The organism is Virgibacillus sp. GM2-2, from assembly GCF_055329585.1.
In genome coordinates, this window is record NZ_JBUZWC010000005.1 from 57,672 (window position 1) to 173,014 (window position 115,343).

Genomic DNA, 115,343 nt, shown 5'->3' on the forward strand with positions numbered 1-115,343 from the left:
CATGCTCCAGTAAGTAATTTATTTGAGTTTGTTACGTTTTTTGGAATGGCTATGGTCTTTGCGTTTATTATTTTATACTTTATTTATAAAGTGAGCGTTTTAGGACTATTCGCTTTACCAATTGCGTTAATCGTAATTGCATATGCTAGTATGTTTCCAACTGAGATTTCACCTTTGGTTCCATCACTTCAAAGCCATTGGTTATATATACATGTGACAACGGTCTCTTTAGGTGAGGCAATTTTATCAATAAGTTTTGTTGTGGGTCTTATTTACTTGATCCGGACAATCGATCAATCCAAAAGTAGTAAGCGTACTGCATGGTTAGAAGTTGTGTTATTTTCTTTACTTATTTTTGTTGGATTTAGTTTAATCAGTGTGATCTTTAATGTAGCAGGATATAGTGCACAGTTTGAGTACACGACGAATAATACTGCGACAACAACTGAATACCAATTACCAGCAATTGTTGCCCCGTATGAAGGGGAACTACTTACTGATGGAGTTATGCAACCATGGTTTGAGGCTCCTTCCTGGATGCATGGTGTAGATGCAGGGCGTAAATTTAATACATTAATCTGGTCGGTGGTTGTTGGGTTAATCCTTTATGGGATCTTAAGATTAATATTACGTAAACGTATTGGAGCTGCGATACAACCAGCACTTAAAAAAGCAAAACCAGAATTACTCGACGAAATTTCTTATCGTGCAGTAGCAATTGGTTTTCCAGTATTCACACTTGGTGGATTAATTTTTGCATCTATTTGGGCACAAATTGCCTGGGATAGATTTTGGGGTTGGGACCCGAAGGAAGTTTGGGCATTGATTACTTGGTTCTTTTATGCTGCTTTCTTACATTTACGACTCTCAAGAGGTTGGCATGGTGAAAAATCGGCTTGGTTAGCAGTTGGTGGCTTTGCCATTATTATGTTTAACTTAATAGCGGTTAACCTCGTGTTAGCAGGACTTCATTCGTACGCATAAATCGGTTGAAAACAGGGCATTGTTATTCGAAAGGATGAATAATGCCTTGTTTTTCCATATACAGTGTTATACTTTGACTAAAGGGATTTATTGAGGAGGATATGACATGGAGGAAAGTACAAAAGTATTAGTGGTTGATGATGAGGATAGAATTCGCCATCTAATTAAACTGTATTTAGAACGTGAAGATTTTGAGGTAGAAGAGGCGGATAATGGGACTACCGCTTTAGAAATGGCTTTAGAAAAGGATTATGATGTCATTTTATTAGATATCATGATGCCTGGAATGGATGGTATAGAAGTATGCCAAGAGTTGAGAAAAGAAAAACAAACTCCAGTTATTATGTTGACGGCTAAAGGTGAAGAAGCAAACCGTGTACAAGGATTCGAAGTTGGTACGGACGATTATATCGTAAAACCTTTTAGTCCACGCGAAGTAGTTTTAAGAGTGAAAGCAATATTACGAAGATCATCACAATCAAAATTTAAGGAAAGTGATGGAGCTCCTAAAGATATGCTCATTTTCCCTCATCTTTCAATTAACCATGATGCACATCGTGTACTTGCAGATGGTAAGGAAGTTAGTTTGACACCAAAAGAATATGAATTGTTATGCTTTCTTGCAAAGGCTCCGGATAAAGTATTTAATCGTGAGCACTTATTAAAAGAAGTTTGGCAATACGAGTTTTTCGGTGATTTACGAACGGTTGATACACATGTGAAACGTTTACGAGAAAAATTAAATAATGTATCTAGCGAAGCATCAAAAATGATTGTTACGGTATGGGGAGTTGGATACAAATTCGAGGTAGATGATAAGTAATGTTTTGGCGAAGTGTAGTAGGGAAACTGGCAGTAACTATTCTATTGCTAGTTTCTTTTGTATTATTTATATTAACCATTTTCTTACTGGAATTTTTTGAAAACTTTCATGTAGAAGAAGCTGAGGAAGATCTGCTTCAAACCGCAAAGAAAGTGTCGGTAATGGTTCAACATTATCAGAACGATAAATTAATTTTTGAAACAACAGAGCATATAAAAGATGGGTCTAGTCGAGTTGCTATTCTTTTTGACGACGGATCACTTTGGGTCTCAAAAAGTAGCAATAAAGACTTGCCAGCGTTTGATCCATTATGGATAAAAAAGTACGACATGCTTGAATTAGCTGTATCGCAAAATCGAGAAGTAAAAAAACAAATTATGCTTCCAAAAAGTGAAAGCAAAATAATGGTTGTTGGAACACCAGTCGGTAATGGAAATGGGGATGGCACCGTATTTGTTTATCAATCATTAGATGTGGTGGATAAGACTAAAGCAGAAACTACACAAATTATCTTTGTAGCTGCAGGTATTGCAATCATACTAACTACTATTTTCGCTTTCTTTCTATCCACAAGAATAACATCTCCATTAATTAAAATGCGTGAGGCTGCATTTGATTTAACAAGAGGAGAATTCAATACGAAAGTGCCTATTCTAACGCATGATGAAATTGGAGAATTGGCAATGGCTTTTAATCGTATGGGTCGCCAATTAAAGTTCCACATCAATGCGCTAAGACAAGAAAAAGAACAACTTTCAAGCATTGTTAGTTCGATGGCAGATGGAGTAATTACATTAAATCGTAATGGTGAAATGATAGTAACGAATCCACCTGCAAAACAATTCATTGAAAGCTGGTATTACGAAAATAGTAAGCAACTCATAGATACTGATAACCAGTTACCTGATGAACTAAATAGTATTTTACAAGAAGTAATCAATAGTGAAGAGGCTGCAGTCCACGAAATTAGTTTGCAGGGGAGAAACTGGGTAATGATTATGACACCATTATATGACCAAATGTATGTTAGAGGAGCAGTTGCAGTTATTCGTGATATGACAGATGAGCGACGTTTAGACAAACTTAGGAAAGATTTTATTGCGAATGTCTCTCACGAATTACGTACACCAATTTCTATGTTACAGGGATACAGTGAAGCAATCGTAGACAATGTAGCAGAGTCCAAAGAGGATAAAAATGATTTGGCTAAAATTATTCACGAAGAATCGCTACGTATGGGACGTTTGGTAAATGAATTACTAGACCTTGCTAGAATGGAAGCAGGTCATATTCAACTTAACATTGAAAAAATAGACGCAAATACGTATATTAACCGAATCATTAAAAAGTTTAATGGTGTTGCCCAAGACAGAAAAATCGACTTACAGTTAGAAACTGTTAATATTAGTTCCACTATTATGATTGATCCAGATCGAATGGAACAGGTATTTACTAATCTAATCGATAATGCGATTCGTCATACAAATGAACGAGGTTATGTAAAGGTGATGGCTAAAATAATAGATGATGATCTGGTCGTATCTATTGAAGATAGTGGAAGTGGTATTCCAGAAGAAGATATACCATTTGTTTTTGAACGATTTTATAAGGCAGATAAATCGAGAACGAGGAGTAAGCAGAAAAAAGGAACTGGTTTAGGATTAGCAATTGCTAAGAATATTGTCGATGCACATCAGGGAACAATTTCAGTAAAAAGTAAGCTTAATGAAGGAACGACATTTACTTTCAAAATACCTGTAAAATCGTCATAAAAACAATTGCTTATTGCATGACAGTTTGATAGGATTAAAGATGTAATTTAATTGAATACAAATGGAGAAAAATGGCGCATACGCTTAATAGGGAATCTAGTGAAAAACTAGAACTGTCCTCGCAACTGTAAGTGATGTACGAAATAAGCAGATCCACTGTATGAATTCATATGGGAAGGGCTTAGAGTAGATTGATATCACAAGTCAGTAGACCTGCCTTTTTCTTATGTTTCAATGCTTCGAGGATAAAAGCGATTGAGATAACCGAAAAGTAGTATGAATGTATATGAATTCGATTGTCTTATTAAAGCTAACTCTTTCCGAAGAGTTAGCTTTTTTGCCTATTTTGGCATTTAAATATTTTAGACATTAGTATATTGCGTCTTTTGATTCGCAAGCACTTTTTTATGTACATTACCTATGAGTAACGGATATCAAACGCCTAAATCTTCACAATAACATTATTTGGAGGGTTAAAGATGGGGAAATTTAAGTTATTAGTAGTTTCATTTATGTTAGTAATTGGAGTTCTAGCGGGGTGTAGCGCTGATAGTGAGAATGATCAAAAATCAAATACATCAAATCAGCAAACAGAATCAACCGAAAATGCTGCTTCTGAAAATGAACAGAAGGAAGAAATCGTAACCATTTCTATAACTAAAAATAAAGGTGCAGAAACAGTTACAGAAAAAGAAATCGAAATTGAAGATGGAGCAATTTTGATGGATGTAATGAAGGAAAACTTTGAGATAGTAGAGAAGGATGGATTTATCACGTCGGTTGAAGGAATTAAAGCTAATGAAAGCGAAAAAATGTTCTGGAGTATATCTGTTAATGGTGAAACAGCGATGAAAGGTGCTAACGAATTAAAATTAGCGCCTGGTGATACGGTTAGTTTTGATTTGCAAGCTTGGGAATGATAAATAATGAACCCATATAAATTAACATTACTTGCTTTATTAGCAGCACTTGCAGTAGTTGGGAGGTATGCTTTCTCTTTTATTCCAAATGTCCAGCCAGTTACTGCAATAATTATTATTTGTGGACTATTCCTTGGGCCAGTAGCTGCTATGACGTTGGCTTTTTTAACGACGTTTTTGACTAATTTGATTTTAGGAATGGGGATCTGGACGGTTTGGCAAATAGTAGCTTGGGCAATCATTGGATTGATAAGCGGATTAATCGGTAAGTATAGAAGGAAGCATTCAATCGTATTACTTACAGTCTTTGCTGTATTTTGTGGTTATTTTTATGGTTTTGTTATTTCGCTAGCTACATATACGGTAGCAGGAGAATTTATACCTTATTATTTAGCAGGTCTATCATTTGATACGGCACATGCGGTTGGAAACGGAATATTTATGGTTTTACTTTATCCGACCATTTCTTTTCTATTTAAAAAATATGCATATGAACGATTTTCGATTCAAAATACCAACTAAAATACGGTTGGTATTTTTTTCATTGATATGAGAATATAAAACTATAGATAAAAGAATTTGCATAAAAAAGTCATTTAAAATATTAAGAATGTATAATCTGATTTTTTATGAGTATTCAACAAAGAAAAGATAAAGTATCAGATAGATCCGCAGTCGAAGTAAATTGCGAACTAGTGAAAATTATGCTTATGTAACAGCAACGTTGATTTCCGCTGGCGGCAAGGCTAGTGAAGTAACATTTTCGACCGTACTGAAAAGATTGCATGCAGGATGTCAGCTAGCGGACACACGATCCCTTATTTGGTTAAAATAAGGGTAAATGCGGTTGTTATCGGACTCAGGATTTCTTATTTGAATAAAAACAGGTGAAAATCATGTTTTTTAGCTGAATAAGGCATCGTGTGTCCGATAATCCTCGAAATAAAGGTAAAAAAGGTAAATAAGGAATCCTCAGTCCGATACCCTTGACGTACTATTGCTAGCCCCCTGCTTAGTTCGCAGTCTACCTATAAATAAACCTAGTTACTTCTAGGTTTTTCTCATATTTGTCCGTATAGTAATAGTAGCTGTAACTTTTTAGCCCAAATAACGACTAATTTGTTGAACGGAGAATCATTATGAAAGATATTTTTGGAAAATTATATGATAGCTATCATCATGACTTGTATAAGTTTGTTTTTTACATGGTTAAAGATAAACAGCTTACGGAAGATTTAGTTCAAGAAATTTATATTAAAGTAATGAAATCATATAAAAATTTCCGAGGCGAAAGTAGTGAAAAGACATGGCTATTTTCAATTGCAAGACATATCACAATAGATTACTTTCGTGCCCAAAAACGAAAACAAAAACGTATCTATGATTTTTTTGATTGGTCAAATAAAGGGCAGTTGTTACCAGATAACCATCCGTTACCAGATGAAATTGCTGAACGAAATGAAGAAATACAGACCATATACAATTATTTAGATTGCTGTACTCCGGATCAAAAAAGTATTATTATTTTGCGATATATACAATCTTTTTCTGTTAAGGAAACTGCAGAAATTTTAGGATTTAGTGAAAGTAAAGTAAAAACTACGCAGCATCGAGGGTTAAACGTACTAAAGGAGCTAATTAGTAAAAATGATCAAAAAGGGGGGATGCATGATGACGTCACATAAACATCAAGAGGATCACTTAAAAAAGGCATTGAAAAACATGCCTGACGTGGATCATTTAACTGATAAAGATGAATTATATCAGCGCATCTCAACCAAAATGTACAAGACAAAAAAGAAACGAAGAAATTGGGTATTCCTTCCCGCCGTCAGTACTGTTTTTATTGGTTTTATAATGTTTGTTGTAATAATGAACAGTAATGGTAATTTTACGGTGCAAAATGATCAATTGAAAGAGCAAGCTAGCTTTGAATCAGCAGCAATAGATGAGTCAGCTAATGATCAGGCAAAAACAATGCAAAAGAATGAATTAAGCGTTGTGAGAGACCATAATGAACTTATCGTTCAAGCAATAAGTGACGATGAAAGGATTATACTTGGAAAAATATTTGATACCAAAGCAGATTATGTTATTCCTGTGTCATTTGTTCTTCCAAATGATCAGGCGAAAAATTCTATTAAGGAACAAATTCAAACGCTAACAAATGATTTATCTACCATGTTTCATGGAAACCAGTACAGATTCAGAATTGATGAAGAAAATGTATACAGAAGTGGTCAGATACCTCCACTTCAAAAAACTAGTTACAAATTGTATAGGCATCCAGATAATCAAATCGAAATGTTAGTGCCAAGTGCTGAGAAAGGTGACCAAACTATAGTAGATGCCTTAAAAGAAATGAAAAATAATGAGGAAATTTCATATATTTACCCAACAATTCCTTCAAATGTTTCTTTCACGATAGAAAAAAACGAGAAAAATTTACACATCTATTTTGATGAAAGTTCATCCATTGAAAATAGTAAGCAGTATCAGACAATGATAGAGGCAATGTTATCAACTGCAAAAAGTTATGGTTATACAAAAGTTATGTTTAAGAATCTGCATGTTGATCGAATTGGAATATACAATCTCAGTGAGCCAATACAAGTTCCAAAGGCGATTAACCCGATTAGAAATTTAAATTAATTCTGTTCGTGCAGTTGACTTTCTAGTAAGCAATAACTAGTATTAAATTAATTAAAATGTTATACAGTGGGAATGATGCAGGATGGATCAGGCAAAGGTAGTTGATTCTCTATCTAGCAAAATGAAATTAATTAGAGTGGAATATGATTATACACAAGATCAGATGGCTACTGTACTTGGTATATCTAAAAAAACACTTGTACAAATAGAAAAAAATAGAATAAAAGCAAACTGGACGACGATTGTTGCACTCTGTGCGCTGTTTCAAGAAAGTGAAATAATTAAAGGCGTAATCGGAGAAGATGTAATAAAATGCATTGAAGTCCTTGCGCATTAGTATTAATAAATCTGGTCTTTTAAATAAAACAGAGGACAAGATTATACATCTTCATATTTTAAAGGATCCCCATCGAACCTATTTTCGGACACTTTAATAGAATCGGTAGGGCACCCTTCATAGGCGTCGATCATATCCTCTTCTAATATTTCTGGGATTGAAGTATTTCCCTTGTTGTTATCTATTACCGCGTATGCTAGTCCTTCATCATCATAATCATAGATATCTGGTGCTGCAGCTCCACATGCGCCGCATGCAATACATGTTTCTATATCAACTATTGTATATTTAGGCATTAGCTTCCTCCTATTGCTCGCACTACTTCCATTGTAAAGCTGAACAAATGACAATTCAACTTAATATCAATCATTTTATAATAGGGGTTCCGTTATGTTACTTGAAGGAATTATTTTAACATGTAGTTTACAATTAGAACAAAACAGAACGAATTCAGCAGTCTATCATTTAATAACTGGTAAAAAATCGATACAGACCGTCCAAGATGCTCATGTTTACCGTTTAAAGCAATTTTATGGGGTTGATAAGCTGTTAACTAAACAGGAATTTAATCAAGTGGTAGAAGACATGGACGATAATAGCTTAATAGAAAGCACTGAATCTGGAAAGATAGTCGTTACTCCGGAAGGAAAGCGTTGGATGCGAGATCATGCTAGTCAATTAAAATTGGACACCTATAATGGATTACTCTTTCATTCTGTTACAAATATTTTCTATGATCGATTACTATTATTTATTCAAGCATTATCTAACAGCAGCAATAATAATCATTCCTACATCCCAGTCATAGATAAATCAGCAACCCTACAATGGATGAAGTCTATCTACAAGCAATTAAAGCCAAGATTACGGGAATATTTTACAAAAATGCATGAAGAATTACATCAGTTACTTTCTTTATTTACTTCCGAGGAAGCATCCATTTATGTAGATCGACTGACAGGTTACAGAGCTTATGGAAGCAGTAAAGAACAAATAGCTTTGACTTATAATATGACAAGTAAAGACATTCAATTAATAATTGAAAGGATGAATCACCAAATATTGAACGTCATAATGAACAGGGGAAATTCTTTTCCAGTTTGTGCTTTTCTTATTAAAGACCTTACAAATAAACAATTTATTACCGATTCAGCTGAAAGAACCTATCAATTGCTAAAGAAGGATCTTACTGTCAGTGATATTAAAAGAATTAGAAGGATAAAAGAAAATACAGTATACGATCATATTGTTGAAATAGCTTTGTTCACTCAAGATTTTCAAGTTAACAAATTTGTGCCTGAAAACGAGCGTCAACAAATAATAGAAGCTGTTCAGAAAGAGAATTCATATAAATTGAAGTCAATAAAGCAAAGTGTTGCACAAAGTATTAGTTACTTTCAAATTCGATTAGTTCTGGCAACTATGCAACATACAGGTGATCAAGATGAATAGTCCGTACATATCATTAGAAAAACAATTACAAGCTCATTTCGGCTACACAACATTCCAAATGGGTCAAGAAGAAATAGTTCGGGACGTGATGCGGGGTAAGGATGTTCTCGGAATACTTCCAACAGGTATGGGAAAATCGTTGTGTTACCAATTACCTGCAAAGATGTTATCTGGTACAACTATCGTTGTCTCTCCACTTATTTCACTGATGATTGATCAAGTAAAGCAGCTTAAAGCTTTAAATTTTAAAGAAGTTGTTGCATTAAATAGTTTTATCGATTGGACTGAACGAAGTACTATTTATCAGCAGCTAGAAAAATATAAATTAATTTATGTATCTCCAGAGCTTCTTCAACAACATGAGTTAAGGAAACAGCTAAAAAAATTGTCCGTTCAATTGTTTGTTATTGACGAAGCACATTGTATTTCACAATGGGGACATGATTTTCGTCCAGATTATTTACGATTAAGTAACATAATTGCTGAATTGAATAATCCTGTAGTACTAGCTTTGAGTGCTACTGCACCAAGGGAGATCCAGCAAGATATTAAACATATTATTAAGCGCCCTAAAATGGTGGATCATATCTACCCAATGGATCGAGAAAATATTATTTTTGACGTAAAAAAGGTAGTAAACGATAATGAGAAGAATGAGTGGATATTAGAACAAGTAAAACAGATGCGTGTTCCTACAATCATTTACTTTTCGAGTAGGGATGCAACAGAGCATGTTACATCATTTTTGATGAAAAACCAAGATGGTTTAAGGGTTGCACATTATCATGGTGGTATGGAAACGACAGACCGGATTTCAGTGCAGCAACAATTTATGAATAATCAACTCGATGTAATATGCTGCACAAGCGCATTCGGAATGGGCATTAACAAAAAAGACATTCGTTTCATTATTCATTATCATATTCCGACGCAGATTGAATCATTTATTCAAGAGGTTGGAAGGGCAGGTCGGGATGGGAAGGAATGCGTTAGTGTTCTTCTTTACTCGGATCACGATCATCTTCTTCCAGCAAAATTAATTGAGAGGGAGCTTCCCCAAAAAAACGAGTTGATCTATGTTTTTCAACAACTCTATGAAATGTATTGCAAAGGTATACAAATTCCTACTATTTTAGAGCAAGTTGAGTCTATTCTACAAATACAGGAAAGTCAGTGGAGATTTTTGCACTATCAATTTGAAAAGCATGATATGATAAAAGATAAACAGATTGTCTTTAATAAAGATAAGTGGAAGTTAGCCTTTGAATCTTTAACCAATATTATTCAGGAAAGACTTGATATAAAAGAGAAAAAATTGAAAGAAATGGTTGACTGGATTCATACAGACGAATGTTTGCGAGCGCTACTTTATAAAGAATTTCAGTCCTCTTATACGAAACCAAAACATAAATGCTGTAGTAATTGCGGGTTTAGCCTGGCGGAATGGAACATACAAAAGCCACTAGTGAAAGTGAAAGATCTTACCTGGGAGGAAAAATTACAAGCCATTTTTACAAGTAATTCTCAGTCATCATCTGGAGGTAAAAATGCATAAGCAAAGTGAAATTATTAAGCAGTTATCAGTCCGGGAGCTAAAAACACAATTAGTCCTTTCACAGCTAATTCTACTAGTTCTTAGTCTTGTACTTAGTTATTTTCTATTTGAATCATTCGGAGTGTGGTTTGATAACTTTAAACTTTCGCTCATTGACATAATCTATTATGGTCTAATTCCAGGGCTAATCATTGTATTCATTGACCTGATTGCAATACGTTTTCTGCCAAAAAGATTCTACGATGACGGTGGCATAAATGAACGGATTTTTCGTAATCTTTCTATTAGGGAAATTTTCTTTTTCACGTTACTGGTGGCTGTAGCAGAAGAATTACTATTTAGAGGGGTAATTCATATAACTTTTGGTTACTTTATTGCAAGCATATTGTTTGCACTTATTCATTTTCGTTATTTATTTAAACCTGTATTACTAGCTTCCATATTACTTGTGAGCTTTTATATTGGTTTTCTGTTTGAGATTACGGGGAACTTATTTGTAACAATTACAGCACATTTTGTCGTCGACTTTATATTAGGTTTAGTTATTCGTTTTCAAAAAAGAGGTGTTGTTTATGACGGAGAAAAATGAAAGACGCGATGATCAAGCGACTGAGCTTCGAAAATTATTCAATGAAGTACAAGGGAATGAATCAGCTAATTCAAATGTGAGTTCAGATATTTACTCACTGGAGGATGATTCACAAACGAAACAAGCATCCCGTGAAGTTGATATTTTAAATCTCCCACCACGAAAAGAAATTCATGGTAATAAAAAGAAACATACTCGAGTAAAGGTTAGTCGCCCATTTGTCCGTTTCAGCTTTGTCATTGTTATCGTTATCATTTTAATACTTTCTATTTATTTACTGTGGGATAACAATTTGGTAGATATTCCTATTAGTTTTTAAAAACCTTGGCTAGTTGCCAAGGTTTTATTGTGAAGGCTTGTTGCATTTAAATGTAAAAAATGCCGCTGAATTCCAGCGACACGTTTCTTTAAAATATTGTTTTCTTATCTCGTTCTTCTTTAAGGATCTCAACTGCTTCTCTAAATCTTAAAGAATGAACAATTTCTCTTTCTCGTAAAAATTTTAAACTATCATTTATTTCTGGGTCATCGGACAAGTTAATTAACCATTGATAGGTTGCTCTTGCTTTTTCCTCCGCAGCTATATCTTCATATAAATCTGTGATAGGATCTCCCTTGGCTTGGAAATAAGTTGCTGTAAAAGGAGCACCAGCAGCATTATGAAAGAATAAAGCCTTATCGTGATCTGCATAATGTCCACCCAGACCAGCCTCTTTCATTTGTTCTGCTGTTGCGTCCTTTGTCAGTTTATATACCATTGTAGCTATCATTTCCAAATGAGCAAATTCCTCTGTTCCAATATCATTTAATAGTCCAACAACTTTATCTGGAATGGTATACCGTTGATTTAAATAACGTAATGCAGCTGCCAATTCTCCATCTGCTCCACCATATTGTTCGATTAAGAATTTTGCAAGCATTGGATTGCAATCCCGTACCTTTACCGGGTATTGCAATTTTTTCTCGTAATACCACACGACAATTGTCCTCCCATCAGAATTGGATTTTCTAAGGTGATCTAGTTAAACTTGCCATGGCCACGGTGTATTATCCCAATCCCATGGATAGTTGGAGTAACTTCTACCAAAATGCATGAGCGGTCCGAACTTTTTTTCAAATGCGTTTTTAAGTTGTTTGCTCTTCTTAACGTTTAAGTTAAACTGTTCTATGGCATCATAATCATCATTATGTGTATCCAAATACAGGTTAAGTTCTACCAGGACAAAATCAATTGCTTGTATTTCTTCTAGTAATTGATAATATTCTGGAGGCATCGCTTTATTCATTATCATCACCTCGATTTGTGGAACGCGGATTAGGATATGGACTAAATAGGTCTGGCCATAATGTTCCATGGTATAAGGCGGATTTTGGATCAAATTGTTGTAGCCCTGGTGGTTGGAAGGGAATATATAGCTGTGGTGGAGTGGGATAGCTCTTCACTCTCATTGGTGGACAGGGGTCTTTTGGGCTAATATATGGCTCCCAATATTTGAATTGAGTAAACATATTATTCTCCTTTCGTTTTAATAATCAGTATCCATCTATATGTATGTGCGGACAATTTGTCCTATTCTGTAATGTGATAAAATATACTTGTATCATAAAGGAAAGGAAATAATGAGGATGTTATTTTTTCTGCTAATTGGAGTCGTTATATTATGGATAGTATTTTATATGGTTTATTTGGCTCATCATGATACAATAGAAAGCCAATCGGTAATTGATCAGGATCTCCCTGATGGGTTTAATAATTTCCGGTTGTTGTTTATATCTGATATTCATCGTAGGAAATTAAATGAAAAAACAATAAATAATATTGAACAACATATTGATATGGTAATAATAGGTGGCGATTTAAAGGAAAAAGGTGTGCCGCTAGCGCGAGTGAAGAAAAATGTAAAACTGTTAAAGAAGTGGAAGTCACCTATGTATTTTATATGGGGAAATAATGACTATGAAGAAAATCCTGACGCATTATATCAATTACTTAAAGAAGAAAACGTTGTGATCTTAGCTAATGAAACAGAAAAGGTTGCAGCAGTAAATGGGGATCTGATTAATTTGGTGGGTCTTGATTGCTGTAAGTATAAAGAAGCACGTTTTGACTTGGCAATTAATGGTATTAATGATGCGTATACAATTTTAGTTACGCATGCCCCGAGTGGCTTTTTTGAAATGGAGAAACACGAAAAAAATAAAGTTAACTTAGTATTAGCTGGCCACACGCATGGTGGGCAAATTCGAATATTTGGTTTTGGTCCATATGAAAAAGGAAGTTATAAAAAAATAGATAATACAAATATGTTAGTAAGTGAAGGCTATGGATATACAAAGCTGCCCTTACGTCTAGGTACCAAATCGGAATGTCACGTGTTGCATTTTAAACAATGCGATTAAGAGTATGTGCAAAATATTCAATTGTTGCATATAGTATAACAAGAAACAAAATACATGATTAATAAGTGTAGAATGTGAAGGGGGTTTCTGCATTGCGTATTGAACGAGTTTCAAATGATCAGTTTACCATTTTTTTAACATTTGATGACTTAATTGAACGTGGGTTTACTACACAAGAGCTTTGGAGCGATGTTAAAAATGCTGGAAATTTATTTAGTGACATGATGTATGAAGCTAGTAGTGAACTTGGTATTGAGTTAGAAGGAATGCTCCTTGTACATGTACATTTAATGCAGGCACAAGGGATGCATGTTTATGTAACGCAAAAAATGGAATACTCCAATTGGGATGAGGATTTTATTGAAATGAAAGTTACCTTAGATGAAAGTAATGAATTAATATTTTCTTTTCAAGAGTTTGAGGATTTAATTCAAGTAGCTTCTTATTTAGCTAATGCTTCTATCACTGGTGGAAAAATATATTTTATGAATGAACGATATTATATGCTTTTACAAGACAACGATTTAAATAGGACACATAAAGAAAATGTAATCGCAATTTTATCCGAGTTTTCATCACCAAGCATTGTGACATCTGCAAGATTAGAAGAATATGGAAAAGTGATTATGAATGATGATGCAATCCATCAAATAATTCGCAATTTTTATTAATAATCAGACGATATAAGACACAAATTAAAGCATATATGTTGCCGTTTTCATTTCTTTAAAATAATTGAAGAAAAAAGGCTTTCTTTTATTGCATATTTATGATGAAAGTGTATACTAATCTCTGAGTACAGCTATATATATTATAATGAGTAGATTTACTAGGAGGTAAATTCATGGTAGCCGATAAAGCAGCAGATTCTACTAAAGAACAAAATAAAAAGAACAACGTATTAAATTCAACAAGGACTGTTGTAAAAACCGCATTAGAAAAATTGGGTTATCCTGATGAGGTATTTGAATTATTAAAAGATCCTATTCGAATGATGACAGTGAGAATTCCAGTTCGAATGGATGATGGCTCGATGAAAATTTTTACAGGTTATCGTGCACAACACAATGATGCAGTTGGTCCAACTAAAGGTGGGGTAAGATTCCACCCAGATGTTACAGAAACAGAAGTAAAAGCACTATCCATTTGGATGAGTTTAAAAGCAGGAATCGTTGATCTTCCATATGGTGGTGGTAAAGGTGGTATTGTTTGTGATCCACGTGAAATGTCCTTCCGTGAGTTAGAAGGTGTTAGTCGTGGTTATGTACGTGCCATTAGTCAAATTGTTGGTCCAAACAAAGATATACCTGCACCAGATGTATTTACAAATTCACAGATTATGGCTTGGATGATGGATGAATATAGCCGTATTGACGAATTTAATAGTCCTGGATTTATTACTGGTAAGCCAATCGTTTTAGGTGGTTCACATGGTAGAGAATCTGCAACTGCAAAAGGTGTTACAATTTGTATTAATGAAGCAGCAAAGAAAAAAGGTATTGATGTAAAAGGTGCGAGAGTTGTTGTCCAAGGGTTTGGTAACGCAGGTAGCTTTTTGTCTAAATTCTTATATGACGCAGGTGCAAAGGTAGTAGGTATATCAGATGCTTACGGTGCACTACACGACCCAAATGGCCTGGATATTGATTACCTTTTAGATCGACGCGATAGTTTTGGAACGGTTACGAAATTATTTGATAATACTATTTCCAATAAAGATTTACTTGAACTTGATTGTGATATTTTGGTTCCTGCAGCAGTTGAGAACCAAATTACAGAAGAAAATGCTCATAACATCAAAGCTAGCATTGTAGTTGAAGCCGCGAATGGTCCAACTACTTTAGAAGCGACCAAAATATTATCTGATCGTGGAATATTATTGGTGCCAGATGTTCTAGCTTCTGCTGGTGGAGTAACGGTATCTTATTTTGAGTGGGTGCAAAATAATCAAGGGTACTATTGGGAAGAAGAAGAAATTGAAGAGAAGCTTAATAAGATTATGGTTAAGGCTTTCAACTCAATTTATAACACAGCAGAAACTAGACGTGTAGATATGCGTTTAGCAGCATATATGATTGGTGTAAGAAAGATGGCTGAAGCATCTAGGTTCCGTGGTTGGGTGTAAGAATAGGAATATGAAAAAACTATTGACCTGAAATAAATGACGAAAAAACTCTTATCATGTATAGTTAGATAGGAGTTTTTTTATTGTCAATTTGTAAGCTGTAGCGCAATGACGCTTATGCTAAGTATTAATGTATTGCTATAAAGGAAGTGTATTACGGTGCAAAAGGAACATACCATTATTATAGGTGCGGGTCCATGTGGCATGTCTTGTGCAATTGAATTACAAGATCGTGGAATCAATCCATTAATAATTGAAAAAGAAAATATTGTAAATACCATATATAATTTTCCAACGCATCAGATGTTTTTTAGTTCAAGTGAAAAACTTGAAATTGGTGATGTAGCTTTTATTACAGAAAAACAAAAACCAGTACGTAATCAGGCATTGGCCTATTATCGCTCAGTTGCAGACCGAAAAAATTTACGTATCAACACGTTTGAGAAGGTTGTGAACGTTAAAAGGGTAAATAATATATTTTCTGTATTCAGTTGTACAACTACCGGAGAGAGTAAAGAATATAGAGCAGAAAATGTTATTATCGCTACTGGATATTATGATCAGCCAAATTATATGGGGATAACTGGTGAGAATTTACCTAAGGTTATGCATTATTTTAAAGAAGCACATCCTTACTTTAATAAAAATGTGCTCGTTATAGGTGGGAAAAATTCTGCAGTTGACGCTACGTTAGAATTGTATAAGGCAGGGGCTAATGTTACGGTTTTATATCGAGGTGAAACGTATTCAAAAAGCGTAAAACCTTGGATATTACCAGAATTTGATGCATTAGTGCAAAAAAATAAAGTAAAGATGGAATTTAACGCTACTGTTTGTGAAATTACGGATGAAAAAGTACATTATGAAGTAAATGGGGAAAAAAAAGCTACACCAAATGATTTCGTTTTTGCGATGACTGGGTATCGACCAGATCATGAATTTTTAAAGCAAATCGGAGTTGAAATTGATTCAAAAAGCGGCCGACCAAATTTTAATCAAAAGAACCTCGAAACAAATGTTTCTGGTATATTTGTAGCAGGCGTTATAGCAGCAGGGTATAATAACAACGAAATTTTTATTGAAAACGGAAGACATCATGGAAAAATGATAGCAAATTATATAACCAAGAATCTTTAATAGGGTATGGGTGAGAAGAGGGTGAAATTACATGAAAAAAGTAGTAGTGCTATCTACAGGAGGAACTATCGCAAGTAAAAAAAACATGCATTCCGGTTTACTGGAATCAGGTGTAATATCAGGGGACGAATTACTGCTTTTATGTGATATTCCAAATGATTTTGGCATTGATATTGAAGTAGAATCCGTATTTCAGAAAGCGAGTATGCATATCACATATAATGATTTGCTGCTTTTAAAAGAACGGATTGACTACCATTTAGATAAACGTGAAGTTGATGGTGTAGTTATTACTCACGGTACGGATACATTAGAGGAAACGTCCTATTTTTTAAACTTAGTTACAAATCAAGAAAAACCCATTGTGGTGACGGGATCACAGCGGTCTCCAGATGAAATTGGTACAGATTCATTTGTTAACATTAAACACTCGATCCTTGCTGCTTGTAGTAGTGACCTAATTGATGTTGGGGTCGTTGTTGTGTTCAATGAACGGATTTTTCATTCAAAATATGTTAAAAAAGAACATGCCTCCAACATACAAGGATTTAACTCGTTTGGGTTTGGTTATTTAGGAATTATTGATAATGGATATGTTCATGTCCATCAAAAACCGATCAATAACGAATATTTTGAATTAAAAAAAGCATTACCAGAAGTAGACATTATAAAATGTTATATGGATGCAGATGAGAAATATGTTCGAACTGCACGGGAATCGAATGTTGCAGGACTTATATTAGAAGGTGTTGGGCGTGGACAAATATCACCAAAAATGGTGGATGAGATTAAGCGATGTGTAGAAAAAGGGATCAAGGTGGTTATTACAACTTCCGCAGAAGAGGGGGAGGTTTACACTACTTATGATTACCTAGGCAGTGCTTATGACTTATATAAAAGTGGAGTTATATTAGGAAGAGACTACGATAGTAAAAAAGCTAGGATTAAACTAATGGTTGGATTAGCTAGTGATTTTTCAAAGATTGAACAAATATTTGACCCTTCATAAAATAGAAGGGTTTCCCCCTATTCCTAGTGGTTTTATTTGCATTTTCAATAGTGATAGTTAATGTTATTATTGAAATAACATAACTGGAATGAGGTTAAAATATGCTTGCTTTACTATCGGCTGGTATTGCGCCTGCGTTTGCTTTAATGTCTTTTTTTTACTTAAAAGATCGCTTCACTGAACCATTACATTTAATACTTCGTAATGTCATATATGGTGCAATTTTGGTATTTCCTATCATGTTTATGCAATACGCACTGCAAGCAGAGGGGATTGGAAATGGTGATTTTATCCAATCATTTTTTACAATTGCTTTGATGGAAGAATTTTTTAAATGGTTTATTTTTGTTTATACAATTTACCATCATACCGCTTTTGATGCGCATTACGATGGTATAGTGTATGCTGTAGCAATAAGTTTAGGGTTTGCAACAGTGGAAAACTTTTTGTACTTATTCTCAAACGGAATCGAATACGCATTTTCTAGAGCAATATTCCCAGTATCTTCCCATGCATTATTTGGGGTAATCATGGGTTATTATCTAGGTAAGGCTAAAATGGGATCATTGCATAAAAAAAAGAACCTCGCTCTAGCATTGATAATTCCTTTTCTCTTACATGGAACATATAATTATATTTTAAAGAAAGTAGCAAGTGATTGGTTAATTCTATTAGTTCCGTTTATGATTTTTTTATGGTTTGTAGCCCTTCGAAGGGTGAAAATGGCAATTAATACCGATAAAGTAACAACTAAAAATACATAGCCCATTAAAATCCTTTGTACATTTTATTTTGTACAAAGGATTTTTTTATGAAAATATAATTATAAGTTTTCATCACTAAAGAATGGCGAAAAGCAAAGTTTCTTAATGCAAAAGTTATTTATATCTATATAAGATTTATAAATTAATGTATAAAAAGAGAACATTTTCGAAAAATAGAGTTATGAAGTTCATAAGCTGTCAGGAGGAAAAATCAATGCTGCGAAAAATAGGGCTCATAGTTTTGAGTACATTTTGTATAACGTTTCTAGTACAAACATTTCATTCGAATGATACGACTTATGCATTTACTGATCAGGTAATTCAGCATGGGGCAGTTGGTGAAAATGTTATTGAGCTACAGTCAAGATTAAAATATATTGGCTTTTATAATGGTGAAATTGACGGTGTATTTGGGTGGGGCACGTATTGGGCCTTACGAAACTTTCAATATGAATTTGGACTTGAAGTAGATGGACTGGCTGGTTTGGAAACTAGGCAAAAACTTGTGAGTGTAACAGAATACGATTACACCGGGAATTCAACAAACAATCAGTCGCCGAATACAAACAATACAAACAACACGAACAATACAAATAACGCGAACAATGGTAATCCAGCACCAGCTCCAACTGCAATGAATGTTCCTGAAGGTTACTCTCAAAATGATATACAGCTAATGGCAAATGCTGTATACGGAGAAGCGAGGGGAGAACCATACGTTGGACAAGTGGCAGTAGCTGCGGTTATTTTAAATCGCATTGAGAGTCCAACATTTCCTAATACTGCTGCTGGAGTTATTTTTGAGCCAAGGGCTTTTACAGCGGTGGCAGATGGGCAGATCTGGTTAACCCCAGACGATACAGCGAAACAAGCAGTAATAGATGCGATTAACGGTTGGGATCCATCGGGAGGCGCTTTGTATTACTTTAATCCTAATACTGCAACTTCAGATTGGATATGGTCACGACCACAGATCAAGCAGATTGGAAAGCATATATTTTGTAAATAGAAAGGTGTGATCACTTTGGTTCGTTGGATATTGATAACAGTTCTAGCAATTGGAATCGTCGGAGTAGGGGTATGGGGCTATCAAGAGCACCAGGAAAAAAATGCAATTTTAGTTCAAGCAGAAAATAACTATCAACGTGCATTTCACGAGTTAACTTATCATATTGATTTACTCCATAACAAAATAGGAACGTCTCTAGCGATGAATTCGTCAAACAGTTTATCGCCACAATTAATAGAAATTTGGAGGATAACATCACAGGCTTTATCCGATGTAGGTCAGCTTCCACTAGCATTGATCCCATTCAACAAAACAGAGGAATTTCTTTCGAATATAGGCGATTTTACGTATAAAACAGCAGTAAGAGATTTAACAACAGAGCCTCTTTCAAAGGAAGAAACTGAAAGATTGAATAAACTATACCAACAATCTGGTGATATAAAAAGTGAATTACGTAAAGTACAGCATATGGTTTTAGAAAATAATTTACGTTGGATGGATGTTCAACTTGCGTTAGCTACTCCAAATGAGCAATCTGATAATACGATAATTGATGGATTTAGAACTGTTGAGAAGCAAGTTGAAGGGTATACTGAAAGTAAATTAAATGGTGCACTCATTGGCACCTCAAATAAAGAGCATAATTATCAATCGTTATCTGGTAATAAAATTAGTAAAGAAGCTGCATTAAAGAAAAGTAGAAAATTATTTAATGTTCCGGAAGATGCGAAGTTAACGATAACAGAAACGGGTAAAGGTGCAGATATACCAATGTACAGTATTTCTTACCGTGGGGATGACAAAAACGCCTATATGGATATGACTGTTCAAGGTGGACATCCTATTTCATTACTTGTTAACCGACCAATCAAACAAAATAAAATTAGTTTGAACCAAGCGCTTGAGAAAGCAAAGGCATATATTAATGAGCTAGGGTTCGAAGATATGGTTACGTTTCAGAGTGCTGAATATAACAATATAGGAGTATTTTCATTCCTTTACAACGATAATGGAGTCCGTGTATACTCTGATGCTATTGAAGTAAAAGTGGCTTTAGATAATGGAGATATATTAGGTTTGACTAGCAGAAACTATTTCATGAACCATAAGAAACGAGAAATTCCTAACCCAGAAGTAACAATTGAAGAAGCTAAAAAACAAGTCAATCCTGAAGTGCAGATTAATGAAGAAAACATGGCAATAATCGATAATTCGGTTGGGGAGGAAGTTCTAACCTATGAATTTTTAGGTGTTCTCAATAATGAGACATACCGGATATTTATTAATGCAATGGACGGAACGGAAGAAAAAGTTGAAAAACTTGATGGTACAGAAGTTAATTTAGATTTAGTTTTATAGGGAAAGAATTTTTCTTTCCCTTTTTTGAGTTTTCTGTAATAATAGGTATATAGTAATAAAATAATATTGAAGGTGGGGGTATGTGATGGAAATAGGAACGTTGCTTACGCTTTCTGTAAAAAATCCTGAGACGAATAGTAATACCACATATCGCTGTAAAATTATAGAAAAAAATGAACATTATCTATTTATTGATTATCCTATAAATGAAAATACAAATCGAACTTCTATTTTACCAAAAGGAACAATTATTCAAACCTCATACATCGGGCAAAATCAATCAGTATTTTCTTTTAAATCAAAAATAGTAGCTAAGGTAAATGTAACAATTCCAGCTTTGGCAATCACCATTCCAAAAAAGGAAGATGTTCAAAAAATTCAGCGTCGAGCATATGTCAGGATCGAAACCACTGTTGATGTTTCTGTACAATTAAAGGAAAATCCAGCGGTATCTTTTGCGACAGTTACAACAGATATTAGTGGAGGAGGTATGTCGATCATTATACCAGCAAATCAAACGTTAAATGAAAATGATTTGATAGATGTTTGGTTGGTATTACATATGCAAAATGGTAAATTCCATTATATTAATAATCACTCTAAAGTAGTTAGGGTAATTACAAATAGTGACATACATAAAGCTTCTATTAAATTTGAGACAATCTCTAAACAGGATCAACAGTTGGTTATTCAATATTGCTTCGAAAAACAAAGGGAACTGAGAACGAAAGAGCTACAATAAACTAACTTGGCTTGGCATTTGCCAAGTTTTTTTAGTAAACTAGAATAGGAAGATAAATTTATAACTTTTCTTGAATGATGAGAGGATTGGATGGAAGTAATGACGGAACGAAGTAAAATAGCAATTGCAATTGATGGACCAGCTGCGGCAGGAAAGAGTACTGTAGCAAAGATAGTCGCGAACAAACTTTCTTATATTTATATCGATACAGGCGCGATGTACCGCGCGTTAACTTTTAAAGCTCTAAAGCTACAAATATCCTTGGAAAATGAGGATGAATTGGCAAAATTACTAACAGAAACTAAAATAGAGCTGTTTCAATCGAATGATGGACAAAAAGTATATTTGGATGATCAAGATGTTACGTTGGACATCCGCTCGTTACAAGTAACAAATAACGTTTCCTATGTCGCGAAACACCCTAGCGTGAGAGTAGAAATGGTTAAACGCCAACAACTTCTTGCGGAAAAACGTGGGGTAGTAATGGATGGAAGAGATATTGGCACACATGTAATTCCAGATGCAGAAGTGAAAATCTTTTTGCATGCTACGGTTGAAGAACGTGCAAAACGTCGACATGAAGAAAATATTCAAAAAGGTTTTTCATCCAACTTAGAAGAGTTGAAAAAAGAAATTGAACAACGCGATTTAATTGATACAAAGCGCGAATCTGCACCATTGATTAAGGCAGATGATGCCATTGAAATCGACACAACATCTTTAACGATAAATGATGTATCCGCACTTATTTTAAAAGAAGCTCAACTTGTTTTGGAAAGTTAGAATCTTTTCTATAACGCGTTAGAAAAATAGGTATAAATCATCAATTATAGACAACATCACTTGACAAATAATTATAAATATTAGAAGTTATACAAAAGAATGTTTATACATATAGACTTTTTTATGTATTTTAAGGAGGATTTCAGATGAGTGAATCAGGCAATGAAATGATGGAAATTAATGTTGGCGATACAATTACAGGAACTGTTGTGAAAGTTGAAGATAAACAAGTTCTTGTTGATATTGGCTATAAAACAGAGGGGATCGTGCCGATCGGAGAACTGTCAAACCTGCACATAGAAATTCCTGGAGATGTTGTTGCTGAAGGTGACAAACTAACTTTAATGGTGAAAAAAGTAGAAGATGATGAGGTTATTCTCTCTAAGAAGGCAGTTGATTCAGATAAATCATGGATCGATCTCGAAGAAAAATATAAGAATGAAGAAGTTTTTGAAACGGAAATAAAAGATGTTGTAAAAGGTGGCTTAGTCGTGGATGTTGGGCTTCGAGGTTTTATCCCGGCGTCACTTGTAGAAACATATTATGTTGAAGATTTCTCAGATTACAAAAATAAAACAATTCGTGTGAAAATAGTTGATTTGGATCGGGAACAGAATCGTGTAATTTTATCTCACCGTGCAGTAACAGAGGAAGAAGAAGTTGCTAAAAAGCAAGACATTCTTCAATCATTAGAGGAAGGTCAAATCTTAGATGGAACTGTACAGCGTATGACAAACTTCGGTGTATTTGTCGATATTGGTGGAATAGATGGACTAGTCCATATTTCGCAGTTGTCGCATAATCATGTTGAAAAAGCTTCTGATGTTGTATCCGAAGGTCAAGTAATAAAGGTGGAAGTCCTTTCGGTAGATCGCGACAACGAACGTATTTCCCTTTCGCATAAAAAAACACTTGCAGGTCCTTGGACTGATATTGAATCAAAAGTATCAAGGGGAACTATTTTAGAAGGAACAGTTAAACGTTTAGTTAATTTCGGTGCTTTTGTTGAGGTTCTTCCAGGTGTAGAAGGTTTGGTTCACATTTCCCAAATAGCTAACCGCCATATTGGAACTCCTCAAGAAGTATTAGAAGTTGGTCAAAAAGTAGATGTAAAGGTTTTAGATGTTAATGAAAAAGAGCAGCGTATGTCTTTAAGTATAAAGGAAATTGAACAAGAGCAAGAAGCTGCTGAATACAAAAAGTATGAAAAAGATGATGACCAGTCAAGCTTTCAATTAGGTGATATGATCGGTGATAAGCTCGATAAATATAAATAAACTATCTCTAATAAAAGCGCAATCCAATCGGGTTGCGTTTTTTGTGTAGTCTATTTCCTAAAGGGTTGTTGCTTTGTCGCAACTTCCGTAAAGTTCGAACTAGTAGACGGAAGATAACTACCGTTTCGGAAAAACATTACGCTTTCCGCGGGCAACGCCTGAGCCTCCTCGGAAGAAAACCACTTCCTGTGGGGTCTTCAGCTGTTGCTCGTCGTGTTGCAAGTGATTTCGGAGATGCTTCACTCCTCGCATAAAAACATTGCTTTTCCCGCAGGAGTCTTCATGTTTTTCCTTCGCTGGAATTGCACCTCATTATTCTTGCTTCATTTGTTAAAAAACATGAGTTACACGCTATTGTGGCAGTTGATTGGAGCGGAGGGCAGTCGACTCCTGCGGGATTAATAGGCATAGGTGAGACCCCACAGTGCGAAGCACGAGGAGGCTCACCAGCCGCCCGCGGAAAGCGACTGCCCGCAGCGGAAATCAACGTTTCTGTTACCATAGACTTAAATTTTTAACTAGTTCGCAATTTCCTTCAACTGTAAACTAACTTAATGAGCCTGCTTGGTATCGGACTGAGGATGCCCTATTTACCATTTTTGCCTTTATTTTGAGGGTTAATGGACACACGATGTCTTATTAAGCTAAAAAACATGATTTTCAACTGTTTTTACCCAAATAAGGAATCCTGAGTCCGATAACAACCGCATTTACCCTTTTTTTACTCAAATAAAGGATCGTGTGTCCGCAAGCTGACATCCTGCACGCAATCTTTCCAGTACCCTCAAAAATGTTCCTTCACTAGCCTTGCCCGCAGTGGAAATCAACGTTGCTGTTACCATAAATTTAAATTTTCACTAGTTCGCAGTTTACTTCAACTAAGAAGGTTAAGGAGCAACAAAATATACGAATAGGTCTTTTGTTTAAAACGCTAATAATTTTGTCATACTTAGTAATAGGTGATGACTATGACAAGCGGATTACTATTTTATTGGTTAAGTTGGTTATTGTGGATATATGTAACCTTCATTATGAAAAAAGAAAAGAGACGTACGCTGTACGCTTTATGGATTTTACTTATTTTGACGAGCTCACCAATAAGTTTAACTCTTTTAGGCTACAAGCTCTCACTCTCTTTTTTACTATTAATATTTGGTTCCATTGTGATGCTCGGACAGACGAGGCGCATATTTTTCAACCTATTTTCTTCGTTAACCATTATGGTACTTTATTTATCAATTAAAGTATGGGAGACTAACCTACCCATATGGATGATTCTTTCCCAAACAATTATTATACCTTTTCTAATAGTTTTTGTTGTATTAATGATAACACCGGGATTTTATACTCGATTATCAGTGACAATCCTTGGTTTATGCAGTGCTGAGTTATTATATAGTTTCATATTGTCCAGTTACACAATTCAAGAACAAATTGGTGGATATAGGTTTTTTGATTGTATCTTACTTATTTTATTTATCTTTATAGGAATAGAAGTAGTACATATGTGTAGAGTAAAGGTTCGTTCTATACTCCATTCTTATAAAAAATCGCTCCAAGTGTTAACAGAAAAGTAATCTCTTATGAAAACAATTGTTAATATCACGTTCTTTTGCTAGAATGAATAAAGTTATTACAAGTAATGTACGCAAATTTGGTATAAGAGAAAGGATGTTCCTTTCATGAGGAAATCTGTAGTTGCAATTGTTGGTAGACCGAATGTGGGTAAATCAACTATTTTTAATAGATTAGTCGGTGAACGTATTTCAATCGTTGAAGATATACCTGGTGTGACGAGAGACCGGATTTATGCCGAGGGAGAGTGGTTAGCGTCCACCTTTAATGTTATTGATACTGGCGGAATAGAAATTGGTGATGAACCTTTACTAGTTCAAATGCGTCATCAAGCAGAAGTTGCTATCGACGAAGCAGATGTTATTATTTTTCTCGTAAATGGTAAAGAGGGAATAACCGCAGCTGACGAAGAAGTTGCTAAGATTCTATATAAATCAAACAAACCAATTGTTCTAGGTGTTAATAAGATTGATAATCCTGAGTTACGTGAAAAAATTTACGAATTTTATTCACTTGGATTTGGGGAGCCTTATCCAATCTCTGGTGCTCATGGCCTCGGTTTAGGGGATTTATTAGATGAAGTAGTTGGACACTTTCCTGAACGTGAAACAATGGTAGCTGATGAAGATACCATCTATTTTAGTTTGATCGGCCGACCAAACGTAGGTAAATCATCTTTAGTGAATGCGTTATTAAATGAAGATCGTGTTATCGTAAGTGAAATCGAAGGTACAACTCGTGATGCAATCGACACGCAACTACATAAAGATGATCAAGATTTTGTCATTATTGATACAGCTGGTATGCGAAAACGAGGGAAAGTGTATGAATCAACAGAAAAATATAGTGTATTACGTGCACTGAAGGCTATTGAACGTTCCGATGTAGTATTAGTATTAATTGATGCGGAAACAGGTATACGCGAACAAGATAAAAAGATTGCTGGATATGCGCATGAGGCAGGAAGAGCAATTATTATTGTCGTTAATAAATGGGATACAATTGAATCGGATGAAAAAGCAATCCGAGATTTTGAAGAAAAGATACGTGCGCATTTTCTGTTTCTAGATTATGCTCCTATTGTATTTTTATCTGCAAAAACAAAAAAACGATTGCATACGTTAATACCTGCCATTAAATTGGCTAGTGAGAATCACTCAAAACGTATTCCGACTAATGTTTTAAATGATGTAATAATGGATGCACTTGCTATGAATCCTACACCAACGTTAAAAGGAAAAAGGCTTAAGGTTCTGTATGCAACACAAGTTGCCGTAAAGCCACCAAGCTTTGTTATATTTGTGAATGAACCAGAACTTATGCATTTTTCTTACCAACGCTTTTTGGAGAATAAAATTAGAGAAGCATTCGGTTTTGTAGGAACTCCAATTAAGATATTTGCAAGAAGAAGACAGTAAAGGAGTGGCTTATATTGACAAAAGTTGCAGTATTAGGAGCTGGAAGTTGGGGAACAGCGTTAAGTATCGTATTGGCCGATAATGGTCATGATGTACGCTTATGGACGCACCGTAAGGAACAAGCTGATTTAATCAACTCTACGCATAAGAATGAAAAATATTTAGAGATTATGATACCAAAACAAATTAAAGCATATGAAAACTTAGCTGATGCTGTCGATGACGTCTCAGCAGTAGTAGTTGTAGTTCCTTCAAAAGCAGTTCGCGAGGTATGTTCTAAATTAGATAAATACGTTTCTAAAGACACCACTATTGTCCATGCTTCTAAAGGTATTGAACCAGAATCACTGAAGCGAATTTCGGAAATGATTGATGAAGAAATGACGAATTATTATTATGAGGACATTGTAGTTTTATCTGGACCAAGTCATGCTGAAGAAGTTGCTAAACGTCAACCCACGACAGTCACCGTATCTTCATTAAATGAAAGCAAAGCAGAAATTGTACAAGATTTATTTATAAATGAAGCATTCCGAGTATACACAAGCCCTGATGTATTAGGTGTTGAGTTAGGTGGAGCGCTTAAAAATATAATTGCTCTTGGAGCGGGAATCTCTGATGGATTAGGATATGGTGATAATGCAAAGGCAGCATTAATAACACGTGGATTAGCTGAAATTGCAAGACTAGGGACTTCTCTAGGGGCAAATCCGTTAACATTCCTCGGCTTACCTGGTGTTGGTGACTTAATCGTTACATGTACAAGTGTACACAGCAGAAACTGGCGTGCAGGTAATTTACTAGGTAAAGGACGAAAACTAGATGAGGTTCTAGATCAAATGGGGATGGTAGTTGAAGGTGTTCGCACAACGAAAGCTGCACATCAATTTGCTGAAAAACAACAAATAGAGATGCCAATCACCAATGGTATTTATGACATTCTGTTTGAGGGAGAAAAACCTAAGACCGTTGTTGATCAATTAATGAATCGAACAAAACGGGAAGAAATGGACGATTTAGCCAATTTATTAAGCAAGCAGTACTCGTCATAGCACGCAAGCCTTTTTCCTTGCATATAATGTGTTGAATAAACATTGCAAGGAGGAAAGTTCGTGAGTGGTTTTAAAGATAATCTTTTCAATAATATAGAGAAAAAGTCCAGTATTAAACAGGATGACATTTATAAAGTTGCTGATTCTGTTAAGCATGCTAATTTTTCGGACGAAAAAACTGTAAGAAATCTTGTTAGACAATTAGCACGGATGGCAAATAAGCCAATATCGAAGGAAAAAGAGGATAAAATTGTACAATCTATAACAAGTAATAAAATGCCGATGGATATGCAATCGTTAAATAAACTTTTCAAAAAATAAAGATTCATGGGCAAGTGATGATGCGAATAGCTATATATTCGCATAAAATAAATCGCACAAGCATTCATGGATAAAGTTGCTGAGGATATTATTTAGTCAGACTGAGTTGGAGTTCGCCCTCTCCTTCTCGGTCATTTCATTGTATAGCTATGTAATTGAAATCTTAATTTGGTCACAAAATAACGGCATTTTGTATGTTATAATACTGTTGGTAATAAACAACCGTAGTAGTAGGAGGAAATAATATGTCTAATTCCATGCTCAAAATGTACATATCTTTTGTCGGTATGGGACTATTGATTTTAGCTATTGGTCTTATTTTACTTAGTAGGTACAAGCTTAAGGGTTGGTTGGCTGGAATTGTGGCCACAATTGCTTATATAAGTTTAATTTTAGGAAGTATTATTATTTTTTACATTGTTTTAAGTGGGCCAACAGGGTAAGTTGTAGGAGGATTTATCATGAACTATACATATATACGTGTGATAGGCACTGTAATCCTGTTATCTCTCCTTAGTGGTTGTCTTTATCCGCAAGGTGAATTAGCAAAAAATCAAGTGCCTAACGAAATCCAATTAGAAACGGTGCAGTCTGCAGTAGATACGTACCGTGAAAAAACAGGTGGATTGGTACCGATAAAAACAAAAGACCAAAATACGCCTATATTTCGAAAATATTTAATTGATTTTAGTGCATTAAAAGAAAAAGGTATTTTGGCCGAAATACCAGGTACTGCTTATGAAAATGGGGGCGTTTATCAATATGCACTATTAACACCGGAGGATAACCCGCGTGTTAAACTAATTGATCTTCGGATATCTGACGTTATACGTGAAGTTGCTTTACAGGTTCGGATATATCGAAACGAAAATTTATACCCACCATTCGGGCAGCCTATTACAAATGAACTTTATCAAATAGATTATGATAAACTTGGATATGAGAACGAACCATATGTTGTCAGTCCATATTCGCAAAAAAATCTCCAAATCATTATGGATACTGAAGGTAAACTATACGTAGACTATCGTCCAGATTTGTACGAAGCACTAAATAAGTATGATCACTCCTATAAAACAGGGGATGATATTCGATATATTCTAGCTGAAAACACACCATTTTTACCTGCCTATTCTTATCCAACTACAATTAAAGACGGAGAACCAGTTTATATTTCAGAAAAAAAATAAATCATATTTAACCCCTTGTAGCATAAAGTGTTACAAGGGGTTATTTTTAATTAATAGAAACTAGTTTCTTATTGACACAACATACATAATTTATTTTTATGATTTAAGTCATATTTTGATAGGACAACATCATAGACTTGTAATGTCAATTATACGTATGTTGTTCATGATTAATTGGTTAAGGAAATTGGGAGGGGATCGTTTGGAAAAAGTTGATATCTTTAAAGATATTTCGAAACGGACAAACGGAGATATTTATTTAGGAGTCGTAGGAGCGGTTAGAACGGGTAAATCATCGTTCATTAAGAAATTTATGGAGTTGGTTGTACTACCAAGCATCCAAGAAGAAAATGACCGTGCACGAGCACAGGATGAATTGCCACAAAGTGCAGCTGGCAAAACAATCATGACTACAGAGCCTAAATTTATTCCGAATCAGGCAGTAAGCATCGAGGTGGACGAAGGTCTTGACGTAAATGTTAGACTAGTGGACTGTGTAGGATATGCGGTTAATAGCGCAAAGGGATATGAAGATGAAGACGGTCCAAGAATGATCCACACTCCATGGTATGAAGATCCAATACCATTTCATGATGCTGCAGAGATCGGAACGAGAAAAGTAATTCAAGAACATTCTACAATCGGCGTGGTTGTTACTACGGATGGTACAATTGGAGAGATACCACGAAATGATTTTGTAGATGCAGAGGCAAGAGTTGTAGATGAATTAAAAGAAGTTGGAAAACCATTTATTATGGTTATAAATTCATTGAGACCAACTAGTCAAGAAACAGAACTATTACGACAAGAACTAATTGACAAGCATGATATTCCTGTATTGGCAGTGAATGTTGAAACGATGACTGAGCATGATGTTAACAATGTTCTACGTGAAGCGTTGTACGAATTCCCAGTCCTAGAGGTAAATGTTAATCTCCCGAGCTGGGTAATGGTACTAAAAGAAAACCACTGGTTACGTGAAAATTATCAAGAAGCAATTCAAGAAACTGTTAAAAGTATCAAGCGACTTCGAGATGTAGATTATATTGTTGGTGATTTTGATCAATATGACTACATTGAAAAGGCAAACTTAGCAGGCATGGAATTAGGAGATGGTGTGGCTGAAATTGACCTACACGCACCGGAATACTTGTATGATCAAGTTTTAAAAGAAATTGTTGGAGAAGAAATCAGAGGTAAAGATCATTTACTTGAATTAATGCAAGATTTCGCCCATGCGAAGCGAGAATACGATCAAGTATCCGGAGCGCTTAAAATGGTAAAACAAACTGGATACGGTATCGCAGCTCCATCCCTTGAGGATATGGAACTAGATGAGCCAGAAATTATTCGTCAAGGTTCAAGATTTGGTGTCAGATTAAAGGCTGTAGCTCCATCCATTCATATGATTAAGGTTGAAGTAGAATCTGAGTTTGCACCAATTATTGGTACAGAAAAGCAAAGCGAGGAACTAGTCAGATATCTCATGCAAGATTTTGAAGAAGATCCATTATCTATATGGGAATCAGATATATTTGGAAGATCACTAAGCTCTATAGTGAGAGAAGGAATTCAAGCAAAAATAGCGTTAATGCCAGAGAATGCACGATATAAATTAAAAGATACGTTAGAGCGGATAATAAACGAAGGTTCAGGTGGACTTATCGCTATTATTCTATAGCAGCGCAATATGGCTGCTATTTTTTTTTGCTTTTTTAATATTTGTCACAAAATCGGTTAACTGTAAATATTTTCCTTATTTAGAATGGTGGGGGAGGAGACTGTTTAGTAGATAGACGACACAGAGCCCCTTGTTATTACTTTGGAAATTACTTTCATCACAGTGTCCAATTTACATCAAATGTGAAGATTCGAGGGACTTAAAGATAAAAACCCGTTTAAAAATAAAAAATTTCTCTTGAACAGCAGGAAAATAATAGTTTATGTCGTATATCTCTTATAAGTAACAAACTTTGTTATTAAGAAGCTTGTTGGCAAAGGCTTTCCAACAACTCATCTAAATTTACATTAATTGGATAAAAACGTCCGATTTATTGTTGAATTTGGGTTAAATAACAAATAAATATCGAGAAATTGCGTACTAATTGTTGAATTTTAAGGCAATCTCGGTTAATATAAGCCTTGTCACACATGAAAATGTTGGCACAAAGTATAATTGATGGCAAATTGGTCAAATAATGAGATAAACATTATTTATTCCAATGTCGAATGAAGAATTATTGGGAGGAGGTGAATGTCATGAATAAAACAGACTTAGTAAATGCGGTTGCTGAAAAAAGCGAACTTTCTAAGAAAGATGCTACAAAAGCTGTAGATGCAGTTTTTGAATCTGTCATGGATTCACTTAAAAGTGGTGAGAAAGTTCAATTAATCGGATTTGGGAATTTTGAAGTACGTGAGCGTTCAGCTCGTAAAGGTCGTAATCCACAAACTGGAGAAGAGATCGAAATTCCTGCAAGTAAAGTACCTGCGTTCAAACCAGGTAAAGCCCTAAAAGAAAGTGTAAAATAATACTTTTACATAGGGTAAAAGGGTGCGTATTTGCGCACCCTTTTTTAATTCCATAGAAAAAGCTAACATGCTTGTAACAATAAATGGTACGATAATAGAGTCAATGGAGGGATAACATGGATAAAAATGATTTTTTCGTAATTAAGGCATTGGAAGATGGCGTGAACGTAATTGGCTTAACACGTGGTTCAGATACAAGATTCCATCATGCGGAGAAATTAGATCGAAATGAAGTGATGATTGCACAATTTACTGAACACACGTCTGCAGTTAAGGTAAGAGGAAAGGCAATAATTCAAACTAGTCACGGCGAGATAATAAACGAAGAAGCGTAAACGTTGCGTTTGAAATGATTGCCTACTTAAAGTGTGCTATAATATCAAATGTGACTAAAGTAAGTATGAAAAGGTTTAGGTGATTATTTTGCCAACATCTAGTGTGGAGCTTAATAGACTCCGATCGTTGATTGAAGCTAAAGTACAACACGATTATTTAGATAGGATCATTCAAAAACCAGCAATCGATGAAATAAAATTAGCTCTACTGTATACGATTATGAGGCAAACAACATTACCAAAGCCTAAAATAGAGCAGTACATTTTATCGACTATGTTTGTTCAAATGGCTTTAGATACCCATGAAATAGTTCCATTGAAAAACGATACTAGTGAAAGTAACGTGCTACAAAAAAAACGTCAACTGAATGTGTTAGCTGGTGATTATTACAGTGGTTTATATTACGCACTACTTTCCGAAACAAATGATTTTACTGTTATACATATTCTTGCAACGGCAATTAAAGATATCAACGAGCATAAAATGAGTCTTTATTATAGTGAATTACATTCTTTTGATGAGTCTATTCATTTATTAACCAAGATTGAGTCACTTTTGATATCTCGAATTTCAATGCATGTTCAAGACTTACAAATCACAGAACTTATTGAAAATATTATTATTATAAATAAGCTTTTACACGAAAAAAAATTATTAGTTGGTAATGATAGCTCTCCGATTTTTGAAAATGTAAAAGAATATGCGACATTAATGAGTCAAGATGATATACAAAATAGTGTGGACCGTGTGATAGAGGACAAACTTCAGTCTATCTATCAATCCATTGCTAATCTTCCGTACAAAAATGAAATAGCACTTATTGTACAAGAAATGCTTAAAAACGAGACCACCATCGTAAAAGAAGGGTGAGAACATGCATCAACAATCTAAAGAAGAACGTGTCCACCATGTATTTGAAAAAATATACTCAAATTATGATTCCATGAATTCGATAATTTCATTTCAACGTCATAAAGCTTGGCGCCAAGATGTGATGATGCGTATGCAGGTTGCTAAAAATGCAAAAGCACTTGATGTATGTTGTGGTACAGGAGACTGGGCACTTGCGATTGCAAATGAAACTGGAGTAGATGGAAAGGTTTATGGACTTGATTTTAGTACCAATATGTTATCTATTGCAAAGGAAAAACAAGTGAAACAGAATATAAACCAGCTTGAATTTATACAGGGAAATGCTATGGACCTCCCTTTTGATGATAACTCATTCGACTATGTCACTATAGGGTTTGGACTACGAAATGTTCCAGATTATATGACCGTATTAAAAGAAATGTATCGCGTTGTTAAACCAGGTGGTAAGGTAGTGTGCTTGGAAACTTCTCAGCCAACATTAATTGGGTTTAGGCAGTTATATTATTTTTATTTTCGGTTCGTAATGCCTCTTTTTGGTAGATTAATTGCAAAAAGCTATAATGAGTATGCATGGCTACATGAATCTGCAAAAGATTTTCCGGACAAAAATCAGCTTCAAGCAATGTTTTATGAAGCAGGTTTTTCTCATGTCCGAATGAAGAGCTATACTGGTGGTGTAGCTGCAATGCATATGGGATTTAAAGAGAAATAGAAAAAGTCCGTGGATGTTAAAAAGGTGATTGGCATGAAACTAGCAAAAACGTATGGTTACTTAAAGAAAGACCTTGATTATATTGAAAAAGCACTTGATGATGTAATAAAAGCTGATCATCCAGTATTAAGAGAAACATCTACCCAACTTCTAAAAGCTGGTGGAAAAAGAATCCGCCCTGTTTTTGTACTTTTAGGAGGACAATTTGGAGATTATTCTATTGAACGGATGAAAATTGTTGCAATCACGCTTGAATTAATCCATATGGCGTCACTAGTACATGATGATGTAATAGATGATGCTGAAATTAGACGTGGGGAGCCTACAATTCGAAAGCGATATGATAATCGAATTGCTATGTATACAGGCGACTACATTTTGGCAAGGTCATTGGAGAGTATTGCTACAATTGATGCACCAAAAGCTCATCAAACTCTTGCAAAAACTATTGTTGAAGTCTGTATAGGAGAAATCGAGCAGATTAAGGAAAAATATGTGTGGGATCAATCAGTACGTACCTACCTACGTAGGATTAAGCGTAAAACTGCACTTTTGATCGCAACGAGTTGTAAATTAGGTGCAATTGCAGCTGGTGTCAATGAAGTGGACACGAACCGATTATTTAAATATGGTTATAACATCGGTATGTCCTATCAAATTATTGATGACATTCTTGATTTTACTTCGTCTGAAAAAGAATTGGGAAAACCAGCTGGAAATGATTTATTACAAGGTAATGTCACGTTACCAGCACTATACGCAATGAAAGACCCAACATTTAATTCTTTATTAAGACGTACATTTGACGGCTCAGAACCAGTAACAAAAGAACAAATGCAACAGTTAATTCAAAAGTTGAAAAAAACAGACGCGATTGAACGGTCATATCAACTAAGTGATCTATATTTGAACAAAGCTCTGCACATACTAGAAAAGTTGCCAGATCATCGTGCGAAACAATCACTACATGGCATTGCTACTTATATAGGTCGACGTCGTTCTTAATTACAGTTTCAAGTTGTCATTTTTCCATAAGTTTGGTAAAATTTTAACGGCTGAGTGAATACAAGCAATATACATAATAGAAGAGGTGTTGAAAATGGAAAAAACATTTTTAATGGTTAAACCAGATGGCGTACAACGCAATCTTATTGGAGAAATAGTAAGTCGTTTTGAAAGAAAAGGATTTACATTAGTTGGAGCAAAATTAATGGTCATTTCAGATGACTTGGCTAAAACACATTATGGCGAGCATAAAGAACGCCCATTTTTCGGTGAATTAGTTGATTTCATTACTTCTGGCCCTGTTTTCGCAATGGCTTGGGAAGGTGAAAATGTTATTAAGACAGCACGTGAAATGATGGGAAAAACGAACCCTGTAGAGGCAGCTCCAGGAACAATCCGTGGAGATTTCGGTGTTACTGTAGGAAAAAACATCATTCATGGTTCAGATTCTGCTGAAAGTGCTGAAAGAGAACTTAACTTATTCTTTGATGAAAAAGAATTTGCGACTTATACAAAACAAGATAACGCTTGGATTTACTAATTAACAAAAGCCTCCGTTCATAACGGAGGCTTTCTTAAAAAATAAAAATAAATCTGATGCTTATTTGAGTATTCAACTAAGGTTACATAATAAAGAACAGTAAATCGAAGTAAACTGCGAACTAATCCAAGTACAATAATATTAGTTTTACAGCAAAACGCTAGCGGAAGAAATACACGAAGACTCCTTGAAAAAGAAAAGCACTTTTTCTGCATGCGATGTTTCTCAAGGGAGCTTTCCTAGTCCTGCGGGGAAAGCGAAGTGATGAGACTCCGCAGTGAGTGTTCTAATAAAGAAGGCCGAATAAAACCGTCCTTTGCGGACAACGTCGGCATACCCCTTGTCGGGGCAAGGAGGCTCAGTGCAAGCCCGCGGAAAGCGTAGTGTATTTCTAAGGTAACAGGGAGTATCTAGTTTTATTATAGAGGGGTAAAGAAATGTCTGAAGACTATAATGAATTTACACTACATATAAAGAATAAAATTGGAATCGATCTTAGTTTATACAAAGAAACACAAATGAAAAGACGCATTACATCATTACGGAATAAGCGGGGATACAAATCTTTTCATTCATATGTAATTGCGATGGATAAAGATAAAGCGTTATTGCAAGAGTTTATCGACAGACTAACTATAAACGTTTCGGAATTTTACCGCAATCCAAAAAGATGGAATGTTTTACAACAAAAAATATTACCAATGCTCTTTGAACAAACCAATACGATAACAATTTGGAGTGCTGCATGTTCAACTGGTGAAGAACCTTATAGTTTAGCAATGGTATTACGGGAACACTTTCCCAAACATACATGTAAAATCATTGCTACTGATATTGATGAACAGGCATTAGCAAAAGCAAAGCAAGGAATCTATCAGGAACAAGCGTTAAAAGACTTGCCGGAGAAATTAAAACAAAAATACTTTACTTCACAGCACGGATTATATAAAATAGATCCAAAACTTAAGGATATGATCACTTTCAAAAAACATAATCTTTTGGCAGATCGTTATCCTAACAATATTAACTTGGTTGTATGCAGAAATGTCTTGATATATTTTACCGATACTGCGAAGGAAACGATCTATACAAATTTTAGTAAGTCGTTAGTTAACAGTGGTGTGCTATTTGTTGGTAGTACAGAGCAAATTTTTACTCCGCAATCCTATAACCTTTCTTTAATAGATACTTTTTTTTATCAAAAGTTATAGTACTCTTGTCCATCGACAAGGGTATTTTTCATCACTTAGAATATAAAATTGAAACACCGAACAAATAGATTACCACGTCGAGTCACTAGCGGTACTTTCCCATTGTTTAACGACTTACTAGTATTACGGGGGTTGGCTGCTTGAGGCAAGTATTATTGCTTATAAAATAACCATACGTGTGGGGATAAAGGGTTATTAATTCCTTACCACCTAATAGATTTGTTATGGTATAGATAGATACTAATGAAAAGAGGGATCCTATGCGCTATTTAACTGCTGGGGAATCACATGGTAAACAACTTACAACAATAATAGAGGGATTACCTGCCCAATTGCCCATAACTAGGGATGATATTAATAAATCACTACTAATGCGCCAAAAAGGTCATGGCAGGGGAAAACGAATGCAAATTGAAAAAGATTTAGTGGATATTACAAGTGGTGTACGTCACGGCTATACAATAGGTTCCCCGATTTCACTCGTTATACATAATGATGATTTTAAGCACTGGACAGACATTATGGGTGAGGATCCGCTAGAAGATGATAATAAAATGAGGAGAGTTGTTACTAGACCTCGACCGGGACATGCCGATCTAAATGGTGCGTTAAAATACGGTCACCGGGATATGCGTAATGTATTGGAACGATCATCAGCACGTGAAACAGCCGCTCGTGTAGCGGCAGGTGCAGTGGCAAAAACCTTGTTACATTTATTAGGAATAGAAATCAGTGGATACGTAAGAGAAATAGCTGGGATTAAGGCAGAAGAGACCGTTGATTTAACTGTTAAGGAACGTCAACAAATTTCTGAGTTATCACCTGTTCGAACGTTAGATAAAAATGTTGAGAAGAAAATGATGGATGCAATTGACCAGGCAAAAAAAGAAGGGGATTCTATTGGCGGTGTCGTAGAAGTATATGTTACAGGGATGCCTGCTGGAATAGGTTCTTATGTGCATTATGATCGAAAGCTCGACGGAAGAATTGCCGGTAGTGTTGCAAGTATTAATGCATTCAAGGGAGTAGAATTCGGAATGGGTTTTGAAGCTGCACGGAAGTTTGGTAGCCAAGTACATGACGAAATTGCTTGGAGTGAATCAGAGGGTTATTTTAGAAAGTCAAATAACTTAGGCGGCTTTGAAGGTGGTATGACTACAGGAATGCCATTAATCATAAAAGGAGTAATGAAACCAATACCGACACTCTACAAGCCATTACAGAGTGTAGATATCGAAACGAAAGAACCCTTTAATGCTAGTATTGAGCGATCTGATTCATGCGCTGTTCCGGCTGCATCAGTCGTAATGGAGCATGTAGTAGCTTTTGAACTAGCAAAAGCAATACTCGAGCAATTCCCTTCAGATCAGTTTCCAAAGCTAAAGCAAGCAATCGATGACTACCGTGAGGAAATAAGGTGCTTTTAATGAAGCAATTAGAGATTAAAACACGTACGGGGGGATATCCAATCTATGTTGGAAATAACATTCGGCACCAACTAACGAATTATTTCCCCAAAAAATACTCATCGATATGGGTTATTACCGATACACAGGTTGCTGAATTTTATTTAGAAGATATTAAAAAAAGTTTCATGGAACACACACGTGTTTATTACTCCGTCATAAAACAAGGAGAACAATCTAAGAGTTTTGATGTATTTTATCAACTTCATACGACTGCCCTTCAAAATGAACTTGATCGAAACGCGTTAATCATAGCACTAGGTGGTGGTGTTATTGGAGATGTAGCTGGATTTGTTGCGTCGACATACTTGCGGGGAATCGATTATATACAAGTTCCGACAAGCATTTTGGCTCATGATAGCAGCGTTGGTGGTAAGGTTGCCATCAATCATCCGTTAGGTAAAAATCTGATTGGAAGCTTTTATTCACCGCAGGCTGTCATTTATGATGTACAAACATTACAATCTCTTCCTGTGAAAGAGGTACGTTCTGGTTATGCGGAACTTGTAAAGGAAGGGTTGATTGGGGATACTGGACTTTTTGAAAATATAATGAAAAAAAATCTTTCCTCTATCTCCACTTTGATTTTAACAGAACATTTACTTAAAGGAATACAAGTTAAAAAATCAATTGTACAAAAAGATGAAAAAGAACAAGGTATCCGTGCTTATTTGAACTTCGGGCATACGTTAGCTCATGCTATCGAGGCAGAATCTGGTTATGGAAATGTAACACATGGGGAAGCCGTTGCGATTGGTATGTTATTTGCTCTAGAAGTTAGTGAATCCATATTTAAAATCAGTCTTCCAACTAATATTTTACAAAACTGGATGCAAGTAAATGGGTATCCATTACATGTAGGTGAATTTACTATCGAAAACCTGTTAAGACGTATGAAAATGGATAAGAAAGCCGTAAATCGTCAAATACAAATGGTTCTGCTAGAAGACGTTGGTAAGCCAGTTATTGTAAAGGTGGATGACGATGAATTAGAAAAATATTTACGATCATTTATGGACAGGATGATGAACAATGGGAAGTGAATTATAATGGCTGAAAAAAAGTTATCTGCAACAAAACGCTCACTTTCAGGTGTAATCAAGGTACCTGGTGACAAATCTATTTCACACCGTTCAGTGATAATTGGATCGTTAGCTAACGGCGTGACAAATGTATCTAACTTTCTCCATGGCGAAGATTGTCTTCGTACAGTAGATGCTTTTCGCTCATTAGGAGTAAAAATTGAACAAGATGGAACAAATTTAGTCATTCACGGAAAAGGAACACAAGAGTTAGCTGAACCATCCGAAGAATTATATTTTGGGAATTCTGGTACGACTGCTAGGCTAGTTTTAGGAGTACTTGCCGGATTACCATTTAAAACTACAGTTACCGGGGATGAGTCATTATCAAAACGGCCAATGGACCGTGTTGTTTTACCGTTAGAACAAATGGGTGCTAAAATTGAAGCAAGCGGTGATGATGCCGTCTTGCCTTTAATTATTCATGGTAATAACTTAACTGGTATTCAGTACAAACTGCCAGTTAAAAGTGCACAAGTTAAATCTGCTTTATTGTTAGCGGGATTGTTTGCTAGTGGACGTACAGAAGTACAAGAAGATACTGTAACGCGAAATCATAGTGAATTGATGTTACGTGCATTTGGCGCAGACATCAATGTTGAAGGTCTTTCAGCATCTATCACAAATAAGAAAACTCTTCAAGCTACGGATATATCTGTACCAGGTGACATTTCTTCTGCTGCATTTTTACTTGTCGGTGCGGCAATTGCTCCATCAAGTAAAATAACAATAAAAAGTGTGGGCTTAAATGATACCAGAACGGGAATTTTAGATGTATTAAATGAAATGGGAGCATCGATTGAAATAACGAATACTGCCAGTATAAATGGAGAACTAAGAGGAGATGTAACTATTTCTACTAGCAATCTTCATGGTACAACTATACAAGGTGACATGATTCCGCGACTAATTGATGAAATTCCAGTTATAGCACTTTTAGCGACACAGGCAGATGGTATAACAATTATTAAAAATGCAGAGGAACTTAGGTTTAAGGAAACAGATCGAATCGACGCTATTGTCGATGTTTTATCAAAATTAGGAGCAAAAATTGAAGGAACAGATGATGGTATGGTGATTCACGGTAAAACGTCACTACATGGTGGAAGTGTTTCGAGTTATCAAGATCATCGAATCGCTATGATGGCATCAATTGCGTCATTAATCACTGATGGTGAAGTACTATTAGATGATGATTCAAGCATTGCAATTTCGTATCCTGGTTTTTTTCAAGACTTAGAGAAGCTAAGTTATTAAGTTAATTAGTTGGATAATGTAATAAATGATGGGGTGTACCGGATGGAAACGATTATGGAAGCTGTTCATTTGATGGAGAATAAAAAAACAAAAGAAGCGATTGATTTATTAGAAAGTCATCTTCCTACTGCCGATGAGGATGAAAAATTTACTATAGCAGAATTATATATTCAATGGGGAATTTATTCAGAAGCAAGTTATATATTAGAAGATTTGCTACAACAATATCCAGATGAAAGTGAACTGCGCATTATGCTTGCCGATATCTATATTGAATTGGACAATGATGAAAAGGCAATTGATTTACTAGACGATATTAAATCAGATGACCCAGCATATATGCAAACATTAATTCAGTTAGCCGACCTTTATCAAGCGCAAGGCCTATTTGAAGTAGCGGAACAAAAACTGTTGGCGGCAAAACAGCTTGATCCGGAAGAGGTACTGATAGACTTTGCACTAGGGGAATTATTTTTCTCAACAGGTGACTATTTGAAGGCAATTACCTATTATGATCGTGTTTTACCAAAAACGTTGGAAATTGCTAACGTTTCAATTAATGACAGGCTTGCAGAGGCAAATGCTGCAGCAGGTGAATATGAACTTGCTTTAACTTATTTTCAGGAATTAGAAAGTGAAAATTCCGATACTCTGTTTAAGTATGGTTTTACAGCTGCACATGCGAATCGAAACGATATTGCAATCAAAGCTTGGGAACATGTGATTGAAATAGACCCACATTATCTTACTGTTTATTATGAACTGGCACGAGTATATGAGACGGAAGAACGGGTACAGGAAGCATATGATACAATTAAAAAAGGATTACAGCTTGATGATTTTAATAAAGAGATGTATTTTTACGCAGGTAACCTAGCACATCAGCTTAATCAAAATGATGAAAGCGAAAAATATATTCGTGAAGCAGTAGCGATTGAACCAGATTATAAAGAGGCGATTTTATTTCTTATAGAACTACTAAAAGAACAGAATAAATATGACGAAATTAGCGAACTTATCCTTGAGGTAAAGAAGATGGGCGCTGATGATCCTCAATATGATTGGGAACTTGCACGTGCATTTAATGAAATAGAATCGTATAAAGATGCATTAAATCAATATGATGAAGCATATAATAGATTAAATACGGATAGTGACTTTTTGAAGGAATACGCATATTTTTTAACTGAGGAGGGTAGAACAAAGAAAGCTATTCAAGTTTTCCGTGAATATTTAGCAATTCAACCATTAGATGCGGATGTGGAGGAATATGTGGACCGGTTAGTTCAAGCTAACGAGATTTAGTATAATAATGAGGGAGGAAACTGTAATGCAAGCTCCTATTTCCATTCAAGATAAAAAGACATTTATTGAATGGTTTTTAAATCATTATCAGCTAAAAAAGCGTGAAAGCGTTTGGATTTTAAATTATTTAGTTAATCATGATAATCTTCTAAACAACGTGCATTTCATAAGAGATGCAAAATTCTGTCCCAGAGGTATCATTATTTCGACACAGTGTTCTGAAGATGCACCTTTTCGATTTTATAAGAATCATTTAGTTACAACTGATGCAGAAAAATCATTCCACGATATTCGAATGAATAGAGACGAGGCGCTTTATATCCAATTGAATTTTCATAATGCTATTCAAAATGCTTCTTATGTCGCGGTTCTAGAAGATAATCCATTTATTCCAGAGGACTACTATATAACTGAAAGCGATGAGAAGAATGCAGTAAAGCTTCTTGATAAAATTTTATACGACTATCAAAAGAAAGAACTTCAAATGGCGATTGATCGTAGTCTAGATAATAATGATCAGCAGCTATTTATGCAACTAACGAAAAAATTACATAAACTTGATAAGTCAACTGGTAATCAACCTAATTTGTTGAGGCAATAGGTTGATTTTTTTTGTCAAAATAAGATAAACTTTAATCATTAAACTGGTTTTTGCTGGTTTTTATAGAAAGGAAGTAAATATACGTGAGATGGATAAAAAAGGATTTGGAACAATACATACAGGCTAAGGAATATGTTGATACTATTATTATACCGTTAATGCCATTTCAGCTAGGAAATGACTCAAACTTGGTAAAAGATGCATTTCAGACGGAAGCTCTTTCTATTTTTGTTAAAGAAATTGAAAAAGATCTTGCAGGCAGGGTAGTATTAACTCCAAACTATACATATGTAAAAGGTGCCGATAAGGAACAAGAGGTTAGTCGATTAAATGAGTGGATAACAGAAAGTGCAACCCAGCCATTTAAATACACGTTTTTAATTACCTTTGATTCATCATGGAAGAAAATTGAGCAATCGCTTGACGGTACACTTATGTGGTTACCTGGGATTCAATCAGGAGATCTATATTCTAAGGAGATGCATGACTTTATACATGGTCAAGTAACACAAATTAGCGAATTAATTCAATCTTATTGGGAAACAATAGAGTAATATATAATATGTATGATAAAAATACAATTGCATCTGTTTTGTTACATTTTTGAATACATATTGACCGAACAAGCAGTTTGCGCTATCATGGTAATGTCCTAGTAATCTGATTAAATTTATAATTGTCCGTGATAACATGAAAGAGGGGGGAAAATCATGAGCGAAAACAAGCAACAAGTATCCCGTCGACAATTCCTGAACTATACACTTACAGGTGTAGGTGGTTTTATGGCAGCAGGTATGCTTGCTCCAATGTTAGGAATGGCTGTTGATCCTATTTTGAATAATACAAAAGCAGGAGATTTAGCAAACGTTGGACTAGCTGCCGAAGATATAACAAGTGAACCACAGCGTGTGGACTGGAAAGTTAATCAAGTAGATGCTTGGTATGAATCAGAGGTTAGTAAATCAGCCTGGGTGTATAAAGATGATAATGGTGATATCGTAGCACTTTCTCCAGTATGTAAACACTTAGGATGTGTTGTTTCATGGGAAGGTAGCGCAGACTATCCGGATCAGTTCTATTGCCCATGTCATGCTGGTCGTTATTACAAAAATGGTGTTAACGTACCAAATACACCTCCTTTAGCACCACTTGATGTTTACAAATCAAAAATTGAAAACGGGATGTTATTTTTAGGTAATGCACATCCGAGAGGGGAGGCGTAATAATAAATGCTACAGAAAATGTATGATTGGATTGATGAACGCGTAGACATTACGCCTTTGTGGCGTGATATTGCTGACCATGAGGTACCAGAACATGTTAATCCAGCGCACCACTTTTCAGCTTTTGTATATTGTTTTGGTGGATTGACGTTTTTTGTTACAGTAATTCAGATTTTGTCTGGAATGTTTTTAACAATGTACTATGTTCCAGATATTGAAAATGCTTGGAAATCTGTTTACTATTTACAAACTGAAGTAGCACATGGCCAGATCGTACGAGGAATGCACCATTGGGGTGCAAGTGTTGTTATCGTTATGCTATTGTTACATACATTGCGCGTATTTTTCCAAGGGGCGTATAAGAAGCCACGTGAACTTAACTGGATGATTGGAGTACTATTATTCTTCGTTATGCTTGGTCTTGGTTTTACTGGTTATTTATTACCTTGGGATAACAAGGCATATTTTGCTACAGAAGTTGGACTTAATATTGCTGAACAAGTACCATTTATCGGGGAACAGCTAAAAACATTATTGGCTGGTCATCCTAGTATAGTAGGTGCACAAACATTAACACGTTTCTTTGCAATCCATGTATTTTTCCTACCAGCTGGATTGTTCGGGTTAATGGCTGCCCACTTTATGTTAATTCGTAAACAAGGAATTTCAGGACCACTATAAAAAGGAGGGAAAGCTATGCATAAGGGTAAAGGGATGAAGTTTGTCGGTGACTCTCGAATTCGTAGTGACCGCAAGCCGAATATTCCGAAAGACTATTCTGAGTATCCTGGTAGAACGGAAGCTTTCTGGCCTAATTTCTTATTGAAAGAGTGGTTGGTTGGTGCTGTATTTTTAGTTGGGTTTCTATGTTTAACATTAGCTCATCCATCACCATTAGAAGGTGTAGCTGATCCAACAAATGCAGGCTATATTCCGTTACCTGACTGGTACTTCTTATTTCTATATGAACTTTTAAAGTATGATTTTGCTAGTGGACCGTATACAATATTCGGCATTATCATTATTCCTGGTTTAGCTTTTGGCGGATTATTACTGGCGCCGTTTCTAGATCGCGGACCTGGGCGCAGACCACATCAAAGACCTATTGCAGTTGCAATGATGATTTTAGGTCTTGCATCAGTTATGTGGCTTACGTATGAATCTGCTGCACATGTTGATTGGGAAGCACGTGCAGAAGCTAATAAACCAGTTCCAGCAACAGAAATTGATACAAGTCAACCAGGATATAAGGTTTATGAATCTAACTGTATGACATGTCATGGTGATCAATTACAAGGTGGCCCTGCAGCACCTTCGTTAATCGGTATTGACCATTCAAAAGAAGAAATTATGAAAATCGCCCAGGAGGGTATTGGTAAAATGCCTGCTGGAATTTTCAAAGGAACTGAAGAAGAACTTGCACAGTTAGCAGAATTTATCGTTAAAGTTAACGAAAAAGCCAAATAACGGTTTATTCTAATAAAAAAGACACCTTGCCATCGGATGTGGTGAAGGTGTCTTTTTACATAGTATCGAAAGGAAGAGAATTATGCTTCACTACATATTACGCGATAAAGCATTTCTGTTTTTATTGTTTTTTGTAAATCTTTTCGGAACAATTTATGGTTATTACTGGTATAGATTTCAATTAGTGGAAACGCCTGATATATTTTTAATATTTGTACCTGATAGTCCAACAGCCAGTCTATTTTTTACTATCGTAATTTTCTTTTTCCTCTTCAAAAAAAATGTTCCTTATATTGAAGCATTGGCAATTATTACCTTGTTTAAGTATGGTGTTTGGGCAGTGGTTATGAACATCTTTACTTTATTTGAGGTCGGTTCGATTGGATGGCAGGGTTATATGCTGATCATTTCCCATGGAGCAATGGCAGTACAAGGAATATTATATGCCCCATATTATCGACTTAAAATACGTCATATTGCTGTTGCTGCGGTTTGGACGCTACATAATGAAATTATCGATTATGTATTTGGGATGATGCCAATTTATTCTTCTTTAAGCGAATACATGCAAGAAATAGGATATTTTACTTTTTGGTTAAGTGTTTTATCCATTTTCATCGCGTATCAATTAACCATTAATAATAAAAATAAACAAACCTTATAGTGCGTTACTTGTTATATCAGTCAAATCTTTATCATAAATTAATAAGGTAAATGATATGGAGAGGCTGATCACCTATGATTACATCGGTTATTAATCTTGTCCAAAGTATGTCATCAATTGTTTGGGTAATTGTAGCTGTTGGAGGGACGATCATAGTAGTATTAGCGTATGTAAGTTGGATAAAATATAAAGAAGAAAAAAAGCAGCAGAAAAAGAATTCAAACAGTTGACTAAAATCACTTTTTTGACTAAAATTGACCTTAGAAAGATATATCATTTGATGGAGGAATGGACATGTCACTCGGTGGATATATAATATATATTGCGCTGTTAATCATTATCCCGCTTTGGGCACAGTCGAAAGTAAAAAGAACCTATAAAAAGTATTCAAAAAAAGCAACATCATCCTATATGACAGGAGCAGAGGTTGCTCGGAAAATCTTAAATGATAATGGTATATATGATGTTGAAGTTGAAGAAACTCGCGGTTTTTTATCTGATCATTACGATCCACGAAAAAAGGTCGTTCGCTTATCTAGTGGAAACTACCATGGGCAGTCAATGGCTTCATCTGCTATTGCGGCACACGAAGTTGGTCATGCAATTCAAGATGCGGAAGCATACGCATTTTTACGTTTTAGACACGCATTAGTTCCTGTTGCAAATCTTGGCTCCAATCTATCTATTTTCCTAATTATAGGTGGATTTTTATTGGGAATGATGAACCTTGTATTATTTGGAATAATCTTCTTTGCAGCTGCAGTATTATTTCAATTGGTTACTTTACCAGTTGAATTTAATGCATCTAGCCGCGCAATGACACAATTAATATCAACAGGTGTTATCAAAAATAATGAAGAGCGTGAAACGAAAAAAGTGCTTAATGCAGCAGCATTAACATATGTTGCAGCAGCGCTAGTAGCTCTCGCGGAGTTAATTCGCTTTATATTAATCTTTACAGGAAACGATGAATAATATATACAAAAGGATGGCAAAATCGCCATCCTTTTTTCTTTAATTCGTAAATTTATTGCATATAATGCTTCGTAGTTGAAGTAAACTGCGAACTAGTGAAAATTCATGTTTATGGTAACAGCAACGTTGATTTCCGCTTTGAACAAGGCTAGTGATTTAACATTTAGAACGTACTGGAAAGATTGCATGCAGGAAGTCAGCTAGCGGACACACGATCCCTTATTTGAGTAAAATAAGGGTAAATGCGGTTGTTATCGGACTCAGGATTCCTTATTTGAATAAAAACAGTTGAAAATCATGTTTTTTAGCTGAATAAGGCATCGTGTGTCCGATAATCCTCGAAATAAAGGTAAATAAGGTAAATAAGGTAAATAAGGAATCCTCAGTCCGATACCAAGCAGTGTCCCTTGCCGTACGATAGCTAGCCACCATGTTTAGTTCACAGTTTACTTATTACGTGCCAAGAACTAAAAATTTAAAGAACGAACTTTTCTAATCAACTATTGGATTTTTATTTTCATCTAACGTAAATCCTTCACCAACAACATCATGTACAGAACTCATTGCTACAAACGCATGCGGATCAATACTGTTAATTAGGTTTTTTAACCGGACAATTTCATTTCGTCCGACTACACAGTACAGAACATCGCGATTCTCTCCAGTAAAACTTCCTCTTCCTGCTAAAACCGTCACACCGCGATCCATTTGCTTATGAATTTCCTTTGCAATTTCACCGCTTTTACCTGAAATGATTGTTGCACCTCTTGCAGAATAAGCACCCTCCTGAATAAAGTCAATCACCCGTGCCCCAATATACACTGCAACTAAGGTATACATTCCTTCTTTTAATTCTAAGAAAGTAATAACGGATGTTGTAATAACAATAGCATCAAATAAAAACATGGTTTTCCCCATACTCCATCCAACATACTTATGAACTAACCGTGCAATAATATCTACTCCACCTGTAGTTCCACCATATCGAAAAATAATACCTAAACCTACTCCAATAAACACACCGGCAAACAATGCAACTAAAGTCATATCTGCGTGTAAATCCAATGGGTATGGGTTAATTTGAAATATTGCTAAAAATAAAGAAACAGATAGTGTTCCAATTATAGTATAAATAAATGTGTTTCTGCCTAAAAATTTCCATCCAATAAAAAATACAGGAATGTTAAGTAGGATATTAGTAATTGCTGGATCCCACCCCCACAGAAAATACATAAGTAGTGTTATTCCCGTAAATCCACCTTCACCGAGATTATTTTGCATATTAAAATGAACCAATCCAAATGAAAAAATCGCTGCTCCAAATAAAATAAAAATCACGTTTTTAACTTTTATTCCAAAAATCACGTTAAGCCCTCCTAAACCTTCTGAAAAACACATATTGACACACTTTTACTATTATAGACAATTTTAACCATTTGAACAATATACGCTTCATATTGGAGGTTTATAATTTGTCAATTTACCGTGTTTTAGCTAACATGAAGGGAGTTAAAACTATAGAAGGTGAATAAAAAATGACGAACAAAAAAACGTACACAACTTCCGAGATGCAACAACGAGTAGATGATTACATTTCTCAATTTAAAACTGGTTATTTTTCTCCATTAGCACAGATGGCAAGACTTACAGAAGAATTAGGTGAAATGGCTCGAGAAGTCAATCATCTTTATGGAGAAAAAACGAAAAAGGATACTGAGCAAGAGAAAGCGATAGAAGAAGAATTAGGTGATTTAATTTTCGTGCTTATTTCATTTGCAAATTCATTAAATATTGATATTTCTGATGCATTCGATCGTTCAATTACTAAAATAGAAACACGTGACAAAGATCGATGGACAAAAAAATAATGTTGAATTCTGATAAAGTGGGTGTAGTAATATGAATATAGCACTGATTGCACATGATGAAAAAAAACAATCGATGGTAGGATTTTGTACTGCGTATCGTCATGTTCTCGAAAAACATACGCTTTTTGCTACAGGAACAACTGGATCTTTGATAGCAGAAGCTACAAGTCTCCCAATCCATCGCTTTCAATCTGGTCCTATCGGAGGAGATCAACAGATTGGTGCGCTTGTGGCCAATAATGAAATGGACATGGTAATATTTTTTCGAGATCCATTGACCTCTCAACCACATGAACCGGATGTTAGTGCACTTATGCGTCTTTGTGATGTACACCTCATTCCGTTAGCGACTAATTTAGCAGCCGGGGAAATAGTAATTCGAGCATTAGAGCGCGGAGACTTCCAGTGGCGTGAAATCGTAAAACAAAATAAAGAGAAGGACAAGGATAAACGATGAAAATTGGTATAACTTGCTACCCAACAGTTGGTGGATCTGGCGTTATTGCAACCGAACTAGGTATGTTACTAGCAGAACAAGGAAATGAAATTCATTTTATTACATCTAGTTTGCCATTTCGGTTAAATAAAGTGTATCCTACGATTTTTTATCATGAAGTTGAACTTAATCATTATCCAGTTTTTCAATATCCGCCCTATGATCTTGCCCTAGCAAACAAAATGGCAGATGTTATTGATCGAGAGAAGCTCGATATTCTTCATGTACACTACGCCATGCCTCATGCTATATGTGCGATACTAGCAAAAAATATTGCAAAACACGAAGTAAAAATAGTTACTACGTTACATGGTACGGATATCACTGTCTTGGGAATAGACCAGACTTTTAAGAAAATGATAACGCACGGAATAGAACAATCAGATGCCGTAACTGCGGTTTCACACAGCTTAGTACAACAAACAAGAGAGATGTTAGGCATAAAACGTGATATAGATGTAGTATATAATTTTGTTAATGAAAATGAATATAACAAAAAAGAACTTTCCAATATAAAAAGAGACTATCGCATTCAGGACCATGAAAAGGTTCTCATACATATTTCTAATTTTCGTAAAGTCAAACGCGTTCAGGATGTGGTGGAAACGTTTCGAAAAGTTAAGGAAAAAGTAGATGCAAAACTGTTATTGGTCGGAGATGGACCTGAGTATTCCAATGTGTGTCAATTAGTTGATTCACTTGAAATGAGTGACGATGTCCTGTTTCTTGGAAAACAGAAGAATATAAGCGATCTTTTATCTATTTCTGATGTGAAATTACTTATGTCGGAAAAAGAGAGCTTCGGATTAGTGCTTTTAGAAGCAATGGCTTGTCAGGTTCCATGTATTGGGACAAATATAGGAGGTATACCAGAAGTTATCGTTGATAATGAAACAGGTTATATTGTTGAATTAGGGGATACCGACAAAGCAGCAGATTATGCGATTGAATTGCTACAAGACGAAAAGTTACTACATCAATTTTCACAAGATGCCTATTTAAGAGCAAAAGAGCATTTTCATTCGGATAATATTGTTAAACAGTATTTGAATATTTATGATCGCGTATTAACGGAAAATCAATAAGTTAGGGTGAACTGAATGCTTGATAAGACATTTAATGAAGCTGTAACTATCATTCATAAACTAGAAGAACATGGTTATCAAGCATACTTTGTTGGGGGCTGTGTGCGTGATTTATTATTACAAAGACCAATTTCAGATATTGACATAGCAACATCGGCTAGACCGGAAGAAGTGCAAGCATTGTTTCAACAAGTAATTCCAGTTGGACTTGAGCATGGTACGGTAATTGTAAGACACTCACATAAATCATATGAGGTAACAACCTTTCGCATCGATGGTACCTACTCTGATAGTCGTAGACCAGATAACGTTCAATTCATACAATCGATCGACGGGGATTTAAAACGTAGAGATTTTACAATTAATGCATTAGCTATGGACAAGTCTGGTAACGTTATTGATCTATTTGGTGGGATAGAAGACATACAAAAAAAAGTTATTCGAACAGTAGGGAATGGACAGGAACGGTTTCACGAAGATTCTTTACGGATTATGCGAGCAGTTCGGTTCTCCAGTCAGTTAGGTTTTATTATTGAACCTAAGACCTTAAGCGATATGGTCAAATTATCTCCTGAAATCAAAAATGTTGCAGTAGAACGACTTCGTGTTGAATTTAAAAAGCTTTTTGGTGGTGCACATGTCAATAATGGAATTTCCTATTTAAAAGAATCTAATATATTTAAATACTTACCAATTATGATAAACTATCCATATATAATGAAACAAATTCCGACAACGGTACAACCCTTACAAGGATTTTCTGAGGTAGTAGTTTTTTTTCATTTAGTAGAACCGAAAATTACATTAAATGATTGGTTTGCAGCATGGAAGTGTTCCAATAAGGAAAAACAGGACGGTATACATTTAGCTCGGTCCATTAATTATTTCACAGAAAATGGAATGGATGCATGGTTAATATACTCGTTAGGACAGTCTTTTTATGACTCCTTTATTCGTCTGTTAGACGTTTTACACCTACCATATGATGCTGCAAAAGAAGGAATGGTAAAAATATATCAAGAACTTCCCATCCAAAGCAGGAGCGAATTGCAGTTTAGTGGCCATGACCTTATTGCCTTATTTCCCAATAAAGAAACGGGACCTTGGATGCAAAAAATATTAAAAATAATTGAAAAAGAAGTAGTTTTTGGCCGTTTGCCAAATAAAAATACTGAATTAAAGGAGTGGATAAAATGGAATCCACCCGAAATAAATTAATAAAATTATTAGCCGAAAATGATTCCACTTATATTTCCGGTCAACAGTTGTCAAATGAATTACAAATATCACGCGCAGCAATTTGGAAGCATATGAAAAAATTAGAACAGGACGGTTATAAGATAGAAGGTAAAACTAAAAAAGGTTACCGTATCATCGAATATCCCAGTAAAACAAGTGAAAACACGCTTCAATGGGGATTACAAACTAACTGGTTAGGTGAAAAGATTGTACATAAAACAACGGTAACATCAACCCAGCATGTAGCACATCAGTTAGCCCGTGAAAATGCACCTCATGGCACTGTAGTTATTGCAGATGAGCAAACTGAAGGAAAAGGAAGAATGAATCGTTCATGGTATTCAAGTAAACAAAAAGGAGTTTGGATGAGTATTATTTTACGACCAGAAATTCTCCCTTACTTGGCACCACAATTAACACTTTTAACTGCAACAGTGATTGCAGATGTGTTTGAAAGTCAACTAAATATTCGTCCACAAATTAAATGGCCAAACGACTTACTTATTAATCGAAAAAAAACTGCCGGTATTTTGACAGAGATGCAAGCTGAACAAGATCAAATTCAGTACGTTGTAATTGGAATGGGGATTAACGTAAACCATAAAAAAATGGAGATCCCTAAGGAATTAAGGAGTAAGGCAACTTCATTATTTATTGAAACTGGCGAAGCAAAATCGATAAAAGATTTAATACAACAAATTTTACAGTCGTTTGAAGGCGCATATGACAACTATATAGCGAATGGATTTACCGAAACCAAACATAAGTGGGAGAGCTATGGCTATAAGGTTGGTCAAAAGATTACGATTAAAACAATGAAAAAATCTTGGCAAGCTATTTTTAATGGAATTGCAGAGGATGGGGCACTGTTAATAGAGAATGAAGACGGTACGGTAAATAAGATGTATTCTGCCGAAATTGATTGGTTTGGAGGAGAATAACTATGAAAACAAAAATTGATTTCCAGCGTATGAAGATGGATAACGAAAAAATTACCATGCTTACCGCATATGACTATCCAGCAGCCAAGTTAGCGGAAAATGCTTCAATAGATATGTTATTAGTCGGTGATTCTTTAGGGATGGTCGTTCTTGGATACGACTCAACTGTCAAGGTTACGGTAGATGATATGGTTCATCATGCCAAAGCAGTAAAACGTGGTGCTCCAAATACATTTATGGTTGTTGATATGCCATTCATGTCATACCATGTTTCACTAGAGGAATCCCTTTCAAATGCTCGAAAAATTTTTCAAGAGACAGATGCACAAGCACTTAAAATTGAAGGTGCAACTCCAGAATTGCTAACGTTAACGAAACGATTAACTGATGCTGGAATACCAGTTGTTGCCCACCTGGGGCTAACTCCCCAATCGGTAAATGTTTTGGGCGGTTATAAAGTGCAAGGAAAAGGTAAAGAAGAAGCGGATAAATTAATCCAAGACGCCAAAAACTTAGAGAACCACGGAGCAATGGCTATCGTTTTAGAGTGTGTGCCAATGGACCTTGGCAAAACAGTTACTGAGACATTGACAATTCCTACAATCGGTATCGGGGCAGGGGTAAATTGTGATGGACAAGTGCTGGTTTATCATGATATTTTAAAATATGGTGTTGATCGTTTGCCTAAATTCGTTAAACCGTATGAAGACTTAAATAGCTCGGTAAAACAAGCGATTGAATCTTATCGAAACGACGTAATAAATCAGACGTTTCCGACAGATAAACATAGCTTTATTTCAAAGTGAACATTGATAAAAGAAGGTATAAAACATGAAAATCATACGAACAGTTAATGAAATGCAACATCTAGCATTAGAACTAGTAAAAGAAAACAAATCAATCGGATTTGTTCCAACAATGGGATACTTTCATGAAGGACATATTGCATTAATGAAAGAAGCTAAGAAAGATAACGATGTCGTAATAAGCTCAATCTTTGTAAATCCCTTACAATTTGGACCTAACGAGGATTATGAACAGTATCCTAGAGATGAAGAAAATGATCTAAAGCAGGCTGAGTCAGCCGGGGTAGATTATGTTTTTATTCCAGATACACAAGATATGTATCCAAAAAAATTGGCGATAAATCTTGATATAACAGAGCGAGTTAGTGTCCTCTGCGGTAGATCACGCCCAGGTCACTTTCAAGGTGTTGTAACTGTATTAGCAAAGTTATTTCATATTACTCAACCGGCAAGGACGTATTTTGGTAGGAAAGATGCACAACAGGTTGCCGTTGTAGATGCGCTGATTGAGGATTTGAATTATCCAATCGAATTAATTGCTCTACCTACGATTCGTGAACAAGATGGTTTAGCAAAAAGCAGTAGAAACGTGAATCTTCATAGAGATGAGCGTGAAGAAGCACCGTGGATTTATAAAGCACTTGAGCAGGGGAGACAATTAGTGGTTGACGGAGAAAAAAATCCTGATATAGTTGTAAAAGAGGTTCTGGATACCATTAATAAGCACACTAGTGGTAAAATAGATTATGTTGAATTACTAAGTTATCCTGATTTACAGCCAGTTACAGCAATTGAGCAACATGTGATCTTGGCAACGGCTGTATATTTTCAAGGAGCAAGATTAATTGACAATTTGCTGTTTGATAAAAATGGTAAGATTGTTCAACGTTTAAAGTAGGGGGAAGAGTTATGTTTCGCACCATGATGAAAGCGAAGATTCATCGTGCACGAGTAACAGAGGCAAACTTGAATTATGTTGGTAGTGTAACGATTGACCAAGATATTATTGATAAAGTGGGGATTTTACCTCACGAAAAGGTACAAATTGTAAATAATAATAATGGGGCACGTTTAGAAACATACGTAATCCCAGGTGAGCGCGGTTCAGGTGTTGTGTGTTTAAACGGAGCTGCTGCACGTTTAGTTCAACCTGGAGATACTGTTATAATCGTGACGTATGCACTTTTATCGGACCAAGAGTTGAGTACATTCAAGCCAAAAGTGGCTCTAATGAATGAAAACAATCAGGTTGAGCAAATAATTGAACAAGAACCGCCACTTACGGAATTGTAAGTATTGTATAATGTGAAACTTCATTTAGTGGGGATCTTTTCCTGTCTCACTGAATATTAGTAGAACAGAATCGGACCTTTATGGGCAATTGAACCCCCACTTATATTACCCTAATTTCTTTGCAATCTTGAATAAGGGGTTTTACTGCCCGTTAAGGCGGGATAAATAGATTAAAACTCTTATCATGTTCTTATGGTAAGAGTTTTCATATATGTGGAGAGTAACTGAGGTGGAGTAATGGATAGGTACGTAATAGTTGATTTGGAAACTACAGGACATTCCCCAACAAATGATGATAAAATAATTGAAATTGGAATTGTCATTATTGAAAATGATGAAATTGTAGAAGAATATGGGACCTTCTTAAATCCAAATAAATCGATTCCTTCATTTATCACTAATTTAACTGGAATTACTGATGATGATGTTTCGGACGCGCCAATTTTTTCTGAAAAAGCGGATGAAATTGTTGCGCTTTTTGAAAATAGTTACTTAATAGCACATAATGTTCCATTTGATTTAGGATTTTTAAATGCTGAACTCGTAAATAATAAGAAGAAACCGTTAAATAATCCAGTCATTGACACTGTTGAACTTGCTCGTATACTTTTTCCGAAGGCGCCAAGTTACAAACTAGGTCAGCTTGCGGAATATGCTCACATTACGCATCCTAACCCACATAGGGCATTATCGGATGCGTATGTGACAGCATCCCTATTTTTAAAGCTGAAAGAAAAACTTGCAACATTACCTTACGAAACAATAAATCATCTACTTCGGTTAGAGAATAAGCTAAAGTCTGATCTATATAATCTTCTTTTTGACAGAAGTGAGAAATTGGCTTTCACAACTGAAGAAAATCCTAACATTACAGTGTACAACGGATTGGCCTTTAGAAAAGTTGATGAACAAGAGGTTGAAAAAACCACTGCGCAGGAATCTTTTGGGGATTTTTTAGATGCAATTTATGAAAAAGAGGGTTCGATGGATCGCTTAATGGATAATTATGAAAAAAGAAGCGGTCAACGTGAAATGTCAGAAGAAATTTTTCATGCATTTACTGGGAAAAAGCACGCATTAATCGAAGCGGAAACTGGCACTGGTAAATCTTTGGCATATTTAATTCCAGCGGTATATGAAACAGCGCTAAAGAAAAAAAGAATTGTGATCAGTACATATACAACTCAATTACAATCTCAACTGTTAGAAAGTGAGATTCCTTTAGTAAAACGCTTCGTTCCTTTTGAATTCAAAACCGCTCTTCTAAAAGGAAGGCAACATTACATAAGCCTTGAAAAATTCAATAAAGAGTTAAATGATGAAGTCACCGATAATTATGATATCGCGTTAACGAAAGCAATGATTTTGGTCTGGTTGACGGAAACTGATAATGGAGATTTTGAAGAAATTCAATTACCTTCAAAAGGTTTTTTATTTAATAAACGAATATCAGCTGAGGCAGAAGGTGTATATGATCAAACATCTCCATGGTCATCTAAATCATACTACCAACGTGCTAGAAAAAATGCTCAGCAAGCAGATATTATAATTACGAATCATGCCTTGTTATGTACTGACATGTCAAATGATTATCAGTTCATCCCTAGTTATCAAAAAGCAATTATTGATGAGGCACATCATTTAGAAGAAACTGTTTCAAAACATTACGGCTTGAAACTAGACTATACAAATTTTCAATACACATTAAACAATATCGGAGCAACAGATGATGGAAACTGGTTATCAAAGTTGCTTGTAAATAGCGATATTCAGTTACCAGAATGGAATGAAACTTTTTCACTAACCAAATATGAAATTGATGATTTATTCCGTATGTTATTTCAATTTGTTACAGAACAAAAGCGTTATCAAAAATCTTATAGTGACGTTGGTCGTATCCAATATCGCTTTGATGCTAATAAGGAAAACAATAGAGATTGGCAAACAATTAAAGAAATGGCAACAAGATTGACTTTTTATCTACGAGATCTCATTCATTTGCTTACATACACAGAGCAACAACTAGTTAAAATGGAGGAATTGGATAAAACTAAACAAGATGATCTTCTGCTTACAATCCAATCGTTACAATCCTATATTGATCGAATAGAGCATTTATTTTTACTTACGGAAACAGATCAACATGTTAAATGGATTGAAATTGAAGCATATGGTGCAAAAAACGCAGCATATTTGTACAGTGAACCGATAGAAGTATCCAAATTATTAATGAATGATTTATTCCATCAAAAGGAAAGTATCATATTAACGAGCGCCACACTTACGATGAAGCAATCGTTCTCCTTTATACAGGATCGACTTGGTATTCCAGATGAACGTTTGGTTACAAATAAAATAGCTTCACCCTTCACATACAAAGATCAAGTGCAGTTATTAATCCCAAATGATTTTCCTGATATAAAAGGGAATCAACTAGATGATTTCATTTATTCAACTTGTGAAGCAATAATCTCTTTGGCTACCATTACGAAAGGTCGTATGTTAGTTTTATTTACATCGTATGATATGCTAAAACGTTCCTATTATTTGCTCAAAGAGACCATTGATGAACAATATATGCTGATAGCACAAGGGATATCAAGTGGAAGTCGTACACGCTTGAAGAAAAATTTCGTGAATTTTGATAAAGCCATCTTGTTAGGAACAAGCTCCTTCTGGGAAGGTGTAGATATACCCGGAGAGGATTTGTCTAGTTTGGTCATCGTAAGATTACCGTTTCAACCGCCGAATCATCCAGTTTATGAAGCAAAGGCGAATTACTTAAAAGAACAGGGTAGGAATGCATTTTTTGACTTATCCTTACCGAACGCTGTCATCCGCTTTAAACAAGGATTTGGCCGTTTGATTCGTTCATCGAATGATCGGGGAATTGTGTTCGTATGTGATGCACGTATGATGAAGTCTCGATATGGTAAATATTTTCTTGATTCCATTCCTCATGTACCAACATCATACAGCTCTACAAATGAATTGATGAATAAAGCAAAAGAATGGTTTTAAACAAAAAAACTGATGCACTATATTTCTGTGCACCAGTGATAAAAGATTGGGTTAGGTAAAATTTTTGTTGAAAAATATAACAAACTGAAACAAATTTTCATGAATGCTTGTTATAATAGGTGATGAATTGTTTTTTTAAAAGTGGTATTTATAGTATGCACGTGGCTGTATGTACAATGTGTAGCAAATATTGATAAAACAAGAAGGATTTTAAAACGGAGGGAAATTGATGGATAAAAAATATGAAACAGTTGCGACTGTAAAGGTTACATATTCATCAGATCTATACAAAATTGTCGATACATTAAACCGTACATTAAAAGAAGACGACCTAATGTTTGGTTTAGCACTAGATGAGGATAATAATGCGCAGGCGAAATTCACAATTTACCGCACCTAGATGGTTAAAGTGGACGTTACTCGTAATAGGTGTTGTGTTAATTTCTTGTTTTATCTATCTTATGGTTTTGTATAGTGACATACAACAAACGAGAACTGCAAATTATAATGATTCGAAAGAGGTAGTAATTAATCAAACGAAAGTAAGTAACATCGAAAAAATTACCGAATACCATGGAGAATCGCAGTATCATGTGGTATTTGGATCTACTGCAGACGGCAAAGAAAAAATTGTTTATGTTCCGCTAAAAGGTAAGGATAAAGAAATAACGGTAATAGATAAGACTAAAATCATCCCAAAGGCACAGATAAGAAAGCAATGGGAACAACAGTGTCAGAACTGTGAACTAGTTGATATAACACCAGCAATGGAGAGTAATGAAGCCCTTTGGGAAGTTACGTATGTTGACGGATCTGATCGTTATATTTTTGATTATCTATCCATTTATGATGGAACTCGTTATCAGCAGTATCGTCTTAAATCAATTTTTCATTAGAAAGGTGATAAAATGGAATTAGCAAATCGAGTAAAAACGTTGACACCTTCATCAACACTCGCAATAACAGCAAAAGCAAAAAGCTTAAAAGAAGAAGGTCATGATGTTATAGGATTAGGTGCTGGTGAACCGGATTTTAATACACCTAAATACATAATTGATGCGGCTAAATATGCAATGGAGGATGGCATGACGAAATATACTCCATCTGGTGGTGTACTTAATTTACGTGAAGCTATTTGCACTAAATTTAAAAAGGATAACAACTTGTCCTATACACCTGATGAAATAATTGTTACAACAGGAGCAAAGCACGCACTTTACACACTATTCCAGGTAATGTTAAATGCTGGTGATGAAGTAATCGTTCCTGCACCATATTGGGTGAGTTACCCTGAACAGATAAAACTTGCTGGAGGAAACCCAGTTATTGTTAAAGCTGCCGAGGAAAACAGCTTTAAATTAACCCCCGAGCAACTGGAAGCAGCGATAACAGATAAAACCAAAGCAATCATAATTAATTCCCCTAGTAACCCTACTGGAATGATGTATGATGCTGATGAATTAAAAGCGTTAGGTGAGGTATGTCTCAAGCACAATATTTTTATTGTTTCGGATGAAATATATGAAAAGCTAATCTATACAGATGATAAGCACGTGTCAATTGCTCAGCTTTCAGAAGAATTGAAGGAGCATACTATCATCATTAACGGTGTATCAAAATCTCACGCTATGACAGGATGGCGTATAGGATACGCTGCTGGTGAGAAAAAAATTATAAAGGCAATGACTAACTTGGCGTCCCATTCGACGTCTAATCCTACCTCTATTGCTCAATATGCGGCTCTTGCTGCTTATGAATCAACAGAGTACCCTATTTCTGAAATGAAACAAGCGTTTAAAAAGCGGCTAGATACGTTATATGATCTACTAACCGATATTCCAGGAATAACGTGTGAAAAACCAAAGGGAGCTTTCTATTTATTTCCAAATGTTGCAGAAGCGGTTAAAGCTAATGGATTCAATGATGTAGATGAATGGGTGACAGCATTGCTTGAGGAAGAGAAAGTTGCACTAGTACCTGGATCTGGGTTTGGTTCAAGTAATAATGTTCGTCTTTCTTATGCAACTTCACTTGAATTGTTAACAGAAGCCGCGGAACGAATCAAACGATTTGTTATCAACCATCAATAATCGGAGGGATTACAGTTGAAAATCACGATATCACAATCACCAAAAAATCTAGAACAAACAGTAACGATCGGAGCATGGCTAGCAAATAAACGTTCGAGTGGTAAAATTGCTTTTTTACAACTTCGTGATGGTACTGGGTTTATGCAAGCAGTAGTAGCAAAAAGTGATGTGTCGGAAGAGGCATTTCAATTAGCTAAAAATATGACACAGGAATCATCTATGTACATAACAGGCAAAATCGTAGAAGATAAACGGTCACCTTTTGGCTATGAAATGCAAGTTAGTGAAATCGAATTAATTCACGAAGCTACTGACTATCCAATCACGCCAAAAGAGCATGGGACAGAGTTTTTAATGGATCACCGTCACTTATGGCTACGTTCAAAACGCCAACATGCTGTAATGAAAATTCGTAATGAAATAATTCGAGCGACTTATGAATTTTTCAACGAAAACGAGTATGTAAAAATTGACCCCCCAATTCTAACAGGATCGTCTGCTGAGGGTACTACAGAGTTATTTCATACAAAATATTTTGAAGAAGAAGCATATTTATCTCAAAGTGGCCAACTTTATTTAGAAGCAGCTGCAATGGCCTTCGGAAAAGTATTTTCATTTGGACCAACATTTCGTGCAGAGAAGTCTAAAACTCGCAGACATCTAATTGAATTTTGGATGATTGAACCTGAAATGGCTTTTATGAATCATGATGAGAGTTTAGAGGTCCAAGAACAATACGTTAGCTTCCTTGCACAATCCGTATTGTCTAACTGTAAATTGGAATTAGACGTATTAGAACGTGACACGAGCAAACTAGAAATGATTAAGGCTCCATTCCCGCGTATTTTTTATGACGATGCAATAACATTATTAAAAGAAAAAGGGTTTGACGACATTGAGTGGGGTGAGGATTTTGGGTCACCTCATGAGACGGCAATTGCTGAGCATTTTGACAAGCCAGTATTTATCACTAATTATCCTGCAGAAATTAAGGCATTCTATATGAAGCCAGACCCAAATCGCCCAGAAGTTGTTTTATGTGCTGATCTTATTGCACCTGAAGGATATGGTGAAGTCATAGGTGGATCAGAACGTATTGATGATCTAGATCTAATGACAAAACGATATGAAGAGCATGGATTAACGAGTGAGGCATATAAATGGTATTTGGAATTACGCAAATATGGTAGTGTGCCGCATTCCGGATTTGGATTAGGACTAGAACGTACCGTTGCATGGCTATCTGGTGTAGATCATGTAAGGGAAACTATTCCATTTCCTCGTTTGTTAAACCGATTATACCCATAAGTGTCGCTAAAACTCCTTTGTTATAATTATAACAAGGGAGTTTTTATTATCACTAATTCAGTACTTTTTCATGCTATACTAGCAATGAGGTGTTTATTATTATGAATAAAGCAGTTTCTTATCAACAAATATTAACAGAACAACTTCCAGTACCAATTAAATTACTTACGTCGTACAAATCACTTGGTTTAAATGAAATAGAAGCGATGTTAATTTTACAATTACATCGGTTTTTATATGAAAAGAATTATTTTCCCACTCCATATGATTTAGCTTCAACATTGACAATGAATGAACAGGAATGTGCAAAAACATTACGTAAGCTAATTCAAAAAAATTATTTATCTATACAACAGCAACAAAATACGGATGATCAAGTTTCTGAAGTGTACTCGTTAGATCCACTTTGGAACAAAATTTATAACGAACAAAAGAAAAAATCTGAATCTGAATCTGAATTTGATGACGGTAGCCTATTTATTTTATTTGAGCAAGAATTTGGCAGACCAATTTCTCCTTTTGAAATCGAAACAATAAATGTTTGGTTAGATGAAGACAACTTAGAGCCTTCTTTAATTAAAGCAGCTCTTCGTGAATCGGTGTTAATGGGTAAGCTCAATTTTAAGTATATTGATCGTATTTTACGTGAATGGAAAAGAAAAGGGATATTAACAGTGGAACAGGCTAGACAGGCTAGCAAAAATTTCCACCAAAAACAACAAACGACAAGCGGTGAAAGTAATACAAAAAAACGTGATACCTCTTTTTATTACAACTGGCTAGAGGGGGAGGAATAAGGTTTGTTAACTAAGGCACAAGTTAGGTTTTGTTTAGATGAAATAACAAAAATGTTTCCAGATGCAGAGTGTGAATTGAATCACCAAAATCCCTTTGAGTTAGTTATTGCTGTATTACTTTCTGCCCAATGCACAGATGTACTAGTAAATAAAGTTACAAAAGGATTATTTGATAAATACAAGACTCCCGAAGATTACTTAGCGGTTACCTTAGAGGAACTACAAAAAGATATACGTTCAATCGGATTATACAGGAATAAAGCAAAAAACATTCAAAAATTATGTACGTCACTGATTGAAGAATATAACGGAGAGGTTCCAACCACGAAAGAAGAGTTAGTCAAATTGGCAGGGGTAGGACGTAAAACGGCAAATGTCGTAGCCTCTGTAGCTTTTGGCGAGCCGGCGATAGCTGTTGATACACATGTGGAACGTGTTTCAAAACGTTTAGCTATCTGTAGGTGGAAGGATAGCGTAACACAAGTCGAAGAAACGTTAATGAAAAAAGTTCCAAAGGAAGAATGGACCGCTACGCATCATCGATTGATTTTTTTTGGAAGATATCATTGTAAAGCGAAAAATCCTAATTGTCCTGAATGTCCATTGTTGGAAATATGTAGAGAAGGGCAGAAGCGGATGAAAAAACGTTAAAAAAAGATCACTCAATCCAATGAGTGATCTTTTATATTTACTCTTGTTCTTCAGGTGGTCTTGACTCTGGATTATTTCCATTACCATTATCATCATTATTGCCGTCACCATTCGTTGGTTCTTGTTGTGGGACTTGTGCCGATGTTGTTGCAGGTTCGCTTCGATTTCCGGATTCGTCAATCGTTACGACTGATATCGTATAGTTGCCTGGTTGAGCACCCTCGATTACAAGACCTTTTGATTGAACTTGTTGTGTTTGTGGTGACCCGCCGCTTGGTGTAACAGTTACTTCAAAAGCAGAAAATGGCTTATTGTATTGCCATGAAACGTCAATTACGTTTCCATTTTTATCATATTTAGCTCTTAAGCCTTTAACTGGCTCTGCTGTTTGTTCCTCATCTTGGTTTTCACCCTCATCTTCTTCCTCGTTTTCCTCGTCTTCTTCATTGCCAGGAACCTTAACAGAAGTAGTTTGAGCTTCACTTGTATTAGCTGAATCATCTTTACTCACTGCAATAACTTGAATTTCGTATTCAGATCCGGGCTCCACATTCGAAATTTCAAGTGAGGTTTCCTCGGTGGATGATAACTCTTGCATAGCGCCACCATCTACACTTGCACTAACTTGGAATTCCACATCATTTGAATCATATTTCCACTCAACCTGAATGGAAGAAGATTCCTCATCATAAGTAGCTTCAAGGTCACTAACTGGATCTAATTGAGCATACTGTTCGGATGTTTTGCTTGGTGTATTTCCTTTAACAAATAACTCAGTTACAATCTCAGACTTCGGTGTATATTCACTTGGTAGTTTAGCTGGTCTAGTTCCTTGTTCAACAGCTACTTCAACTACTGAATCTGGTTTTTGAAAATCAGCAGTTTCCTTACCTTCTGATAACTGCATCATTGTATTTTTAAACAATGCATGAGGTATTTGCGTATTTTGAAGCCCTTGATCGACATCATCGTAACCCGTCCATACTGAAATCGTGTAATTTGTAGTATAGCCATTAAACCACGAATCGACAGCTCCATCAACACCGTCTCTATTGGTTGTACCCGTTTTACCTGCAAGAGGAAGACCAGGAATATTAGCATTTGTACCAGTTCCCTCATTCACAACTGTTTTCAACATATCTGTGATCATGTATGCAGTATAATCGGACATTACAGCTTCTGGTTCTGGTTTAGTATCAACTTCTTTTCCACTAGGAAATACAACTTTAGTTACAGCATAGGGTTCATTATAAATCCCTTCATTTGCAAAAGCGCGGTATGCACCTGCCATTTCTAGTGGGTTTGTACTGGTATCAGAGCCTCCAATTGCATCTCTTATACCCATATCCTCAATTTCATATCCTAAGCTTTCCGCAAATGGTTTAGCTGTTGAAAAACCAACTTCTTCTAACGTTTTTGCAGCCGGCACATTTAGTGATTGTGCAAGTGCTGTACGGATTGAAATCCATCCACGGTAATCTCTATCCCAGTTTCTTATTGGAGATGTTCCTTCTACCTCATATGGAGCGTCATCATTAATTTGGTGATAGGTAGACCATTTTAAGTTTTCAATTGCTGGTCCATAAACAGTTATTGGTTTAACTGTAGACCCAGGCTGCCGTTGAATATCAAGTGCGTAATTAAAATCACCTTTTTCCCGATTACGTCCTCCACCAATAGCTCGTATAGCGCCACTTTGTGTATCTAATACAACCATACCCGCTTGCATTTCATCATCGTAATAAGGGATTGGATTATCTTCCGCATCAGACATTAAAAACTCTACATATTCCTGCGCGTCAGTATCCAGTGTTGTATAGATTTTTAATCCGTCAGTATAAATATCGGCACCATCAACTTTTTTCGATACTTCTTCACGTACTCTCTCAATAAATGCATAGTAGGATGTTTTTTCTGGCTTTGTTTCTTTCAGTAGAGAAGTGATATCCACTTGCTTTGCTTTTTCCGCTTCTTGTTCTGAAATTTTTCCATGCATTACCATAAGGTTTAATACAGTGTTCATTCTGTCTTTCATTAATTCTGGATTTTCATATGGGTTATATGCTGACGGTCTTTGTGGCAAACCAGCTAATATTGCTGCTTGTGGTAATGTCAGCTTGCTTAAATCCGTAATTCCAAAGTATACCTCAGCTGCCTTCGCAACACCGTATGCACCGCTACCATAGTAAATTTTGTTTAAATACATTTCTAATATTTCTTTTTTCGAGTATTTTTGTTCTAGTTTTAATGCAAGCCATTGCTCTTGTACTTTTAGACTTATCTTTTTTTCGGGTGACAGAAATGCTCTTTCTACAACCTGTTGGGTAATGGTACTCGCACCCTCTGAACCAAACCCGTCGGTGATGTTAGCTATTATTGCTCCACCAATTCGCCAAATATCAATTCCTGGATGTTCGAAAAAACGTGAATCCTCTGTGGCAATTACAGCATCTATTAAGACCGGTGGTAAGTCACTGTATTCAATTCTAGTTCGTTGCTCAGATCCTAAATCAGCTACTAGATCACCATCCATGTCATAAATTTTTGATGAAAATGGTGCGGACAGTTTTTCCGCATTAATCTCTGGTGCTGTGGCAATATAATAGGTGAATAGTGCACCAACACCAATGATCATCGTTAGAATCAAAATACTGGCGATCAGTACTATTTTCTTCCATAAAGGTTTTTTTGTACTCTTTTTTTGTTTACGTCTTGCTGTACGAGATTGGCTATTTTGTGCCATTCTACATCTTCCTCCGTTCTAAAAATAAAGCTTATCAATAATGGCTAAATAATCAATTCTTTTTTGAAAGTGAAAGGGGATAAGATACCCATCATTCCTAATTGCCTGATAAGATATAGATTTTTTAGCATCTTTTAATTTGTCGTCCCAATAAGGAAAAAGTTTCTCAGCTAGGAACAAATATGTTTCATCAAACTGAGAAAAACGTATAAGTAAAAAAGCGATTCCGCCATGCTCTATAATGGAACGCATGTGAGCAAGTTGGTGGTCATGTATATTTGCTAAAGGAAAGCGGGTCTTATTTTTTGTTTCTTTAGCTTCAAAATCAATGTGTCTACCGCGGTAAATTCCATTGTAATCCGTAGTAGAAGCTTGTTTGAAGTATCCTTCTGTTATGACAGCCGCACTTCGTTTAGGATAATTCACCTTTACAATTTGTACGGGTGTGGGTTTTTTATGGATTACTGCTACATTGGTATCTAAATAAAAGGAGTTTGTAATATTGATGTCCTCCTCTAATGTCATACCACGGTTACTATAAACATTGTCCACTTTAGTTTTTCCAATTGACCTTACATTATCGCGCCTCGTTCCATTAGGGTAATTCATATATGGATTCCCCCCTAACATATTTACCTATTCTACCAAAAAAATGATTTAGAAAGTAGGTCATTTATGGTTATCCAATTTAAAAATCAAGACTATCTATATTATATAATAAAGCAGACAAAAACACACAATATCGATAATATTACCCGCACAAAGGCGTATCAAAACTTTTATTTTCAGTTTCCAGAGATTAAATGGGCGTTTCTGGCGAGTATTGTGTCACGAAATGCTGGATGGAATATGACTGACCTGAAGTTGAACGTTTTTGAAAAATTATTAAGTGAAAAAGAGCGCGAACGTTTGTTCATGACGTATGAACGAGCAAATTGGCTCATTTTTTCTGATGCTTATCCTCAATTATTAACGTATAAACTGTCTCGTAAACTAAACAAACCAATGTTCCACCTACTTGATCAATTTCATGTATCGGCATATATGAAGAAAGAATGGAACTACTTTTGGGAAAATCAAGATAAGGAACGATTGATGACTTCCTTGATTATTAATGAACAAAATATCATACAAGAACCAGTTTTGAAACAATCATTTTTTAAAAAACATATTTTTAATGATTTGCCATATCGACTACAGGATTTGTGTTATCTTAATGCTGTTATTTTACCTTCAAAGTCATTGCCTTTATATGGAGCTTTTGTACACAAATTCACAAAACTTTCAAATCGAATAATGCTTGGCAAACATTTAGGATCAATTATTTTTCATCCCAACTATTATTCAGATTTAGTGAATTTTACAAAAAGTGTAACCCACTCAGGGGCTAGGTGGGATTATGAGAAGTATTTACAGCTTCCTTTTCCCAAATCACCTTCACTTAAAACGGTTTACCCTCCTATAACACATCAGGATATTATTCGAAAAGATTGGTATGATTGGAGGGGTATAAATGATAAATGGATACAACGGGTAGAGAAAGATTTAAAAACGAACATAGGAAAATCATTTTATCGTAAAAGGACTTTGTTATTTATCTATGTATCATTAAAATCAATAGTTACGAGGTAAAAAAATGTCAAATACCTACTTTAAATTACCGTTTTACACTAGTTTTGTCGAACGTAAAGGGAATGAATTTTCTATGGCGAATACTACGTATAACAGTTTTTAAAGGAGGTATATAGAATGGGTATTGCTCAGAAGAATATAAATTTTACTGAACGTGGGGTAAGCCATAAGGATACAATTGATTCACTGCAACACATATATGATACGTTACAAATGATGGATCACGTTCTTGACCTTCAAGTAGATAAGGCCATTCATGATTCTTTTCAAGAGCAAAATAAGCAAGTTAACAACGCAATGAAAAGAAAGAGTGCGATAGTTCGTTCTTCAAAACAGTAATAATAGGAATAAACTCAAAAAAATGATAAAGTGGAGGTGATAGATAGTAGAAAGGTGCGTTACCTGAAATGGACTTGAAAGAATTAACATTGATGCTTAAACGACAATTGAATTTGTTGAAAAATAATTACGAAGCAAATAACCCCCCAGAAAATAAAAAGGATATGGGTTTTTTTAACCATGTCAGGAGCGAAACAGAACCTGTATATGAATATCTAGCGAAATGGGAAGAAAAATCACTAGATGTTGTAAAACAGAGAAAAGTAAATGTGCATCCTCATCAAATTACATCTACAAGAGAGAATATGGAGCTTTTGTTAATGCATAGCTACTACATTGATGTGAAACGAAAGCGATATATGGAATTAAATCATTCCGTACTTTATATTTTCGACCAATTGATTCGTGAGTTAGAACAATAGTAAACATTCTTTACAATTAGTATCGAATCTTTTATACTATTCTTCCACAGAATGGGGGATTAATATATGAAAAAAGAAGAGCTATTAGAAAAAGCAATTGAAATGCGTGGTAAAGCTTATGTTCCATACTCCAAATTTCCTGTAGGTGCTGCGTTACTTACAAAATCTGGTAAAGTTTATACTGGCTGTAATATAGAAAATGCAGCATATCCAGTTAGTCTATGCGCAGAAAGAGTTGCGATTTTCAAAGCAGTTGCAGATGGCGAAACAGAATTTGCCGAACTAGCAGTGGCTGCCGATACAGGTCGCCCAGTACCACCTTGCGGATCATGTAGACAGGTAATGAGTGAATTTTTTAAGCCAGAAACAACTATTCACCTAACAAATCTACATAATCAACTAAAATCCGTTACAATGGAAGAGTTACTACCATTTTCGTTCCAACCACATGATTTGCCTAACGCATAAAAGAAGCCGATTTCTCAGCTTCTTTTTTTATAACGTCAGAAATTATGGTAGACCTTATAAGAAAAACTTCGACATTCGCTATTAAGGATGAGGCGAATGTCGAGTTTATCTAAGCGATTTTTCATAAATAGATAATAGACACATATAATTAAAATTGACATTTTAGTTATAGTTTGAAAAAATAAAAAAGACTTTGTAGAAGATATGAGGTGATGATTAAAATGAGCTTAAACCGAATTAAACTGACTGGTAAAGAAATTCTTGAAAAAGATTTTAAAACTGCAATGCGTGGATATAATCAGGAAGAAGTAGATGAATTCCTAGACACAGTTATTCAAGACTATGATACTTTTCAACAAGAAATAGATCGATTAAAACAAGAAAACGAGCGATTGAAATCACAATCTGAACAAACAAGATCACGTTCTACTACACCAAATCACCAAGTTAATTATGATGTCTTAAAACGATTATCTAATTTAGAAAAGGCTGTGTTTGGTAAGCGGTTTGCTGAATCAGAGTAGCCCAATAAATACTAATGATTGATTTTATTTTCTATGGTATAATATATTTTGATATCAATTAAATACTCATGTAATCGCTGCATATCTTGTGTATGTAGAGGAAAGTCCATGCTCACACAAACTGTGATGTTTGTAGTGTTCGTGCTTGACGAAATCATAAGTCAAGGTAACCATTTGGTTAACGGCAGGAGACATCCCTAAGTCTTTTGATATGGGATACGATCCTTGAAAGTGCCACAGTGACGGAGTTAAATTGGAAACAATTTAAGTGGAACGAGGTAAACCCCACGAGTGAGCAACCCAAATAATGGTAGGGGCATCTTTGATTAGGGAAACGAACCGAAAAAAGGACAAGATTATTTCTTGTAGATAGATGATTACAGCCTGCGTACAAGGTTGACCACCGTTTGAGTACAATGGTACAGAACATGGCTTACTGAGTATTTGATGGGTCTACATATAATAATAACCTTCTTAAAGTTACACTTTAAGAAGGTTATTTTATTTTGTAACGTCAGAAAGTATGGTAGACCTTATAAGAAAAACTTCGACATTTGCTATTAAGGATGAGGTTTCTAAGCTGGTATGAAAGCTTATTGCATAAGTGCAGCTATGACTTTCGGCACAAAGCCTCTCTATAAAACAATTTTCTAATTTAGTTTCTATTTCATTAATGGGTATCATGTATGATAGACTGAACATAATTTAGTATGTTTTGGAAAGGAAAGAATTAATGGTGAAGCATGTCACACTTATCGCTACTGCTGCTATGGGTCTCGAATCAGTCGTTGCAAATGAGGTTAAAGAGTTAGGTTATGAGGTAACAGTAGAAAATGGGAAGGTTATTTTTGAAGCACCAATATCTGCAATTCCTAGATGTAATCTATGGATTAGAACAGGTGATAGAGTAAAATTACTCGTTGGTGAGTTCGAAGCTACCACCTTTGATGAATTATTTGAAGGAACAAAATCACTACCGTGGGAATCATTTATTACAGAAGATGGACAGTTTCCGGTCACTGGCAAATCGGTTAAATCTAAATTGTACAGTGTTCCCGATTGCCAAGCAATAGTAAAGAAAGCCGTTGCAGAACGCCTAAAATTAAAATATGGTCTAGCCTCAAAGATGCCTGAAACAGGTGCGTTTTATCGCTTAGAGGTTGCTATTCTAAAAGATAAGGTATCACTTACATTGGACACATCAGGAAGTGGGTTACACAAACGTGGGTATCGCGTAGGTCAAGGTGATGCACCTTTAAAAGAAACAATGGCCGCTGCATTAGTTAAATTAACAAATTGGAAACCGGAATATCCCTTAATTGATCCATTCTGTGGTTCCGGAACTATACCAATCGAGGCTGCACTAATCGGACAAAATATTGCACCAGGGTTCAATCGTGAATTTGCATCTCAAGAGTGGAATTTTGTAAAACCTAGTTATTGGGAAGATGCATTTGAAGAAGCAGAAGATTTAGCAAAATACGACCAAAAGCTGCAAATTGTTGGTTCTGATATTGACCATAATATGATAAAAGTGTCTAAACAAAACTCCCGTGAAGCTGGGTTAGGTGATTTAATTGAGTGGAAACAAATGCAAGTAAGCGATTTGTTTTTGCGGAAAGAAAATGGATATATCATTAGTAATCCACCATATGGAGAGCGGATTGGTGATCGAAAAGAGATAGCCAAGATGCACAAAGACCTTGGGAAGATTATGAAAAGCCATCCAAGTTGGAGTGTTTACATTATTACAGCATATGAAGACTTTGAAAACCAATATGGGCAAAAAGCAACTAAAAAAAGAAAGCTGTTCAACGGTTTCATTCGTACGGATTACTATCAGTATTTTGGGAGAAAGACGAGGGGGAAATGATTTGGATTCACTTACACAAACAAAAAAGGAATTTGAAAACTTATTAAAAGAACAAAATGCATATCATGAATCAATCATGTTAACACATTGGGATATGCGTACAAAAATTCCTAAAAAAGGTGTGGAGCAACGCTCTGAAGTAGTCGGATTCCTTTCAGAGAAACTTCATCAGTTACAAACATCTGAAAAGATGAAATATTATATAGATGCATTGAAAAATAGTGCAGAAGATGAAATAACCAAAAAAACGGTTGAAGAATGTGAGGAAATATATGAACGTAATCGTAAAATACCGATAGAGGAATATAAAGAATATGTAATGTTGCAATCTAAATCAGAGTCGATTTGGCAAGAGGCAAAGGAAAAAGCTGACTTTTCATTATTTCAACCTTACTTGGAAAGACTGGTAGAATACAATAAGAAGTTTGCAAATTATTGGGGATATAAAGATCATATTTATGATGCACTACTGAATAATTATGAACCTGGTGTGACGGTGAAAACGTTGGACAACGTTTTTCCTGAACTTAGGAAATCACTTACTGGATTATTGAATAAAATTTCAGATAGCCCTGTTCAACCAGATCCATCTGTTTTAGAAGGTCACTTTCCCAAGCAAAATCAAGAGGCTTTTAGTTTAGCAATTCTTGAAAAAATGGGCTATGATTTTTCTTCTGGTAGATTAGATGAAACGATCCACCCTTTTGCCATTGCACTAAATCAAAATGATGTACGGGTAACTACGAACTATGATGAAGCTGATTTTCGTACGGCAGTTTTCGGTACTATTCACGAAGGTGGCCATGCATTATATGAACAAAATATAGACAAAAAGCTTGCTAATACTCCACTTTCTGAAGGTACATCGATGGGTATTCATGAGTCTCAATCATTATTTTGGGAAAACTTCGTAGGTAGATCTGAATCTTTTTGGAATTCCCATTATGATTTATTTAAATCATATGCACCAAACAAGTTTGAAAATGTACCACTAGACAAATTTTATCGTTCTGTAAACGAAGTTAAACCATCATTTATAAGAATTGAAGCTGACGAATTAACGTATCCTCTACACATTATGATTCGATATGAGCTTGAAAAGGCATTGATTAGTGGCGAGATAAGGGTCGCCGACTTACCAGCACTTTGGAATGAGAAGATGAAAGATTATTTAGGAATTGTTCCACCTTCTGATCGTGAAGGGGTGCTACAAGATATCCATTGGTCTGGTGGAGATTTTGGTTATTTTCCATCCTACGCCCTAGGGTATATGTATGCAGCACAATTTAATCAAACAATGAAAAAAGAAATGGATCTTGAAAAGCAGATCGCATCTGGTGATTTTAATCCAATTAAAGAATGGTTGACTAAAAATATTCATCAATACGGTAAGCTAAAAAAGCCATTACAAATTATCGAAAACGTTACAAATGAAAAACTTAATGCAGCTTACTTAGTAAATTATTTGACTGAGAAGTATTCTTCTATCTATAAACTTTGATAAAAACAGGGCCAAGTGTCCTGTTTTTTAAAGATAGGGGATTTTATAATTGCATTATTTTTTTGATATACAACAAAGGAAACAGACACGCAGTCAAAGTAAATTGCGAACTAATGATAATTCATGCTAAGGATAATAGCGATGTTGATTTCCGCTGCGCAAGGTTAATGAAGTAACATTTTCAAGCGTACTGGAATCATTGCGATTGTTTGCAGGATGGCAGCTATCGGACACACGATCCCTTATTTGCGAAAAATAAGGGTAAATGCAGTAGTTATCGGACTTAGGATTCCTTATTCGGGTAAAAATAGTTGAAAATCACGCTTTTTAGCTGCATAAGGCATCGTGTGTCCGTTGTTCCTCAAAATAAAGGTGAAAAAGGAAAATAAGGCATCCTTAGTCCGATACCAAGCATTGTCCTTGACGTACATGCACCAAGTTAGGTCGTAGTTTACGGATATTAAAACTGATTCTTCTAGGGTATTTATTTTCTAATTTACGTGCATCCTAATTGAAGAATAAGGGGTGATAGAGTGGCATATATCAGTTCAATAGGACTTGGGATTCCTGAAAACGAAATACTCCAAGATGAGGTTAAAAAGCTTGTTAAATACATATTTCCCTATAATGAGAAACAACTAGACCGACTTATGCCTGTTTATGATCACGCGTTAATTGAGAAACGGCAGCTAGTTGTTGAAAAGGATTGGTTTAAAGACGCACATACTTTCCAAGAACGAAATGAATTGTACCAAAAATTTGCTGTTGATCTCTCTCTGGAAGCAATTGATCAGTGTTTAGCAAATAAGGAATTTTTATCTGAATCGATTCCACATGAAGCAGTCGATATGATAGCTTTTGTATCAAGCACCGGTATAGCGACACCATCTTTAGATGCACATCTTTTTAATAATCGTCCATTTCGATCCGATGTCGCCAGGATGCCTTTATGGGGACTTGGTTGTGCTGGTGGGGCAACTGGTTTATCTCGTGTATATGACTGGATTTGCGCAAACCCTACAAAGACAGCTGTACTAGTATGCTGTGAGCTATGTAGCCTTACATTCCAAAATGATGATGCATCAAAAAGTAATATTGTTGGCACTGCACTATTTGGTGATGGAGTTGCTGCTTCATTATTAATTGGAAACGAATCACCATATAGGAATTATAGTAAGATGACCGTTCCAAAAATAAAAAAATATAACTCTCACATTGAAAAAAATACATTATCAGTCATGGGGTGGGATGTTACAAATACTGGCTTAGGTGTTATTTTTTCTAAAAGCATACCAAAGCTTGTTGAGTCGTTATGGAACGATCATATTACTAATTTTCTAGCATCGAATCAATTGTCGAAAAATGATATTCATTCATTTATTGCGCATCCAGGTGGAAAGAAAGTATTGGAAGCTATGGAGAATATTGCAGAAGTATCTAGTGATAAATTTCATTACTCGTATCAAGTTCTAAAAAATCATGGTAATATGTCGTCAGCAACTGTACTGTATGTACTCTATGAGTGGATGAGAAACCCTGTGCCAACGGGTGAATTTAGTATACTATCAGCGCTCGGACCGGGATTTAGTTCGGAATTGCTACTATTGGAGTGGGAAAATTGACTACATGGGTTTGGTTATTAATTGAATTTATTGCTATTCAGCGTATTGTAGAATTAGTGATAGCAAAGAAAAATGAGGCATGGATGCTTCGCCAAGGTGCTGTTGAAAGAGGCGCAGATCATTATAAATGGTTTGTGTTGGTTCATGTATTATTTTTCATTAGTTTAATCGTTGAATGTAGTTTCAGGGGTACTTCAAATCAGTCACTAAATTATTTTCTATTTAGTCTATTTATTCTGATGCAGGTTGCGAGAGTTTGGTGTATTGCAAGTTTGGGAAAGTTTTGGAACACAAAGGTCCTCATCTTACCAGGCGCTTCTTTGCAGACAACTGGGCCATATAGCTTTATTAAACATCCTAACTATATAATCGTAGGAATTGAATTGTTTGTTATTCCTCTTTTGGTGGGCGCAACTTATACAGCAATAATTTTTCCATTTCTTCATATCTTTTTACTCATCCAATGGAGACTTCCTATTGAAAATCAAGCATTGGAAGAACTGACTCCATTAAAAAAAGGATAGCTGTTTAGCTGTCCTTTTTATGCATAAATTTTGCCATGTACATGAATGGTGTATCGATTAATGCTACGATAAATTTAATTACGTATGTTGTGATAAATATTTCAAGCCATATATCGAATGGATATTGACCATAAAAAGCAATACTACAAAATACTGCAGTGTCTACCAATTGACTTATCATTGTACTACCGTTATTTCGGAGCCAAAGATATTTGGTTGTTGGAAAGATTTTTCGAACCTTATCATAGATCCAAACGTCAAAATATTGACTTATGATATATGCAGTCATACTCCCCAGTGCAATTTGTGGGATTAATCCAAATAACGTTTCAAGTGCACCTTGAGCAAAATCACTCTCTGCTGGGTTAAACAGCAATGCACCCTGCATTAATACAGTCATTGCGATTAACGTTGAGAAACCGAGCCAGACAGCTTTTTTAGCATCTTTTTTACTGTATTTTTCGTTTAAAATATCGGTTGCTAAGTAAGCAGAACCGTAAATAATATTCCCTAGAGTGGCAGTAAGGCCAAATAGTTCAACAGTTTTTAAGACTTGAATGTTAGCAATAACTGTAGCCATTCCAATCCAAACAAACAATCCCATCTTACCAAAAAGACGATAAAAAAGTAGCAGTAATGAAAAATTTACGAGTGCAAACAAAATCCAGATTACTTCATTGGACATAGAAAATTCCTCCTTAGTTTTGATAACGCGGGAGTTTGCGAACCGCGGTGAATAACAGAATTCATTATACGGATTCCGATTATTGAATGCAAGTTATAAAAGCACACCAAAAAAACCGGTAATCAGAATGATTACCGGTTTCGTATATATGTTCCTTATTTTTTAACTACATTTGCAGCTTGAGGTCCACGTTCACCTTCGATAATTTCAAAGGAAACCTCTTGACCTTCTTCTAATGATTTAAAACCTTCTTCTTGGATAGCAGAGTAATGTACAAATACATCGTCCCCGTCTTCAACTTGGATAAATCCGTAGCCTTTTTCCGCGTTAAACCATTTTACTGTTCCGTTTTCCATGTGATTAATCCTCCTAAAAACTTTCACGTCAAACGTGTTAATACAAAGTAGACTTACACAAATAGTGCAGGAATTTCTAGTATCTTTATTCATTAGACACATTTTTCCATATATCTTCTTTGCTTGAGTCCAATATAGCTTATTTAGATTATTCAGTCAAGCCAAAAAACCTATATTCTTATTGATTATTTTGTGCTTTTTGTACAAATTTTTTACGCGCAAGTAAGCGCTTTTTTAATGATTTTAATATAACTAATTACCAATTTAAGGTACACTATACATATCGATAATATGAAAGGGGCATTCATCATGAAAACGGACATTGAAATTGCACAAGAAGCTACTTTAAAACCAATAGGGGAAATTGTACAAGAACTTGATTTAGATGTTAACGACTGGGAACCGTATGGCCATACAAAAGCCAAACTATCCGACAAATTATTAAAAAAACTTGATGAAAAACCGAATGGTAAGGTAATTCTTGTAACCTCTATAAATCCGACTCCTGCTGGTGAAGGTAAATCTACTGTTACCGTTGGCCTTGGACAAGCATTAAATAAATTAAACAAAAAGGCAATAATAGCATTACGTGAACCTTCTTTAGGACCTGTAATGGGAATGAAAGGTGGAGCCGCTGGTGGTGGCTATTCACAAGTATTGCCGATGGAAGATATCAATTTACATTTCACAGGGGATCTCCATGCAATAACAAGTGCAAATAACGCGCTATCTGCCATCATCGATAATCATATTCATCGTGGAAATGAATTAAATATCGATCCGCGAAGAGTGGAGTGGAAGCGTGTAATGGACATGAATGACCGCGTATTAAGACAAATTGTCGTCGGATTAGGCGGTCCGCTAAGAGGGGTACCACGCGAAGATGGATTCACAATTACTGTAGCATCTGAAATTATGGCAATTCTATGTCTTTCTACAAGTTTGAAGGATTTAAAAGAACGTATTTCACACATTGTAATTGGTTACACGTATGACGAAGAGCCAGTCACAGTAAAGGATCTAAAAATAGAAGGAGCATTAACGCTACTACTAAAGGATGCAATCAAACCAAATCTGGTACAAACTACTGAAAACACACCAGCAATTATTCATGGTGGCCCATTCGCAAATATCGCGCACGGGTGCAATAGCATCATGGCAACAAAAACAGCTGCAAAGCTTGGCGATTACGTTGTCACTGAGGCTGGTTTCGGAGCAGATCTAGGAGCTGAAAAATTTCTTGATATCAAATCCCGAGCTGGGAATATTGATACAGCTGCTGTAGTAATTGTAGCAACAGTACGTGCTTTAAAAATGCATGGGGGAGTAGATAAGAATAACTTAAAAGAAGAAAACGTTGAAGCATTAAAAAATGGCATGGCTAATTTGAAAAAACATATGGAAACGATCGAGCAATTTGGGCTACCTTTTGTAGTCGCAATTAATAAATTTCCTACAGACACTGAAGCTGAAACAGATTTTATTCAACACTGGTGTGAAGCGAATGGTGCAGACGTTGCCTTAACCGACGTTTGGGCAAGAGGTGGGGAAGGTGGCCTAGAACTTGCGGAAAAGGTCATCGGAAAAGCAGAATCCAAGGAACGTAATTTTAACTATTCATACGATGTGAATGATTCACTTGAGTCAAAAATTAGAACGGTTGCTCAAAAAATTTACGGTGCCGCTGATATAGAATTGTCGCAGCAAGCAAAAAAGCAACTTGCATTTTATGAGAAACAGGGCTGGGGCAAGCTACCAATTTGTATGGCAAAGACTCAATATTCATTAAGTGATGATCCAACATTACTCGGCCGTCCTGAAGGGTTCACCCTTTCTATACGTGAATTACGTGCATCGATAGGTGCGGGTTTTATCGTCGTGTTAACAGGACAGATGATGACTATGCCTGGATTACCGAAAAAACCTGCTGCCTTTGATATGGATGTTACAGAAAATGGAAAAATTGTAGGGCTCTTCTAATGGATAACCAGACAGAACAACTAAGCAGCGTTACCGATTATATTTTTGATTTGTTTTCGGATGATGCAACAGGTCATGACTTTTATCATATGAAACGCGTTGCGCAAATGGCTAGGATAATTGCAATTGAAGAAGGAGCAAATCCATTTATTTGTGAGTTAGCGGGTTGGGTACATGACGTTGGTGATAAAAAATTATTTAAAAATCCTAAAGATGCTCGAAATCAGTTGGAACTATTCATGGGAAAGATCAAAATACCGCAGTCGACAATTAATGAAGTGTATGAAGCGATAAATGATGTTTCATTTAGTAAAGGAAAAATACCTGCTACACTTGAGGGCAAAATTGTACAGGACGCTGATAGATTAGATGCAATAGGAGCGATAGGGATTGCACGTGTCTTTGCTTATGGAGGAATGAGGGAGCAGCTCATCTATCATAATAAAGAACCGGAAAGTACGTCCATTCAACATTTTTACGATAAATTACTCAAGTTAAAAGACTTAATGAACACTACGACCGCAAAAGAAGTAGCAGAAAAAAGGCATCAATTCATGGAAATATACTTAGATCAGTTTTTTCAGGAGTGGGAATACTGATTTAATGTCGAGCTATTTTCTACAAGGCACGCGAAAAGCTAATATATTCCTAATACGATACATGTTGTTGATTTAGAAAAGAAGGGGGAAGTTTCATGAAAGCTGTATTAATTGAGGAAGACTCAAAACGACTATATATCGGCGAAGCAGATAAGCCAACGATAACAGAAAACGAAATACTAGTTAAAGTCAAAGCAACAGCAATTAATAGAGCAGATCTTGTACAAAAACAAGGACATTACCCTCCTCCAAAAGGAGAGTCCACCATTTTAGGCTTAGAAATGAGTGGGGTAGTTGAAGAAGTAGGAAAATGTGCTGGGCAATGGAACAAGGGTGATCGCGTTTTTGGGCTATTACCAGGTGGCGGGTACGCTGAATACGCTAAAATTCCAAGCGAAATGGCTATGTGTATTCCGAAAAATTTATCCTTTGAGGAAGCAGCAGCCATTCCGGAAGTTTTTCTTACCGCTTATTTAAACATGTTTCGCTTAGGGAGATTAGCGAAGGATGAAGTTGTGTTAATTCATGCTGGAGGTAGTGGTGTTGGAACTGCAGCGATTCAATTAGCGTCTGTGATTGGAGCGAAATCAATTGTAACGGCTGGGACAAATGCGAAAAGGGATTATTGCTTGTCGCTCGGTGCAAGCAAAGCAATTGATTATAAAGCTGGTCCATTTGATCAAAAGGTTCAGGATGCAACCCACGGTAGAGGTGTCGATCTTATTCTGGATTTTATTGGTGCCCCTTACTGGGAACAGAATATTAATTCGCTTGCCCGTGATGGAAGGTTAGTTTTAATTGGAATGATGGGTGGCTCAACAATAAATAATGTTGACTTAGGGCAGTTATTATTTAAGCGAATTCAAGTGATCGGAACTGCACTTCGTTCAAGATCAGTTGCTCAAAAGATTGAACTCACAAAACATTTTTCTGAATTCGCGCTACCACTATTCAAAACAGGAAAACTGCGTCCAATTATCGATACGGTATTAAATTGGAATGATGTTAATGAGGGACATACGTATATGGAACAGAATAAAAATATCGGTAAAATTGTGCTTAACATAAATTAATTTTTAGAACAATGATATAAGCTTGCAACTCTAAGAACAATACTTAGGGTTGCAAGCTTATTTGAATGGTTTTATCTGACACGTTTAGCTCCAAGATATCGATTTTGCCAATAAGATTGTGACATATCCGCAATTTCAACTCCACCTGAGCCAGCGTGAATAAATTTATTATTACCAATGTAAATGCCCATATGTGATGGTCCAGGTTGATACGTCTCATAAAAAACTAAATCACCTATTGATGGCTCTGCAACACTTGATGCAAAATTCCACATATCCCGAACCGTTCGCGGTACAGTGATTCCTTGTGTTTCAAAAACATATTGGATAAAACCGCTACAATCAAATCCGTTCGGTGTTTCGCCTCCCCAAACATAAGGAGTTCCGATTAATGAGCGTGCAACGCTGGTAACCCCACCGTTTACACTTGGTTGCACCTCCACGTTTTTCACTTCTTCTTTTTCCTTCTGTTGAACTTCAACAGTCTTAGCGACAGATTCATCATCCGCTTCACTAACGTCATTTGTATTAATATTCTCCTGTATTTGTTGATCAACTGAAGTGTGTAATGTTTGTAAATGGGTCTCTGTTACTTCTTCTGTCAAATCAATATTATGTTTTTCTTCAGCCAATTCAACTGCTTTTGCTGTTAACGGACCATAACTACTGTCAATTTCACCTTTGTAATAGCCAAAATATTGAAGTGCTAGTTGGACCGTCTTAACATCCTCGCTCACCATACCAGGTGAAATTGAATCGGAAAGATTGATTAATTTATTTAGATATTTTTTTCGTTCTGCTTCTATTATCATATGTAATGTTTGCATGTTTGCCTGGCCAGTGACAAAAATTCATGATCCCGTTGGAATCTTTTTAATGCGTGTTCAGTTAATATGTCGAATTCACCGTCTATTTGATCATCGAAATAGGATAATTTATTTAGCTTATGCTGAAGAACACGAATAGCCTCTCCATGCTCCCCATAGCTTAAGTTATTCGCTTCAATTAATTGTTTACTTTGCAACATAGGATATGAATTTACGAAAACAGTAAATGGCTGACTTAACATAATGCTGTACAGGAAAGATTGTTTAACTACATGATCTACCGTAGCATTTAGCACACAACTATCCCCTTTCTAATAAAGAATTACTCCTAAAGAGATTTATGTCAAAAAATTTCTATATATGACCTATCGAGATTACGGTTGTGTTACAATTATTGAAAGAAATTGTAAGGAATACTATCCTTTTAGAGTGGAGGTAAGGGATAATGAATGGTGAACAAGCATACTTAAATTTGTGTGAACACGTATTGAACAATGGAAATAAAAAAGGTGATCGAACGAACACAGGGACTTATTCGGTTTTTGGACATCAAATGCGCTTTGATTTAAGTAAAGGATTTCCACTACTGACTACTAAAAAGGTTCCGTTTCGTCTTGTCGCAAGTGAATTGTTATGGTTTATTAAAGGTGATACGAATATACGTTATTTGGTACAGCACAATAACAATATATGGAATGAATGGGCGTTTAAGAATTGGGTGGAAAGTTCGGAATATAACGGACCAGATATGACTGATTTTGGAAACCGATGTCAAATAGATAGTGAATTTAATAAAATTTATCAAGAACAAATGACTTTGTTTAAGGAGAAAATTCTCCAAGATGATACCTTTGCTGAAAAATATGGTGATTTAGGTTCTGTATATGGTAAGCAGTGGAGAAATTGGAAAACCACACAGAATGATACAATTGATCAATTAAAAGAGGTAATTCATTCTATTCAACATAATCCAGATTCTAGAAGACATATTGTGTCTGCATGGAATCCAGAAGATGTACCCACAATGGCATTACCACCATGTCATACCATGTTTCAATTTTACATTGCTGATGGCAAATTATCCTGTCAGCTTTATCAACGTAGTGCAGATATATTTCTAGGGGTTCCATTTAATATAGCTAGCTACGCATTATTAACACATATGATTGCACACGAATGCGGATTAGAGGTTGGAGAATTTATTCATACACTAGGGGATGCTCATATTTATGCTAATCATCTCGAACAAGTAAATATCCAACTGAAACGTGAAGTTCGTGAATTTCCTCAACTAATTTTAACGAATGAAAAGTCTAGTATATTTGATTTTGATTTAAGTGACTTTGAATTAAAGAACTATGATCCGCATCCGACAATCAAAGCGCCTATCGCTGTATAGATTTTAAAGGAGGAATTCATCATGCTCTCTTTTGTTGTAGCAATGGATCGAAACCGTGTAATTGGATTAAACAATGATCTGCCATGGCATTTGCCAAAAGACTTAAAATTCTTTAAAGATAAAACAACCGGTCACACAATGATAATGGGCAGAAAAACATATGACTCTCTTGGTAGACCGCTTCCGAACCGAAAATCAGTGGTATTAACTAGTCAAAATCCGTTCTATCCAGAGGAAGTTCAGGTAATTCATGATTTAAATACAATAAAAAAATGGAATGAAGAAAATCCAGATGAAGAATTCATGGTTATAGGGGGAGCAACGATTTTCGAACAAGTTTTACCCTTCGCTGATCGGATGTATGTTACATGGATAGACGAATCATTTGAGGGAGATACTTATTTTCCTTCTTTTTCCGATGAAGATTGGCATTTAACGAATAAAGAAAAAGGGGAAAAAGACGAGAAAAATCCGTATGACTATTATTTCCTGCAATATGATCGGATCCAATAGAATGAAAAGCTGCACTGTTATATTAGCAGGTGGTATGTCAACTAGAATGGGGATGAACAAAGCTTTACTTCCGTTACAAGACAAACCTGTCGTTGAATATATTATTGATGAAATGAAAACGATAAGTGATAGTGTGATAATAAACACAAATATCCCAGAAGAATATACGTATCTTGGATTACCGATAATATCGGACAACTATCCCAATGATGGTCCTCTAGCGGGAATGGAGGCAGTTTTAGCTCAAGTAGAAGCAGAAGTTTATTATATGTGCGCTTGTGATACGCCGTTTGTTAACCGATCAGTATATAACTATCTGTTTGAACAGTTAAAGGGTTATGAAGCGGTAGTCCCAATTTATCGAGATAAAATGCATCCGTTATCGGGAATCTACCGTAGATCAATCTTACCTAAATTGCGATATCAATTAGAAAACGAGCAACGGAGAGTGAGATTGCTATTTGATTATATTGCAGTTAATTATGTACATTCATTTAGGAACTACTCTCATAGGGAATTAGAGAAACATTTCTTTAACATGAATAATCCGAAACAATATCAACAAGCAAAACGATTTTAAGTTGTTATACCATGAACAAACGTGTTAAACTAATACCAATAAAAGGCACTATCATTTTGAACTTTGTATGAATTTTATCTGACAAGTTCGATTGATTATGGTACAAGCAGTATAATGAAACTAACAATATAAAGAAGGTGTTATAAATGTTATCAAGTATCGGTGTACCAGGACTTATTTTAATATTGATCATTGCGTTAGTCGTTTTCGGACCAAAAAAATTACCTGAAATAGGTAAAGCTGCAGGACAAACGCTACGTGAGTTTAAAAGTTCTGCACGTGATTTAACTGGTGATGCAGCAGACGAAATCAAAGAAACAAAAGCAATTGTTAAGGGTAAGGAAAGTAAATAATATCATCTTTCGGAGTGATAGCACATGTTAAGTAATATTGGTATACCTGGTTTAATCATTATCCTAGTAATCGCCTTAATTGTTTTTGGACCGTCTAAGTTACCTGAAATCGGGAAATCCTTTGGTAGTTCATTAAAAGAATTTAAAAACGCTACGAAAGATATCATGAGTGATGACGATTCCGATGATAAAGAAGGTAACGATAAAACCTCAACTAAAAAGTAAATTCGGAAGGTGTAGGGGATACCTACATCTTCTTTTATGCTCTATCTAGGGGAGTGAAACAATGTCTGATGAACGACAAAATCAACAGGAAAAAGAAATGAATGTTACTGGTCACCTATCAGAACTTAGAAATAGACTAATTGTTACGGCCATCTTTTTTGTAGCATTTTTTATAGTAGGATTTATTTATGTAAAAGATATTTATGATTTCTTTATGAATGATGTAGACTTTTCACTAATCGTCACAGGTCCGGGAGAAATCGTTTGGATCTACTTTACTATAGCTGGCATAGTTGCTATCATCGGCACATTACCCATTTTATGTCTTCAACTATGGTTATTTATCAAACCTGGACTTACTGCTAATGAACGAAAAGCATCTTTGGCGTACATACCAGCAGTTTTCATTCTATTTTTAATTGGTTTAACGTTTGGTTATATTCTATTTATAAAACTAATACTACCATTTTTATTATCACTAAATGATGGTATGTTTAATGAATTATTTACCGTAGATAAATATTTTAGATTTATGATACGGATAATATTACCTTTTGCAGTACTTTTTGAAATACCGATTATTGCCATGTTCCTTACAAGCTTAGGAATAATTACACCAGATTTTATGAAAAAGACTCGAAAGTATGCCTATTTCATACTTGTTATTATTGGAACAATAGTGACACCACCTGATTTTGTTCTTCAAATAGTCGTGGCTATTCCGCTAATCATTTTGTATGAAATTAGTATTTATTTTGCAGGTATTGTATATAAGAAAAAGCTTCGAAGGCATCAGGAATTTATGGAGAATGAGTCAGTATAGAAAAGTGAGGTGGATCAGGTGCGTTCGTTTTATCATTTTATTTTGACATATCGAGGAAAAAAGAAACCAACTGATCAAAGTCGGTTAGCCGATTTCATTTTCTACGATGGCAGTTTTCCAAAACATTCAACAGATTATGATGAAATAAGCAATTATTTAGAATGGAACAGTCCCTTCCCAAATGCTTTACAAGTGTTTGATGAACTTTGGGATGTGTATACGATAAAAGAAAAATAAGGAAATGCTCTGGTAAACTCATACCAGAGCATTTTTTACACTGTGGGAGTATAAGTTACATTACAAAAGAACTAAGGCTCACCTGTACTGTACAAGACGTGTGTATGGTTGTTGTTTAAAGATAAGAATGTAAAAAATCTGTCCAGCGCAAGCGAACTAGACACTCGAGACATAAGCAGTCCACTTCTGTGTGGTAAAAACCACCACACTACAGCATTCTGCTTATGCTTGTCATGTCTTACAAGGTGCTTGCGCTTTTCTTATTTCGTATTTCATTTCAATTTAAGATAAAGTCTAAGTAAAAAAAATTGCTAAAATCATGATAAAATAGAGAAGTTGGAGGGATTACAATGAAAATATTACATACAGCTGATTGGCATTTAGGGAAGATAGTAAATAGTGTACATATGACAGAAGAGCAGGATTATATTCTGCAGCAATTCATAACAATAGTGAAAAACGAAGAACCAGATGTAATCATTATAGCTGGTGATCTTTATGACCGAGCAATTCCACCGAAAGAAGCAGTTGAACTACTTAATCGAGTGTTCACAACATTAATTGTTGATTTAAAAATACCTGTCCTAGCAATTGCAGGCAATCATGACAGTCCCGATCGTTTAGATTTTGGTACACAATTGTTTCGTTCCCAACAGCTTCATCTCAAATCAAAGCTTGATATAGATCTCGAGCCGATTGTTCTTAACGATAATCATGGTCCAGTTTATTTTCATTTAATTCCATATGTGGAACCGGCAGAGGTTCGTGCGTTATTTGAAGACGATTCTATCCACTCTCATCATACTGCAATGGCAGCTATCGTTAACAAAATAAAAGAATTGAATGATATGAGTGAACGACACGTGTTTATAGGACATGCCTTTATAGCAGGGGGAATGGAGTCCGAATCAGAGGAAAGACTATCGATGATTGGGGGCAGTCCTTACGTTGATGCTAGTATCTTTCAACCTTTTTCTTACGTAGCTTTAGGACATTTACACCAAGCACAAAGAATAAAAAGTGACGTTATTCGTTACAGTGGATCAATTCTTAAATATTCTTTTTCAGAGTCGAATCATAATAAATCCATTACAATGGTAGATTTACAGGATAGTGGAGAATGTAATTTATCGTATGTTCCTTTAAACGCTAAACATGATATGCAAGTTATTGAAGGATATTTTGACGAATTACTAACAAACCCTATCGAAAACAATGAGGATTATCTTCATATTCAATTACTAGATAGAGGGCAAATAATTGACCCGATGAATAAACTACGAAAAGTTTATCCGAATATTTTACGATTAGAACGAAAATCGATAACATCTGCAACTAGTTTGAATGAATTACAAAAAATAAGACAACGACAAACCAAATCACATACCGAACTATTCGCACAATTTTACGAAGAAATAAAAGGAGAACCAATTCCTGAACCAAGTATGGAACACATTGAAAAAATTGTACAACAACTTGTAATTGACGAAAGAGGTGAATAAAATGCGCGCTATTTCATTAAGCTTAAAGGCATTTGGACCTTACTGGGAAGAACAGAAAGTAGATTTTACGGAATTAGGTGAGGAATCAATATTTCTAATAACTGGTCCAACCGGAGCTGGTAAAACAACAATCTTTGATGCTATTTGTTACGCATTGTATGGAAAGGCAAGTGGGTCTGATCGTGATCAAGACTCATTACGAAGTCATTTTGCCGAAATAGAGGATCACACATACGTTCAGTTTCATTTTGCATTGAACCAAAAAGAGTACATGGTGATTCGCAGTCCTAAACAATATAAGAAAAAAGAACGTGGTGAAGGGTATACGGATAATCCACCAACTGCGACATTATATGAACTCAATAACGGTGAAAAACAATTATTGTATTCGCGAATCAAAGAAGTAAACGAAACAATTGAAGGTAAGCTAGGATTTGATTATGAGCAATTTCGAAAAATGATACTAATACCACAAGGTGAGTTTCGAAAATTAATATCAGAGAATAGTAAAGAGCGTGAAGCTGTTTTACAGAATATTTTTCACACGTATTTTTATGAACGAATGACAGATCAATTAAAAACCGAAGCTCGAAGTTTAAAAGAACAAATTGCTTTTATTGAGCAATCTATTCAACATGATAGCAATAAAATAGAATGGAAGCATATTCAGATTGAAGAGATTGATAGCATTCCAACTATTCTAGAAAAACTAGATATAGAGATTGCAGAGACAAAAAAACAAGAAGCTGTTCAGCAAACAGAAAAAGACAAACAATATCAAGAAGTACAAAACATGCAACAAAAATTGCAAAATGGAAAAGCTTTAAAAGAAAAATTTATTTTAAAAGAAAAACTGGAACGTGAACAAAAGGAATTAATCCATAAAGAAGACACGATTAAAAATACGAAGAAACGTTTGCAAGCTTCTATTAATGCCGCAAAAGTAATACCTTTTGAGGAACAAATGAAAATTAGGAAAAAAGAATGGGAAGATGAAGCAGAATTACTAAATGGAAAACAGAAACTAGTTAACAAAATAAAGCAGGATTACATTAGGGTTGAAAACTCATATAATGAGCAACTTCAGCAAGAGGACGCAAGGAATGAATACAAAGAAAGCATAAATAACGAGAAACAGCAACTTGAGCATTTAAAACTATATACGAAACTGTCGAGGGAAATAACTACAATTTCAAATAACCTTGAAAAAATAGATAAACAAAAGCATGAGCAGCAATTGAAAATGCAAAAAATTGATTACGAGGTGGAAGCTGCGGATAATGATCTTAAAGATTTCCACGATATTACAAGAGATTACTATACGATAAAAGACAAAAATGAGAATTCAAAATTCATTATAAAAAAGTTAAATACATTAACGAAAGAATTTCAGGAATTACAAAGACTACGAGAAAACTATAAAAGTAACGAAAAAAACTATCAATTGAAACAGGAAGAATTTGCTAGATTAAAAGAGAAACATAGGGAACTAGAAGCTGCTCAAAAGGAACAATATGCTGTATTACTAGCCGCTCAATTAGATGAACATACCCCTTGTCCAGTTTGTGGGTCATTGGAGCATCCGTCAAAACCATTGACGTATCAGAAAACGATCAATTCTGACGAAATTGATCATAGCTTAGAAAAACTTCAGAACTTAGAAGCAGCTCTCGAAAAACAACAAACGATATACTATTCTTCGAAGTCAGAAGGTCAAAGTCAACGATTACTTGTAGATAAATTAATAGCTGAAATCGAAGAACAAATACCGGATTTTTCAACAACCAATTTGAAAATTCTAGTCGAAGAGTGGAATCAAAAATCTCAACATTATCAAGGAGAACAAACTAAACTTTATAAACGGATTGAAGAGTTAACTAATGTAAAAAATCGAAATGAAGCGTTAAAAGAGGAACGAGAAAAAGTTAAACAAACGTTTGATCAATTTTCTGAGGACTACGATAAAATCAAGGAAAAATTGTTGAAATATAAGTACAAAGCAGATGAATTAAAAAATAATATTCCTGAACATCTACCTGATGAGAACACGTTTGAACGAAAAATCATGGGAAAAGAAAAAGAATATACGCAGTGGATACAAATCTGGGAACAGATTAAAAAGGATTACCAGGAATTACGAGAATCATTACAAAAAGAACAGACAATATTGGACGAAAAACAAAAAGCTACCGAAAAAGCAAAAGAGAATTATAATAAACAGAATAAGCAGTTTGAGGATCAAGTAAGAACAAATGGATTCGATACGATTGAAACGTATCATCAGTCAGTTTCTTCTGAAGAAGAACAACAGCGTATGGAAAATGCTATTCAAACATATGAAAAGCGTGGGGAGGAGTTATCATATCAACTAAGTACACTTACTACTGAAATAAATGGTAAACCAGAACCTGAAATTGAGTTGTTAGAAAATGAATTAAAGTTATCTCAAAACAAGTTCGATCAAATTAATGAATTACTACAAGTTATGCGCATTAAAATGAAAAACGACTCACAGATTAAACAGTCGATTGCTAAAAACTTAGATAGAAAACAACAATATGAAACTGATTATTATACAGTTGGTGAATTAGCGGAATTAGCAAACGGAAATAATTCGTTAAAGCTTTCTTTCGAACGTTATGTTTTAGCTTCATTTTTAGATGAGATACTATTACAGGCTAACTTACGATTGGATCGAATGACTGATCATCGGTATCAGTTAATTAGAAGTGGAGAGGTAGCAAAACGAGGTGCTCAGAGTGGGTTAGATTTGGAAGTGTTAGATCACCATACTGGTCAACAACGATCAGTTAAAACACTTTCTGGTGGTGAAGGTTTTAAAGCTTCTTTAAGCTTGGCATTAGGTCTAGCAGATGTCGTTCAATCACATGCTGGTGGAATTCAATTAGATACTTTGTTTATAGATGAAGGTTTTGGAACACTAGATGATGATTCCTTACAGCAAGCAATAGATTGTTTAAAGGATTTACAACAGAGTAATCGTTTATTAGGAATTATTTCGCACGTACCACATTTAAAAAATGAAATACACGCAAAACTACAAATTACGCCTTCACATAGTGGATCTAAGTTTGCATTTCATTTTGGAAAGGTATAAAAGTACGACAATGAAAAATAAAATATGATTAAATTCGTCAATTAATGCACGCTTATCTAAAATAAATGTTGTAATATGCGCTTTCCCGGGAAATATTTAATGAATTTTCTATGATTACGGACGTTTAAACTCCTTGTTTAGCCTACACCATTCTGTGTAAATTACGTAAACTATTTAGACAAATCATATAGAAATGAGGTATGTCTAGATGTTTCCAATTAATAATCGTCCGCCTGAACAACCTAGACGCATGCAGGATCCATTCAGTATTCGTCCTAATCGTCCTAATATGTATCCAGTTCCGAAATCTAAAGCATCACTTCCTTCATCTATTGCGTCTTATTTAGACCCAAACAACGGTAAATTAACAAAGACGCTTTCGAATGTTCAACAGGTAATGAATATGGTAGAGTCAGCAGCACCAATGATTAAAGAGTACGGACCGATGGTAAAAAATTTACCGATGATGTTGAAAATGATGAAAGCATTAAATGAACCGGATGAAATAGAGGAAGATACGAATAATGGTGACAAGTCGAATAGAGTAGATGATGAACAAGAATCGGTTGAAAAATCATCTGATAAACGTACTAATAGTAAAACTTCTTCTCCGAAATTGTTTATCTAACGTACGAATAAGGCTGAACACTTGATTTTTTCAGCTAAAAGAGAAAAAATAGAGGTACTAATTTCGGATTGGAGGAATTGATCATGACTTCAAATAATGAACTTGCCACTTTCGCTGGTGGATGTTTTTGGTGTATGGTAGAACCTTTTGACGAAAGACCAGGTATTAAACAAGTAGTATCTGGATATACAGGTGGTAGGACGAAAAATCCAACCTATGAAGAAGTGTGCTCAAATACAACTGGTCATTTAGAAGCTGTTCAAATCACATTTGATCCAGAAGTAATGCCGTATGAACGTATTGTTGAAACGTTTTGGCAACAAATCGACCCAACGGATCGTGGTGGACAATTTAACGACCGAGGTGAGTCCTACCAAACTGCAATTTTTTATCATAATGAAAACCAGAGAAAAATCGCCGAGAAATCGAAGCAAGAATTAGAAGAAAGTAAAAAGTTTTCTAAGCCAATTGTAACCGAGATTCTACCGGCAAAAACATTTTATCCTGCTGAAGACAATCATCAAAATTATTATAAAAAACATGCATTTCATTATAAATTATATAAGAAGGGTTCAGGAAGAGCAGATTTTATTGAAAAAACATGGTCATCGAATTTTGATAAATCAAAGCTAAAAGATCAATTAACTCCGATTCAATATAATGTAACACAAGAAAATGGAACTGAACGCCCGTTTCAAAATGAATATTGGAATAATAAAGAAGAAGGGATTTACGTTGATCTAATTTCAGGCGAAGTACTCTTCACATCAAAAGATCAATATGACGCTGGCTGTGGTTGGCCAAGCTTCACTAAACCGGTTGATCATTACCATCTAAAACAAAAATCCGACACTTCTTTCGGAATGAGAAGGACAGAAATTCGAAGCAAAACATCTGATTCCCATTTAGGCCATGTTTTTGAAGACGGTCCAAAAGAACAAGGTGGACTACGCTACTGCATGAATTCTGCGGCAATGCGTTTTATTCCTAAAGATAAAATGATCGAAGAAGGCTATGAAGGCTATTTATATTTGTTTAAATAATGTAATTAACTATAACAATAATATGTAAACTGGAATAGGAGGCGCAAAATGATTCACAAAAATTGGGAAGATAGACCAACAATGAAACAAATTAAATGTGTACATGCGGATGCAAAGAAATTTATAGTAAACAAGAAGTTAACACCAGGTAAAGTTTATGACGTTAAAAATGAAACGGATGAATTTTATTTTATCATTGATAATAGCAACCGAATTGGGGGATTCCGAAAAAATTATTTTTCGGAAACAAAATAACAGGGGAGGCCCCTGTTATTTTTCTTACTCGACAATTATTTTCAAAAAGCTATGTTATATTATTTCTATTAATGATATAATTTACTTACTATTTTCAATAATATAAATTGTATCAAGTGGTTAGAACCGAAATCTATCGATAAAGGACTGAACCGTATTGAAAAAGATTTTTCTAGTACGTCACTGTCTAGCAGAGGGCCAGCATAAAGACTCCCCTCTAACAACTATAGGGATGCGACAAGCTGTTCTGTTATCACGTTTTTTTGATAAGCAGGAAATTGTAATTGACGGTATCTTTTCGAGTCCTTATTTACGAGCCGTTGAAAGTATAAAACCTTATGCGAATTCAAATAACATAAAAATCCAATTGGATGAACGCTTACAGGAACGGATTTTAAGCAGTGAGCCTGTCGATGATTGGATGGAGGTACTTGAGCAATCATTCAACCAATTAGATTTCAAATTACCTGGAGGAGAATCCTCTAACGATGCAATAACTAGATCTAATGCCGTGGTAGATTTTATTTTAGAAGATAAAAATCTAAACAATGTAATTGTTGTGAGCCATGGCAACTTAATTTCTCTAATGCTTAAGCGATTTGATCAGACAATTGGATTTGATGAATGGAAAAACTTAAATAACCCTGACGTTTATTTAATAGAATCAAGTAATGACGAACATTCGATTACTTGTTTATGGGAAACAACTTAATTATAGGTATAAATTAGCAAGAAATATTCCTAGGCTTTCTTCGTATATTTCATCAAATTGACCAATTGGTAGTGGGTTTGTGCCACTACCTAGCTCAATGGTGAAGCCGGGCTTTTGATATTCCTGGATGTACCAGTCTTTATAACCCGCGTAACTGTCTACATATCGAATTGCCTCATAACCACTTACACGTTCATATTCATTTGCGATTACTTCTGAAATTGGGGGCTCGAAACCTTCAAATCCCCAATAAATTTCTTCTCCCTGTGTATGAAAAGCATTTACCCTTTCAAAATTGCGTACATTTGTCAACTCAGCCATTGCAATTGATTCAGGTTCAGACAATGGATGAGGTCCTGGATAATCTCTTGGTGCAGGACTATTTGGTTTTCTTTCGGCTTCTATTTCCCAAAGCGCAGGATATTGATTATTTAAATCAACCCCATTAATGTTTGCTTTCCAATTGGTAAAATCTGTTCCCTGATTATTAATCTCTAACACTTGTTCAGCGAAAGAAGGATCTTCTGGAACTCCATTTAATACGAGATTTACACCATCTGGGTTTACCATCGGTACAATTGAAAAAAACGTTTCCATAAATAACGGCAACATGTACATTCCGCGAATAGGAGTATTATTTGTAATAGCTAATAAATAATCATTTAAGAATTTCATGATAATCGGAGTTGTAATCCATTCATTGGCGTGAAAGGATCCGTTAACATGTACACGTTTTTGCCCAACTCCAACTCTTATTTCAGTCAAATCCTTTCCCATAACAGAGTTCCCAATTGTTTGCGTTACAAGAAAAGGATAAACATTTACTAAGTTATTTATATCTTTAACCATTTTTTCATACGTATAGTTATTTACATCTTGAATTAATAGATTACGAACTCTAGAAGGAATCGAAACAGTTGAGCCAACAATAAGATTAGATGGATCGACGTTTTGATTCACTAGCAGTAATGCATCCATTGGAACATTAAATCGTGAGGAAAGTTGCCAAAAGGTTTCATTTGCTTCAACTTTATGTTGATTAATGACAAATCCAGGAATTTGCACCTGTTGCCCAACTGTTAGATTTTGAGGTGTAAGTCTACGATTGGATTGCTCAATTAAAACGAGTGGTACATTAAATAATTGGCTATAATACCAGAACGTATCACTTTGGCGAATATTAATTTTCATTGTTACGTTTCTCCTCTCATAATAAAGATAATCAATATGGAATGTTTACTAAATTAACTTGAAAGAATAGAAGTTGTTCTGTAAAATAATTACTAGACAATAGAAGGGAATGTACTTATCAAAACGTACATATTCATTACAGTTATTGTATTTTTATCAGTTGCATTGATATGTTTATTCTCATAAAAAAGAAAATATTACCCTAGAGGAGGAAATATAGATGGCATTTGTTATTACGTCACCATGTAAAGATGAAAAAGCAGGAGAATGTGTCGAAGTTTGTCCTGTTGATTGTATAGAAGAAGGAAAAGATATGTTTTTTATTGATCCAGACATTTGTATTGATTGCGGTGCTTGTGAAGCAGTATGTCCTGTAGAAGCAATCTACATGGAAGATGAAATTCCTGAAGAAGAAAATGAATATATTGAAATGAACCGTAAATTTTTTGAAGATCGATAAACATCATGAAAGCCGCTATTTCGTATAGCGGCTTTTTTTAAAAAGAAAAAAATGTATAAAATCTATCCAGCTATAGCGCCTAGACATTCGAGACATAAACAGTTCACTTACGTATGTTAAAAATTACCACATTGCAGCGTTCATCCTATGTTTATCGTTTCTTTCAAGGCGCTTGCGCTTTTCTTATTCTATTTTATTGTAAAACCGTAAAATGATTTCTCGTTAGAAAGGGTAGTAATATCAATATGATCAACGTGAGAATACGGAGTTAAATTGTTTTTAATTGCTGATAGAAGCTTCTTAACTTTTTCATCATTTCCTGAAACTTGAATTAATACGGTTCCATCATCATTATTTTCAACCCATCCTTTCAGATCAAGTTCATCTGCCTTTTTCTTTGTTGCATAACGGAAACCAACTCCTTGCACGGTCCCGCTTACATTTATTTCAGTTATCATACAATTATCACTCCAAACTTTTATTATATAGTTACAATTACCAATTTATTTTAATCTAAAACAAGGGAGGCCCACATATGAAGGAAATTAATATTCAGGATATAACAGGCTATCGGTTTGGACACGCACAAAATGATATAGCATTAACTGGTTGTACGGTAATAATCTCTGAGGAAGGATCTGTTGGTGGTGTAGAGGTGCGTGGTGGAGCACCTGGAACAAGGGAAACGGATGCTTTAAAAGCAGAAAACCTAGTTGAGGAAGTACATGGCATCTTTTTAGCAGGAGGAAGTGCCTTTGGGCTTGATGTGGGTAGCGGAATGATGCAGTTTCTTGAAGAAAAAAATATAGGTTTTGATGTAAAAGTAACAAAGGTTCCTATTGTATCTGGAGCTATTTTGTTTGATTTATTCCCGGGGGATCCAACTATACGCCCTACTAGCGAAATGGGATATGATGCCTGTATGGCAGCATATTCAAATAAACCATTTAACCAAGGTAGTGTTGGCGCAGGACTTGGTGCAACTGTTGGTAAATGTTTGGGGTATGATTATGTGATGCGTGGAGGTATAGGTAGTTATGCAATGGAAATAGGTGATTTGCAAATAGGAGCAGTTGTTGCTGTTAATGCATTTGGAGATATTATTAATCCTGCAACTAGTGAAATACTAGCAGGGGTCTATGATCGTGAAAAAAATAGGTTTCTAGATAGCGAAGAACAATTAATCAAACAACTAGAACAAACTACTACCAATCGATTTACTAGTAATACTACAATCGGTTGCGTAATTACAAACGCTAGAGTAACGAAATCACAAGCTAATAAAATTGCAGCAATTGCACATGATGGATTTGCTCGAACAATTAGACCATCACATACGTTGGTTGATGGGGACACGATTTTTACACTATCTTCAAATAAAGTAGTTGCTGATTTAAATGTAATCAGTATGTTAGCTAGTCAAGTTGTCGAGAAAGCAGTCATGAAAGCCGTTAAGTTTGCATCAAATGCACGTAACATACCAAGTTATATGGATGTCAAAAAGTACAATGAATAATACCTTCATCTGATGCAAATGCTAATTGATAACTGTATGAATGAAGGAGTTATTTATTAATGACAGATCAACAAAGACCTCACTTTCCTGAACCATATTGGCGGGAATCAGTTAAATTAAAATCTTTTCCAAAACTTGAGACATCAATTGAAGCGGATGTAGGCATTGTTGGAGCTGGAATAACTGGAATTACTGCAGCATACATACTAGCTCAACAAAATGTAAAAGTTGTTTTATTGGATTCAGGTGCTATTCTAAACGGAACTACTGGGCACACAACCGCAAAAATAACAGCTCAACACGGATTAATTTATAATGAATTGATTGAGCATTTTGGTGTAGAAAAATCTTCCATGTATTATCAAGCGAGTACAGACGCAATTGATTTTATTCAATCTGCGATAAATGATCATAATATTTCCTGTGATTTCAGCCAGGAAGATGCGTATCTCTTTACCAATTCTGATACTTATTTACAAAAGCTAGTTGCGGAAAAGAAAGCTTATGATAAGTTGAAAATTTCGAGCGAGTTAACAAAAAATATGCCTTTAGATGTCCCAATAAAATCGGCGTTAGTCATGAAAAACCAAGCTCAATTTCATCCGTTAAAATATCTAAATGTCTTGGTTGAAGAAAGTTTGAATCATGGTGCTAAACTATATGAGCAAACCACGGCAGTTGATGTGGAATATAATAAACATCCTTCTATAATTACGCGCGATGGTCATCGTGTAAATTGCCGATATGTTATTCAAGCTTCACATTATCCATTTTATGACGGCCAAGGTTTTTATCCCACAAGAATGTATGCTAATCGCGCGTATGTTGTCGCGATGAAGTCAGAGAAAGCCTATCCGGGTGGAATGTATATCAATGCTGAGACACCAACACGATCAATTCGCTCAACGATGATAGACGATAAAGAATTATGGCTGATTAGTGGTGAAAATCACAAAACTGGTCAAGGTAAACCGACAATGGAGCATTACAAAGCGCTAGAAAATTTCGCCGAAAAGCAATTTGGGATAACGGATTATCCATATCGTTGGTCTGCTCAGGATCTCACTACATTGGACAAAGTTCCATATATAGGTCCGATTACAAAAAAACAGCAAGCTGTTTTTGTGGCGACTGGGTATCGGAAATGGGGCATGACGAATGGTACACTTGCAGCAAAAATGATAAGTGATATCATTTTGAATGGTAAAAGTGAATTTCAAGATTTATATTCACCTTCACGTTTACAGATGGATCCAGCTGTTAGAAAATTTACAAGCATAAACGCTGATGTAGCAAAACATATGGTCAAAGGAAAATTAGATAACACAGATGATTTGGTTGATGATCTTTTATCTGACCAGGCAACTGTTACGCGTATTAATGGAAAAAGAACAGGTGTTTATAAAGATGAAAAAAACAATCTTCACATGGTTGACACAACATGTACGCATTTAGGTTGTGAAGTCGAATGGAATTCTGGTGACCGAACATGGGATTGTCCATGTCACGGATCACGGTTCTCCTATACTGGAGAAGTGGTGGAAGGGCCAGCGGATAGACCATTAAATAAAGTAGAAAATGAGTAAAAAAGCAGCTAAAAACTTAGTTGCTTTTTGATTACCCAAAATGATATTTTGAAACAAATTTTACAAAATCGCTTTCTAGTTGATGTTCATATTTCATTAAAATGTACATACTCGCTTTAGGAATATCCATAAAGGGAACAGGTATTTCTAGTAATCTTCCTTCAATTATTTCCCGATTTATAATAGATTTCGGCAAAAAACTTACCCCAATCCCTTCTAGAACAAATCGCTTACTAATATGTGATTGATTAACTTTCATCAATCTATACGAATTTAGTTCTTTTTTTAGCTGTTGTTTAATGGAATGCCAATATGAAGGATGATTATCCGAGAAAATAATATTGCTTTCAAGTAGTTCATGCGCATCAATAATAGGTCCAGACTCAGCATCATACCCGTCATGACTGCTAACTAGGCTGACCGACTCTTCATGGAATTTGATAGACTTAAGTAAACTTGAACCAGGTAAACAGGATAATCCAATGTCAACCTCTCCAGTTTCAATCATTTCTGAAATTTGTTGAGAATCATGGATTTGAATGGACATTTCTACAGTTGGGTAAGAATCAGTATATTCACGTAAAATGCTAGGCAATATTGTGTCTGCTAGCAATGGGGAAATGGCAACTCTTATGGATTTTTCATAGCCTTGTTGATATCGATTTACTTTATTCATACTTGTTTCATATTGTAAAATTATCTCTTTTGCCTCCATATAGAAAAGCCTTCCAAACTCTGATAACGCAATATTTCTTCCATGCTTCGAAAACAATTTTGTACCTAATTCTTTCTCCAGTCGCCTAATTTGAAAAGTGACAGCGGGCTGGGTGATGTACATTTTCTCTGAAACGATTCGAAAATTTTCATATTCTGCAGCCAAAATAAATGTTTGTAATGATTGCATGTCCATTTTCACACCTCATTAATAAGTATTATTTATTATAATACTAAAAAACATTAAATTTTAATAATCTAAATGGTGCGCTACTATTAATATATACGAAAGGGAAGGGGAGTTTACAATGTATCAACCAGGTTTAAAGGGGATTGTAGCGGTTAAAACGGGACTAAGTAAAATTGATGGGGATAATGGAATTTTAACGTATCGCGGAATAACGATTCAACAAATCGTTCAATCGTATAGTTTTGAGGAGGTTGCATTTTTCTTATTGCACGGGTCTTTCCCAACAACTGATGAATTTAATACATTTAATGGGGAATTACAGCGATATCGTCATATGCCGGAATATTTACTGCAAATTATTGACTCTTTACCGATTAATACACCGATGATGGATGTATTGCGAACTGCTATTTCGGCTCTTACTGTTAAGGCAAATGATATGTATGAAACTGCAACTCAATTAATATCCGTACTTCCAACTATAGTTTCCTATTGTTATAGAAAATTACAAAATCAATCAATAATTAAACCAAATCATAAATTAAATCATGTAGAAAATTTTCTTTATATGATTACGGGAAAAAAAGAACCAGAACATGCGAAAATGCTTGAAGCATATATGATTATGACAATGGAACATGGTCTAAACGCATCAACTTTTTCAGCAAGAGTGACTAAATCTACCGAAAGTGACCTAATTTCAGCTGTTACAAGTGCGCTTGGTACAATGAAAGGACCATTGCACGGTGGTGCACCATCTGGTGTTATCGAGTTGTTAGATGAGATTGAAACAAAAGATAAAATTAGTGAAGTAATTCACAAAAAACTAGAAAATAAAGAAAGAATTATGGGATTTGGACATCGTGTATATAAAACTGTTGACCCACGAGCAGTGGCTTTAAAAGAACTAATTTTAAGTTTAGAAATAAAACCAGAATGGATTGATTTGGCACTACAAACAGAATCAGAAGCCGTTGAAATATTAAAAAAGCTAAAACCAGATCATAAATTATATACAAATGTGGAGTATTATGCAGCAGCGATTATGAAATCACTACACATTGATCCATCATTGTTTACAGCTTTATTTAGTTCAAGTAGAATAGTTGGCTGGTGTGCACATGCAATCGAACAATCCCTAGACAATACCATTTTTAGACCAACGGCAAGTTATACTGGTAAGTAAACAAAAAATCGCATGTTTTTATAAATTAAACATGCGATTTTTTTATTTTGTCTCAATAACACAAGTATACTTTATAATGAGACGCATAAAGTAATATTCTAATACAACTTCCCATAAGAAATATTATGTCTACTCGAAAATAAAATTAATGGAGGAAGCGATATCACTTCCTCTCTTTACAATTTCTTCTTAATTTCATTGTACTTCTTTCTAAACCTTGTATCATCTCTTATCCAGTCATTTATCAGGCTTTCTTTTAAGTTCAATAACTTCTGAGTTTCTTGTTGATTGTTAAGAAAATTAAATAAATCTAAAAACATTGTTTTTCGTTTATTAATTGCGTTTCTATGATTTTTTTGCTTTTTGTCTGTTATAAGTTCTACAGGTAGTTTTTCCATTTGAAATGCATCATATTTTCTACGTAGATAAAGACCTTTGTTTTTATAAATCCAATCTGAAAATAATTTTATTGTTTTCCTACCACTAACATATACTCTGAAATATGTGTTATGGCTAGTGAAATTTGTTTCGAATCCTTGTTTTTCAATTATATTTTTAAGCGAAAGCATAAATGATTTTGATCCGCCTACAAAGGAAATAAAATATTTCGGATATTTAACATACCCATCTCCATCAAAATACCCCCGAATAAAATGGCTCAAATATTGTTCAGGAACATTTGGAAAAGTAATTTGATGGGACTTATTCGGCATAATTCCATGAATTTCAATTAAGTCATTTCTCATAACCTTACTGCCAATGTTTAGTATATGCACGCCAGTTTTTTCATTTTTGATAATTGGATGATTAGATTTAATTTCCTTTTTAATATCTTCTAATATGTATTTTTCTTTTTGTGCAAAACTAACTGTCTGTGCGTTACCAACAACCATTCCATCCGCCACGAAAAAACCTAAAATATAGGCCATGTTATTAGACCAAGTTTTAAAATAATCTTCATTTACGTTATATCTTCGTTTCCAACTACCAAATGGTCTTTTTTGAATATTATTCTTTTGTAATACAAGGCGAATATATCTTGCGGAAACATTTGCTTGTTCTGCAATTTCTGTTGTACTAAAGCCTTCATCATATAACTTTATTACTTGTTCATCACTAAGGATACGTTTTTTAAGATTCCTATTTTGAATTTCCACAATAAATACACCCCCCTACACTCAGTGTAACGAACATATGTTTGTATTCATTATACCATCACCTCGGACTTGTGGGAAGTGTGATCTTCAGCTTTAAATTTATTTCCTATACATAAAAAGGCTGGACAAAACTATTTTATCAAAGCAAATTGGATCTATTATATAAATTGATGAAAAAAAACAGCTCCGGAAATATACTTCGCGCACCTTAGGTGGCTTGTGAGCATCCGGGCGCTTTCGCACTGGCCACTAAAAAAGTTAATTGTAGTATAAAATATGTGGATCTATCATCGCATCTTGAATCTACCGCGCTTTCCGTGGGCGAGTATCGAGCCTCCGCTTTTCATAACCGACCTGCGGGGTCTCGCCGATTTCTTACTTCCCGCAGGACAAGGAAAGCTTCCCTGAAAAAGCATCGCACGCAGAAAAAGCGATTTTCTTTTTCAAGGAGTATACGTATATTTTCGGAGCTAATATGGATCATTGTTCCTCATTTCAAATGATAGGACTAGTTATATCCCAATCTCTTTACCCAATTTAAGTTTATTTTCTCGTCTTGATAGGTTTTATCGGCAAGACACTTCCGATTAATGCTATAGCTGCAGCTGCTATAAATAATTCATCAAAACCATATACCGCTATTCCTGCTATACTACTGAAAATAATCAGATCGCAAACCGAATCAATTATCGATAATAACGAAATTGTTGTAGCTCGAACATGGGATGGAATTACATCGTTAGCCAGCTGAGCATATACTGGATAGCGTACTGTCCGAACAAACCTGAGCATTATCATGACAACAAGCAAAATCCAAAGTGTATCTCGGTAAAAAGCAACAAGGACCAACCCGACCACACCTAATCCTCCAGTTACATATAAAAAAGTTATCCTAGAGATTCGCGATGTAAGCCACCCGATTGACCTTGACACAAAAAAGCTAAGGATAGATAAACCGGCTAATATAACACCAATTAGGTAGACCGGTAATCCAGCTTCATTTAGCAATTTATCATTAAAGTTATCAAATATCGCAGCAGTTGGAATAAACACTAACGTAATGTTTAAGAACATCCACAAAACCTGCGGTGTACTTTTAATTGCAAGAGCCCCTTCTTTGATTTGTTTAAAAGGCTTTTCACGATAGTTTCCATACGCTGTTGGATTATTTATAAAAAACAGTAAAACAATCTGAATGGATTGGAATACTACCCCTAACGAAATAAGTAAAACAAACTGACTATCGTTTAAATCTTTTGCAATAATAGCCCCCATCACTAGTACAAACACCATTATAGCAAATTGGGCAGATTGAATTACTCCAAGTGCTTTATCCATCTTATTTTCTTCTTTAGACTCTTTTAAAGACTCATAGATCAATGCCTCATCAGCACCGCTGAAAAATGTAACGGCGAAACCACTCAAAAAGCTACTTGCAAAGAATATCCATGGGTCATACGCCCAAATAAGCATACCATGACTAACTAGACTTAAAATTGTACCAATTATAAATGATAGCTTTGCACCATAACGATCTGCAAACATACCAGTCGGAATTTCTCCGATTAATACACCGGTACTCCAAAAGAGTAATATCCAAAGTATAGTTGATTCATCTAATCCGCGCGCAAAATAAAACAACGCAAGTACTGGTTGTAAAAATCGAACACTTCCAAACAATTCTGCCCAAAATAAAACCCGAATATTATGTGAAGCTAATGTACCTTTTTTCAATTTTTTATCCTCCTGCTTTTTGCTTATTACATGAATAAACAAGCAAGAGTGAAGCAATAAGGAATATTTCGTTTACCTACCTATTCGATTTTTCACCCCTACTTGTTGGTTTGAAAAAAATGTTACGTTTTTTTGCATGTCAAAATCCTCCTTCTATTTATGTAAGATTAATTATACAGAATTGGTCAAAAAAGAAAAGACGGACTCTATTGAGTCAGTCACTAACGATAACGATGTTTAACATATGAAGTGATACCTACCAAAGTCATCATAACTAGTAGTAGCAAAAAACTCGTTCTGTAATTAGTCAGATCTACCATTAATCCAAACAAAGGAAAAGCTAGTATTACTGCAAAACTACTAATTAAACTGATCATGGAAAAAAATGTTGCGCGAATGCCATCTGAAAGCTTGCTTTGTATAAAATTTGAAAACATTACTTCTAATAATAGTAATGCTAAACTCATGATAATAAATGAAGCTACTGCAATAAAATTCATTGTAAAGATAAATATTATAAATAATAATGTACTGGTAACATAGATGATGTCTAACACGTTAGGGAAGCTCATTCTACGTTCAACCAAGTGAACCCCTTTTGCAACAGCCGCAGCTAACAATCCTTCTATAGTAAAAATAACCCCAATTTCAAACGTATCATACCCCATGTGACTATAGTAATCTTGACCGTAAAAGGTTAAAAGAATTAATATCGTATTAAGAACAGTCATTAACAAGATTGGAGTTCTAATATCTGGTATCTGCTTCCATACTGTTAACCCTTTCTTAAACTGTTCTTTCCATGGTGTAATCCACCTTTTTTCTAAGTGTTTCACTACCCTTTTTTTCACTTCTAGGTTCTTTCAACAAAAATACTGGTACTAATGCTAAAACTTGACTGATGACGATACCACCATATACATAGGACCAACTAAGATCAGCTAACCATCCACCAGCAAATTTTGCTAAACTAGCAGCTATCAGTCCAATTGCCATAAAAGTTCCAATTACTTTAATGTATTTGCTCTTTTCATTTTTTTCGAGACTTTCATAAGCTAAAGCCTCTTGCGCACCTGATTGGAATGTCATCACAAGCCCCATCGAGCCAAAAGCAAATGCAACCATAAGAAGATTTCCTCCGAAAATCCACATTGCCATTCCATAAACGGCACCTAACGTAAGACCAAAAATTAAACTGATTTTCCGGCCATACAGATCAGCAATCATGCCAGTAGGTACTTCAAATAATACGATGGATAAATGCATGACTGCTTCGACAACACCTATTTCACCCATTGACATACCATGCCCATCCAAGTAAAGAACCCAAAGTGCACGGTCAAAAAACAATTGTGATAAAAACACATAAATGTACAGTAAAATAACATTTCTATTCATGATGACGTCTCCCTTAAAATAAATAATCGACCTCGGGAAATACGTCTACCCAAAGTCGATTAAATGAGGAGAAAAATTTTTCATCTCACCATGAATGACATTTATGTGAATATATAAAATCACACATCTATAAGGGGTAAATGATTTCCCGAGTTGGAAATAGCTTTGCTAATTTCGTCTTAAAAAAGGACACACTTGTCCCTTGGGAAACCGAAATTCCAAAAATTGTCATTGAATACATAATAAATTTAAGTTCTTCCCTGACAGCTAACACAACCCGAGACATCATTTATTCCCCTCCCTCTCTAATGTTCTAAATATCATACTATTATCACGCGCAAATTAAGTCAATGATGAATCTCTTAAAATCATTTACTATTTTTATCATTTACTAGATGGTAAAACTATTCGACTGCCTGATTTTGTCACTGACAGTATAGCGGTAGCGAGGGCTAAAATAATAAACATTCCACCAACAGTTGCATTTTGTTCGACAGTTGCCTGTTCGATCACAACACCACCAACAAGTGAACCAAAAGCAATTCCAAAATGAAGCGCTGAGTTATTCAAGCTTTGCTGAATATCCGCAGTCTCGGGCGATGATTCTATCAGAAAACTTTGCATGGCTGGTGTGATTGCCCAACTAAGCATACTCCATATAACCATTACGAACAGGAATATCGGCAAGGCAAAAGTTGTATATGGAATCGCAAAAATGGAAGCACCAAACACAACAACAACAGCTAAAATAGTAGACTTTGTGCCAAAACGATCTGCTAGAAAACCGCCTACTCCCCCTCCTGCTACTGCAGCAATGCCGAATAGTAAATATACAATACTTACCCAAGTTCCATTTAATCCTAATGACATCTTTAAAAATGGTGTCAGATAAGCATATAAGGTTAGGTGGCCTGCTAAAAATAAAAATGTGGTCAGTTGCGCAAAAAATATTCTTCGATTTTTCAGCGTTCTTAACTGTTGCGCAATAGGTATTGAAGGCTTTGGAGCAATTCGTTCCATAAAGAAATGAACACCTGTGATTGATAACAATGTTAGTAAAGTTATCATGATAAAAGGAGCTCGCCAACCGAATGAATTACCTAGCATCAATCCAATTGGTACACCTAATACTAGAGAGCCGCTAACCCCCATAAAGACGACTCCAATTGCCCTCGCACGATATTTTTCAGACACAATACTTGAGGCGATCGTCACACATAAAACAATGAGTAAAGAACCACTTGCAGCTGATATAATTCGAGCGATTAATAACATACTGTAACTTTGACTAATAATAGCCAAAACATTCCCGAAAAAGAACACTATTAAAGCTAGTATTGTTAAACGTTTCCTTTCTATCTTTGAAGTAACAGATAAAAGTACTGGTGCCGATATTGCAAACACTAGTGAATAAATTGTAATGAGAAATCCTGCTTGTCCAAGACTCACCCTTAAATCATTAGCAACTAAATCTAATATACCACCTATTATTAGTTCAACCATACCTACAATAAAAGAAACAATTGTTAGTAAATACACGCGCTTATCCATAAACGATACTCCTTTCAAATATGTTACCACTATAATAGTAACTTTTTCATTTGAATGAAGCAAGAGAATTTTTAGTAGTCTTTAAATTGTGCTATATTAGAAATAAATAATTGATTAAGGAGTAAAAATAGTGCTTCAAAAATTTGGATTTACCCAATATGAAAGTCAAGTGTACGAATCACTTATAACTGTAGACCATCCCTTAGATGCGACAAACATTGTAAAGGGATCAGGGATTCCGCGATCAAAAGTGTATGAGGTAATTCACCGAATGCTAGAGAAAGGTATAATTTTGGAAACTACCGTTGGAAAAAAGCGCCTTTATACTGCTCTACCACTTGAGTTGATAATAAAAAAGCTGACAGTAGACTTCGATATGAAGATTAAAGAACTGAAGAATACACAAATTAAAGAAATTCCAAAAGATGATCGAGTATGGACGTTAAAAGACAATCAATCAATTCAATCCTTAATAGTGAATCTCATACAACAAGCAAAACATTCTATTTTCATTTCAGGATGGGCTGATGATATAACCGCATACCTACCAACTCTTGAAGCTAAATACAATGAGGAAATCGAAGTTAACATACATTCAATTGGTGAAATATCTACACATATTTCTTCCGTTTCTACTCTAATTCCTGATAAACATCATGAAACATTAGAACGTAGTCGGATTCTTATTGTAGATGAACAAGAGATCGTATTTGCGGGTATGGAAGAAACATTGTGGCAGGCCGTCCGAACGCAATCGCGTCCATTGGTTAAATTCTTTACTGAGTTTTTTTACCATGATGTTGCGTTAACTGAAATTACACGGAAATATAAAGATACTATAATGGAAGATAGCGAAGTTCGAGATGTATTGTTAAAACTTAGATATTAAACAATGTGTTAATCTAACTTTTTCCTAACTAAAAATAGAGAGGCTCTCCTCTCTATTTTCCCATTTATTCCCTTCCTCACACGCGTAGATTTCTCTGGAAAATATACGTCTATAATTTAAATTATTCAAAGGAAAAACAGTGGTGCAAAAATGGACGTTTAACAGTCTATTTTCCTCCCCACTTTTGTTGTATTGATTTGATTTCTATTTCGTAACTTGAGTCTTTAGGGGTTTCTAAAATAAGCGGAATGCTTTCTACCACAGATGATTGAATTAAATTATCAAATTGTTGTTCCGTTATGTGACCATTATTGAAAATATTTGCATGACGATCTTTTCCAGAGCGAGTTTCATATTTAGAGTTATTTAAATGAATGACATGTAATTCTTCAAAATAACCAAGTTTCGTACCGAGTTCAACAACTTCATCCCAGTTTTCTCCATCCCATAATCCACTAGCAAAGGCATGACACGTATCAAAACAAAAACCAATTTTTTCAGGAAAATCACTTAGGTTTCTAACCTGAACTAACTCCTCTAGGGTAGTACCAATCGTACCCGGTTTGCCAGCATTGTTTTCTAGCAATATTTTGCATACACCCTTCCATTCTTTCAGCACTTCATTTAATACCTCAATCATAAGTTGATAGCTTGCCAAGGGATCCTTTTTACTTATTGAGCGTCCAAAGTGCACCACCACTCCGATAGAACCGCATTCTTCCGTTATTTCCAAATCATTTAGCAGAGATTGAACAACCTGATCTTTTTTACTGTTACTTAACGGGGTTAAATTTGTAGGGTATGGGGAATGTGATACGGATTTAATATTGTTCGTTTCACAAAAATTTTTACATGCAAGAGTATCATCCTTATTAAACTTTTTAACCGTTAAACTTCGTGGATTTTTCGGGAAATATTGAAAAGCCGAAGCATTCATTGATGCAGCTTTTTTTGCTGCTCCTAAATAGCCATCTCTTATGGATACATGACTGCCAATAATCATAGAAATCACCTCCCACTATTTCTGGCATCCTTTACAATAAAATGTTTTTCTTGAAGAAATTTCTTTTTTGATAATAGGTGTGCCACATCGTCTACATTGTTTCCCTTCCCCATCATATACATATTTATGTTGATCATAACCGCCCGTTACGTTATCTCCTACAAAAAATGGGTTGTCCATATAACCACCGAATTGGATTGCTTGCTGTAGAACAAACCGAATAGACTGATATAATCGCTTTATTTCATCATCAGTGAGATCGTTCATTTTCCGTTCTGGCATTAATTGTGCATGCCAAGCTATTTCATCAGAATAACAATTTCCAATTCCCGAGAGAAAAGATTGATCTACGAGAGTAGTTTTTAGTCTGCCTCTGCGATTCTTTAGTAATTCATTAAATGTATCAGGTGTAAAGTTGCTACTTAATGGCTCAGGTCCTAAATCTGCTAATTCTTCTGCAACCCTTCCATTGGGTAACAGGTGAAGATAGCCTAATCGTAGTCCAATAAAATAGAGATGCTTATCACCAAAAGAAAATTGCACTTGAATGGTGCGATCTGGCTTCTCTTCATTCGTACCGTAAAACATCCATCCACCAAGCATCAGGTGAAGTAACAATACCTGACCATCGCTCAAGTGAAAAAGTAAATGTTTTGCTTTTCTCTCGACGGAATCAATTTTTTTGTTAAGAATGTTTTTCATGAAAATATCCAAATCTACATTGATCGATTTCCTTCGCATTACCTGCACGTTTGTGACAGGTTTTCCACTTACATGTTGATTTAATAGTTTTTTATAGGTTTCCATTTCTGGTAGCTCTGGCAATTTGATTCCCCCATTTTAAAGTACTTAGACAAGTTGATCCGTTAATATAACTAATTAATGACAGGAGGTTTTGTGATGAAAGATTTAGAGTGGCAGATGATTTTGTTCGTTAGTACATCATTAGTACATGATTACTGGATATACTTTGGACTTCCACGAATATATTATTGGGATGTAAAATATAAAAGTCTTAAACAAAGTAACGATGACGATATACAATCCTAATGTAAAGCATTAAATTAACGTGATACTTGTTCAAAAGTTTGAACTAAAAGTCCGTCTCCTTCCAACCATTCAGCAATAAAAACGTTCCGATAGTCATCTATTCCTTCTTGTTGAAGTTGATTCATTAACCAAGTTTCATCTTTATTCATTTCTTTTAATTCATCGCGAAGCAAATCTCCGTCTCGTATAAGTGTTACAGGAACATATACAGCTTGTGGCGGTAGCTTTAGATCTTCTTGTTGTACTTTTTGTTTTGATGACTTTTTTAATAAACTAATCGATCCATTAGCTTCCAAATAGCAATAGGCAACGTCTCGTATCGAGAACGTTTCCGATTGACGGAGCAAGCTTTGTAATTGATTGATATTCATTCGATTTTTTTTCAATTGATCTCGATTGACAACACCATTTTCGATTAAAACGGAAGGTTTTCCCTCAAACGTTTTACGTAGCTGCAAAAATTTCTGTCCTAATATCTCAACGATAAACAATAATATTGCCCATAATGTCATGGAAAATAGAATGTATCTTACACCAATTTTTTCATCATATAGTGCGTTACCCAATAGCTCACCTAATACGATTGCGCCAATAAATGTAAAGGGAGTGATTTGATTAATAATCTTTTTACCAATAAGCTTTACTAAAACAAACAAGATGATGAATCCAACTACTAATTCTAAAGCTAAAAAAGCAATATTCATGACAATTATGTACTCCCATTTTTAAATACTATTATTTATCATAGCCATTTTCTCGCAAAAAAACCCAACTCATTGTAAGTCGGGTTTAGATATATTTACTTCCTTCTCTTATGCTCAATTTCGCTAGTTCGTTTTCATCAATAAATTGTTTTACAGAAGTTGGATTTGTCTTGGAATACTCTCTAAGAGCCCAACCGATAGCTTTTTGAACAAAAAATTCCTTGCTAGCAGCATTTTGTCGAATATAACGGAAAAGTAGTGTCTCATCGGTCTTTTCTTTAGATTTCAATTGAAAAAGAATGGCGGATCGTTGTAACCATATATTTTCACTTGTAGACCATTTATCAATAGTGTTTGGAATAACCTCAGGACTTACTGCAGCTATTTCTGCTACACCATGTGGTGCAATGCCGTCTATTGTATCCCACCACGATTTCTTAATAATTAATTCTTCCATCAGCTGTATATCAGAACTGTCTAGCTTATTCAATGACCTTCCAATATAATCAAGTGCAGCGTATTGATATTCACGTTCATCCTTGGACCATAAATCTAGCACAAAATCATGATGAAAAGTTTCCTTTAAAATGCCAGTTTCCTTATAAAACGCACGCATGAGCTTTGTTCTCATGGGAGTTTTAATTCCAAGGAAGTGGAAATTGTTTTTCATATAATTTTCCATTGGGACAGCCTGTTCTTTATTTCGCTCCGTTTCAAATAATGACATTATCTTCTTTATATTATCCAATGTATTCTTACTCCTTCGTTAGTAAAATAGTGTACACCCTATTAAAATAATCATTATATCTGCGCATATATGTATAATCCATGAGGCCCAAATTGTACTATTTTGTTCGTTAACCTTATGAAATACAAGACCAATAATCCACAATCCAACAAAGCAAGCAATAATGAGCAACGGGCCAAACCATAGCATGATCATCGGTATATGATACGATGCAAATAATAATGGGCTGTATAAGTAGCCCCATCTTTTTGGTAAGTTTAAAAATATAAATCCCCTAAAATAGTATTCTTCTAAAAAAGAGTTTCCAAGCGATACATATAGTCCAACAAACAAAAATCCCGCTTGTGATATACCTAATCGACCTACTATGTCTGCTTTTATGCTATCCATATCAATAATTGGTTGTAAAGCTAAATAAGCGATTAACACAATGGACGCTGATGATAAACCAAGCATCAATAATCGTAACCATTCTTTTTTAGACATCCGATGCATCTTTACTGGATCTTTAAAGTGAAAGTCTTTAAACAATAATATGTATCCCCAAATGCTTATAAAGAAAAAGGAAATTTTACAGCTAGTCTTAATTACATAATTTATTTCTACCGCATGTTCAATATAAGCTAATAAACTACATACGACTAGTGTGCTAATTATAATATATAGAATCTTAAACATTTAATTCTTCCACCTAACAAACTCTAAGATAACCTTTATATTATCATTATTCGGAAAAATGGTAAATTTAGTGTCGTGCATAAAGGCAAAATGACCTGTCATGATCATCTTGCCTTTATTTATTTCACTAATTTTTTTCCTTTTTCATAAAAACGTTTCATATCATCCTTTGGAACAAGTGCTCCTCCTGTTGCCCAAGCAATGTGTGTTGCGTTTTCAGTTTTTAATTCATGTTGTTTCATATAATCTGATTGTAAAACTTTTATTGGTCCTAAAAGCCCAGCAGTTGCAGATGGTTCTAAATACACTTCTTCTGTATCTACCAGCATAGTTAGTAACGTATACAGGTCATTATCTTCAATTGTATATATTCCACTTACTAAATGATCACTAATTCCTGTAGCAAATTGTGACGGACGTCCTACAGCTAATCCATCTGCCTCTGTACGATTGTCTAAACCGAAATCCTGTACGCTTATTTCGTTCATCTTACCTGTTAGCAGTCCAACCAGGACAGCTGGAGAATGTGTTGGCTCGACAAAAAAACAATGTACGTTATCGCCAAAAACTTGCTTCAATCCAAAAGTCACTCCACCTGGAGAGCCTCCTACGCCACAAGGTAAATAAACAAATAATGGATGCTCTTTGTCTACTGAAATATTTTGCTCATTTAGTTGTTTCTTAAGTCGTAGTGCAGCGACACTATAGCCTAAAAACAATTGTTTTGAATTTTCATCATCGATGAAATAACCGTTTGGATCAGCATTTGTTTTTTCTCTACCGGTAGTAATTGCTTCACTAAAATCACCTTCGAATTCTTGTACTGTAGCGCCTTTCGAACGTAACAGATCTTTTTTCCATTGTTTTGCATCGGAAGACATATAAACGGAAACATGGAAGCCAAGTGCAGCGCTAATAATCCCAATACTCAATCCTAGATTACCCGTTGAACCAACACCGATAGTAAATTTACTGAAAAACTGTTTAAATTGGTCACTAGCAAACACTTCATAATTACTATCTTTCGATAATAACCCTGCTTCTAAGGCTAGCTTTTCCGCATGATAAAGCACTTCATAGATACCACCGCGCGCTTTAATGGACCCAGCTATTGGTAGGTCATGATCGCACTTTAAATAGAACTCGCCACCTTGTAATGTTATATACTTTTTTTCTAATTCATGTTTCATGGAATCTATTTGTTTAAGCGAAGATTCAATTATTCCGTTTGTAACCCTTGTGTCCGGAAACTTTTTCGCTAAAAAAGGTGCGAATCTTTGCCATAAAGCCTCTGCCTCTTCTATATCTCTTATACTAATCGGCAAGTAAGGTAAATCCCGGATAAGTTTATTATTAGGATTCAACCAAAATATTGGTTCCATTTCGATAATAGGTTTTAATTGATGGTGCTTTTCGATCATTTCTTTTCGTTCATGCTCTGTGAATGCTATTGTAAACACACCTTTCTCAGTATACTTTTAAGACACTCTTCGTAAATGGTTTGCTTCTTAAATTGTCTAAAAAAGCTCAATGTTTTTCTAGACAAAATAAGGGAAACGATTTACAGAGGTGATTTCAATTGGAAAGTCTAACACTTATTTCATGGATTGCTATTATAATTGGAATAGTTTCTTCATTTATTATTCTAATTGATATTATGAAGCATCCTCAAATGATGCGAATTATGAATGTTGTATGGCCGATAAATGGTTGGTTTTTAGGACCAATTGGGATATGGACTTATTTTAAATGGGGTAAATTGAAAGCAAAAGATAGTGATAATGAAGATAAGAGAGGTTTTCCTTCAAAGGTTTATATGTCGACAAGTCATTGTTCAGCAGGTTGTACACTTGGTGATGTCGTTGGAATACCAATTGTGATCTTTACTGGACTAACTATTTTAAGTTCAACCTTAATTACCCATTATATTATTCAGTTTGTATTGGCATATTTATTTGGTATTCTATTTCAGTTCTTTGCTGTTTACCCAATGAACAAAGAGGTTGGAAAATTTGCAGCATTTAAGAAGTCAATTAAAGCAGATACGTTATCCTTAGTTACATTCGAGATAGGGATGTTTAGCTGGATGGCTATTGTTCATTATGTACTTTTCTCAACACCACCAGAGCCATCGAATATAACTTATTGGTTTATGATGCAAATCGCAATGATTATTGGTTTTCTTACAAGTTATCCTGCCAATTGGTGGTTAGTAAAGAAAGGAATAAAAGAAGTCATGTAATGTACCAGGTACAAAACAAAAGTACCTGGTACCCCATTTAATGACCGTCTGTAAATGTATTTATATTTTGAAATTCTTTCGCCTGTTGTTCTGCTCGGATTTGACTTTCGTTCATATCAGGTCTTTCGCCATAAAATCGACGGAGTGCAAACGCAAGAATAACGATAAAGGCAATTATCCCCCAAATAATCCAGCCTAGAATGGTCATATTATTTCACCTCATTTCATTCAATATCCTTATTACTTTATACGTATTAGAGTGCAATAATGTTTCAATTTTCTATACAATTTTCTTCGTTTTATTTTATCATATCAGGGTAAAATATCTATTAATTAGTTCAAATTAGGAGGTTCGTATATGGGTAAACAGCGATTAAAACGTAAAAATGAAAGGAATAGTATTCAAGATCAAAGCGTTGAAAATGTGGAGTTTGCATCAGATAGGGATATAATTGATGAGATTAACCTAATAGACAAAAGTTTTCAAAAAAGAAATTTTAGTAAACGGGGATAGTTATATTTTAAAGCAGTAACTGCTCAGGTGTTTTGTAACCTGAGCAGTTTATTTTCGTCTAATAGTTAGTTGTTGACGCTCATTAAAAAATGTCTTATATGCGAGGTGCAAAAAAATCACTACCGTTAACGATACAGTACCCGCAATTCCAAGCATGATTGCAATTTGATATTCAACTGCAACCAAAGGTGATGTTCCTGATATAATTTGTCCTGTCATCATGCCAGGTAAAAAAACGATACCCATCCCTACCATAGCATTTACCGTAGGCAGCATAGCAGAGTCAAAAGCTTGGTTGATGATTTCTTTTGATGCCTCTTTCGGTGTAGCTCCCATCATTAAAGCAGCTTCTACTTTTCCTTTTTGTTCTCGCATACCGATTAACAAATTATTAACGCCTAGAGAAATACCGGTCATGGTCTTACCAATAATCATTCCTCCGATTGGTATAAAGTATAATGGATCATACCATGGATCAAGCTGTAATACGACTAGCATAAAAAATGCTAAACTAATACTGATACCAATCATCATTGCAAGAGCAATCATTTTTTTAATGGAAATATGGATCGTTTCTTTCGTCCGTTGATACACATTAAAAATGGCAAAACCAAGCATAAATAAAATGATCCCTAGTGTTAAAAATGGGTTTGGATTTTCAAAAATAAAAATAAGAACATACCCAACTAAGATAAGCTGTAGTGTCATTCGGATGGTCGAAAGGACAATTAATTTCTCGCGTGGTATTTTTTTTAATTTAACTATAATTAATAACAGAAGAACAAAAATATATGCGGTTAAGAGCTGCCAAATACCTAAATTAATCGCACCACTTTCATCCATACTATTTGCCCTCCTTGGCAGTATAGTTATTCATATAAATAGTCTTATCACTAATTTTTTCTGCTAACTTTGTGTCATGTGTTACTATAATGGCTGTCTTTTTCTTTTCTTTTATCTGCTTTATAAAAGCATTAATTACGTCTGATGCTGTTTGTTCATCCAATGACGAAGAAGGTTCATCAAGTAAAAATACTTCTGCATCTAATAGCATAGCACGTGCTAGAGCTAGACGTTGTTTTTCTCCTCCGGATAAATCTTCCGCCATTACTTCTAAATCCTTATCTAATCTTACCAATTCTAAAACAGTTAGTAATTGGTCATCTGAAACTATATTCTGTTCAGAAAATTTGAGTGCAATAATCAAATTATCTTTAATTGATCCTTGATACATTACTGGTGTTTGTGGAACCATTGTTATTTTGCGTCTTAATTCAATGGGATCGATAGTTCTAACATCGTTTTCTCTATAATAAATCGTTCCTTCATCTGGGTTATCTAGATTATTTAATAAGCGTAATAATGTAGACTTCCCACTTCCGCTTTGCCCAACAATACATGTGATTGCTTGTGATGGTATGGTGAGATTGCTAATCGAAATTATATCTTTTACACAAATATCTTTTAAATTAAATACCATTTCACACCTCATTTAATAGTCCATTTATTTTTTTCTGTAGTCTATCAAAGTATGTGGCGCTTAAATAACCTTCCCCACCTCGTAAAATTTCAGTCGCGTACTTGTTTGTTGGTCTAGTTTCAGCTTCCTTTTCTGTACCAATAAAGGTAATCGTTCGTTTACTTTCTCCATTTAATAATATGGTGACAATTATGGGACGGTATGCATCTGCAAAGACACCCTCACGTTTATATAAATAATTGACAGCATCTAAAGGTACTTGATATACCTTACCCTCCACTTTTTCATCATGATTTTCAACAATATCCGCTTTTCCGCCGTCATTAGAATTTCTTGAAAATTTTAGCTCATAATTTTCTAACAACCCACACCCCAATACTTTCTCAAAATGATGATTCACACCTTGAAGTGTAAAACGTTCATTGTCCATACAAGAACCATAAGCGAAGTATAAAAAGTGTTCTTTTTGTAAGTACGTATGTACATTCCAGTCACCAGATTCGATTAAGTCCTCGGAATTAATTAAGTTTCTACCTCCAAAGAAGACCAATGCCTCTGTTTTTAGTCCTTTATCATTCGTAACAGTAATAGATTTTCGTTCATATAAATTATTTGGTCCATTCTCAACATATTCTTCTAATTGATCTATTTGTTTTAATTGTTCTAAAGTAACCTCATATAGTTCACCGTAAACTTTACCTTGCAGCTCTTTCTGTATTAGTACAGGATAACCACGACCTGTGTCATATAACGAACCATTCACCCAACATTGGTTCCATGTACACGTTGCTTCTTTCAAATAATAGTGATTTCGATTTTCTTTTCGTAATGTTCCGTAAACAAATAATTTCTGCATTCCTTTCACCTCTCATCCTAAACTAATTATACATAAAATTTCTTCATATCCATAATAATTTCTATGAATACAGGGGGTATACCGTATACCCTGGCAAGGTATAAAGCATACCCCTAACCATCCGCAAAATACCCGCACCCCCTTTTCTCTGGTTATTGAATATTTATTGTATAAAAAAGGGTTATTTACTGATGATAAAATAACTACTACATTTTGGAGGCTAAATTATGAAGGCGGTTACGTATCAAGGTAAAAATTCGATTAGTATTGAAAAAGTTGATGATCCATCCATTCAGGATCCGGAAGATGTAATTGTAAAAATAACCTCTACTGCTATATGTGGGTCTGATTTGCATTTATATAAAGGAAACTTTCCCTTACCAATCGGATACGTCATTGGACATGAACCAATGGGAATTGTCGAGGAAGTCGGTCCCAATGTAACAAAGGTAAAAAAAGGAGATAGAGTAGTAATTCCGTTTACCGTGGCTTGTGGCACATGTCAATATTGTTCAAATCACTTAGAAAGTCAATGTGATCATTCAAACCCACATTATGATTCGGGTGGTTATTTAGGATACTCAGAAAAATTCGGTAATTATCCAGGTGGTCAAGCTGAATACTTGCGTGTACCTTTTGGTAATTATACTCCTTTTCTAATCCCTAATGACTGTGAGTTGGACGATGAACAACTCCTTTTCTTGTCAGATGTGCTGCCAACAGCTTACTGGAGTGTAGAGCATGCAGGTGTCAAGAAAGGTGACACTGTAATAGTGTTAGGGTGTGGACCAATTGGATTAATGGCTCAACAATTTGCGTGGAAAAAAGGAGCAGAAAGAGTCATTGCAATTGATTATTATGATTACCGTTTAATGAAATCGAAAAAAATGAACCAAACCGAAACGTTTGATTTTACCAAAGATGAGGACATGGGTGAAACGTTAAAGGAATTAACAAAAGGCGGTGCTGATGTAGTTATTGATTGCGTAGGGATGGATGGGAAAAAATCGCCGCTAGAATTTGTAGAGCAAAAATTAAAATTACAGGGTGGAACGCTCGGTCCAATTCAAATTGCTTCTAAAGCAGTAAAAAAATGTGGAACTGTACAATTAACCGGTGTGTATGGTGGACTGTATAACATGTTTCCACTTGGTCCACTTTTCACCAGAAATATCACATTAAAAATGGGACAAGCCCCCGCTAGAGCATATATGTCAGGATTGTACGATATGATTGTCAGCAATCAAATTGATCCTTCTTCAATAATTACGCATAAATTACCACTTGATGAAGCGGTTCATGGATACGATATTTTTAATAAACGGGAAGATGATTGTATAAAAGTCGTTTTAAAACCTTAATAAAGAAAGGATGAGGAGAAATATCCCTCATCCTTTCTTTTTCCATATGACTTTATTCTAAGGGGTTGTTGTTTTGCCAACAAAATACGTAAACTGCGAACTAACCAGGGGGCTAGTGACTGCTTGGTATCGGACTGAGGATGCCTTATTTACCTTTTTTACCTTTATTTTGAGGATTAACGGACACACGATTCCTTATTCAGCTAAAAAACATGATTTTCAACTGTTTTTACCCAAATAAGGAATCCTGAGTCCGATAACAACCGCATTTACCCTTATTTTTCACAAATAAGGAATCGTGTGTCCGCTAGCTGACATCCTGCATGCATTCTTTCCAGTACGGTCGAAAGTGTTCCTTCACTAGCCTTGTCTGCAGCGGAAATCAACGTTGCTGTTACCATAATCATAAATTTTCACTAGTTCGCAATTTACTTCAAATACGAAGGTAAAATAAATAACAATGAGCCTTACACTTTTACCAATTTAGCC

General features: G+C 35.2%; 130 protein-coding genes, 1 other RNA gene and 1 riboswitch (2 of these 132 cut by a window edge). Of the genes, 100 read left to right on the forward strand and 31 right to left on the reverse strand.

The features are described from left to right. From ccsB to ACY9Z2_RS07960, 9 genes are all read left to right on the forward strand, one after another. Positions 1 to 984 carry the 3' portion of a c-type cytochrome biogenesis protein CcsB gene (gene ccsB, locus ACY9Z2_RS07920; RefSeq protein WP_463609084.1) on the forward strand. Its footprint begins 207 nt before the window's first position, so 984 of the gene's 1,191 nt are visible here — the last part of the coding sequence; the start codon falls outside the window, past its left edge; it ends in the stop codon at positions 982 to 984. Positions 985 to 1,090: 106 nt separating this feature from the next. Continuing rightward, positions 1,091 to 1,807, forward strand: a complete 717-nt coding sequence (locus ACY9Z2_RS07925; RefSeq protein WP_463609085.1) for a response regulator transcription factor — start codon at positions 1,091 to 1,093, stop codon at positions 1,805 to 1,807. Continuing rightward, the gene (locus ACY9Z2_RS07930) at positions 1,807 to 3,579 is read left to right on the forward strand and encodes an ATP-binding protein (RefSeq protein ID WP_463609086.1); all 1,773 of its coding nucleotides are present in this window, start codon (positions 1,807 to 1,809) and stop codon (positions 3,577 to 3,579) included. The genes ACY9Z2_RS07925 and ACY9Z2_RS07930 overlap by 1 nt, the downstream gene beginning before the upstream one ends. A 55-nt stretch (positions 3,580 to 3,634) precedes the next feature. Next, positions 3,635 to 3,814: riboswitch (cobalamin riboswitch) on the forward strand. Between the two features lie 244 nt (positions 3,815 to 4,058). Then, positions 4,059 to 4,499, forward strand: coding sequence for a DUF4430 domain-containing protein (locus tag ACY9Z2_RS07935; protein WP_463609087.1), 441 nt, complete (start codon positions 4,059 to 4,061; stop codon positions 4,497 to 4,499). 6 nt (positions 4,500 to 4,505) lie between these two features. Beyond that, the gene (locus ACY9Z2_RS07940; RefSeq protein ID WP_463609088.1) at positions 4,506 to 5,021 is read left to right on the forward strand and encodes an ECF transporter S component; all 516 of its coding nucleotides are present in this window, start codon (positions 4,506 to 4,508) and stop codon (positions 5,019 to 5,021) included. Between the two features lie 163 nt (positions 5,022 to 5,184). After that, on the forward strand, positions 5,185 to 5,334 hold the full coding sequence (locus ACY9Z2_RS07945) for a hypothetical protein (protein WP_463609089.1): 150 nt from the start codon (positions 5,185 to 5,187) through the stop codon (positions 5,332 to 5,334). Between the two features lie 304 nt (positions 5,335 to 5,638). After that, positions 5,639 to 6,184: an RNA polymerase sigma factor SigX gene (locus ACY9Z2_RS07950; RefSeq protein ID WP_463609090.1), complete on the forward strand. Its 546-nt coding sequence runs from the start codon at positions 5,639 to 5,641 to the stop codon at positions 6,182 to 6,184. After that, complete coding sequence (locus ACY9Z2_RS07955; protein WP_463609091.1) at positions 6,171 to 7,151, forward strand: hypothetical protein; 981 nt, start codon at positions 6,171 to 6,173, stop codon at positions 7,149 to 7,151. The genes ACY9Z2_RS07950 and ACY9Z2_RS07955 overlap by 14 nt, the downstream gene beginning before the upstream one ends. 82 nt (positions 7,152 to 7,233) lie before the next feature. Then, the gene (locus ACY9Z2_RS07960) at positions 7,234 to 7,488 is read left to right on the forward strand and encodes a helix-turn-helix transcriptional regulator (RefSeq protein ID WP_463609092.1); all 255 of its coding nucleotides are present in this window, start codon (positions 7,234 to 7,236) and stop codon (positions 7,486 to 7,488) included. Between the two features lie 41 nt (positions 7,489 to 7,529). Here the strand turns inward: ACY9Z2_RS07960 and ACY9Z2_RS07965 are convergent, their stop codons facing one another. Continuing rightward, entirely contained in the window at positions 7,530 to 7,784 is a 255-nt protein-coding gene (locus ACY9Z2_RS07965) for a ferredoxin (protein ID WP_463609093.1), read from the reverse strand. Positions 7,785 to 7,878: 94 nt separating this feature from the next. Between ACY9Z2_RS07965 and ACY9Z2_RS07970 the strand changes: the two genes are divergently transcribed. The 4 genes from ACY9Z2_RS07970 to ACY9Z2_RS07985 are packed head-to-tail and all read left to right on the forward strand — an operon-like array spanning position 7,879 to position 11,403. Next, positions 7,879 to 8,940: a YpbB family protein gene (locus tag ACY9Z2_RS07970; protein WP_463609094.1), complete on the forward strand. Its 1,062-nt coding sequence runs from the start codon at positions 7,879 to 7,881 to the stop codon at positions 8,938 to 8,940. After that, positions 8,933 to 10,495 carry a RecQ family ATP-dependent DNA helicase gene (locus tag ACY9Z2_RS07975; RefSeq protein WP_463609095.1) on the forward strand — a complete coding sequence of 521 codons (1,563 nt, stop codon included), beginning with the start codon at positions 8,933 to 8,935 and terminating at the stop codon, positions 10,493 to 10,495. Before ACY9Z2_RS07970 ends, ACY9Z2_RS07975 begins: the two co-directional genes overlap by 8 nt. Further along, on the forward strand, positions 10,488 to 11,084 hold the full coding sequence (locus ACY9Z2_RS07980; RefSeq protein ID WP_463609096.1) for a CPBP family intramembrane glutamic endopeptidase: 597 nt from the start codon (positions 10,488 to 10,490) through the stop codon (positions 11,082 to 11,084). The genes ACY9Z2_RS07975 and ACY9Z2_RS07980 overlap by 8 nt, the downstream gene beginning before the upstream one ends. Then, entirely contained in the window at positions 11,068 to 11,403 is a 336-nt protein-coding gene (locus ACY9Z2_RS07985; RefSeq protein WP_463609097.1) for a hypothetical protein, read from the forward strand. The genes ACY9Z2_RS07980 and ACY9Z2_RS07985 overlap by 17 nt, the downstream gene beginning before the upstream one ends. Before the next feature lie 88 nt (positions 11,404 to 11,491). On the opposite strand, the gene ACY9Z2_RS07990 is transcribed toward ACY9Z2_RS07985, so the two are convergent. From ACY9Z2_RS07990 to ACY9Z2_RS08000, 3 genes are read right to left on the reverse strand one after another with little or no spacing between them, the layout of a single operon-like run. Then, a complete protein-coding gene (locus tag ACY9Z2_RS07990) occupies positions 11,492 to 12,061 on the reverse strand; it encodes a manganese catalase family protein (protein WP_463609098.1) in 570 nt (189 codons plus the stop codon). Between the two features lie 45 nt (positions 12,062 to 12,106). Then, positions 12,107 to 12,370 (reverse strand): spore coat protein CotJB, encoded by a 264-nt coding sequence (locus ACY9Z2_RS07995; RefSeq protein ID WP_463609099.1) that lies wholly within the window; start codon positions 12,368 to 12,370, stop codon positions 12,107 to 12,109. Continuing rightward, positions 12,363 to 12,593 (reverse strand): spore coat associated protein CotJA, encoded by a 231-nt coding sequence (locus ACY9Z2_RS08000; protein ID WP_463609100.1) that lies wholly within the window; start codon positions 12,591 to 12,593, stop codon positions 12,363 to 12,365. The genes ACY9Z2_RS07995 and ACY9Z2_RS08000 overlap by 8 nt, the downstream gene beginning before the upstream one ends. A gap of 111 nt (positions 12,594 to 12,704) precedes the next feature. On the opposite strand from ACY9Z2_RS08000, the gene ACY9Z2_RS08005 reads away from it, so the two are divergent. From ACY9Z2_RS08005 to ACY9Z2_RS08185, 37 genes are all read left to right on the forward strand, one after another. Beyond that, positions 12,705 to 13,484 (forward strand): metallophosphoesterase, encoded by a 780-nt coding sequence (locus ACY9Z2_RS08005; RefSeq protein ID WP_463609101.1) that lies wholly within the window; start codon positions 12,705 to 12,707, stop codon positions 13,482 to 13,484. A 92-nt stretch (positions 13,485 to 13,576) separates the two neighbouring features. Then, a complete protein-coding gene (locus tag ACY9Z2_RS08010; protein ID WP_463609102.1) occupies positions 13,577 to 14,155 on the forward strand; it encodes a genetic competence negative regulator in 579 nt (192 codons plus the stop codon). Positions 14,156 to 14,328: 173 nt separating this feature from the next. Then, complete coding sequence (locus ACY9Z2_RS08015; protein ID WP_463609103.1) at positions 14,329 to 15,609, forward strand: Glu/Leu/Phe/Val family dehydrogenase; 1,281 nt, start codon at positions 14,329 to 14,331, stop codon at positions 15,607 to 15,609. Positions 15,610 to 15,768: 159 nt separating this feature from the next. Continuing rightward, positions 15,769 to 16,746: a YpdA family putative bacillithiol disulfide reductase gene (locus ACY9Z2_RS08020; RefSeq protein WP_463609104.1), complete on the forward strand. Its 978-nt coding sequence runs from the start codon at positions 15,769 to 15,771 to the stop codon at positions 16,744 to 16,746. A 31-nt stretch (positions 16,747 to 16,777) separates the two neighbouring features. Beyond that, positions 16,778 to 17,755 carry an asparaginase gene (locus ACY9Z2_RS08025; protein WP_463609105.1) on the forward strand — a complete coding sequence of 326 codons (978 nt, stop codon included), beginning with the start codon at positions 16,778 to 16,780 and terminating at the stop codon, positions 17,753 to 17,755. Positions 17,756 to 17,856: 101 nt separating this feature from the next. Next, positions 17,857 to 18,519: a glutamic-type intramembrane protease PrsW gene (gene prsW, locus ACY9Z2_RS08030; protein ID WP_463609106.1), complete on the forward strand. Its 663-nt coding sequence runs from the start codon at positions 17,857 to 17,859 to the stop codon at positions 18,517 to 18,519. A gap of 214 nt (positions 18,520 to 18,733) precedes the next feature. Beyond that, a complete protein-coding gene (sleB, locus tag ACY9Z2_RS08035) occupies positions 18,734 to 19,528 on the forward strand; it encodes a spore cortex-lytic enzyme (RefSeq protein ID WP_463609107.1) in 795 nt (264 codons plus the stop codon). 15 nt (positions 19,529 to 19,543) lie between these two features. After that, positions 19,544 to 20,887 (forward strand): germination protein YpeB, encoded by a 1,344-nt coding sequence (gene ypeB / locus ACY9Z2_RS08040; protein WP_463609108.1) that lies wholly within the window; start codon positions 19,544 to 19,546, stop codon positions 20,885 to 20,887. A gap of 85 nt (positions 20,888 to 20,972) precedes the next feature. Continuing rightward, a complete protein-coding gene (locus ACY9Z2_RS08045; RefSeq protein ID WP_463609109.1) occupies positions 20,973 to 21,629 on the forward strand; it encodes a flagellar brake protein in 657 nt (218 codons plus the stop codon). Between the two features lie 99 nt (positions 21,630 to 21,728). Next, positions 21,729 to 22,412 carry a (d)CMP kinase gene (gene cmk / locus ACY9Z2_RS08050; protein WP_463609253.1) on the forward strand — a complete coding sequence of 228 codons (684 nt, stop codon included), beginning with the start codon at positions 21,729 to 21,731 and terminating at the stop codon, positions 22,410 to 22,412. Positions 22,413 to 22,558: 146 nt separating this feature from the next. Beyond that, positions 22,559 to 23,689 carry a 30S ribosomal protein S1 gene (rpsA, locus tag ACY9Z2_RS08055; RefSeq protein WP_463609110.1) on the forward strand — a complete coding sequence of 377 codons (1,131 nt, stop codon included), beginning with the start codon at positions 22,559 to 22,561 and terminating at the stop codon, positions 23,687 to 23,689. A 968-nt stretch (positions 23,690 to 24,657) separates the two neighbouring features. Then, positions 24,658 to 25,266, forward strand: a complete 609-nt coding sequence (locus ACY9Z2_RS08060; protein WP_463609111.1) for a YphA family membrane protein — start codon at positions 24,658 to 24,660, stop codon at positions 25,264 to 25,266. Between the two features lie 105 nt (positions 25,267 to 25,371). Continuing rightward, positions 25,372 to 26,682, forward strand: coding sequence for a ribosome biogenesis GTPase Der (gene der / locus ACY9Z2_RS08065; protein WP_463609112.1), 1,311 nt, complete (start codon positions 25,372 to 25,374; stop codon positions 26,680 to 26,682). Positions 26,683 to 26,696: 14 nt separating this feature from the next. Beyond that, entirely contained in the window at positions 26,697 to 27,734 is a 1,038-nt protein-coding gene (locus ACY9Z2_RS08070) for an NAD(P)H-dependent glycerol-3-phosphate dehydrogenase (protein ID WP_463609113.1), read from the forward strand. A 60-nt stretch (positions 27,735 to 27,794) separates the two neighbouring features. Continuing rightward, entirely contained in the window at positions 27,795 to 28,055 is a 261-nt protein-coding gene (locus tag ACY9Z2_RS08075; RefSeq protein WP_463609114.1) for a stage VI sporulation protein F, read from the forward strand. 245 nt (positions 28,056 to 28,300) lie between these two features. Beyond that, positions 28,301 to 28,498: a DUF2768 domain-containing protein gene (locus ACY9Z2_RS08080; protein ID WP_463609115.1), complete on the forward strand. Its 198-nt coding sequence runs from the start codon at positions 28,301 to 28,303 to the stop codon at positions 28,496 to 28,498. Between the two features lie 18 nt (positions 28,499 to 28,516). Next, positions 28,517 to 29,245 carry a YphF family lipoprotein gene (locus ACY9Z2_RS08085; protein ID WP_463609116.1) on the forward strand — a complete coding sequence of 243 codons (729 nt, stop codon included), beginning with the start codon at positions 28,517 to 28,519 and terminating at the stop codon, positions 29,243 to 29,245. 202 nt (positions 29,246 to 29,447) lie between these two features. Then, positions 29,448 to 30,926: a stage IV sporulation protein A gene (spoIVA, locus tag ACY9Z2_RS08090; protein ID WP_463609117.1), complete on the forward strand. Its 1,479-nt coding sequence runs from the start codon at positions 29,448 to 29,450 to the stop codon at positions 30,924 to 30,926. A 578-nt stretch (positions 30,927 to 31,504) separates the two neighbouring features. Then, positions 31,505 to 31,777: an HU family DNA-binding protein gene (locus ACY9Z2_RS08095; protein ID WP_404452853.1), complete on the forward strand. Its 273-nt coding sequence runs from the start codon at positions 31,505 to 31,507 to the stop codon at positions 31,775 to 31,777. 116 nt (positions 31,778 to 31,893) lie between these two features. Then, a complete protein-coding gene (mtrB, locus tag ACY9Z2_RS08100) occupies positions 31,894 to 32,112 on the forward strand; it encodes a trp RNA-binding attenuation protein MtrB (RefSeq protein WP_463609118.1) in 219 nt (72 codons plus the stop codon). Positions 32,113 to 32,200: 88 nt separating this feature from the next. Beyond that, positions 32,201 to 32,983, forward strand: a complete 783-nt coding sequence (locus tag ACY9Z2_RS08105) for a heptaprenyl diphosphate synthase component 1 (RefSeq protein WP_463609119.1) — start codon at positions 32,201 to 32,203, stop codon at positions 32,981 to 32,983. A gap of 4 nt (positions 32,984 to 32,987) precedes the next feature. Next, positions 32,988 to 33,698 carry a demethylmenaquinone methyltransferase gene (gene menG, locus ACY9Z2_RS08110; RefSeq protein WP_463609120.1) on the forward strand — a complete coding sequence of 237 codons (711 nt, stop codon included), beginning with the start codon at positions 32,988 to 32,990 and terminating at the stop codon, positions 33,696 to 33,698. A 33-nt stretch (positions 33,699 to 33,731) separates the two neighbouring features. Then, a complete protein-coding gene (gene hepT, locus ACY9Z2_RS08115; RefSeq protein WP_463609121.1) occupies positions 33,732 to 34,703 on the forward strand; it encodes a heptaprenyl diphosphate synthase component II in 972 nt (323 codons plus the stop codon). Positions 34,704 to 34,797: 94 nt separating this feature from the next. After that, the gene (gene ndk, locus ACY9Z2_RS08120; RefSeq protein WP_463609122.1) at positions 34,798 to 35,244 is read left to right on the forward strand and encodes a nucleoside-diphosphate kinase; all 447 of its coding nucleotides are present in this window, start codon (positions 34,798 to 34,800) and stop codon (positions 35,242 to 35,244) included. A gap of 437 nt (positions 35,245 to 35,681) precedes the next feature. After that, the gene (locus ACY9Z2_RS08125; RefSeq protein ID WP_463609123.1) at positions 35,682 to 36,455 is read left to right on the forward strand and encodes a CheR family methyltransferase; all 774 of its coding nucleotides are present in this window, start codon (positions 35,682 to 35,684) and stop codon (positions 36,453 to 36,455) included. A gap of 260 nt (positions 36,456 to 36,715) precedes the next feature. Further along, on the forward strand, positions 36,716 to 37,882 hold the full coding sequence (gene aroC / locus ACY9Z2_RS08130; RefSeq protein ID WP_463609124.1) for a chorismate synthase: 1,167 nt from the start codon (positions 36,716 to 36,718) through the stop codon (positions 37,880 to 37,882). Next, a complete protein-coding gene (gene aroB / locus ACY9Z2_RS08135; RefSeq protein WP_463609125.1) occupies positions 37,882 to 38,964 on the forward strand; it encodes a 3-dehydroquinate synthase in 1,083 nt (360 codons plus the stop codon). The genes aroC and aroB overlap by 1 nt, the downstream gene beginning before the upstream one ends. 6 nt (positions 38,965 to 38,970) lie before the next feature. Next, positions 38,971 to 40,260 carry a 3-phosphoshikimate 1-carboxyvinyltransferase gene (aroA, locus tag ACY9Z2_RS08140; protein WP_463609126.1) on the forward strand — a complete coding sequence of 430 codons (1,290 nt, stop codon included), beginning with the start codon at positions 38,971 to 38,973 and terminating at the stop codon, positions 40,258 to 40,260. Between the two features lie 42 nt (positions 40,261 to 40,302). Further along, positions 40,303 to 41,565: a tetratricopeptide repeat protein gene (locus tag ACY9Z2_RS08145; RefSeq protein ID WP_463609127.1), complete on the forward strand. Its 1,263-nt coding sequence runs from the start codon at positions 40,303 to 40,305 to the stop codon at positions 41,563 to 41,565. A gap of 25 nt (positions 41,566 to 41,590) precedes the next feature. After that, positions 41,591 to 42,166 (forward strand): ReoY family proteolytic degradation factor, encoded by a 576-nt coding sequence (locus ACY9Z2_RS08150; protein ID WP_463609128.1) that lies wholly within the window; start codon positions 41,591 to 41,593, stop codon positions 42,164 to 42,166. A gap of 83 nt (positions 42,167 to 42,249) precedes the next feature. Next, positions 42,250 to 42,720, forward strand: a complete 471-nt coding sequence (locus tag ACY9Z2_RS08155) for a DUF2487 family protein (protein WP_463609129.1) — start codon at positions 42,250 to 42,252, stop codon at positions 42,718 to 42,720. 156 nt (positions 42,721 to 42,876) lie between these two features. After that, positions 42,877 to 43,389, forward strand: coding sequence for a QcrA and Rieske domain-containing protein (locus ACY9Z2_RS08160; RefSeq protein WP_463609130.1), 513 nt, complete (start codon positions 42,877 to 42,879; stop codon positions 43,387 to 43,389). Positions 43,390 to 43,395: 6 nt separating this feature from the next. After that, positions 43,396 to 44,070, forward strand: coding sequence for a menaquinol-cytochrome c reductase cytochrome b subunit (gene qcrB, locus ACY9Z2_RS08165; RefSeq protein WP_463609131.1), 675 nt, complete (start codon positions 43,396 to 43,398; stop codon positions 44,068 to 44,070). A gap of 15 nt (positions 44,071 to 44,085) precedes the next feature. Then, complete coding sequence (locus ACY9Z2_RS08170) at positions 44,086 to 44,856, forward strand: c-type cytochrome (protein ID WP_463609132.1); 771 nt, start codon at positions 44,086 to 44,088, stop codon at positions 44,854 to 44,856. Between the two features lie 82 nt (positions 44,857 to 44,938). After that, positions 44,939 to 45,520: a lipoprotein heptaprenylglyceryl N-acetyltransferase LhaT gene (gene lhaT / locus ACY9Z2_RS08175; RefSeq protein ID WP_463609133.1), complete on the forward strand. Its 582-nt coding sequence runs from the start codon at positions 44,939 to 44,941 to the stop codon at positions 45,518 to 45,520. A gap of 74 nt (positions 45,521 to 45,594) precedes the next feature. Further along, positions 45,595 to 45,750 (forward strand): sporulation protein YpjB, encoded by a 156-nt coding sequence (locus tag ACY9Z2_RS08180; protein WP_463609134.1) that lies wholly within the window; start codon positions 45,595 to 45,597, stop codon positions 45,748 to 45,750. Between the two features lie 64 nt (positions 45,751 to 45,814). Continuing rightward, positions 45,815 to 46,495, forward strand: a complete 681-nt coding sequence (locus tag ACY9Z2_RS08185) for a zinc metallopeptidase (RefSeq protein ID WP_463609135.1) — start codon at positions 45,815 to 45,817, stop codon at positions 46,493 to 46,495. Positions 46,496 to 46,987: 492 nt separating this feature from the next. On the opposite strand, the gene ACY9Z2_RS08190 is transcribed toward ACY9Z2_RS08185, so the two are convergent. After that, positions 46,988 to 47,893: a YitT family protein gene (locus ACY9Z2_RS08190; RefSeq protein WP_463609136.1), complete on the reverse strand. Its 906-nt coding sequence runs from the start codon at positions 47,891 to 47,893 to the stop codon at positions 46,988 to 46,990. A gap of 137 nt (positions 47,894 to 48,030) precedes the next feature. Here ACY9Z2_RS08190 and ACY9Z2_RS08195 point away from each other — a divergent pair, with 137 nt between their 5' ends. From ACY9Z2_RS08195 to nth, 15 genes are all read left to right on the forward strand, one after another. After that, on the forward strand, positions 48,031 to 48,363 hold the full coding sequence (locus tag ACY9Z2_RS08195; RefSeq protein WP_463609137.1) for a nucleotide pyrophosphohydrolase: 333 nt from the start codon (positions 48,031 to 48,033) through the stop codon (positions 48,361 to 48,363). A gap of 31 nt (positions 48,364 to 48,394) precedes the next feature. After that, positions 48,395 to 48,820 carry a methylglyoxal synthase gene (gene mgsA / locus ACY9Z2_RS08200; RefSeq protein WP_463609138.1) on the forward strand — a complete coding sequence of 142 codons (426 nt, stop codon included), beginning with the start codon at positions 48,395 to 48,397 and terminating at the stop codon, positions 48,818 to 48,820. Continuing rightward, positions 48,817 to 49,944 (forward strand): N-acetyl-alpha-D-glucosaminyl L-malate synthase BshA, encoded by a 1,128-nt coding sequence (gene bshA, locus ACY9Z2_RS08205; RefSeq protein ID WP_463609139.1) that lies wholly within the window; start codon positions 48,817 to 48,819, stop codon positions 49,942 to 49,944. Before mgsA ends, bshA begins: the two co-directional genes overlap by 4 nt. A 15-nt stretch (positions 49,945 to 49,959) precedes the next feature. Further along, positions 49,960 to 51,162: a CCA tRNA nucleotidyltransferase gene (locus ACY9Z2_RS08210; RefSeq protein ID WP_463609140.1), complete on the forward strand. Its 1,203-nt coding sequence runs from the start codon at positions 49,960 to 49,962 to the stop codon at positions 51,160 to 51,162. Further along, positions 51,138 to 52,124, forward strand: a complete 987-nt coding sequence (locus ACY9Z2_RS08215; protein WP_463609141.1) for a biotin--[acetyl-CoA-carboxylase] ligase — start codon at positions 51,138 to 51,140, stop codon at positions 52,122 to 52,124. Before ACY9Z2_RS08210 ends, ACY9Z2_RS08215 begins: the two co-directional genes overlap by 25 nt. Before the next feature lie 2 nt (positions 52,125 to 52,126). After that, a complete protein-coding gene (gene panB, locus ACY9Z2_RS08220) occupies positions 52,127 to 52,930 on the forward strand; it encodes a 3-methyl-2-oxobutanoate hydroxymethyltransferase (RefSeq protein WP_463609142.1) in 804 nt (267 codons plus the stop codon). Between the two features lie 25 nt (positions 52,931 to 52,955). Continuing rightward, a complete protein-coding gene (gene panC, locus ACY9Z2_RS08225; RefSeq protein WP_463609143.1) occupies positions 52,956 to 53,828 on the forward strand; it encodes a pantoate--beta-alanine ligase in 873 nt (290 codons plus the stop codon). Between the two features lie 11 nt (positions 53,829 to 53,839). After that, on the forward strand, positions 53,840 to 54,223 hold the full coding sequence (gene panD, locus ACY9Z2_RS08230; RefSeq protein ID WP_463609144.1) for an aspartate 1-decarboxylase: 384 nt from the start codon (positions 53,840 to 53,842) through the stop codon (positions 54,221 to 54,223). 237 nt (positions 54,224 to 54,460) lie between these two features. After that, positions 54,461 to 57,244: an ATP-dependent DNA helicase DinG gene (dinG, locus tag ACY9Z2_RS08235; protein ID WP_463609145.1), complete on the forward strand. Its 2,784-nt coding sequence runs from the start codon at positions 54,461 to 54,463 to the stop codon at positions 57,242 to 57,244. A 229-nt stretch (positions 57,245 to 57,473) separates the two neighbouring features. Continuing rightward, positions 57,474 to 57,644: a YpmA family protein gene (locus ACY9Z2_RS08240; protein WP_463609146.1), complete on the forward strand. Its 171-nt coding sequence runs from the start codon at positions 57,474 to 57,476 to the stop codon at positions 57,642 to 57,644. Continuing rightward, on the forward strand, positions 57,610 to 58,140 hold the full coding sequence (locus ACY9Z2_RS08245; protein ID WP_463609147.1) for a cell wall elongation regulator TseB-like domain-containing protein: 531 nt from the start codon (positions 57,610 to 57,612) through the stop codon (positions 58,138 to 58,140). Before ACY9Z2_RS08240 ends, ACY9Z2_RS08245 begins: the two co-directional genes overlap by 35 nt. A gap of 12 nt (positions 58,141 to 58,152) precedes the next feature. Beyond that, entirely contained in the window at positions 58,153 to 59,334 is a 1,182-nt protein-coding gene (locus ACY9Z2_RS08250; protein WP_463609148.1) for a pyridoxal phosphate-dependent aminotransferase, read from the forward strand. A gap of 15 nt (positions 59,335 to 59,349) precedes the next feature. Continuing rightward, complete coding sequence (gene asnS, locus ACY9Z2_RS08255; protein ID WP_463609149.1) at positions 59,350 to 60,642, forward strand: asparagine--tRNA ligase; 1,293 nt, start codon at positions 59,350 to 59,352, stop codon at positions 60,640 to 60,642. Between the two features lie 101 nt (positions 60,643 to 60,743). Further along, positions 60,744 to 61,439 (forward strand): DnaD domain-containing protein, encoded by a 696-nt coding sequence (locus tag ACY9Z2_RS08260; protein WP_463609150.1) that lies wholly within the window; start codon positions 60,744 to 60,746, stop codon positions 61,437 to 61,439. Between the two features lie 3 nt (positions 61,440 to 61,442). Continuing rightward, positions 61,443 to 62,090 (forward strand): endonuclease III, encoded by a 648-nt coding sequence (gene nth, locus ACY9Z2_RS08265; protein ID WP_463609151.1) that lies wholly within the window; start codon positions 61,443 to 61,445, stop codon positions 62,088 to 62,090. Between the two features lie 37 nt (positions 62,091 to 62,127). Here nth and ACY9Z2_RS08270 read toward each other — a convergent pair whose 3' ends face one another. Together ACY9Z2_RS08270 and recU are read right to left on the reverse strand one after the other, a co-directional pair. Further along, positions 62,128 to 64,833, reverse strand: coding sequence for a PBP1A family penicillin-binding protein (locus tag ACY9Z2_RS08270; RefSeq protein WP_463609152.1), 2,706 nt, complete (start codon positions 64,831 to 64,833; stop codon positions 62,128 to 62,130). Positions 64,834 to 64,851: 18 nt separating this feature from the next. Beyond that, entirely contained in the window at positions 64,852 to 65,442 is a 591-nt protein-coding gene (recU, locus tag ACY9Z2_RS08275) for a Holliday junction resolvase RecU (protein ID WP_463609153.1), read from the reverse strand. A 66-nt stretch (positions 65,443 to 65,508) separates the two neighbouring features. Between recU and ACY9Z2_RS08280 the strand changes: the two genes are divergently transcribed. The 10 genes from ACY9Z2_RS08280 to ACY9Z2_RS08325 all read left to right on the forward strand — a co-directional run bounded on the left by ACY9Z2_RS08280 (position 65,509) and on the right by ACY9Z2_RS08325 (position 73,738). Beyond that, complete coding sequence (locus tag ACY9Z2_RS08280; RefSeq protein WP_463609154.1) at positions 65,509 to 66,465, forward strand: DUF2515 family protein; 957 nt, start codon at positions 65,509 to 65,511, stop codon at positions 66,463 to 66,465. A gap of 117 nt (positions 66,466 to 66,582) precedes the next feature. Then, the gene (locus ACY9Z2_RS08285) at positions 66,583 to 66,804 is read left to right on the forward strand and encodes a hypothetical protein (RefSeq protein ID WP_463609155.1); all 222 of its coding nucleotides are present in this window, start codon (positions 66,583 to 66,585) and stop codon (positions 66,802 to 66,804) included. Positions 66,805 to 66,872: 68 nt separating this feature from the next. Continuing rightward, a complete protein-coding gene (locus ACY9Z2_RS08290) occupies positions 66,873 to 67,226 on the forward strand; it encodes a DUF1798 family protein (protein ID WP_463609156.1) in 354 nt (117 codons plus the stop codon). Positions 67,227 to 67,292: 66 nt separating this feature from the next. Further along, entirely contained in the window at positions 67,293 to 67,694 is a 402-nt protein-coding gene (locus ACY9Z2_RS08295) for a cytidine deaminase (RefSeq protein ID WP_463609157.1), read from the forward strand. 221 nt (positions 67,695 to 67,915) lie between these two features. After that, a complete protein-coding gene (gene gpsB / locus ACY9Z2_RS08300; protein ID WP_463609158.1) occupies positions 67,916 to 68,218 on the forward strand; it encodes a cell division regulator GpsB in 303 nt (100 codons plus the stop codon). Positions 68,219 to 68,280: 62 nt separating this feature from the next. After that, an RNA gene (gene rnpB / locus ACY9Z2_RS08305) (RNase P RNA component class B) lies at positions 68,281 to 68,659 on the forward strand. Positions 68,660 to 68,951: 292 nt separating this feature from the next. Further along, positions 68,952 to 70,091 carry a THUMP domain-containing class I SAM-dependent RNA methyltransferase gene (locus ACY9Z2_RS08310; protein ID WP_463609254.1) on the forward strand — a complete coding sequence of 380 codons (1,140 nt, stop codon included), beginning with the start codon at positions 68,952 to 68,954 and terminating at the stop codon, positions 70,089 to 70,091. Between the two features lies 1 nt (position 70,092). Beyond that, positions 70,093 to 71,592 carry a carboxypeptidase M32 gene (locus ACY9Z2_RS08315; RefSeq protein WP_463609159.1) on the forward strand — a complete coding sequence of 500 codons (1,500 nt, stop codon included), beginning with the start codon at positions 70,093 to 70,095 and terminating at the stop codon, positions 71,590 to 71,592. Between the two features lie 533 nt (positions 71,593 to 72,125). Then, a complete protein-coding gene (locus ACY9Z2_RS08320) occupies positions 72,126 to 73,214 on the forward strand; it encodes a type III polyketide synthase (protein ID WP_463609160.1) in 1,089 nt (362 codons plus the stop codon). After that, the gene (locus ACY9Z2_RS08325) at positions 73,211 to 73,738 is read left to right on the forward strand and encodes an isoprenylcysteine carboxyl methyltransferase family protein (protein ID WP_463609161.1); all 528 of its coding nucleotides are present in this window, start codon (positions 73,211 to 73,213) and stop codon (positions 73,736 to 73,738) included. The genes ACY9Z2_RS08320 and ACY9Z2_RS08325 overlap by 4 nt, the downstream gene beginning before the upstream one ends. A 4-nt stretch (positions 73,739 to 73,742) precedes the next feature. Here the strand turns inward: ACY9Z2_RS08325 and ACY9Z2_RS08330 are convergent, their stop codons facing one another. Together ACY9Z2_RS08330 and ACY9Z2_RS08335 are read right to left on the reverse strand one after the other, a co-directional pair. After that, complete coding sequence (locus ACY9Z2_RS08330) at positions 73,743 to 74,423, reverse strand: queuosine precursor transporter (RefSeq protein ID WP_463609162.1); 681 nt, start codon at positions 74,421 to 74,423, stop codon at positions 73,743 to 73,745. 155 nt (positions 74,424 to 74,578) lie between these two features. Beyond that, positions 74,579 to 74,779, reverse strand: a complete 201-nt coding sequence (locus tag ACY9Z2_RS08335; protein WP_463609163.1) for a cold-shock protein — start codon at positions 74,777 to 74,779, stop codon at positions 74,579 to 74,581. 309 nt (positions 74,780 to 75,088) lie between these two features. On the opposite strand from ACY9Z2_RS08335, the gene ACY9Z2_RS08340 reads away from it, so the two are divergent. The 3 genes from ACY9Z2_RS08340 to ACY9Z2_RS08350 all read left to right on the forward strand — a co-directional run bounded on the left by ACY9Z2_RS08340 (position 75,089) and on the right by ACY9Z2_RS08350 (position 78,431). After that, on the forward strand, positions 75,089 to 76,759 hold the full coding sequence (locus tag ACY9Z2_RS08340; protein ID WP_463609164.1) for a formate--tetrahydrofolate ligase: 1,671 nt from the start codon (positions 75,089 to 75,091) through the stop codon (positions 76,757 to 76,759). Continuing rightward, positions 76,759 to 77,358 (forward strand): HD domain-containing protein, encoded by a 600-nt coding sequence (locus ACY9Z2_RS08345; RefSeq protein ID WP_463609165.1) that lies wholly within the window; start codon positions 76,759 to 76,761, stop codon positions 77,356 to 77,358. The genes ACY9Z2_RS08340 and ACY9Z2_RS08345 overlap by 1 nt, the downstream gene beginning before the upstream one ends. A gap of 95 nt (positions 77,359 to 77,453) precedes the next feature. Then, positions 77,454 to 78,431, forward strand: a complete 978-nt coding sequence (locus ACY9Z2_RS08350) for an NAD(P)H-quinone oxidoreductase (RefSeq protein ID WP_463609166.1) — start codon at positions 77,454 to 77,456, stop codon at positions 78,429 to 78,431. Positions 78,432 to 78,502: 71 nt separating this feature from the next. Here ACY9Z2_RS08350 and ACY9Z2_RS08355 read toward each other — a convergent pair whose 3' ends face one another. Together ACY9Z2_RS08355 and ACY9Z2_RS08360 are read right to left on the reverse strand one after the other, a co-directional pair. Further along, positions 78,503 to 79,258, reverse strand: coding sequence for a C40 family peptidase (locus ACY9Z2_RS08355; protein WP_463609167.1), 756 nt, complete (start codon positions 79,256 to 79,258; stop codon positions 78,503 to 78,505). After that, on the reverse strand, positions 79,240 to 79,554 hold the full coding sequence (locus ACY9Z2_RS08360) for a peptidoglycan-binding domain-containing protein (protein ID WP_463609168.1): 315 nt from the start codon (positions 79,552 to 79,554) through the stop codon (positions 79,240 to 79,242). The genes ACY9Z2_RS08355 and ACY9Z2_RS08360 overlap by 19 nt, the downstream gene beginning before the upstream one ends. Positions 79,555 to 79,703: 149 nt before the next feature. On the opposite strand from ACY9Z2_RS08360, the gene ACY9Z2_RS08365 reads away from it, so the two are divergent. The 13 genes from ACY9Z2_RS08365 to ACY9Z2_RS08425 all read left to right on the forward strand — a co-directional run bounded on the left by ACY9Z2_RS08365 (position 79,704) and on the right by ACY9Z2_RS08425 (position 90,646). Beyond that, entirely contained in the window at positions 79,704 to 80,657 is a 954-nt protein-coding gene (locus tag ACY9Z2_RS08365; RefSeq protein WP_463609169.1) for a thymidylate synthase, read from the forward strand. Between the two features lie 21 nt (positions 80,658 to 80,678). After that, positions 80,679 to 81,170, forward strand: a complete 492-nt coding sequence (locus tag ACY9Z2_RS08370; protein WP_463609170.1) for a dihydrofolate reductase — start codon at positions 80,679 to 80,681, stop codon at positions 81,168 to 81,170. Next, positions 81,154 to 81,750: a molybdenum cofactor guanylyltransferase gene (gene mobA, locus ACY9Z2_RS08375; protein WP_463609171.1), complete on the forward strand. Its 597-nt coding sequence runs from the start codon at positions 81,154 to 81,156 to the stop codon at positions 81,748 to 81,750. The genes ACY9Z2_RS08370 and mobA overlap by 17 nt, the downstream gene beginning before the upstream one ends. Before the next feature lie 146 nt (positions 81,751 to 81,896). Next, entirely contained in the window at positions 81,897 to 82,103 is a 207-nt protein-coding gene (locus ACY9Z2_RS08380) for a twin-arginine translocase TatA/TatE family subunit (protein WP_463609172.1), read from the forward strand. Between the two features lie 24 nt (positions 82,104 to 82,127). Next, the gene (gene tatA, locus ACY9Z2_RS08385; protein ID WP_463609173.1) at positions 82,128 to 82,328 is read left to right on the forward strand and encodes a twin-arginine translocase TatA/TatE family subunit; all 201 of its coding nucleotides are present in this window, start codon (positions 82,128 to 82,130) and stop codon (positions 82,326 to 82,328) included. Between the two features lie 61 nt (positions 82,329 to 82,389). After that, entirely contained in the window at positions 82,390 to 83,151 is a 762-nt protein-coding gene (tatC, locus tag ACY9Z2_RS08390) for a twin-arginine translocase subunit TatC (protein WP_463609174.1), read from the forward strand. 18 nt (positions 83,152 to 83,169) lie between these two features. Next, positions 83,170 to 83,388, forward strand: a complete 219-nt coding sequence (locus tag ACY9Z2_RS08395; RefSeq protein ID WP_463609175.1) for a YozE family protein — start codon at positions 83,170 to 83,172, stop codon at positions 83,386 to 83,388. Positions 83,389 to 83,738: 350 nt separating this feature from the next. Further along, on the forward strand, positions 83,739 to 84,890 hold the full coding sequence (locus ACY9Z2_RS08400; protein WP_463609176.1) for an exonuclease SbcCD subunit D: 1,152 nt from the start codon (positions 83,739 to 83,741) through the stop codon (positions 84,888 to 84,890). A gap of 1 nt (position 84,891) precedes the next feature. Next, positions 84,892 to 88,008, forward strand: coding sequence for an SbcC/MukB-like Walker B domain-containing protein (locus tag ACY9Z2_RS08405; protein ID WP_463609177.1), 3,117 nt, complete (start codon positions 84,892 to 84,894; stop codon positions 88,006 to 88,008). 208 nt (positions 88,009 to 88,216) lie between these two features. Further along, complete coding sequence (gene vrrA, locus ACY9Z2_RS08410) at positions 88,217 to 88,636, forward strand: VrrA/YqfQ family protein (RefSeq protein ID WP_463609178.1); 420 nt, start codon at positions 88,217 to 88,219, stop codon at positions 88,634 to 88,636. 83 nt (positions 88,637 to 88,719) lie between these two features. Beyond that, the gene (gene msrA, locus ACY9Z2_RS08415; RefSeq protein WP_463609179.1) at positions 88,720 to 89,679 is read left to right on the forward strand and encodes a peptide-methionine (S)-S-oxide reductase MsrA; all 960 of its coding nucleotides are present in this window, start codon (positions 88,720 to 88,722) and stop codon (positions 89,677 to 89,679) included. Positions 89,680 to 89,727: 48 nt separating this feature from the next. Then, positions 89,728 to 89,934 (forward strand): DUF6501 family protein, encoded by a 207-nt coding sequence (locus tag ACY9Z2_RS08420; protein WP_463609180.1) that lies wholly within the window; start codon positions 89,728 to 89,730, stop codon positions 89,932 to 89,934. Positions 89,935 to 90,091: 157 nt separating this feature from the next. Next, entirely contained in the window at positions 90,092 to 90,646 is a 555-nt protein-coding gene (locus ACY9Z2_RS08425; RefSeq protein WP_463609181.1) for a histidine phosphatase family protein, read from the forward strand. On the opposite strand, the gene ACY9Z2_RS08430 is transcribed toward ACY9Z2_RS08425, so the two are convergent. Then, positions 90,647 to 91,837 (reverse strand): M14 family metallopeptidase, encoded by a 1,191-nt coding sequence (locus tag ACY9Z2_RS08430; protein WP_463609182.1) that lies wholly within the window; start codon positions 91,835 to 91,837, stop codon positions 90,647 to 90,649. It lies immediately after the preceding gene. A gap of 220 nt (positions 91,838 to 92,057) precedes the next feature. Here ACY9Z2_RS08430 and ACY9Z2_RS08435 point away from each other — a divergent pair, with 220 nt between their 5' ends. Then, positions 92,058 to 92,297, forward strand: coding sequence for a DUF362 domain-containing protein (locus ACY9Z2_RS08435; RefSeq protein ID WP_463609183.1), 240 nt, complete (start codon positions 92,058 to 92,060; stop codon positions 92,295 to 92,297). Positions 92,298 to 92,485: 188 nt separating this feature from the next. Here the strand turns inward: ACY9Z2_RS08435 and ACY9Z2_RS08440 are convergent, their stop codons facing one another. Further along, positions 92,486 to 92,755, reverse strand: a complete 270-nt coding sequence (locus tag ACY9Z2_RS08440) for an acylphosphatase (protein ID WP_463609184.1) — start codon at positions 92,753 to 92,755, stop codon at positions 92,486 to 92,488. Positions 92,756 to 92,832: 77 nt separating this feature from the next. On the opposite strand from ACY9Z2_RS08440, the gene ACY9Z2_RS08445 reads away from it, so the two are divergent. Further along, positions 92,833 to 93,813, forward strand: coding sequence for a P1 family peptidase (locus ACY9Z2_RS08445; RefSeq protein WP_463609185.1), 981 nt, complete (start codon positions 92,833 to 92,835; stop codon positions 93,811 to 93,813). 59 nt (positions 93,814 to 93,872) lie between these two features. Then, positions 93,873 to 95,399, forward strand: a complete 1,527-nt coding sequence (locus ACY9Z2_RS08450) for an FAD-dependent oxidoreductase (protein WP_463609186.1) — start codon at positions 93,873 to 93,875, stop codon at positions 95,397 to 95,399. 31 nt (positions 95,400 to 95,430) lie between these two features. Here the strand turns inward: ACY9Z2_RS08450 and ACY9Z2_RS08455 are convergent, their stop codons facing one another. After that, a complete protein-coding gene (locus tag ACY9Z2_RS08455; protein WP_463609187.1) occupies positions 95,431 to 96,309 on the reverse strand; it encodes a LysR family transcriptional regulator in 879 nt (292 codons plus the stop codon). A gap of 112 nt (positions 96,310 to 96,421) precedes the next feature. On the opposite strand from ACY9Z2_RS08455, the gene ACY9Z2_RS08460 reads away from it, so the two are divergent. After that, positions 96,422 to 97,489: a citrate/2-methylcitrate synthase gene (locus ACY9Z2_RS08460; RefSeq protein WP_463609188.1), complete on the forward strand. Its 1,068-nt coding sequence runs from the start codon at positions 96,422 to 96,424 to the stop codon at positions 97,487 to 97,489. 176 nt (positions 97,490 to 97,665) lie between these two features. Here ACY9Z2_RS08460 and ACY9Z2_RS08465 read toward each other — a convergent pair whose 3' ends face one another. From ACY9Z2_RS08465 to ACY9Z2_RS08485, 5 genes are all read right to left on the reverse strand, one after another. Continuing rightward, entirely contained in the window at positions 97,666 to 98,646 is a 981-nt protein-coding gene (locus tag ACY9Z2_RS08465) for a helix-turn-helix domain-containing protein (protein ID WP_463609189.1), read from the reverse strand. Positions 98,647 to 99,189: 543 nt separating this feature from the next. Continuing rightward, positions 99,190 to 100,380 (reverse strand): MFS transporter, encoded by a 1,191-nt coding sequence (locus tag ACY9Z2_RS08470; RefSeq protein ID WP_463609190.1) that lies wholly within the window; start codon positions 100,378 to 100,380, stop codon positions 99,190 to 99,192. Between the two features lie 221 nt (positions 100,381 to 100,601). Then, positions 100,602 to 101,216, reverse strand: a complete 615-nt coding sequence (locus ACY9Z2_RS08475; protein WP_463609191.1) for an MFS transporter — start codon at positions 101,214 to 101,216, stop codon at positions 100,602 to 100,604. Further along, on the reverse strand, positions 101,167 to 101,778 hold the full coding sequence (locus tag ACY9Z2_RS08480) for an MFS transporter (protein WP_463609192.1): 612 nt from the start codon (positions 101,776 to 101,778) through the stop codon (positions 101,167 to 101,169). Before ACY9Z2_RS08480 ends, ACY9Z2_RS08475 begins: the two co-directional genes overlap by 50 nt. 384 nt (positions 101,779 to 102,162) lie before the next feature. Then, the gene (locus tag ACY9Z2_RS08485; RefSeq protein ID WP_463609193.1) at positions 102,163 to 103,329 is read right to left on the reverse strand and encodes an MFS transporter; all 1,167 of its coding nucleotides are present in this window, start codon (positions 103,327 to 103,329) and stop codon (positions 102,163 to 102,165) included. A 130-nt stretch (positions 103,330 to 103,459) separates the two neighbouring features. On the opposite strand from ACY9Z2_RS08485, the gene ACY9Z2_RS08490 reads away from it, so the two are divergent. Then, positions 103,460 to 104,218 carry a TrmB family transcriptional regulator gene (locus ACY9Z2_RS08490; RefSeq protein ID WP_463609194.1) on the forward strand — a complete coding sequence of 253 codons (759 nt, stop codon included), beginning with the start codon at positions 103,460 to 103,462 and terminating at the stop codon, positions 104,216 to 104,218. 166 nt (positions 104,219 to 104,384) lie between these two features. On the opposite strand, the gene ACY9Z2_RS08495 is transcribed toward ACY9Z2_RS08490, so the two are convergent. Continuing rightward, positions 104,385 to 105,221: a deoxyribonuclease IV gene (locus ACY9Z2_RS08495; protein ID WP_463609195.1), complete on the reverse strand. Its 837-nt coding sequence runs from the start codon at positions 105,219 to 105,221 to the stop codon at positions 104,385 to 104,387. Between the two features lie 15 nt (positions 105,222 to 105,236). Further along, complete coding sequence (gene mutM / locus ACY9Z2_RS08500) at positions 105,237 to 106,046, reverse strand: bifunctional DNA-formamidopyrimidine glycosylase/DNA-(apurinic or apyrimidinic site) lyase (RefSeq protein WP_463609196.1); 810 nt, start codon at positions 106,044 to 106,046, stop codon at positions 105,237 to 105,239. A 75-nt stretch (positions 106,047 to 106,121) separates the two neighbouring features. Between mutM and ACY9Z2_RS08505 the strand changes: the two genes are divergently transcribed. Beyond that, complete coding sequence (locus ACY9Z2_RS08505; protein ID WP_463609197.1) at positions 106,122 to 106,271, forward strand: hypothetical protein; 150 nt, start codon at positions 106,122 to 106,124, stop codon at positions 106,269 to 106,271. A 14-nt stretch (positions 106,272 to 106,285) separates the two neighbouring features. Here the strand turns inward: ACY9Z2_RS08505 and ACY9Z2_RS08510 are convergent, their stop codons facing one another. The 4 genes from ACY9Z2_RS08510 to dsdA all read right to left on the reverse strand — a co-directional run bounded on the left by ACY9Z2_RS08510 (position 106,286) and on the right by dsdA (position 109,852). Next, positions 106,286 to 106,975, reverse strand: coding sequence for a DUF421 domain-containing protein (locus ACY9Z2_RS08510; RefSeq protein ID WP_463609198.1), 690 nt, complete (start codon positions 106,973 to 106,975; stop codon positions 106,286 to 106,288). A gap of 85 nt (positions 106,976 to 107,060) precedes the next feature. Then, a complete protein-coding gene (locus ACY9Z2_RS08515; RefSeq protein ID WP_463609199.1) occupies positions 107,061 to 107,723 on the reverse strand; it encodes a DNA alkylation repair protein in 663 nt (220 codons plus the stop codon). A gap of 18 nt (positions 107,724 to 107,741) precedes the next feature. Then, on the reverse strand, positions 107,742 to 108,401 hold the full coding sequence (locus tag ACY9Z2_RS08520; protein WP_463609200.1) for a CPBP family intramembrane glutamic endopeptidase: 660 nt from the start codon (positions 108,399 to 108,401) through the stop codon (positions 107,742 to 107,744). 119 nt (positions 108,402 to 108,520) lie between these two features. Further along, a complete protein-coding gene (gene dsdA, locus ACY9Z2_RS08525; protein ID WP_463609255.1) occupies positions 108,521 to 109,852 on the reverse strand; it encodes a D-serine ammonia-lyase in 1,332 nt (443 codons plus the stop codon). Positions 109,853 to 109,980: 128 nt separating this feature from the next. Here dsdA and ACY9Z2_RS08530 point away from each other — a divergent pair, with 128 nt between their 5' ends. After that, positions 109,981 to 110,643 carry a DUF4396 domain-containing protein gene (locus tag ACY9Z2_RS08530; protein ID WP_463609201.1) on the forward strand — a complete coding sequence of 221 codons (663 nt, stop codon included), beginning with the start codon at positions 109,981 to 109,983 and terminating at the stop codon, positions 110,641 to 110,643. A 37-nt stretch (positions 110,644 to 110,680) separates the two neighbouring features. Here ACY9Z2_RS08530 and ACY9Z2_RS08535 read toward each other — a convergent pair whose 3' ends face one another. After that, on the reverse strand, positions 110,681 to 110,851 hold the full coding sequence (locus ACY9Z2_RS08535) for a hypothetical protein (protein WP_463609202.1): 171 nt from the start codon (positions 110,849 to 110,851) through the stop codon (positions 110,681 to 110,683). Between the two features lie 150 nt (positions 110,852 to 111,001). Here ACY9Z2_RS08535 and ACY9Z2_RS08540 point away from each other — a divergent pair, with 150 nt between their 5' ends. Then, positions 111,002 to 111,157 carry a hypothetical protein gene (locus ACY9Z2_RS08540; protein WP_463609203.1) on the forward strand — a complete coding sequence of 52 codons (156 nt, stop codon included), beginning with the start codon at positions 111,002 to 111,004 and terminating at the stop codon, positions 111,155 to 111,157. A gap of 48 nt (positions 111,158 to 111,205) precedes the next feature. Here ACY9Z2_RS08540 and ACY9Z2_RS08545 read toward each other — a convergent pair whose 3' ends face one another. Genes ACY9Z2_RS08545 through ACY9Z2_RS08555 form a run of 3 tightly spaced genes read right to left on the reverse strand, consistent with a single transcriptional unit; the run spans position 111,206 to position 113,493 of the window. Further along, on the reverse strand, positions 111,206 to 112,000 hold the full coding sequence (locus ACY9Z2_RS08545; protein ID WP_463609204.1) for an ABC transporter permease: 795 nt from the start codon (positions 111,998 to 112,000) through the stop codon (positions 111,206 to 111,208). A 1-nt stretch (position 112,001) separates the two neighbouring features. Next, positions 112,002 to 112,637 carry an ABC transporter ATP-binding protein gene (locus ACY9Z2_RS08550; RefSeq protein ID WP_463609205.1) on the reverse strand — a complete coding sequence of 212 codons (636 nt, stop codon included), beginning with the start codon at positions 112,635 to 112,637 and terminating at the stop codon, positions 112,002 to 112,004. Position 112,638: 1 nt separating this feature from the next. Beyond that, on the reverse strand, positions 112,639 to 113,493 hold the full coding sequence (locus tag ACY9Z2_RS08555) for a gamma-glutamylcyclotransferase family protein (RefSeq protein ID WP_463609206.1): 855 nt from the start codon (positions 113,491 to 113,493) through the stop codon (positions 112,639 to 112,641). 227 nt (positions 113,494 to 113,720) lie between these two features. On the opposite strand from ACY9Z2_RS08555, the gene ACY9Z2_RS08560 reads away from it, so the two are divergent. After that, on the forward strand, positions 113,721 to 114,854 hold the full coding sequence (locus ACY9Z2_RS08560; RefSeq protein ID WP_463609207.1) for a zinc-dependent alcohol dehydrogenase: 1,134 nt from the start codon (positions 113,721 to 113,723) through the stop codon (positions 114,852 to 114,854). 275 nt (positions 114,855 to 115,129) lie between these two features. On the opposite strand, the gene ACY9Z2_RS08565 is transcribed toward ACY9Z2_RS08560, so the two are convergent. After that, positions 115,130 to 115,261 (reverse strand): hypothetical protein, encoded by a 132-nt coding sequence (locus ACY9Z2_RS08565; protein ID WP_463609208.1) that lies wholly within the window; start codon positions 115,259 to 115,261, stop codon positions 115,130 to 115,132. 60 nt (positions 115,262 to 115,321) lie between these two features. After that, positions 115,322 to 115,343: the final stretch of a 5'-3' exonuclease gene (locus tag ACY9Z2_RS08570; protein ID WP_463609209.1), read on the reverse strand. The gene runs 848 nt beyond the window's last position; the window shows 22 of its 870 coding nt (coding positions 849–870); the start codon falls outside the window, past its right edge — the gene reads right to left on this strand; it ends in the stop codon at positions 115,322 to 115,324.

What these genes read in the sequence shown, in the direction of transcription:
- ACY9Z2_RS07925 (WP_463609085.1), top strand. Translation starts at nt 1,091, where the DNA reads ATGGAGGAAAGTACAAAAGTATTAGTGGTTGATGATGAGGATAGAATT.
- ACY9Z2_RS07930 (WP_463609086.1), top strand. Translation starts at nt 1,807, where the DNA reads ATGTTTTGGCGAAGTGTAGTAGGGAAACTGGCAGTAACTATTCTATTG.
- ACY9Z2_RS07935 (WP_463609087.1), top strand. Translation starts at nt 4,059, where the DNA reads ATGGGGAAATTTAAGTTATTAGTAGTTTCATTTATGTTAGTAATTGGA.
- ACY9Z2_RS07940 (WP_463609088.1), top strand. Translation starts at nt 4,506, where the DNA reads ATGAACCCATATAAATTAACATTACTTGCTTTATTAGCAGCACTTGCA.
- ACY9Z2_RS07950 (WP_463609090.1), top strand. Translation starts at nt 5,639, where the DNA reads ATGAAAGATATTTTTGGAAAATTATATGATAGCTATCATCATGACTTG.
- ACY9Z2_RS07955 (WP_463609091.1), top strand. Translation starts at nt 6,171, where the DNA reads ATGACGTCACATAAACATCAAGAGGATCACTTAAAAAAGGCATTGAAA.
- ACY9Z2_RS07960 (WP_463609092.1), top strand. Translation starts at nt 7,234, where the DNA reads ATGGATCAGGCAAAGGTAGTTGATTCTCTATCTAGCAAAATGAAATTA.
- ACY9Z2_RS07965 (WP_463609093.1), bottom strand. Translation starts at nt 7,784, where the DNA reads ATGCCTAAATATACAATAGTTGATATAGAAACATGTATTGCATGCGGC.
- ACY9Z2_RS07970 (WP_463609094.1), top strand. Translation starts at nt 7,879, where the DNA reads ATGTTACTTGAAGGAATTATTTTAACATGTAGTTTACAATTAGAACAA.
- ACY9Z2_RS07975 (WP_463609095.1), top strand. Translation starts at nt 8,933, where the DNA reads ATGAATAGTCCGTACATATCATTAGAAAAACAATTACAAGCTCATTTC.
- ACY9Z2_RS07980 (WP_463609096.1), top strand. Translation starts at nt 10,488, where the DNA reads ATGCATAAGCAAAGTGAAATTATTAAGCAGTTATCAGTCCGGGAGCTA.
- ACY9Z2_RS07985 (WP_463609097.1), top strand. Translation starts at nt 11,068, where the DNA reads ATGACGGAGAAAAATGAAAGACGCGATGATCAAGCGACTGAGCTTCGA.
- ACY9Z2_RS07995 (WP_463609099.1), bottom strand. Translation starts at nt 12,370, where the DNA reads ATGAATAAAGCGATGCCTCCAGAATATTATCAATTACTAGAAGAAATA.
- ACY9Z2_RS08000 (WP_463609100.1), bottom strand. Translation starts at nt 12,593, where the DNA reads ATGTTTACTCAATTCAAATATTGGGAGCCATATATTAGCCCAAAAGAC.
- ACY9Z2_RS08005 (WP_463609101.1), top strand. Translation starts at nt 12,705, where the DNA reads ATGAGGATGTTATTTTTTCTGCTAATTGGAGTCGTTATATTATGGATA.
- ACY9Z2_RS08015 (WP_463609103.1), top strand. Translation starts at nt 14,329, where the DNA reads ATGGTAGCCGATAAAGCAGCAGATTCTACTAAAGAACAAAATAAAAAG.
- ACY9Z2_RS08025 (WP_463609105.1), top strand. Translation starts at nt 16,778, where the DNA reads ATGAAAAAAGTAGTAGTGCTATCTACAGGAGGAACTATCGCAAGTAAA.
- prsW (WP_463609106.1), top strand. Translation starts at nt 17,857, where the DNA reads ATGCTTGCTTTACTATCGGCTGGTATTGCGCCTGCGTTTGCTTTAATG.
- sleB (WP_463609107.1), top strand. Translation starts at nt 18,734, where the DNA reads ATGCTGCGAAAAATAGGGCTCATAGTTTTGAGTACATTTTGTATAACG.
- ACY9Z2_RS08045 (WP_463609109.1), top strand. Translation starts at nt 20,973, where the DNA reads ATGGAAATAGGAACGTTGCTTACGCTTTCTGTAAAAAATCCTGAGACG.
- cmk (WP_463609253.1), top strand. Translation starts at nt 21,729, where the DNA reads ATGACGGAACGAAGTAAAATAGCAATTGCAATTGATGGACCAGCTGCG.
- rpsA (WP_463609110.1), top strand. Translation starts at nt 22,559, where the DNA reads ATGAGTGAATCAGGCAATGAAATGATGGAAATTAATGTTGGCGATACA.
- ACY9Z2_RS08060 (WP_463609111.1), top strand. Translation starts at nt 24,658, where the DNA reads ATGACAAGCGGATTACTATTTTATTGGTTAAGTTGGTTATTGTGGATA.
- der (WP_463609112.1), top strand. Translation starts at nt 25,372, where the DNA reads ATGAGGAAATCTGTAGTTGCAATTGTTGGTAGACCGAATGTGGGTAAA.
- ACY9Z2_RS08080 (WP_463609115.1), top strand. Translation starts at nt 28,301, where the DNA reads ATGTCTAATTCCATGCTCAAAATGTACATATCTTTTGTCGGTATGGGA.
- ACY9Z2_RS08085 (WP_463609116.1), top strand. Translation starts at nt 28,517, where the DNA reads ATGAACTATACATATATACGTGTGATAGGCACTGTAATCCTGTTATCT.
- ACY9Z2_RS08095 (WP_404452853.1), top strand. Translation starts at nt 31,505, where the DNA reads ATGAATAAAACAGACTTAGTAAATGCGGTTGCTGAAAAAAGCGAACTT.
- mtrB (WP_463609118.1), top strand. Translation starts at nt 31,894, where the DNA reads ATGGATAAAAATGATTTTTTCGTAATTAAGGCATTGGAAGATGGCGTG.
- menG (WP_463609120.1), top strand. Translation starts at nt 32,988, where the DNA reads ATGCATCAACAATCTAAAGAAGAACGTGTCCACCATGTATTTGAAAAA.
- hepT (WP_463609121.1), top strand. Translation starts at nt 33,732, where the DNA reads ATGAAACTAGCAAAAACGTATGGTTACTTAAAGAAAGACCTTGATTAT.
- ndk (WP_463609122.1), top strand. Translation starts at nt 34,798, where the DNA reads ATGGAAAAAACATTTTTAATGGTTAAACCAGATGGCGTACAACGCAAT.
- ACY9Z2_RS08125 (WP_463609123.1), top strand. Translation starts at nt 35,682, where the DNA reads ATGTCTGAAGACTATAATGAATTTACACTACATATAAAGAATAAAATT.
- aroC (WP_463609124.1), top strand. Translation starts at nt 36,716, where the DNA reads ATGCGCTATTTAACTGCTGGGGAATCACATGGTAAACAACTTACAACA.
- aroB (WP_463609125.1), top strand. Translation starts at nt 37,882, where the DNA reads ATGAAGCAATTAGAGATTAAAACACGTACGGGGGGATATCCAATCTAT.
- aroA (WP_463609126.1), top strand. Translation starts at nt 38,971, where the DNA reads ATGGCTGAAAAAAAGTTATCTGCAACAAAACGCTCACTTTCAGGTGTA.
- ACY9Z2_RS08145 (WP_463609127.1), top strand. Translation starts at nt 40,303, where the DNA reads ATGGAAACGATTATGGAAGCTGTTCATTTGATGGAGAATAAAAAAACA.
- ACY9Z2_RS08150 (WP_463609128.1), top strand. Translation starts at nt 41,591, where the DNA reads ATGCAAGCTCCTATTTCCATTCAAGATAAAAAGACATTTATTGAATGG.
- ACY9Z2_RS08160 (WP_463609130.1), top strand. Translation starts at nt 42,877, where the DNA reads ATGAGCGAAAACAAGCAACAAGTATCCCGTCGACAATTCCTGAACTAT.
- qcrB (WP_463609131.1), top strand. Translation starts at nt 43,396, where the DNA reads ATGCTACAGAAAATGTATGATTGGATTGATGAACGCGTAGACATTACG.
- ACY9Z2_RS08170 (WP_463609132.1), top strand. Translation starts at nt 44,086, where the DNA reads ATGCATAAGGGTAAAGGGATGAAGTTTGTCGGTGACTCTCGAATTCGT.
- lhaT (WP_463609133.1), top strand. Translation starts at nt 44,939, where the DNA reads ATGCTTCACTACATATTACGCGATAAAGCATTTCTGTTTTTATTGTTT.
- ACY9Z2_RS08180 (WP_463609134.1), top strand. Translation starts at nt 45,595, where the DNA reads ATGATTACATCGGTTATTAATCTTGTCCAAAGTATGTCATCAATTGTT.
- ACY9Z2_RS08185 (WP_463609135.1), top strand. Translation starts at nt 45,815, where the DNA reads ATGTCACTCGGTGGATATATAATATATATTGCGCTGTTAATCATTATC.
- ACY9Z2_RS08190 (WP_463609136.1), bottom strand. Translation starts at nt 47,893, where the DNA reads ATGTGTTTTTCAGAAGGTTTAGGAGGGCTTAACGTGATTTTTGGAATA.
- ACY9Z2_RS08195 (WP_463609137.1), top strand. Translation starts at nt 48,031, where the DNA reads ATGACGAACAAAAAAACGTACACAACTTCCGAGATGCAACAACGAGTA.
- mgsA (WP_463609138.1), top strand. Translation starts at nt 48,395, where the DNA reads ATGAATATAGCACTGATTGCACATGATGAAAAAAAACAATCGATGGTA.
- bshA (WP_463609139.1), top strand. Translation starts at nt 48,817, where the DNA reads ATGAAAATTGGTATAACTTGCTACCCAACAGTTGGTGGATCTGGCGTT.
- ACY9Z2_RS08210 (WP_463609140.1), top strand. Translation starts at nt 49,960, where the DNA reads ATGCTTGATAAGACATTTAATGAAGCTGTAACTATCATTCATAAACTA.
- ACY9Z2_RS08215 (WP_463609141.1), top strand. Translation starts at nt 51,138, where the DNA reads ATGGAATCCACCCGAAATAAATTAATAAAATTATTAGCCGAAAATGAT.
- panB (WP_463609142.1), top strand. Translation starts at nt 52,127, where the DNA reads ATGAAAACAAAAATTGATTTCCAGCGTATGAAGATGGATAACGAAAAA.
- panC (WP_463609143.1), top strand. Translation starts at nt 52,956, where the DNA reads ATGAAAATCATACGAACAGTTAATGAAATGCAACATCTAGCATTAGAA.
- panD (WP_463609144.1), top strand. Translation starts at nt 53,840, where the DNA reads ATGTTTCGCACCATGATGAAAGCGAAGATTCATCGTGCACGAGTAACA.
- dinG (WP_463609145.1), top strand. Translation starts at nt 54,461, where the DNA reads ATGGATAGGTACGTAATAGTTGATTTGGAAACTACAGGACATTCCCCA.
- ACY9Z2_RS08240 (WP_463609146.1), top strand. Translation starts at nt 57,474, where the DNA reads ATGGATAAAAAATATGAAACAGTTGCGACTGTAAAGGTTACATATTCA.
- ACY9Z2_RS08245 (WP_463609147.1), top strand. Translation starts at nt 57,610, where the DNA reads ATGCGCAGGCGAAATTCACAATTTACCGCACCTAGATGGTTAAAGTGG.
- ACY9Z2_RS08250 (WP_463609148.1), top strand. Translation starts at nt 58,153, where the DNA reads ATGGAATTAGCAAATCGAGTAAAAACGTTGACACCTTCATCAACACTC.
- ACY9Z2_RS08260 (WP_463609150.1), top strand. Translation starts at nt 60,744, where the DNA reads ATGAATAAAGCAGTTTCTTATCAACAAATATTAACAGAACAACTTCCA.
- ACY9Z2_RS08270 (WP_463609152.1), bottom strand. Translation starts at nt 64,833, where the DNA reads ATGGCACAAAATAGCCAATCTCGTACAGCAAGACGTAAACAAAAAAAG.
- recU (WP_463609153.1), bottom strand. Translation starts at nt 65,442, where the DNA reads ATGAATTACCCTAATGGAACGAGGCGCGATAATGTAAGGTCAATTGGA.
- ACY9Z2_RS08280 (WP_463609154.1), top strand. Translation starts at nt 65,509, where the DNA reads ATGGTTATCCAATTTAAAAATCAAGACTATCTATATTATATAATAAAG.
- ACY9Z2_RS08285 (WP_463609155.1), top strand. Translation starts at nt 66,583, where the DNA reads ATGGGTATTGCTCAGAAGAATATAAATTTTACTGAACGTGGGGTAAGC.
- ACY9Z2_RS08290 (WP_463609156.1), top strand. Translation starts at nt 66,873, where the DNA reads ATGGACTTGAAAGAATTAACATTGATGCTTAAACGACAATTGAATTTG.
- ACY9Z2_RS08295 (WP_463609157.1), top strand. Translation starts at nt 67,293, where the DNA reads ATGAAAAAAGAAGAGCTATTAGAAAAAGCAATTGAAATGCGTGGTAAA.
- gpsB (WP_463609158.1), top strand. Translation starts at nt 67,916, where the DNA reads ATGAGCTTAAACCGAATTAAACTGACTGGTAAAGAAATTCTTGAAAAA.
- ACY9Z2_RS08310 (WP_463609254.1), top strand. Translation starts at nt 68,952, where the DNA reads ATGGTGAAGCATGTCACACTTATCGCTACTGCTGCTATGGGTCTCGAA.
- ACY9Z2_RS08330 (WP_463609162.1), bottom strand. Translation starts at nt 74,423, where the DNA reads ATGTCCAATGAAGTAATCTGGATTTTGTTTGCACTCGTAAATTTTTCA.
- ACY9Z2_RS08335 (WP_463609163.1), bottom strand. Translation starts at nt 74,779, where the DNA reads ATGGAAAACGGAACAGTAAAATGGTTTAACGCGGAAAAAGGCTACGGA.
- ACY9Z2_RS08340 (WP_463609164.1), top strand. Translation starts at nt 75,089, where the DNA reads ATGAAAACGGACATTGAAATTGCACAAGAAGCTACTTTAAAACCAATA.
- ACY9Z2_RS08345 (WP_463609165.1), top strand. Translation starts at nt 76,759, where the DNA reads ATGGATAACCAGACAGAACAACTAAGCAGCGTTACCGATTATATTTTT.
- ACY9Z2_RS08350 (WP_463609166.1), top strand. Translation starts at nt 77,454, where the DNA reads ATGAAAGCTGTATTAATTGAGGAAGACTCAAAACGACTATATATCGGC.
- ACY9Z2_RS08355 (WP_463609167.1), bottom strand. Translation starts at nt 79,258, where the DNA reads ATGCAAACATTACATATGATAATAGAAGCAGAACGAAAAAAATATCTA.
- ACY9Z2_RS08365 (WP_463609169.1), top strand. Translation starts at nt 79,704, where the DNA reads ATGAATGGTGAACAAGCATACTTAAATTTGTGTGAACACGTATTGAAC.
- ACY9Z2_RS08370 (WP_463609170.1), top strand. Translation starts at nt 80,679, where the DNA reads ATGCTCTCTTTTGTTGTAGCAATGGATCGAAACCGTGTAATTGGATTA.
- mobA (WP_463609171.1), top strand. Translation starts at nt 81,154, where the DNA reads ATGATCGGATCCAATAGAATGAAAAGCTGCACTGTTATATTAGCAGGT.
- ACY9Z2_RS08380 (WP_463609172.1), top strand. Translation starts at nt 81,897, where the DNA reads ATGTTATCAAGTATCGGTGTACCAGGACTTATTTTAATATTGATCATT.
- tatA (WP_463609173.1), top strand. Translation starts at nt 82,128, where the DNA reads ATGTTAAGTAATATTGGTATACCTGGTTTAATCATTATCCTAGTAATC.
- tatC (WP_463609174.1), top strand. Translation starts at nt 82,390, where the DNA reads ATGTCTGATGAACGACAAAATCAACAGGAAAAAGAAATGAATGTTACT.
- ACY9Z2_RS08400 (WP_463609176.1), top strand. Translation starts at nt 83,739, where the DNA reads ATGAAAATATTACATACAGCTGATTGGCATTTAGGGAAGATAGTAAAT.
- ACY9Z2_RS08405 (WP_463609177.1), top strand. Translation starts at nt 84,892, where the DNA reads ATGCGCGCTATTTCATTAAGCTTAAAGGCATTTGGACCTTACTGGGAA.
- vrrA (WP_463609178.1), top strand. Translation starts at nt 88,217, where the DNA reads ATGTTTCCAATTAATAATCGTCCGCCTGAACAACCTAGACGCATGCAG.
- msrA (WP_463609179.1), top strand. Translation starts at nt 88,720, where the DNA reads ATGACTTCAAATAATGAACTTGCCACTTTCGCTGGTGGATGTTTTTGG.
- ACY9Z2_RS08420 (WP_463609180.1), top strand. Translation starts at nt 89,728, where the DNA reads ATGATTCACAAAAATTGGGAAGATAGACCAACAATGAAACAAATTAAA.
- ACY9Z2_RS08430 (WP_463609182.1), bottom strand. Translation starts at nt 91,837, where the DNA reads ATGAAAATTAATATTCGCCAAAGTGATACGTTCTGGTATTATAGCCAA.
- ACY9Z2_RS08435 (WP_463609183.1), top strand. Translation starts at nt 92,058, where the DNA reads ATGGCATTTGTTATTACGTCACCATGTAAAGATGAAAAAGCAGGAGAA.
- ACY9Z2_RS08440 (WP_463609184.1), bottom strand. Translation starts at nt 92,755, where the DNA reads ATGATAACTGAAATAAATGTAAGCGGGACCGTGCAAGGAGTTGGTTTC.
- ACY9Z2_RS08445 (WP_463609185.1), top strand. Translation starts at nt 92,833, where the DNA reads ATGAAGGAAATTAATATTCAGGATATAACAGGCTATCGGTTTGGACAC.
- ACY9Z2_RS08450 (WP_463609186.1), top strand. Translation starts at nt 93,873, where the DNA reads ATGACAGATCAACAAAGACCTCACTTTCCTGAACCATATTGGCGGGAA.
- ACY9Z2_RS08455 (WP_463609187.1), bottom strand. Translation starts at nt 96,309, where the DNA reads ATGGACATGCAATCATTACAAACATTTATTTTGGCTGCAGAATATGAA.
- ACY9Z2_RS08460 (WP_463609188.1), top strand. Translation starts at nt 96,422, where the DNA reads ATGTATCAACCAGGTTTAAAGGGGATTGTAGCGGTTAAAACGGGACTA.
- ACY9Z2_RS08480 (WP_463609192.1), bottom strand. Translation starts at nt 101,778, where the DNA reads ATGAATAGAAATGTTATTTTACTGTACATTTATGTGTTTTTATCACAA.
- ACY9Z2_RS08485 (WP_463609193.1), bottom strand. Translation starts at nt 103,329, where the DNA reads ATGGATAAGCGCGTGTATTTACTAACAATTGTTTCTTTTATTGTAGGT.
- ACY9Z2_RS08495 (WP_463609195.1), bottom strand. Translation starts at nt 105,221, where the DNA reads ATGATTATTGGCAGTCATGTATCCATAAGAGATGGCTATTTAGGAGCA.
- ACY9Z2_RS08505 (WP_463609197.1), top strand. Translation starts at nt 106,122, where the DNA reads ATGAAAGATTTAGAGTGGCAGATGATTTTGTTCGTTAGTACATCATTA.
- ACY9Z2_RS08510 (WP_463609198.1), bottom strand. Translation starts at nt 106,975, where the DNA reads ATGAATATTGCTTTTTTAGCTTTAGAATTAGTAGTTGGATTCATCATC.
- ACY9Z2_RS08520 (WP_463609200.1), bottom strand. Translation starts at nt 108,401, where the DNA reads ATGTTTAAGATTCTATATATTATAATTAGCACACTAGTCGTATGTAGT.
- ACY9Z2_RS08535 (WP_463609202.1), bottom strand. Translation starts at nt 110,851, where the DNA reads ATGACCATTCTAGGCTGGATTATTTGGGGGATAATTGCCTTTATCGTT.
- ACY9Z2_RS08540 (WP_463609203.1), top strand. Translation starts at nt 111,002, where the DNA reads ATGGGTAAACAGCGATTAAAACGTAAAAATGAAAGGAATAGTATTCAA.
- ACY9Z2_RS08545 (WP_463609204.1), bottom strand. Translation starts at nt 112,000, where the DNA reads ATGGATGAAAGTGGTGCGATTAATTTAGGTATTTGGCAGCTCTTAACC.
- ACY9Z2_RS08550 (WP_463609205.1), bottom strand. Translation starts at nt 112,637, where the DNA reads ATGGTATTTAATTTAAAAGATATTTGTGTAAAAGATATAATTTCGATT.
- ACY9Z2_RS08555 (WP_463609206.1), bottom strand. Translation starts at nt 113,493, where the DNA reads ATGCAGAAATTATTTGTTTACGGAACATTACGAAAAGAAAATCGAAAT.
- ACY9Z2_RS08560 (WP_463609207.1), top strand. Translation starts at nt 113,721, where the DNA reads ATGAAGGCGGTTACGTATCAAGGTAAAAATTCGATTAGTATTGAAAAA.
- ACY9Z2_RS08565 (WP_463609208.1), bottom strand. Translation starts at nt 115,261, where the DNA reads ATGATTATGGTAACAGCAACGTTGATTTCCGCTGCAGACAAGGCTAGT.